The sequence below is a fragment of the Vibrio stylophorae genome, assembly GCF_921293875.1.
Taxonomy (GTDB): Bacteria; Pseudomonadota; Gammaproteobacteria; order Enterobacterales; family Vibrionaceae; genus Vibrio_A; species Vibrio_A stylophorae.
Genome location: NZ_CAKLDI010000002.1, coordinates 115,344 through 228,599 on the forward strand (window position 1 = coordinate 115,344; position 113,256 = coordinate 228,599).

The window sequence follows — 113,256 nt, forward strand, 5'->3', positions numbered from 1 at the left end:
AGAGCTGAACCAAGTGGTGCGTTTGGCTCTCATTTAGCGGGGTTTTGAGTAGCAGTTGGGCCAGACCCAATACGCCATTCATTGGCGTGCGAATTTCATGGGAAAGGGTGGCTAAAAAGGCCGATTTAGCTCGGTCGGCACTTTCTGCGCGAATTTTTTGTGCCAATAAATCTTGCTGTTCGCGTTGAATCACACCGCCACTTTGATTGAGCGCTTGGCGCAAAATACCAAACTCTTCTATTTCAAGCATGGGTGGGTGCGCATGATAATCGCCTACTTGAAAGCGTTTCGCTTGGTCGGTTAATTGGGTGAGTGGTCGACTCATTCGCCGTGCGAGTAGCAGCGCAAAGAGTGAACAAAGCAGCAGAGTCAGTAGGCCAAATCGATAATAAAATTGCTGCATTTCGGAGACGGGTTGCAAAATCGCTTGGGTCGGAGCAAAGGCGATCAATGCCCAAGGCTCGCTTTGTTTTCGGCTAAGGTCAGGATAAGCAAAGGCGATGATATGAGATTTGCCATGATCATGACCGATTTCTAAATGACCATAGTGCTGTTGATTGATTAGGTTTAGCAGCGCCTTTTGGCTGCCCTGCAAATGTTCAAACAGGGATTCACTTTGCATTCGATGCTCAGAATAGGTAATGACCTCACCCTCAAGGTTAATTAAAAAAGTGCCTTCTGAGCCTTTAATTCGCTGAGAAAATGCATTGAGCGTTTGGGTGACATCAGTGAGATCAAAAAGGATCACTAGCTCATGGGGGCTATTGGAAAAAGGCGCAATGACCAATTGATATGCATGACCTTGAAGTTGAACAAATTGGCTAAAATAGGGCGCTTGGCTGAGCGATCGCTTTTTTTGTAGCGCAATAATTTGTGGTTGGAGCGCTGAAAGTGGCAGCGTTTGTGGTTTGCGCGATGCTGATGAGGCTTGATAAATGGGCTGTAACTCGTTTTGACTGTTGAGCTGAAATGCCGCGTAGACTTCCTCCGCTTGGCTTTGATAAAGCGGCGTGAAATGTTGCGCTTGAAGATCTGATGCATGAGTATCTAAGTAGCGTGCAAGGGTGATGGTGAGATCAATATGCCGTTGAATACCTTGCTCGATGTGCTGTGCCACGAGATAGCTTTTTTCATTGAGCTCATTGGTGATGCCTGTCGATGCGATCTGCTCGGTGCGATCTAAAGTGATATAAGCAAAGAGCGTGAGCGGGACGATGGCAGCCAAGAGTAAGCTGATGATTAATAGTGGCTTAAGACGTCGTAACACAAGATATTCCTTGATCTTGTTAAGAACCCTGTCAGTAACTATAGACATAAATTGTCTGGTGAATCTGACACTTTTTATGATGATTTGAATGCACGCGCAGAGTATTGGCCTTTGCCACTGGAATCAGTACAATGCCAGTCATTATTCTTGAGTTGGAATCGTGATGAAAAGTTTTGAAGATGAGTTGAAAGCGCTTGAAATGAGCGATGAGCCAGAAGTGGCTTTGCCAAGTTTAGATGAGCAGCGCACGATTGTAGAAAAGCTCAAAGCGCTTGAAGCAAAGGGGGAGTTAACCCCTGAGGTTCTTGAAGCACATTTTGCTCAGTTTTACGCAGAAAACGACGCACCCGTGCACTAACATATGGGCGTAGCTTAAGCTGCGCCTTTCTTTTCTCGGAGGATGAATGCAAGTACTGATTCGTGGTTTGTTACTCCTGTTTGCTATGACCACCGCCTTTGTTGTACTGATTTTTGCCATGGTGACGCAAGTTGTCTTGAGCATGATTGTGAAAGTCACTGGGCTATTTTCTGGACAAGGTCCATCAACAAAAAATCGGCATTCAGCCGAGACCACCGTTTCGTCAGATGAACACCAAACGATTGAAGGTGAATTTGTCGAAATTCAACGAGATGAACGCCACCCTTAAGTTGGCGTGATTGCGCAAGTCAGCCTTGATTGCGTAAGTTAGCAAAGCACACTAAGGTCAAATCATCACTCACTCAGGATGAGCGTTTGTATGCGCAGCCTACTATTGATGCTTTGTGTGCTATTTCTTGGTTGTACCCATGCGCCGCAGGGTGTGACGCCAGTACAAAACTTTGAATTATCCCGTTACCTAGGGACTTGGTATGAGATCGCTCGATTGGATCACGATTTTGAGCAGGGTCTTAGCCAGGTCACGGCCGATTACGCTTTATCTGATGATGGCGACTTGCAAGTGATCAATCGTGGTATCAATGCGGAAGGCAAATGGCAACGCGCACAGGGTACGGCAAAACTTATTTCCACAGAAAACATTGGCCATTTAAAAGTGTCATTTTTCGGCCCTTTCTATGGCGCTTATGTTATTTTTCATCTTGATTCAAATTATCAATATGCATATGTAACAAGTTACAATCGTGATTATTTATGGTTGCTCTCAAGAACCCCAAAAGTCAGCGATGCAGTGAAGAAAGATTTTATTGAGCAGGCGTCAATACTGGGTTATGCGGTGGATGAATTGATTTGGGTTGCGCAATAAATATAATTTAATTTTTATTAAAAAATAAAAAGGCCAACCCGAGGGTTGGCTTTTTTATGGGATACAACTTAAAGTCAGGCGTTATTTATTTTATTGGCCAAAACAAAATAGATAACAAAGACTCGCGTTGCGTTCGTGAAATTAAAGATACGCGAACCGAGGATATCCTCCAGTGTAGAAATATAATTTCGTGATGCAGCTAAAACTCTGCAAATGGATTTGTGAGCCAGACACGAATATGGTGCAATGCAATCGTGTCCAATGGTGTGAGATGAGAAATATTTGGCAAATTCACAGAGCGAGCGCGCAGTGATGCAGATCCCCTGCTAACCCCATGGTTTTATTCAGACCTATTGCCACGTACAATCGAGAAGGGACACTTTTTTACGATAGATTATGAATCAACAGATAGAGAAAACGCCAAGTGTTGGGATCATCGGCGGTGGCGTCGCTGGCACCACAATTGCAATGCGCCTTGCGCAGTCAGGTATTCAGGTTCATCTTTTTGAACAAGGCTCACGTCTCGTAAGTGGACCGCCGATTTGTCATTTGCACGCGGGTGGAAATCTGTATCGTGAAATTTCAGAGCAGCAATGTGTCACCTTATTGCGTCAGTCCATTGCATCGGCGCGCACTTTTCCGCATACCATCAATCGTCGTCCAACGGTGATTGCGATTCCGCAGCATGATAGCGGTCAGCCTGATGACCTGTTGCCACGTTTACAAGTGGTGCAAGCTGCGTATGCTCAGTTGATTGAAGAAGACTCGGCCAATGCGATTATGGGGCCTGCACAGAGCTATTTTCAGCTTTATGATGAAGCGAAATTGATGGCACTTGCTTGCCGACCAACGCCGAAAATGCCACTGACGGCAGACGAGTGGATGATTCCTGTGGCAAAAGGCCTTGATCTCACGCAGATGAAATTGCCGCTGATTTTGGTCCAAGAGTATGGTTGGAGTGTTTTTCGCTTAGCTGCTACTGCAGAATTAAGTTTGCAGCAATCGGAGTCTTGTCATTTGCACCTTAACGCGAAAGTGACTGGTATTACCAAAAAGAGTCAGGGTTGGCAGATTGATTATGTTCAGCACTTTGCGAAGCAATGCCAAGTCGATTGGCTGATCAATGCCGCCGGGTATCAAAGCGGTGAAATCGATAATTTATTGGGCTTAGCGCGTCAGCGATTGGTGGAGTTTAAGGCGGCCTATGTCACACACTGGCAAACTTCAGCACAATGGCCGGAGGTGATTATTCATGGTCAGCGCGGTACGCCGCAAGGGATGGCGCAATTGACCCCCTATCCTCAGGGCTATTTTCAGCTGCATGGGATGACAGAGGATATTACGTTGTTTGAGCAGGGGCTGGTGGCGAGCAAAGCGGATGATGCGCAGCCGCGTCTTGCCGCACATTTTACTGACAAACTGCAGGGTAGCTGGCAGCCAGAGGAAGTGCAGGCCAGAACGCAGCGTGCGATTGATCATCTCAGTCAATATATTCCAGGTTTTGCAACGGCAACGGTTGCTGGCCTGCCGCTTTTTGGCGCTCAGCAGATCCCTGGTGATGATGTCACACTGCGCGCGGCGGATATCTCCTTTGGTGACGCGCACTATGTTCGTGCAGAAATTGTCAAGGGCTCTTCAGCGCTTGAAGTTGCAGAGGTATTATTGGCGCAGTGGCAGTGCGCTGATCGGGTGGCGACCTTGCCGCAACTGAGCGAAGCGGATGTGGTGGTCCATGCCAGTAAAATTGCGAAAGAGCGCGATTACCCAGAGGCGCTGGCTTTGCCTTACGGTGATGCCTTGCATCTGTAATGGCACTCCGAGTCATAAAAAACCACGCATTGGCGTGGTTTTTTATGATTGAAAGCTTCACTTTCGTGTTTGGGGTTGAGTCTGGCACTAAACGAGCATAAATGAACCATCGAACTTAAAGGTTGCGCAGGGTAAATCGTGTCAATGGCTCCTGCGTGTTTGGTTTTTGCTCTGTTTTTTGCTGATACATGCTTTGATCTGCTAGTGCCATCAGCTCTTCAATGGTTTGTGGTTTATCCGGTTGCCAAATCACGCAGCCGATGCTGGCGCGGATCGCGATAGATTGAGTCAAAATGGCTTCTTTGAGGCTGAGATACAATCGCGTGGAGATCACCTCGGCATCCTCATTGTGTTTGATGGGGCAGGCCATCACAAATTCATCGCCACCATAACGGGCGACGATATCCATGGCACGGCAGCGCGATTGCAGTTTTCGCGCTAGTTGAATCAGTACTTGGTCGCCCACATCGTGACCATAGTGATCGTTGACCTGTTTAAAATCATCAATATCAATAAAAAAGAGCGCGATGGGCTGCTTTTGTCGCTGGCTTTGCGCCATCATGCGCGCAAGATCGGTGCGAAGGGCGCGCCGATTGGCAATCCCAGTTAAAAAATCCAGGGTCGCGGCATCTTGTAGTCGCTGCCGCTCTGCGTTGGCAATGAGCGCGGCATTGAGCACTTGCTGGCACAGTGAAAATATTTCATCGATGTATGATGCATGCGCAAGGGGTTCAAACGCGGCGATAAGTAGCACCGCTGTGTTTGTTGCCGGCCCAGTGTTCAGTGTCAATTGCCAACTTTCGCTAAATCCGTGTTGTTGCAACTGCTGATGGATATAGCGACTGGTGGCGTTTGCGGTGAGTTGGCAGTGCTGCCATTGCGATGAGCTTGGCGCTGGTGTTAACAAGGGGGCAGGGTCTAATTCAAGGGCGCTTAATTCATGAATTTTGCAGACCAGCTCGTCTGGGAGCAAACTTTGCGCAACCAACACCTTGCTGTCATTGGTTTTAGATGGCATGAAAAAAGCACATGAGAGAGCAAACTGATGGCTAATCTGCTCACAGCAAAGTGCCGCGGCTTGATCAATGGAGAGCCCTTTGGCCACATCGCATAGAATTTGGAAAAAAGCGCGATGCGCGGTGAGTAAATTACGGCTCATTTTACTGCTATCTAATTGAAAAAATGAATATATATAACCATGTTATTGTATGCGACAAGGCCACTACTTGGCTGTGAAGCAGTTAACAGAGGTGAGCAATAATAGATAACAACAGATCACAACAACAGGTCAGTGCGCTGTGTAAAAATTTTGGCATTGATACTGGCGATACGTTAGAGCATGCTGCGCGCCATACCCACCAATCGCGCGATAACACGCTTGAGCCGCGGTGGAATTTGTCCCTGTAAGTGCTGCTCACAATAGTTCACCACCGCGATGGCGACGTCTGGTTTGGCGTATTTTCGCAACACTTTGGTGATCACTTTTTTGGCTGGCATTTGGGTGTTTGGGGTGATTCCAGCCATATCGCGAAATAGTGGTTCAAACCCTTCTTCATAAAGAAAATGTTCAATATCGCGCTGCTTGAGCTTGGTAAGACGGTAGGTGAGTGATGTCTCTTTGGCATAATTAGCCACCGTCGCGGCGTATTTCTCTCCCGCCATGTCGCCATCGGTGATCACGTGCCACTCAATGCCTAGTTGCTTGGCTATTTTGATCAGTGGTTTTAAACCGCACTGGGCAAATTCGATAATTTGAATCCCTTCTGCGGCAAAGCTATAGCCAAATAGGCGGGCAAATTCATTAAACAGCCAAACTTCGGTTTCCCCTTCCACCAGTAGCCAAACGCGGGCAAAAAAAGCAGTAGGGCGATGAAAGCGAACGTGAAATCCGACGCGGCGCATTTCGTCCACCGACATTTTTCGCGGTTTCACTTGAAAGCTATGGGTTTGCCCTGATTGGCGAACTAAGCGTCGCATCGCGCTGATATCGCAGGAGGATAAAAGCTCACCTGAGTTGGTGGTGACGATTTTTTGCATGGGCAGCTGCTGCATCAGCCCCCACACTTGGTTTAGGGTGGTGGGGTGTAATCGTCCTTCTGGATCTTCAAACACCAAAATGGGACGGATGGATTTACCAAAGGGAATATCGCCCTTGGCTTGAATAAACTCGCTCAAAAGTGCCAGCAAAATTAATCGACTCTGTTTATGGCTGTTCTTGCCCAGTAGCTGGCTGAGAGTCGCCATGCCTTGCAAAGATGATTGTTGCGGGCTTGATAGCGCAGCACTTGCTGGCGTTTCTCCTGGCTGAGGTATACGCGCATGAGGTTTAAAGGCGAAATAGTGCTCAACCAATTTGCGCATATTAGATAAACCACTGGTGATCTCGGCATCACTCATATCACCGGGCATGGTGCGAAGTCGCTTGGCGGCTGAATGAATGCGTTTTTCAACCTGCGCACTGCTGGTATTGGCAAGCTCAAGACGATCATCTCGAAGGTGGCGTGCATCGCGCAAACGAATGATCGGGTGCAGATGGCATAACACCCGGACACAGCGATTGATATTTTCAACTTCGATGGCTTGACCACTGGCATTGATAAAATCACGATAGGATTTAACCTTGCCGTTATTGTGCGCGACTAAACGATAGTAGATACGCGGATGTTGTTTATCCTGCCAGCACCAAAGCGGCTCAAGGGCGCGATAACGTTTATGGTAGGGCTGCTTTGGATGGTTGGCTTTAAACTGCAAGACGATTTGTAGTGCGCAGCTTTTTTCATGTCCCATTTGGTGGTCGCGATGAAAATCTTGATAGCGAAATTTGTAATCGAGATATTCGGGTGATAGCGCAATGGAAAGGGCGTCAAGCAGTGAGGATTTACCCCACATATTTTCACCGATCAGCACGGTTAGCTCATCGATATCCAGCGACAGTCGACGTATACCACGAAACCCACTAATTTCTACGCGCTCTAACTGCATGGCTCATCTCTCTGCTCGCATCCCTATTTTCACCTTAGCGGATTCAATCTACTGAAACTATGGCGTAGCTACCACATTGCTTTATTTTTCATGACATTATTTGTGCCTTGGGGGCGCGTCACACTCCTTGTGTGAGGGGGTTGCCATTTTGTCTGTATCGACTATGAAAAAAGGGGAGCGAACTGTGCTGAGCTAAGGTAAACTTGGCCGCTATTCTTATATTGTTACAGCTTGTGGAGCTTACATTTTGCAATTTCGCGATTTAGACATCGACAACCGTTTATTAAAGCCGATTCATCACTTTGGATTTAATCGCACCACTGAGATTCAAACCAAAGCGATTCCGGTGGCAGCCGCGGGTCGTGATGTGATGGCCTCATCTAAAACGGGCTCAGGTAAAACGCTTGCTTATTTGTTGCCGGCGCTACACCGTCTAATTCGTTATAAGCCGCTCAGTCGTCAAGATGCTCGTATGGTAATTTTGACGCCGACACGCGAACTTGCAAAGCAAGTGTATGGCCAGCTCAAGCAACTTACCGCGTCACTGCGCTTTGAAAGCGTGCTGGTTGTGGGCGGTGAAAACTTTAACGACCAAGCGCGTTTATTTCAGCGTAACCCATCGATTATTGTGGGCACGCCGGGGCGTATTGCTGATCATCTAGAGCATCGCCACCTCTTTTTACAGGGCCTTGAACTACTGATTTTTGATGAAGCTGACCGCATGCTCGATATGGGCTTTGCCAAGCAGCTTCGCGCCATTAACAGCGCTGCTAATCACCGTAAACGTCAAACCATGATGTTTTCTGCCACCATGGACAGCGCCGAAGTTAATGAGTTAGCACATGAGTTTCTCAATGAGCCAGTGCGTATTGCCGTGGGTAGTGGTCATGAGCAGCACCAAGATATCGTGCAATCTTTTTACCTATGTGATCACTTGGATCATAAACAAGCGATTTTGCAGCGTTTGCTTGAGCAAGCGGATTATCGTCAGGTGATTATTTTTACGGCGACGCGTCAAGATACGGATCGTTTGGCCAAACTGCTCAATGAGTGGGGCCATAAAGCAGTTGGTTTGAGTGGTGAGCTAAGTCAAACCGCCCGTAACCAAATCATGAGTCAGTTTGAGCGCGTGGTTTACAAGATTTTGGTGACCACAGATATCGCATCGCGCGGTCTTGATCTTGAAAATGTCAGCCATGTGGTGAACTTCGATATGCCAAAACATGCCGAAGAGTATGTGCACCGTGTTGGTCGTACGGGTCGTGCGGGCGCCAAAGGCGAAGCCTTTTCTTTGGTGGGACCAAAAGATTGGTTCAGCTTTAAAGCGGTGGAAAGCTTTTTGCAACAAACCATCACATTTAGCGTATTGGATGGCTTGAAAGGTCGCTTTAAAGGATTGAAACCGAAAAGCAAAAAAGTCGTGAAAAAAGCAGCGCCCAAAGCGAATAAAGATGCCAATAAGCGCAGCACTAAGCCACAAGCGAAGAATTACGATAAACGCTTCTATCAAACGCAAGATGTGGGTGATATGCCCTTTATGGTGAAAAAGAAAACACCATTGGTTGATGATGAAGGTGAAGAGGCATAACCCTCTCGTTGATTGTGCTTAACGTGCATATCAATCAAATTCTATGCAAACAAAAAGGCGCATCATGCGCCTTTTCTATTTTGCCTGAGAGGCTCTGGCAATTTATTGCGCCATCTTTTCAACCAAAGGGCCAACCAGTGGCATACCGTTAGCCATCACAAGACTGTCGTGCACAAAGACAAAGCCACGATAGTGACCTGCAAGGCGAAACAGAGCGTGCCAAATTTCAGGATCATCTTGAAAATCTTGAGCGGTCACTAAGCCAACCACCATACGCGTTTGGCCAATCACCTTGGCTGCCGTTAAACGGCGCTCTTCTGGTTCATCCAAGCCTGCAACATAATTGACAAAGCTGGTGAGGTGCGGCGTCATCACGCTTTTTTCCATCACATTGAGCTGAATGATGGTCTGGCCTGAGCCAACTTTACTTAAATCAATCTGATAACTGTGTGCTGTTTGTGCATTCTCAGCAGGAATGAGCGTCACCTTGTCAAACACATGGGTGGGGTCGATTTGGTCGACGGGTAAATAGATTGCGGCATTGGCAGCCATGGGACTCTCCCTGTATCGGTACACCATGCAAAGGGCAGGTGCGAAGCTAAAAACTGCTCGATTATAGGGGGCAAAACGGGATGTGGTGCGAGCACTGTGCTTTGAAAGCGTGAGCTCGCACCAATTTAGGTCGAGGAAATTTAAGCTGGATCGGATTTTGATACTTTTTCTAGCAGCCAAACCGCGGCAATGCCAAAGAGCGCGGTCCCAATCGCTAGCAACCATTGCGAGTTGACTTGCATTGCTTGGCTATAGGTCGATGGCAAGACATTGAGCAGTACACCTTGGCTATCTGCCAATTTCCAAGGCCATAGTTTTGGCAAGGTTCCCGCCATGAGACCCGTCAGAAAACAAAGCGTTAAATTGCGATGCTTGCGCAGCAGCCAAGAAAGTAGATGCGAGAAGCTTAAAAGCCCAACTAAACAGCCCATGGCAAAGACCGCAATAATACCAAAATCAAAGGCTTTAACAGCGTTGATAACTGTCGCGTAAAGCCCCAGCAAAAGCAGAATAAAACTGCCTGAGATCCCCGGTAAAATCATCGCACAAATAGCAATGGCGCCACCGATGAAAAAGCTCAAGTTGTTTTCAGGCAGTTGCACTGGATGTAGCACGGTCATCGACCAAGCCAAGACAGCACCAATAACAAGGGCGATGATGCTGGTGGTATGCCAGGCTTTGACTTGTTTGAGAATATGCAAAATAGAGATCAAAATGAGGCCCGTAAAAAAGGACCACAATGGAATGGGGTGGTGCACTAACAAGTAACTAATCAAACGAGCAAAACTCAGGATACTGGTGAGAATGCCAAGACCTAGGGCCACCAAAAAATTGCCGTTGATATGTTGCCAAACAGCAACCAATCCATGCTGGCGAAAGAGCGGCCAAAGACGTGGATTAATACGACGAATACTCTCAAGGAGGGTGTCATAGATGCCAGTGATAAATGCAATGGTACCGCCTGAAACGCCCGGTACAACATCGGCAGCTCCCATGGCAATGCCTTTTAAGAAAGTAAAAATATATTGACGCATAGTCTGATTTGAATCGTAAAAGTGACCGACATTATACGCAGCTTACTGCAAAAAAAACGTGAAAAATCACGGCAGCGTGATCACAACGGATTGAAGGTGACTTGGCTCATATTGAGCCCGTGATCCATGTTAGTCAAAAGGTCAGAATGAGAGTTCGGTTTAAGAAAAAAAGTCATCATGTTGCGAGTGATCTCTAAACAGGTTACATCAATGGGGGTCACAAATGGATGGGAGCCGATTGATGACTCGCCAAATGTTCGTCTCTATCTTTGCCTTGCTGCTCATTGGCTGTAGTAGCGTGCCGACATCGACAAAAAGCAAAGATGAGTTGTTAGTGCAAGCCAAGGCGATGGCAAAAACCGAGCAAGTTGCTGTATTTGAAATTCCAAGCCGCGGCGCCATTGCCGATCAGTTGTCTTTAATGTTTGGCGATGATGTGAATGCAAAGGTATTGCGCTCGGTGATCAAGGATATGCCCATTTATGGCCAAAAAGCGATATTAGTGCAATGTGACAACCCAGACTTAGCGGTGTTGGTGATCGATGAGGCGATGGACAATTATCGCTTCTCAACGCCTGTGTGGTTTATCTTCGCCTCTAAACCACAATATGAGCATCGTGTCGCGGCCTCTGTGCTCGGCAGTGGCTTACATTACGGTTTTATTAATAACTAGCGTTTAGCACAATATCAATGAATGCATGCTATTCAATGCTCGCCATTCAATGACGTCGCATTTGTATTCTGAAAACGCGCAGTGAGAACAAGCGACGCAAGAAAAAGTGATACGCCCCTGATAATTCTTCCTTTCCTGCCATTTCGTTAGACAAATAGGGGGCGGGTTCTACCTTTAATGAAAGTGACTAATTTTAGGATGAATCATGTCATTAAAAGCAGGAACCATTGCGACCTATTTAGGTGAGCCTTCCCCCCTAGGTGCCACGGTTTGTAAGATGCACAACGAGCGTGGCGTGAACTTCAGTGTGTTTTCCAAAGATGCCACGCAAGTCGAGCTGATGCTCTTTCGTGACGCTGAATCTCCTGAGCCTTTTTTGACCCTTGATTTAGAGCCCATGGTGCATCGCCAAGGTCACTATTGGTTTATTTTTGTCGCGAATATTGGTCATGGTCAGCATTATGGCTATCGCGTTCGTGGGCCGCATAATCCTCGTCGCGGTCAGCTTTTTGATGCGCAAAAATTATTGGTGGACCCATACGCGCGCGCCATTGAACGGCCTAAGGGATATGATCGCGTCAGCGCCAGTATGCCGGGCTCGACCTTGGCCAATGGTATGAAATCTGTGGTGGTCGATGCCAACCGATTTGATTGGCAAGATGTACCGCCGCCACGTACCGCGCTTGCTAATACAGTGATCTATGAGCTGCATGTGCGTGGTTTTACCCAGCACCCTAATTCAAATGTCAAAGCGCCGCATCGCGGATGCTATTTAGGTCTGCTCGAAAAAATTCCCTATCTCAAATCATTGGGTATTACGGCGGTTGAGCTGATGCCGATTCAGCAGTTTGATCCCGATGATGCACCCCATGAAAAGCAAAATTACTGGGGTTACAGCCCGATCAATTTTTTCGCGCCGCACAATGATTATGCCAGTGACGGAACCGGTATTACGGCGGTGGAAGAGCTGAAAATGCTGATCCGCGAGCTGCATAAAGCGAAAATTGAGGTCTACCTCGATGTGGTCTTTAACCATACCTGTGAAGGGGACCATGCAGGGCCAACCCTGTGTTTTAAAGGGTTTCAGGCAGGCGCTTACTACATGATAAATAACAAAACGGGCGCTTTTTCTAATTTCAGTGGTTGCGGTAATACCTGCAATGCCAATTTCTCTATTATGCGGCGTATGATTATTGATGCGCTGCATTTTTGGGTTGAAGAGATGCATATCGATGGTTTTCGTTTTGATCTGGCCTCGGTATTGGCTCGCGATGGTAAAGGCAAACCGATGCAGGAGCCGCCACTGCTCTGGTCTATTGACTCAGATCCTGTGCTTTGCGGTACGAAAATTATTGCTGAGGCTTGGGATGCTGCGGGCTTGTATCAAGTGGGGTCATTTATTGGCGATCGCTGGAATGAGTGGAATGGGCGTTTTCGTGATGATGTGCGCCAATTTTGGCGTGGCGATCAAGATGCGGCCAAGCATTACGCGCCAAGGTTGATTGGCTCACCTGATATATATGCACAGCAGCGGCACTCACCGCAGCGCTCGATTAACTTTGTCGCAGCGCATGACGGTTTTACCTTGAACGATCTCGTCTGCTATGAGCAAAAACATAATTTGGCCAATGGTGAAAACAATCGCGATGGCGATAACCATAATTTATCGGCCAATTATGGCTTTGAAGGGCCAACCCAAGATGTGCGGATTAACAATATTCGCCTCAGACAAATTAAGAATATGTTGGCTACTGTGTTTTCATCCTTAGGTACGCCGATGTTGACCATGGGTGATGAAGTTCGGCGTACTCAAGGGGGCAATAACAATGCCTACTGCCAGGATAATGAGATCAGTTGGTTTGACTGGTCCTTGGTGGAAACTCAGGCCGATCTCTTTCGCTTTGTCAAAGGCTTGATTGCATTACGTCGCAGCCATCCGGTGGCTGATCAGCGTATTCATCGCTCGCTCAACGATGTGGTAGAAAAGCTCAATGTGGCTTGGCATGGCATTGAGCCCAATCGCCCAGATTGGGCTGCGCATTCACATGTTGTGGCGGTGTCGATGTTTTCACACCGATTGTATGAGTACATCTATTTTATTCACAACGCCTATTGGGACTCGCTCACCTTTACACTACCGCATTTCGATGGCTGTGATTGGCACCTTTTAATCAATACGGCCAATGCAAGTCCAGAGGATATTTATACGCTTGGGACCGCGCCTAAAGTGACGGAGCGGTCATTGCTCGTGACAGGCCGAAGCTTTGTTGCTTTGGTCAGCCGAAAACGATAAATTAACAAAATTTATCGTGTACAGAAAAAATATTTGTACAACTGATTCTGATTGCCTATAGTTTCACTGTACAAAAATTAATCTTGTACAACGAATGGAGGCAGATATGATTCCAGTAGGTATCAGTGCATGCGTACTAGGCCAAAAAGTTCGCTTTGATGGCGGCCATAAGCAAAGCCGTTTTGCAGTCGATGAGTTGACTCGACACTTTGATTTTGAGCCGATCTGTCCTGAGGTTGGCGTTGGAATGGGTGTGCCACGCCCCACCATTCGTTTGGTGAATTATGGTGATGAAATTCGTTTGCAAGGCAGCAAAGATCAGTCGCTGGACTTTACAGAGCAAATGAACGCATTTAGCGAACGCGCCATAGCGCGGCTTGCTCATCTATGTGGTTATATACTTTGTAGTAAGTCACCCACATGTGGTATGGAGCGCGTCCCGGTTTACAGTGAGTCGGGCAAAGGGCACGAAAAAGTGGGGGTCGGGTTATTCGCGCACAAGCTGCAACAAACGATGCCTTGGCTGCCCATTGAAGAAGATGGCAGACTGAACGATCCCGTCCTTCGTGAAAACTTTATCTCTCGCGTATACGCCCTTTACGATTTGAACCAAACCTTTGCCAATGGCATCACCGCTGCTGCGCTGTTTGAGTTTCATGCGCGCTATAAATTGATGCTTTTGGCCTGCGATCAGCAGGGGTATCGCGCCCTTGGCCGCATGGTGGCGCAATTTACGCTAGAAAATAGTGACCAATTTTTTCAAACATACCGCCAAGCCTTCATGGATTGTTTGGCCAAGCGCAGCTCGCGTAAAAATAACACCAATACCTTGATGCATATTCAAGGCTATTTTAAGCGCCAGCTTGATGCGCAGGAAAAAGAGGAGCTGGCCAATCTCATCATCTGTTATCGCAAAGGCGATATGCCGCTTTTAGTGCCGCTGACTTTGATTAATCACTACTTAAAAAAATATCCCAATGACTATTTGCAAAGTCAGGCTTATTTGCGCCCTTACCCTGAAACTTTGAGGCTGAGATATGGACTCTAATGCCCCCCTTTATGCCATTCGAGACGTGGCAAGCATGACCGGGGTTAATCCTGTGACCTTACGTGCTTGGCAGCGCCGCTATGGTCTGATTAATCCTCAGCGCAGTGGTAAAGGGCATCGCCTTTACAGCGAGCAGGATTTGCAAAATATTCGGCAAATCATGGCGCTGCTGGAGAAAGGGATTGCCATTCGTCATGTCAAAAGCTTGCTTGAGAAAAATCTTGATGGTGATGATCTTTTAGAGGGGGATTTAGCGCAGGCTAAAGGGATTTATGATGCTTTAGCGGCCAAAAATTTAGGCCGCGCAATGCAGCTTTTAAATGAGGCGATCAAAGAATATCCCATTCAAGTGGTTCATGAGCGCTTGTTTACTGTGCTTGAGCAGTGGCTGAATGAGCCGCCTTTGGCTGGCAGTGAAATTGTGAAATCACTTTGGCACCACTGTATTTATAATCGCGCGCAATTTTTGGTTCAGGCAAGTTTGCAACAGGGTAGCGAAAAGCTTTATTTGGTGTTGATGCAAGGAAGCTTGGCACATCTTGGTTGGTGGCATGCCTTGCTACTGAGTCAGCAAGGTTGGCAAGTTATCGTGTTGGAGGGGATGCGCGAGCAGCTGAACACATTAGACGTGTTACTTGAGCACAGCGAGGCGTTGGCAATTTATAGCGATGCCAAATTGACCGCAGTTCAGCTACATAAATTGCGACAGGTGGCACAGCATACCGGAAGCGATATTCGTTTTTATGGTCTGCATGCAGCGCAAAATCTTGCGTTGATGCATGAGGCGGTGTCATGAGTAATATCATTCACCTTGTCTGGCTGCGTGGGGATCTGCGCCTTGTTGATAATCAGGCGCTTAACCAAGCGCAAGCTGAGGCTGAAAAGTGTGGCGGGGTAATCCACCTGATATATCTAGCAACCCCAGCGCAGTGGCATCGACATGATATGGCTGCGATTCAAGCTGATCTTATTTATCGCCGGCTTGAACATCTCGCTTTGCAAGCGGCAGCATTGGGTATGCCTTTTCACTATTTTGAAGTATCGGATTATCGCGCGCAGGTCGCGCAGTTATTACGCTGGGCCAAGCAGCAATCGGTGCATGCCGTTTATGCTAATGTTCAGCACTGGCCCTATGAAAAACAGCGCGATGCTGCGGTGCGCCAGCAGCTACCAAACCATATTCAACAACACTGGTGTGATGATGTGACCTTGATTGCACCAGGTCAGGTACGCAATCAGCAAGGCGAGATGTTTCGCGTCTTTACTCCTTTTTATCATCAGTGGCGAAATAGATTGCGTGAGCTAAATTGCCAACCAACGCCGCTGCCAGCTGCGCAGGGGGGAGCGCTGTCTGTGACGTCAATCTCGCCCTTTATCATGCCTCGAAAAGACAGCTCAAATTGGCCAGTGAGCGATGAGGCGATTCATCAAGTGCTGACCCAATTTTGCCAAGCGCGTTTATCTCAATATGGACAGGACCGAGATTTCCCAGCACTAGAGGGCACCAGCACAATTTCACCCTATCTTGCCATTGGTGCGATTTCACCGCGCCAATGCTTAGCAGCCGCGCTGATGCAAACACCTGATCTATTTTATTTTGCGCCTAGCGGTGCTGAGCGCTGGTTGTCAGAGCTGGCTTGGCGTGAATTTTATTATCACCTGATGGCGGCTTGGCCAAAATTAGCCAAAGGTCGGCCTTTTAAGGCGCAAGGGGATGTGTATTGGCAAGTTTATGATGCGCAGCGCTTGCAAGCGTGGCAGCAGGGAATGACTGGTTATGTATTTGTCGATGCTGCGATGCGCGCGCTCAATGCCACAGGCTGGATGCACAATCGGCTGCGTATGATTTGTGCCAGTTTTTTGGTGAAAGATCTGCATATCGATTGGCGTTATGGCGAGCGCTATTTTATGCAGCAGTTGATCGATGGTGATTTAGCATCAAACAACGGCGGTTGGCAGTGGGCAGCATCCTGCGGCTGCGATGCGCAGCCCTATTTTCGAATTTTTAATCCCATCAGCCAGGCGAGAAAATTTGATCCAGCCGGGCAATTTATTCGCCAATGGTTGCCAGAGCTTGCGAAAGTGCCAGATAAGTTTTTGTTTGAACCGCATGCTTGGGCGCAAAAGCATGGCGTAATGCTTAATTACCCTACGCCCATTGTTGAACATCGCAAACAGCGAGAACTGGCCTTGGCGCGATTTGAAGCGGCTAAACAAGGTGTTGTAACAGGTAGCGGCGCTGCCAGCGAGGTGCTGCGATGATCCCACTTGATGATTTTATTGCCTGTTATCAAAGCTTGAATCGGAGCAATTTAGCGCAGTTAAAGCGGTTCTATGCCCCCAATGTTCGCTTTATTGATCCTGCCCACGAGATTCAAGGCTTAGCGCCGCTCATGCGTTATTTCGAGTCGATGTATGACAATGTCATTGATTGCCAGTTTGTGATTGCTGGGATTTACCATCAGCAGAGCGAGGCTATGAATGGCGAACAGGCGGAATCACAGGCGCAGCAATCTTATGTGTTGCGCTGGCAAATGCAGCTGCAACATCCCAAATTAAATAGGGGCCAATTGATCACAGTGGATGGCATGACTGAGCTTCGCTGGGCGCAGGAATTGGTGGTTTATCATCGAGATTATTTTGATTTAGGGGCCATGCTTTATGAGCATCTACCACTCATTGGCAAGGTGATTGGCGCAATCAAAAGGAGGCTGGGTCAATGATTCCGCAAACAGTGGTGATCACAGGCGCGACATCTGGCATCGGCCTTCAGCTGGCCAAAGATTATGCCGCGCAGGGCTGGCAGGTGGTTGCCTGTGGCCGCAATCAAACTAAGCTCGATGAGCTAGCGCAATCAGGGGGACGCGTCTTCACCTTGGCTTTTGATGTGACGGATCAACATGCGGTGCAGCAGGCGTTTGATCAGTTATTTGCGCAAGAGATTCGTCCTACCCTCTATATTTTTAATGCTGGGGATTGCGAATATATCGATGATGGTGCGCTGCAAAGCAGTTTAGTTGCTCGCGTCATGGCGGTGAATTTTATGGGCGTGGTGCACTGTTTTGAGGCGATTCAAACGCAGCTGACGCAGGGCGACCGCGTTGCTGTTGTTGCCTCAAGTGCCATGCTAACGCCGCTGCCACGTGCCCAAGCCTATGGCGCATCAAAAGCTGCGATCAGTTATTTTGCGCAAACCATGGCGCTTGATTGGGCTGCGCGCGGCATTCAAATCAGTGTGATTTACCCAGGCTTTGTGAAAACGCCGCTCACCGATAAAAACACCTTTTCAATGCCGATGCGAATTAGCGTTGAACAGGCATCGCAGACCATTCGTCGTGGGTTAGCGCTTGGCTATGGCACGATTTATTGTCCCTGGGGGTTTACCTTTATTTTACGCTGTATCCATCGGTTACCGATGCGTTGGCAGCAGGCATGCGTTCGTTGGTTAACAAGGAGTGACAAATGAAAATTGCCATCGTGGGAAGTGGTATTTCAGGTTTGACTTGCGGTTACTATCTTTCGCAAGAGCATGATGTGAGTTTGTTTGAAGCCAATGATTATCTTGGCGGACATACAGCCACCATAGATATCACGCAGCAGGGGCGCGATTACGCCATTGATACGGGTTTTATTGTGTATAACGATCGCACTTATCCCAATTTTATTCGGCTGCTTGATGAGATTGGTATCAAAGGGTTAGCCACAGAAATGAGCTTTAGTGTGCGACATGATGGCTCTGGTCTTGAATACAATGGACACACGCTGGCCACACTCTTTGCGCAAAAACGCAATTTACTGCGACCCAAATTCTATTATTTTCTATACGAAATTATGCGCTTTAATCGCTTAGCAAAGCGACATGCGAGTCAGCATGATACGCCGAATTCGCAGGCTGAAACGCTGCAAACACTGGGTGATTTTCTCGAATTTCATGGCTTTAGTGATTATTTTTGCCATCACTATATTTTGCCTATGGGTGCCGCGATTTGGTCATCTTCCATGGCTGATATGCGTGATTTCCCGCTGCATTTTTTTACTCGTTTTTTCCTCAATCATGGCTTGCTTGATATTGCGAACAGGCCGCAATGGTACGTGATCCCCGGCGGTTCAAAAAACTATATTCCTAAATTAGTGGCACCATTTGTTGATCGCATTTTTCTCTCGACACCCGTGCAAAAGGTGTCTCGTCACCAGCATGGCGTCACCTTGCATCTTGCGCAGCAAACCATGGATTTTGATGCGGTGATTTTTGCTTGTCATAGCGATCAAGCGCTCGCGCTTCTTGATACACCAACGGATGCTGAGCAGCGGATTTTGGCCGCTATGCCTTATCGTCAAAACCAAGTGGTGCTTCATACCGATACCAGTGTGCTACCCAAACGAAAAGCGGCTTGGGCGGCTTGGAATTATCGCATTGGCAGCGAAGCGGATGCGATGCAAACCTTGCCGACGGTGAGTTACAACATGAATATTTTGCAGCGTTTATTACCCGCGCATGGGCAAACTTTTTGTGTGACGCTTAATCCGCAAGTGGCGATAGATGCCGATCAAGTGATTGGCGAGTTCACCTATGCCCATCCCGTATTTAATCAAAGTTCATTGTTAGCGGCGCATTCTCGCAGTGAGATCAATGGACATCATCGAACCTGGTTTTGCGGCGCCTATTGGTACAACGGTTTTCATGAAGATGGGGTGCGTAGTGCATTAGATGTGATTGAAGGTATCGCAAAGGTCGCGGCAATACGAGGCGCAGCCTAATGGCCGTCGAGGCAATGAAAAGTCGTCTGCTGGTGGGGCAAGTTCGCCATCGGCGATTTGCGCCGGTGCAGCATCGTTTGTCCACGGGTCTATTTATGATGGCGATTGATCCCAAAGAGCTAAAGCAGTTAAGCCAAGAGGTGCGCTTTTTCGGTCAGCGTTGGTGGCATCCTGCACGCTTTAAGCGAGGTGATTATATTGGCCAGCAAGGTGATATCACGCAAGCCGTGTTTGCGAAAATCGGCGAGATCACCGGGGATGAGATAGCGAAAGGCCGGGTGATGATGGTCTGTCATCTTCGCTATTGGGGGCTTTATTTTAGCCCGGTGAACTTCTATTACGTCTACGACCAGGAGGAACACTGGCAATATCTGGTTGCAGAGGTCAGCAATACACCCTGGTTACAACGTCACTACTATGTGCTCAAGGTTGATCCGAATCAGCCGGGTTATTGGCAGCATGAAAAAGCGTTTCATGTCTCCCCCTTCAATCCCATTGAGCAAACCTATGATTGGCAGGTTAGGCCGCTTGATGAGCGATTACTCATTCAACTCTCAGTGAGAGACGCAAACAAAATATTTGATGCCACCTTGGCACTCAAGGCACAACCCTTTGACTCGCGACATCTTGGCCGTTTATTGCTCAAAACGCCTTGGTTAACGCTCAAAGTGCTCATGGGGATCTACATTCATGCATGGCGGCTGTGGCGAAAAGGGGCGACGTACTACCCCAATCCTCACGCCGATCAATAACAACAAAAAGTGGAGAAGGTTATGTTGGAGCTTACCTCTCAAGTCAGCGAGATAAAGTTAACCCGTGCTCAAGGATGGGCAAAGCGGGTCGTGCATGGGTTGCTTAAACAATTAAAGGGTGGCCAGTTGGTGCTGGTTGAGCAATTTGGCGAGCGCTATCACTTTGGTGAGCAAGGCCAATTTGCTGAAATTCATATTCATCATCCTGATTTTTATACGCAGCTTGTGAAAGGGGGTTCGATTGCCGCCGGCGAAATCTATATCGACGGTTTATGGGATAGCCCAGATCTAACCGCAGTCGTGCAATTGATTGCTGAGAATATGGCGATGCTCGATAGGCTGGAGCGAAAAGTGGGTTGGTTGACGCAAGTGGCGCGCCGCGTCGGCCATCTGTTGCGGCGCAATAGTAAAACGACGGCCAAAGCCAATATCGCCGCCCACTATGATTTAAGTAACGCCCTATATCAGACTTTTTTAGATGAGCAGATGCTCTATTCCGCGGGCATCTACCACTCGCCTGAAGATAGTTTGTTTGACGCGCAGCAACAAAAAATGGCGCGATTATGTGAGCAGCTTGAGCTTAAAGCTTCGGACCATGTACTTGAAATAGGGACTGGCTGGGGGGCCATGGCGATCTACATGGCCAAGCATTATGGTTGCCACGTGACCACCACAACGATTTCTCAAGAGCAATATTTATATGCCAAAGCGCAGGTAGAGGCGCAGGGCCTAAGCGAACGGATCACCTTGCTGATGCAAGATTATCGCGACTTAACGGGTCTATATGACAAAATTGTCTCCATTGAAATGATTGAAGCCGTGGGTCAGCAATATTTGCCGACTTACTTTCAAGCCTGCCAGTCCTTGCTGAAACCTAAAGGGCGATTTGCCATGCAAGCGATCACCATTGCCGATCAGCGTGCCAAGCAATATCAGCAAGGGGTCGATTTTATTCAGCAATATATTTTCCCCGGTGGATTTTTGCCTTCGATCTCTCAATTGTTGGGCATTTCGACCCAGCAAACGGACTTTGCACTGCGCGATTTACAAGATATAGGTCAGGATTACGCGCTAACCTTAAAGAGTTGGCATCAAGCATTTCGCGCCAACCAAGAGCAGGTGCTCAGCCTTGGCTTTGATCACCAATTCATTCGTTTGTGGCAGTTTTATTTGAGCTATTGCGAAGGTGGTTTTTTAGCAAGGAGCATCAGTACCGTACAACTGACGTGGACACGTCTGCCCTAGGGCGAGGAGGTCAGGATGAAATACCTAGTCTATTCACTATGGTTCCAGTTGGTTTGGTTAGTGGCCGTGTTGGGACAACAAACACTATTGCCTTGGCTATTGGCACTACTTTTTGTCAACGCTGTGATTATCCACCGTTATTTCTCTTTTCCTATCTGGTTGCCCTTAGTGATTGCCATGCTTGGGGTGGTGCTTGATATTCTTAATCGTGGTCTTGGTGTCTTTGAATTTAGCACCCCGCGTTTTCCGCTTTGGCTTGTTTGTTTGTGGGTCGCCTTTGGTGCTTATCTGCTGGTGATGACTCCCGTGCTCAAACAGCTTGGTCTTTTTGCTGTTGCCGTCATTGGTGCACTTGCTGGGGCAATCAGCTATTGGGCTGGATTTAAGTTGGGTGTGGTGACATGGCCGCGTGGTGAAAACGCAACGGTGATCATTTTGGCCATTGAGTGGGGCATTATGCTCCCTGTGTTACATCATCTTGCCGTGAGAATGCTCAAGCGTGCGGGAGGAAAACATGCACTTTCCACGGAATAAAGGGGGCGTCGTTTTGGGATTGGCATTGCTGATGCTCTGGATGCCAATTCCAGAAGCCATGGCTAAAGAAAGTAAGGCCATAGCCATAGAAACTAAAGTCAACGCCAATGAAAGTGATGCGCTCACCCCTGCAATGCATGTGTGGCAAGACTGGCCTGTGGTGGGTGAAGCGCGTCTGACTTGGGGCATTTGGACCATTTATGATGCGACTTTGCGTGCACCGCGAGGAACCGTGATATCGCAAACGCCCTTTAAGGTGCATCAGCCTATGGCGCTGCAAATCATATATAAGCGCAATATTGCCAGTGATGATTTTGTCGAGGCTACGGTGGCGCAATGGCAAAAACAGCAAGTCTCTGCGTTTAACATTGCGCAGTGGCAACCGCAGCTCGGTAAGCTGTTCCCATCGGTGCGAAAAGGTGAGCAGCTGATTTATCTGTTTGATGGTGAGCAAGGACAGCTTTGGTATCAAACAAAGCAGGGGATTTTTTTACGCGGTACGGTCACCGATCCTGCATTTACTAACGCTTTTTTAGGCATATGGCTTGCCCCCAACTCGCAATATCCAACATTGCGATTGCAGCTGTTAGGTGAGGCGCGTTCATGAGAGATGCTTTACGAATATGGGCGATGGCCCTGATGCTCCTTTTGATGAGCGGTTGCAGCGCAGATATTGAGGAGTACGAAACAACCCATCCATCCTTTGATCTTTTTGAATACTTTCAAGGTGAAGTTCACGCTTGGGGCATGGTGCAAGATTACCGTTATCAACAAACACGCCGCTTTGAGGTGGTGATCCTCGGTTATGTTGACGACGGGGTTTTAGTCCTTGAGGAAGACTTTGTATTTGATGATGGTGACATTGACCGACGCGTTTGGCGCATAGAACAGATTGACGCGCATCAATACCAAGGAGAGGCGGACGATATTTTAGGCATGGCTACGGGTGTGAGCTACGGTAATGCACTGCAATGGCAGTACAGTATGAATATTGAAGTCGATGACAGCAGCTATGAAATTCACTTTGATGATTGGCTCTATCGCCAAGATGAGCGTCACCTATTTAATTTAACCAAGATGACCAAATTTGGGGTCGAGGTGGGGCGAATTACCCTGTTTTTCCAAAAAATTGAATAACCTGATAGATGGAGGTGCCTATGGAGCATAAAGCGATGCGTTACGAAGCCTTAATCCAGCAGCGAGAGGCCGCATATCAATCCGGTGACTATGAACAGGCACAATACTACGAGCGGCAACTTGCACAAATGCAAGGGCGACGCTCTCTCCAGCATCAACACACTTATGAGCCTGAAGGGCGAGCCGATTGGTTTGATGAAGGCTAATTCAAGATTCAGCTTTCTATTTGAATGCGCATGGGTACAATGCCCTGCGCATTTTTTGTTGAGGAAGAGAGTATGGCAAACACAGCCGCGGCATTGCACATTTTGGTCAAGCATAAAGAGCAAGCAGAAGACATCATCAAGCAACTGAAAAAAGGTGCAAAATTTCAAGCGCTCGCGAAAAAATACTCAACTTGTCCATCAGGCAAACGAGGGGGGGATTTAGGTGAATTTCGCCGTGGTCAAATGGTGCCCCAATTTGACAAAGTTTGCTTTTCTGGTGAGCTATTGACGCCACACTTAGTGAAAACAAAATTTGGTTGGCATGTTGTATATGTGCTTTATCGTACCTAGTCAGACACGCTTTAGTTGAATTTGAAACGCCGCACCTGCGGCGTTTATTGTTTGTCTAGCGTCAAATTAATTGCATTTTGCCTGTTATGCCTAATAAATCGCTGCATTTCGATAAGAAAATTTACATTTTGAATGGTTTTTACCGAGTGTAAGCAATTGTAATTCTGCGACCAATAAACCTCTTTGTGCAATCTGTTGCACCCGTTTAAATCTCATGAAATGACATCTCTCGTTTTTCCCTTATCGCCAACAGGGTTTTGACCGAATCTTGATAGCAATTTTCCTTTGGTCTGTTTTGATGAAATAAATATGACAAAAAGATGACAGCGTCATTTTTCTTGAGCTGCAACACTGAAGTTGTGGAAAGGGAACACTATCAAAAGAGGATTTTGTGATGAACAAAACGCTACTTGCCACCCTGATTGCCAGCGTGGCTCTGGTTGGATGTAACTCAGATTCAAGTGATGACTCGACAACCGTCACCAAAACGGGGCACATCGATGGTTATGCTGCCAATTTGCAGAAAATTCAGTTAGATGGCGGCCTATATTCGATGCCCGCAAATGTCGCAAGCTTTGATGGCAATAGTGTCCGTATTGCTCAGCTACGCAATGTTGATGTCACCATGACCGCCACTGATGGCACGGTGACCCAGTTGGAGCTTGATCCGGAAGTTGCTGGCATGTTGACGGTTAATCATGCTGAACCCGCGGTTTATTCTGTCAATGGCATTGTTCTCGCGAAATTTGAAGAGGGCTTTGTGACTAACTTGGCTGCATTGGTTGGCCAATATGTACTTGTCTTTGGCTGGGAAGATCAAAATGATCAACTGCATGTCACAGAGGTTGCTGCTGCGCCAAATGGTACAAAGGCAGAAGTGGAAGGCAAGGTGCATGCCTATGATCCGAATACAGGTATTTTGCAATTGGATATTGTGGGTTCGACAACAGAACCAACGACGCCAACCGAACCTACGCCTCCCACGGAACCAACGGTGCCAGCAGAGCCAACCCAACCCGCGGCCGTGTTAGCGGATGAGACGGCGCCAGAACCAACACCGGATCCTGAGCCAAATCCAAATCCAAATCCAGAAGCAAGCCCTACACTCGTGACCTTTGTTGTCGATTCAGACACTGAATTTGATGATGGCACTGAGGCTGATCTAGTCGAAGGTGCGCTCCTTGAAGTCGAGTTTGTGTTTACTGGTGATATTGCATCTGAGCAGACGGCTCTTGAAATTGACTTTGAAGCGGAAGATGAGCTGAGCGATGAGCTTGAAGGGATTGTCACGGCATATACGCCAGGTGAAACACTTGAGCTTAATAATCAACATCTTGTTGATATTGCTGAGGCGCAATTTGATAAGCTAGCCGATCAGTGGCTTAAAGTTGGCATGCGTGTTGAAGTGGAGCTTACCGATGACTCGACGTTAGATAATTTGGTTGCCGAAGAAGTGGAAGTGGAAACCGCATCGACAGAAGGACGCGTTGATGCTTTGACGCCAAATGTGAGTGTTGAAGTGCAAGGGGTGACTTTTGATCTATCAAGCGTTGAAACTGTCCATAAAGATATTGAGTGCGCCGTGGGTGATTGGGCTGAAATCGAAATTTTGGCCTTGTCATCTGAAACGCCACAAGCGACGGATGATGCATCCGTTCATTATGCTGTATCTATTGAATGTCAGCCGATTGCCGACCTTGATTTAGACAATGGATTATATGAAATGGAGCTTGAAGGTACCGTGGCGGCTGGGGCACTGTGGGGCTACAGCTGGGAAGGCCTTGATCAATACGATGGTGCTTGGTTTGAATTTGAGTGCCAAGTCGATCCAAGTGATATCAGCACCCTTGCGCAATGCAAAATCGACGATTAATCTATCGAAGATTAAACCCCTGATTAGGCCGCTCATTGAGCGGCTTTTTTAGTCTGAGAGGGGCGCGATCCTTCTGTATATCCAAGCATATCAACACCCTATTTACCTTGCATTTACCATATGGCGCTGGTATATCAATTTGAGTTCATCCCATTCAAGGAGTGATTATGTTATTGCGCCGTTATTTTGTGCTGCTACTCAGTGGATTGATGTTTTTTTCATCATCGCTTTGGGCGGCCGTAAATCAAGAAAAAATCGTGGTGTTTGCAGCATCATCGATGACCTACCCACTGAATCGATTAGCCAAGATCTATAATGCAGAGCATGGCACCAATGTGGTGGTCTCCTTAGGAAGCTCATCAACCATGGCAAGACAAATTGAGCGCGGCGCACCGGCTGATATTTTTATCAGCGCCAATCAAATGTGGATGGATCATCTACTGAAAGCCAAATCATTCAAAGATGCCAAACCTGTGGTGGTGGCGCAAAATGAGCTGGTGCTGATCACCCAAATGGACCGTGTGATGAAACCATTTTTGATTAACGATCAAACGGCGCTGGCCAAGGTCATTGGCCAAGGGCGCTTGGTTATGGGTGACCCTTCACATGTGCCGCAAGGGCAATATGCGAAAACCCTGCTGGAATCTCTTGGTCTGTGGCAGCAAGTACAATCGAAAATTGTGCCAGCAGCCAATGCAAGAAATGCGCTGATGATGGTTGAACGTGGTCAAGCGGCATTTGGTGTGGCTTATTTTAGTGATGCCGCTAGCAGCGATAAAGTGAAAGTGATTGGTCGTTTTCCTCCGGCGAAGCAACCACAAATCGACTATCAAATGATTGCGCTTAATCAGCGCCCGGATGTGCTCGCCTTTTATCAATTTTTGCTCAGTGACAAAGCCAAGCCTGTTTGGATGCGTTTTGGCTTTAAAATGGAAGACTAGTGTTAACTGCAATTGAATATGATGCCCTGCGACTAAGTTTGCAGGTGGCCTTGGTCGCGGTATTGGCTAGTTTACCTTTAGGTATCTTTTTGGCTTGGCTTTTAGCGCGCTTTCAGTTCTGGGGTAAAAACCTGCTTGATGGCGTGATCCATCTGCCCTTGGTGCTGCCGCCGGTGGTGGTGGGCTATTTGCTCCTCATTGGTATGGGTCAGCAGGGTGTGGTTGGCCAGTGGCTGTGGCAACATTTGGGCTTGAGCTTTAGCTTTAACTGGCAGGGCGCAGCGCTGGCTTCGGCTGTGGTCTCACTACCCTTGATGGTGCGCGCCATGCGCCAAGCCTTTGAGCAAGTTGATAGCCGCTTTGAGCAAGCGGCAAAAACGCTGGGCGCCAGTCCGTTGCGGGTCTTTTTTACCATCACATTGCCATTGATGATGCCTGGTTTAATTGCTGGCATTGTTCTTGCCTTTGCGCGCAGTTTGGGGGAGTTTGGCGCAACCATTACTTTTGTTGCCAATATTCCGCAGCAAACGCAAACATTGCCATTAGCGATTTATCAATACATTCAAACCCCAGGTGGCGAACAAGCTGCAGCGAGGCTGTGTATTATTTCCATTGCGCTGTCACTCTCTTCCCTATGGTTAGCGACTTGGCTAACATCTCGTAATCATCGCAAAATGGAGCGCAGTCACTAATGCTTCATATCCAAGTGAAAAAGCAGCAGGGCGCCTGTCTAATTGATGTCGATTTAACTTTGCCAAGCCAAGGGGTTACAGCCCTTTTTGGACGCTCCGGCGCAGGAAAAACATCGCTACTTGAGCTGATTGCAGGATTGAAACGACCGGATCAAGGCACTATGTCGATTGATGATGTGCTGCTGTGTGACAGCCAAAAGCGGCATTATTTGCCAGTGCAACATCGTCAAATTGGTTATGTCTTTCAAGATGCGCGGCTTTTCCCGCATATGACGGTGGCAAAAAACATCGCTTATGGTGCAAAAGCCACAGCGCAAGAGGTGGCGATGATCAATCGGTTGTTGGGCATTGAGACATTACAGGCGCGATATCCAGCATCGCTTTCTGGTGGTGAGCAGCAGCGCGTTGCCATTGCTCGGGCATTGGTCACTAAACCTAAGTTACTCTTGCTTGATGAGCCGCTGGCTTCTTTAGACGAGCCACGAAAACAGGAATTGTTGCCCTATTTAGAAACCCTAGCGAACGGTCTATCCATTCCGATTATTTTTGTGAGTCATGATTTGCGTGAAGTGCTTCATCTTGCGTCGCAGATGGTGGTGCTTGATGCCGGTCAGGTGATTGCTCATGGCTCGCTTCAGGATGTGTGGTCAAGTTCAGCGATGCAGCCATGGTTTAACTCTCAAAGTCATAGCACTGTGATTGAAGCAAGCGCATTGGGTCATAACAAAGCCTATGATATGACTGCATTAAACCTTGGTGATAATCATTACCTATGGGTGAAGGGGGGCGGTTTTCAGCAGGGCGAGCTGGTGCGGGTGTTACTCAAAAGCCGTGATATTTCTGTGGTGCGAGAAAAGCCAGCACAAAGTTCGATTCGCAATATTTTACCGGTAACCGTGCAAGCGATGACGCCCTATGAAGGGGAGATGCTACTCACGCTTAGCTGTGGCCCGAGTACGCTCTACGCGCAAGTGACACGCTGGGCCTGTGATGATTTGGCATTAAAAACGGGTGATGCTTTATTTGCTCAGATCAAAGCCGTGTCGTTATCAGCTGAAGCATTTCGTCATGTTGAACATTAGTCGCGCCGATTACCCTAACCAAATGAGAATGGATATCAATAACATCTAGTGTTATGCTCCTTGTATCAAACAAGGAGTGTTTATGTTGATTCCCATTCAGCGCTGGCGTGCATCACTATTATTAGGCACATTATTTGGTTTGTTGTTAGCCATACTGGCCTTTATTGGCATCTTTTTGGCAAGCGCTGCACTGCTCTTTTGGGGGTTAAATTGTGCATAACAAACCCATAAAAAAACGCCCATCTGGGCGTTTTTTTATGGGCGTAAAAGCCAAAGGATTTAATAGGTAAATCACACGTTCATTGGCGTGAATACAAACGCGAGTCTCTAAAAATAAGCGAAAAATTAAAGCGAATGAACAAATGCCAATAGCTTTTTTCGATCTCTTTCAGAGAGCTGCATAAAATAGGCGCGTGAGGCTTGGGCTTCGCCGCCATGCCATAAAATGGCCTCTTCAATGGTTCGCGCGCGGCCGTCATGCAAAAATCCTGCTGCAGGGTTGACCAATTTTGTGCGGCCAATACCCCAGAGCGGACTGGTACGCCATTCTTGGCCACTGGCATCAAAGGCGCGGCGACCATCGGCAAGTCCTTCGCCCATGTCATGAAGCAATAAATCGCTAAATGGATAGATGGTTCGATAACTGAGCTCGGCAATGGGATGCTTTCCTGTGGTAAAGCTTGGAGTATGGCAACCGCTGCAATTAGCAGCGGCAAAAAGCTGCGCCCCTTGCTCAATGTCTAACTGCTGCGCTTTGCGTTGTGGCAGTTTGCGGGCGGGTACCGCAAGTGTTTGCGCGTAAAAGACTAAGCTTTGATCAATCGTTTCCGTAGACTCAATTCCCTTATTTTGCATGGCGGCAAACTGTGGATTGTTGGCCACAAGCTTTTGGTAGAGGGCGGTATCTGCAATAGACTCTTGGCCAAATAAAGTGTTGGTGACGCCCATATCTCCGCGCAGTGCGCCCAAGCTTTGCTGGGCAACACTTGGTGTCGTGGCTTTCCAGCCAAAGCGACCCAGTGAAACTGGGGGCTCGCTTTCACAGTTTTGAGCGGTTTGACAATCAAGATATTTTTGCTGATCAAACACCCAATTGGCGCGTCCCGTAATGCCATGATTTCGACGCGGATCTGAATTGACTTGCGCCAGAATGGCCGATTCCGGGATCGCTTCAAGCAGACCCAAACCAAAAATAGGCAGGCCGATACGTGGGCTTAATTTGACGTTATCGGCAAATAGCGCGCTTTGACGCTGGGGTGTGTGCGGGTCAAATTGATCGCTGTCATCAGGCGCATCATGCGGGTTATCTACTTCAAAAATTGGTTTTCGTAAGGTGACTCGATGGCCATCGGCATAGCTGACCGTCACACTTTCAAAGCGCATCCAAACATCAGCTAAACCGCTTTGTCTGGCAGTAAAATCGGGTTGATGAAAGCGGTTGGTTCGCGGCTCTCGAATGCCTTGCCCGCCTTCAATGCTGCCGCGCTGAAAGAGTTGTGTGCCAAAGTTTGCCACAGGTGTCGGGCTGCCCCAGAGATTGCTTTCATTACGTGGCACGAGGCCATGCTCTCCTTGGAAACTGTTCTCATGCTCTACGCTGATCCGCAAAAATACACCCGCATCACTGAGTTTTATTTGCCCAAGATCGTCTCGCAGCCTTGGTAGTGCTGAGCGACCATCTTTGGGGTGGCAGCTTTCGCAGTTGTTGTCGTTAAACACCGGACCAAGGCCGGATGCTAAAGCGTTTGGATGTGAGCGCAGGGCAAAATTGGTCTCAAAAAACGTATCGCCCGCTAGATGTTGTGACAGTGCTTGAGCTGAAAGTGCTGCATCAGGCTCAGAAAAGGCGTTACTTGAGGTATTGCTGGAGGTGTTACTACCGCGCCCGCCGAGGTGCTCTATGAGTGCAAAGGGGACTTTGGGCAATTGATCCCACTGAATGTGCGTAACACGCTTGGTAATGAGCTCAGCAATTTCATTTTGCTGATGGCATTGCTGGCAACTATCGCCACTGGCGCTATATACCGTATGACTCACGAGGCTGCAGAGCAATAGACCGCCATATCGTAAGAATCGTTGGGTCTTGAGTTTTACTTCCATGGTGTTTTTTTAAAGTGTCGATTGACGAAAGGATGAAATAAAGAGAGGGTCCAAGGGACCCTCAATGCGCTTATTGCAGTAGTGGTAACACTTGCTCAGTTAATGTTTGACTGAGCGCATCCAATTTGGCCTCGGCGGCGCGAATTTTTTTGCGGCCAGAGTTGGTGAGGATCTGTGATTTAAAGGCAAACTCAATATCGTCTTGCTCAATTAACAGAGCAAGCTGCTTGGTATCACCATTGGCACGGTGGATAGCGCCAGAGCCACTGAGATATTGGCTATAGCTAATTGCCACAATAGCATTGATAGCTTCATCAATCTCTTTGCTGACTTGATCGGCTAAGGCTTGATCTTTACTTGCAATGTAATGGTATAAGCCATTGCCTTGGGTGTTTTTTTCAAGCAGTAGATTCTCACCAAGCCAAACTTGCTTCACACCAACGATGTTATAGAAAAAGTCTTGTGTTGAGCCCCAGCTGTATGGCGATTCGACAGCCGAAGGCACCGCAGTGGCAATGGAGTCGCCCAGTGGGTCAATCAGTTTGGCTGTACCCACTTCATCAACAATGGTGATCATGCCGTTGACCAACTCTTCAATCACGGCATCTTCATTGGCGTAAAGACCAGCTTGGTATTGCGTCATTTGCTGACGATAAGCGAGCCCTTGCTCAAAGCTTTGCTGCCAGCTGTTTTGAAGCTCTGCACTGGTGTTCACCATGCGTTGAACCAGTAATACGAGATAATGGGCTTGTTGATCGCTGATATTTTTTGCGCGCTGGTTGTTGTTTTCACCAAAAAGAAGGTATTCAACGCTGTGAAAACCGACCACATCATCATTGAGGCTGGCAGAGAACTGATCGAGTTGCGCACTGTTTTTGAGTTGATTGGCAATATTGATGGTGAGCTGAAGTTGCTCCGTATCTAGGGGCCAGCTATCGAGCGCTGGATCAATGCCAAGGCTGACCACGGGGCCAAATAGATGCGCTTCGGCAATCTCAAATCCAATGCGGGCTTTGCGCCAAGATTGCTGCGCAGCTTTTAAATTGGCTGGGCTGCGGTCCTTGGCGAGCGCTTGGACATCTGCAAGAAGTGCCAGCAATTGATCATCCATAAATTGATAGTTGGCGACAATAATGTCATCAACGACATGATTGACCATGGCTGATTTTTGTTGATTGGTAAATTGTGAGCTTGTTGAATGCTGCGCGCAGCCTGTCATGGTTAAGGCTGTGAGCGCAGTGATAAGAAGGCGTTTCATAATCATTCCTTTGTTGTTTTTTGTGAATGATATTGATAGTGATTATCGATTGCAACAATAAATTAACGTGTTGTCATTTATCTGCTATGCAGTGCAGGCCACAATGGGTTGTTGAACAAGGTGCAATGCAACAGATAAAACAGTCGATAAATCATATAGTTCTGGGTGCAATATAATAATGGCTTCTTCCGCCATCTGGTCGATGACATGATTAGGCAGTAGTAGAGGCAGTTGGCTTTGCGCCATTTCATCGAGTTGAATGATCACCCTTGGCATGGGGAGGGCCGAGATAATCACGCGTGCGTCATGTTGTGGGTGATCGATCACCACACTTAAGCTGGAGCGATTTAAACTGACCGTAAATGATTGACTGTAGCTTAATTGATTAAGCTCTCGCGCGACTTCATCAAGACCATAGTGACAATCGATATTGCCATGGTCGACCTCGATCAAAGTTTGTAGGATTGCGGTGGTTTTTGGATATTGGCGCAAGCTGCAATGGGTAAAATTTGTCATCTAAGGATCCTCGTTGTTGTGGTTAAATTTTGTCCACAAGCAAGGCATCCGACAAGTCTAAGGATTCAAAACTTGTATCACGATAACAAAAGTTACCCGCGACTTTTTTAATTTTCGAAGCAGATCATCTTTATTTCATGCATCAGCACGCGATCATACTTGTCGGTTGTTTTGTGCCCAAATGCCAATGGCAATAAACCAAAGACAAATAACGGCCAAGAAACCTGAAGGGGGGGGGCGGCGAAGCACCTGAGCCAACCAAGGTGAGGCATGAATAATCAACATGGCATAACCAAAGGCATTGAGCAGCACAAATACTGCTGTGCGCACGATAAAGTGGGCCGTTTTGACTAGCCCGCGTACGGCGCGGTTAATGTGTACACCCACCATAATCAGGGTACAAGTGACCAAGGCGGTCGCGATTTCAAATAGATGCGGGTAGCACCAACGGGCAATGGGTAAGAGAAACTGATCCATCATCATCTCAGTTGTAGAAAAACGAGCGCATAGCTTGCCACTGATTGTGTCACTAGTTAAGGATTTCACACTTTTGCATCCCATCACTTGGGTCTTCATCGCAAGCTGATATGCTGATTTTTTTAGGTGGAGCCAATCAATGTCAAAGACAGTATTAATTACAGGGGCAAATCGTGGCATTGGCTTAGCCTTAGCAAAGGCCTATGCCGCCCAAGGTGCACAAGTGATCGGAGTATGTCGCAGTTGCGATCCAGCGCTGCGCGCGGTTGCCACGCAAGTGATCAGTGGCATCGATGTCACGCAAGCTGAAGACGTACGCTGCGTGGTTTCTGCGCTGGATGAGCAGCGTATCGATGTGCTGATTAACAATGCGGGCTGTTGGGGTGATGAAACATTGGGCGATATTCATTACGATGAAATGCTCGATCTATTTGCCATTAACACCCTCGCACCGCTGCGTGTGACAGAAGCCCTGCTCAACCATTTGACGCGTGGTAGTAAGGTGGTGAACATCACCAGTCGAATGGGATCGATTGAAGATAATAGTTCTGGTGGCCGCTATGGCTATCGCGCCTCAAAAGCGGCACTTAATGCCATTGGTAAGTCCTTGGCTATTGACTTAGCACCGCGTGGTATCGCTGTGGCGCAAATTCATCCTGGATTTGTGAAAACCCGAATGGTCGATTTTGATGGGTTGATTGAGCCAGAAGAGTCAGCGCAAGGGATTATCGCACGCATCGAGGCGCTTGATTTGGCGCAAAGTGGCGGATTTTGGCACGCCAATGGCGAGTCACTGCCTTGGTAAAATTCAGTGCGAGAAGCGGGCCAATGGCCCGTTTTTTTATGTTTGAAATTTAAACTAATCGATTGCTTTTTGGAACTAAGATCAAATTCTGCGTGAGATCTCATTCATATGCCATGAATGGCTTGATTAGTTGGGGAACAAAGACAAAAGGAGTATGCTAGGGCAAGTGTTATATGCTTGTGAGTTTTATGTCACGCCTATCTTTCTCTTTATGTTGGCTTCCTGAGAGTCGATTATTCTTACCACTGGTTGTGGTGGTTTTGACGGTCGTCAGTTTGCCTGCGTCGTGGCTCAATCAGACGCATCTACCTATGCTGATTGAACTGCCCTATGTGTTGTTAGGTTTGGCACTGCTACTCAGCCATCTCTATCACCAAGGACGCAATGCGCGAGTCGCGCTGCTTTTATTAGTGGCCTACTACATTATTCAGACTCGGCTACAAGCGCCGCTTACCATGGGCACCACGCGCCTTGAATATGTGCTGCTTGGCTCTTTACTCAGCTTGAATTTACTTTATCTCACTCTTTTTTCTGAGCTGCGTTTATGGGGACAAAAAGGCATCCTCTATCTGTTCTTTTTGCTGTTGCAGATAGGCTGGGGCGCACTGGTGATCGATTATGACAAAGCGCATGATATTAGCTACTTATGGCAAGGGTATCTCTTCCACTATGAGCCATGGAGTCCTTTCCCCATCCTAAGCTTGTGCATGATTGGGATCTGTACTTTGATTGCGGCGTTGTTGGCACTCAAGCGTCATCAAACGGGCGATCATGCCATCTATATTGCGCTGCTGGTCAGTAGTTTTACCTTTGTCTTTTTCTCTAAACCCCTGATTTCTGCCACGCTTTTTAGCTTGGGTGGGCTATTTCTTCTATTGGGTTTATTGCGCTGCAGTTTAGATTTGGCTTTTGTCGATGCACTTACAGGCATTCATGGCCGACGCGCCTTGGAATCCGAGCTCAAACATGTGGGCCGCTGCTATACGCTGGCGATGCTTGATGTGGATCATTTCAAGAAATTCAATGATACCTATGGCCATGAAACTGGCGATGATGTGCTAAAAGTGGTGGCCAAATTGATGCAAGAGACGGGCTGCGGCGCGCAGGCTTATCGCTATGGCGGCGAGGAATTCACCATTTTGTTTCGTGGCAAGACGTCGCGCGAGTGTCTTGAGGCATTGGATCAGCTGCGCTGTGCGATTGCCGATTATCCGCTTTATTTGCGCAACAATAAAAATCGCCCTGAAGATGATGAAGCAGGGCGTAAGCGACGTGGTCAAAATGCAGCGACAAAAGCGGTGCATGTGACGATCAGTATTGGCGTTGCTGATAATCAATATTTTGATAGTGTCGATGAGACCTTGAAAGCGGCAGATAAGGCGCTTTATGGTGCCAAAAAGAAGGGACGAAACTGCGTGCAAAGCGCTGTGGTGTGAGTCCGTTACTCTTATATCTGCCTTGTATTTTTATGATGCGTGCTTGATAGGCAGTGAGCCATAAAAAAGCGCAGCTTCGGCTGCGCTTTTTCTTGATTGAGAATCACTGGATGTGATGGCTGGCAGACATGATTTAGCAGCGAAAGCCAAACACCGCATCAATCAATTTTAGCATTAAGCCTTTTTCAATCTCCTCAGGATCGCGATCAGCAAGGTACTCCACAAAATCAATACCGATAAATTTGCGATGCTGCGCCAGTTGATGGACTAAATGGATAGCTTCACGCGGCATTAAGCCGCCAATATTGGGGGTGGCGCAGGCGCGGTGGTAGCAGCCCTCAAGGCAGTCATAGTCAAAGGTGACATAGAAATAGTCATACTCTTGCTCAAGCTTATCCATCAGCCTTTGCAGCGCATGATGAAATCCCTGCTGATCAATCCACGCCATATCCATCAGAGTGATAGGGTGCTGGTCAATGAGCGCTTTCTCGCCCAGCATCAGATCGCGCTGGGCAAACAAAATGAGATCCTGTGGAGCAAGCGAAGTGAGTCTGGGGCCTTGCCAATCCTGATGGGCGCTAAGGCGCATTAATATACTGGCTGGTTTGCCATGTAAATTGCTTTTCGTGCTGTCATTACAATCGGCATGGGCATCAATCCAAACCACGGCCATACGCTTATTTTGTGATTGAACATGATCCAATGCGGCTTGCACGGTTGCTAGGGCAATCGCGTGATCGCCTCCAAAGGTGATCGGTATTGCGCCTTGTTGGTAGCTTTCAATTAAAGCTTGGTAGAGATCATAGCTATAGTGCGCAAGTGCCGCGTATGTTTGATTTGCGTCGAGCGCCGCATGGACTTGGGGGCTTAACCTAATATTACCGCAATCTTGAATTTGGCTTTGCCAACGTTGGTTACGAATTGTGATCCAATCTGTCAGGCCAAATTCACCATCGGCAAAGGATCGTCGCAGGAAGTCAACACCACAAATTTGGCTTTGCGCTGCGCCGCTGTGATCAAAAGGGGCACCGTAGAAATGATATTGCCGCATGACTGATTCCTTGCAGATGTAGTGATGAAAGAATATTCAATCTAATCAAGTACAAAGGAAAAAGATAGGGGTGTTCTCAATTGAGCAGAATACCACCAATGAGCATGACGAAAATCAATAGAAAAAAGACATAGCTGAGCATTTTGGCTTTTTGATTCTCAGGCATTTTGTCTTGCTGCTTTTTTTTGGCGTTCATCGAAAAATACACGGTTTATTTATTAATACATCACTAACCGCATGATAAGCAGACAATTCGAGCGCAACAATCCTAAAAAAAATACGAGATTGATCATTGTGGAGGCGTTCACGATTGCACTGTAAGTTGTGGCATATTGCAAACAAATATCACTAAAACGAATGGGTTTAAAGGCCATATTGAGAGGGTGGTGAGCGAGCGATGGCGCAGGGCTAAAAAGCATTCGCTCACCCCAAATAGGTGAGCGAAGCGATTTTTAGCAAAGGTATTTGCGGGGGAATGATTTAGTGGGTGAATACCACCTCTTGGTTGGGCACGCGATCACGCGGGGCATAGGTTCCTTCGGGGACCCCTTCACCACAACCAATCACCATACAAATTTCTGTTTGCTTCGCAAGCCCCAGCAGCTTTTTGACGCGTTTTGAATCAAACCCTTCCATAGGGCATGTGTCATAGCCTTGATCTTTCATGGCGGCCATAAAGGTCATGGCCGCGATCCCCGCAGTTTTGTGCAGGCAAACGCGTAAATCAGCTTTGCTCACTTGGCGCACAATGGGTTTTTTAAGACCCAGAAAAAAGCACAAAATCTGACGTAAGCGCCCGAAAATACCGAAGCGATCATTTCGATAGAGAAAGGGGATCAGCTTTTCATAATATTGAAATGCGCGCGCAGCCCTTTGTGGCGACTGCGACTGAAAATTATCTCGTACCACTTGTGCGTTACGCTTGGCGCGCTCTTTCCATTTTTGCGGTGTAATGGTAATCACCACCAATTCACGCGCTGTGGTGGCAGCATTTTGTCCCATGCAAAAATGAGCGAGGAGTTTGCGCTTTTGTGGGTCGATCACGCGGTGAAACTCCCAAAGCTGCATATTGGAGCTATTGGGTGAGAGCAGGGCTAAATCGATGGCACGCTGCACTTTGTGGTGATCAAATTCACTGTCTTGGTTAAATTTTCGCACCGAGCGGCGCGCTTCAATAACGGCGGAAAAGTCCATAAAACACGGGTTCACTATTCAAATGGAAAATCGAGTGTATCAGCTCGTTGCGAGTAAAAGCGTTATTAGTCTTGGCTTTTGAGTAAGCGAATTTGGCTAAATCCCAATTTTTGAAAGTAACTATCACGATGGTTTTTCACCGCTTTGCCATCAGCCATCTGCTCGAGTTGGCGCTCGGTTTGCAAAAATTTCTCGATGTTAATGCCTTCAGCTGCTGCCGCTGCTTCATGAGCGGTACGAAACTGGGTAAAGCTGTAGGGCATGGTTTTGGTTTCACCTTTGTAGGTGTAGGTCAGCAAGCGAGCCATAGCGTTCTCCAAAAATAAAGGGCGCAGCCTAGTGCGCCCCTGATTGAATGTCAACGACCAAGCAAAGCTTGGCGCGCCGTTAAAAGTCCCACTGTAGATACAAGGTATTGTAGTTACTGCCACCTTTGATGCGATTGTATTGCGATGCGGACTCAAAAATTGCAGAGCGATGGTGCAAGCTATAACCAAACCATAGCTGGTCATAGGATGGTGCATTGAAGAGATCGCCAATATTGATATCGATGGAGAGATCCAAATAGTTCAGCAAATGACTGGCTTTATAGCCTTTTTCTTCCATCTCCTTGGCTTCAATATGGGTGATGTTTTCGACATAGGACATCCCTTCAGCCACACCAAAGCGCCACTTGGTTGGCCAATTGACCGTGTAGTACGCTTTGATCGCCAGTACCGCTTCTGCGGTATTACGCTGCACCTCTGATTGCCAATGCCAAACCAGCCCCGGCGTGAGATAGATATCAATCGGCAGGCCAAAGAGCGTGTCCGTCAGTGGTTGTCCATAAAACAGGGAGGTCATGGTGTTATTGTGCGGATCGCGCTCATAGCCGCCCGTATAGATGTCACCAATATTGGATGGTGTTGCCAGCCCTTGCGCAAGGCGAATATAAGGTCGGGTGGTGAGCTGACGTCCTGTTCGGCGATGATGTTCTGGCGTATTAAAAAAGCCAAAGCCAACAAAGGCTTCGGTTTGCCAGTTACTGTCCATGGTGTCTGCGTGACGAATGGCATCACTAAAATAGGTGCCATGCAGTGCGCCGAGTAAATAAAGGTTGGAATAGAGATGAATGCGCCCATCAATTCCCATTTTGAGATCAACCCCAGCGCCGACATCGGTCTGATTCAGACCATAAAAATGATCATTATGACGCGCGCTGTTATAACGCAGCGCTGCGGTAGGTTGAAGTAACCAACCCTCCCCTTGCCACTGACCGGTCACGCCCAATTCTGAATGCCAGCGCCAAGCTTTAGCGCTCATCAGTTCGCCGTAGAGATTGTAGGTATCATTGAGCTGATAATTCAGTGATAAGCCCAGATCACTGCTATCGCCGCCCCAAGCATTTTGCATATCAGCGGGCAGATCGAAAAAGTGAAATTGTAATTTGGCATTGAGTTGCCACTGGTCATGTTGCCAAAGGTGAAGGCCGCCTTCGGTGCCATCGATATAACCATATTCACCTTGATAAAACAGCACAGGTAACATGGTACTCACGCGGCTTTCCATTTCGCTGCCCGCAGGCACAATGTGATCGGCATAGGGAACAGTGGCTTGGCGATAGAGCAGGGCAATCCCCCAGTTTTGCTCTTCACTGGCAGCAGACCAGCGTGAACCGCTGAAAGGTAACGTATTTTCAGGTGCGGTTACAGACGTTGGCGCTGTTTCAGTGGATTGGCTTGGCTGACGATTTGTGTCTGGCGCGTTTTGGGGCTCGGTATGCGCTTGATCAATCGCGTCTTGAGTGATATGGGTTTGAGAGAAAGCGGGCAAGCTGTAAATAAAAAATAACAGAGTCGTTAAACAGCAAAACGGCAATGAACGACGATTAAATGTCATGAAAAAACTCAATGAAAAGAAATGGATAAAAAAGCATGACTGGCGCGTAGAAAAAATATCAAAAAAGCACGATCGCCTCGCTATGCAAGGGAGGCATTATCTTGTACGGTGCTTCAAAATACTAGTGATGAGAGAACCACTTATGGTCAAACAGATTCAAATGACGTCTACTGGATCGCAATTTTCACAATTCGTTCAGGGCTATTGGCGCTTGGCTGAATGGGGCATGACGCAGCAGCAGCGTTTAACCTTTATCAAGCAGCATTTAGAGCTGGGTATTGATACGGTGGATCACGCCGATATTTATGGCGGTTATCAGTGTGAGCAACTGTTTGGGGAAGCGTTGGCACTTGAGCCAAGTTTGCGTGAGCAGCTGACCATTGTGACCAAGTGCGACATCAAATTGACGGCGTTTTCACCAGCGCAGCGCATCAATTACTACGATTGCAGTGCGGCACATATTGAAGCATCGGTGAACAATAGCCTGCAACGTTTGGGCATTGAGCAAATTGATACTTTGTTGATTCACCGCCCTGATTATTTGATGAATGCGGATGAAGTGGCGCAGGTCTTTGATGCACTGCATCAGGCAGGTAAAGTGGCCAGCTTTGGTGTGTCCAACTTTACGCCAAGTCAATTTGATTTGTTGCAATCACGTCTAGATGCCCCTTTGGTGACTAACCAAGTGGAAATTAACCCAGTGAATATGCAAGTGCTCGATGATGGCACCTTAGATCAAATGCAGCAGTATCGTATTCACCCGATGGCTTGGTCCTGTCTAGCAGGCGGTGAGATTTTTACCGGTCAAAGTGAGCAGCACCTTCGCTTGCGTCAAACCTTGCAAATCATTGCTGATGCACAGGGGGCGACCTTAGATCAGATCATCTATGCATGGATTTTAGCGATGCCATCGCAACCACTACCGATTATCGGCTCAGGCAATATTGATCGCGTGAAGCAAGCGGTCGCGGCAAGCCGTATTGAGCTGACACGTGAGCAGTGGTATGAAATTTGGGTCGCCAGTAAAGGTCATGGCGTGCCATAAGTCGTAGTTCCATTGCTTAAATGGCTTTAAAGCTTCGCGATTGGCGAAGCTTTTTTATTTTTGTGCCGCTATTTCCCTTTGTTTCATATTGAAATACCGCTTTTATAAAACGAGATCTCCCATCAAGTTTTTAGGGATCAAATTGTATCCTCGCTGCACTGATTGTGACGCAACAAAGAACTTCGCTTTGTTTTCTTAGGTTAAAAATCCAACTGTGATCTTCATGCTTGTTTATACAACTAGACAAGTGGATATTTTAACCATAGCAAACGTTTCCGTTGTCGTTTGCAATTAGCAAAGGGGAAGCAGTATGACCTTCATTCGAACCTTGACGCAAGACATTCAACCGAGCGAACTCGGTGTGACCTATGCGCACGATCATATCTATTGCCTTCCCCCTTACTGGCAGAGCAAAGGTGAAGCGGACTTACTTTTGGATGACGCGCAGGCATCCGGGAAAGAGCTGGCAGACTTTGTCGCCTGCGGTGGCCAAAGCATCTACGATGCCACGGCACCTGATTACGGTCGTGATGTGCGCGTTGTGGCGGCGCTGGCGCAGCAATATCAAGTGAATATCATTGCCACAGCGGGGTTGAACAAAGGTTTTTTATGGTCATCGCGCTACCCACATGCCAAGACCCATCCACATTGTGGCGAGAGCTTTGCACAATGGATTGAGCGACACAGCGTTGAGCAAATCAGCCAGCATATTGCTGCTGAAGTGGTGGTTGGCATTGAAGGCACCGCCTTTCGCGCAGGCGTCATTAAATGCGGTACAGGGTATAACCAGATTTCCCCACTTGAACACAAGGTGATGCAGGCCACGGCGCTTGCCGTCAAAGAGACGGGCGCGCCGATGCATTGTCATACCGAAATGGGCACCATGGCACTTGAGCAGCTGGCGATTTTAAAGCAGCAGGGCGTGGATCTATCACGAGTGGGGCTGGCTCATCTGGATCGCAATCCTGATCCTTGGTTGCACCAACAAATTGCTAAAACAGGCGCCTTTCTTTGCTTTGATGGCATGAGTCGAATCAAATATTTTCCTGAGCATATTCGCAGCCAAGCCTTAATTGCGCTTTGCAAAAAGGGCTATCAGCAACAGATTTTGATTGGCGGTGATTTTGCACGAAAAAGTATGAGTGCCCATTATGGCCTCGGTGGTTTGGGCTTGGCTTATATCCTCAGAGATTGGCGACCACGTTTTGTGCAAGAGGCGCACGCGGAAGGGCTTGATGGCGAAGCGCTGCTCCATGACTTTTTTGTCGCAAACCCTGCGCGCTATTTGCAGTTTGCATAAGGGGGCGTGATGAATCTTGCCAATTGCAATGAATCGCAAGCCAAAGCGCTTTTAAAACAGGCCAAGCTGGCACTTTTACCGCTTGGTGCTACTGAGCCTCATGGCGATCATCTGCCGCTCAATACAGACAATCTACTGGCGGAGCGTTTTGCCAAAAAACTGGATGCAAAATTGCGTGAGCAAGGGATTGAGGTGGTGCGCTTGCCCACACTGCCCTTTAGTCAAGTGTGGTCTCTAGCTGGGTTTGCTGGCGCTTTGGATATCGGTCCTAAATTGCTGGCTGACTTATTGATTGCGCTGGCGAGTAATATGGCCGGTTACGGCATTGATACGCTGGTGGTGATCAACAGCCATTATGGCAATTTTGATGCGATGAAAGCTGCGGCGCGAACACTGAAAAAACGCGGGATCACCCTGCTTAATTTTACTTGGTATCAAAGCCAAGCACTGATTCAAACCTTACAACAAAGTCCAAGCGCGCATCCTTCCTTTATGCACGCTGATGAAATTGAAACATCCATGATGCTTTCGCTTGCTCCGGAGTGGGTTGATTTGGACAAAGCGCGCGCGCACTACCCAGATTTTCCCGACACGTTTTCATTTGAGCAGATCCCATGGCCTGAGTTTAGCGACTACAGCGTGCTTGGCGATCCGACCTTGGCATCCCAGCGTAAAGGTGATGCTGTGATTGAGCATTCGCTCAGTGCAACCCTTGCCGCGCTGAGTGGCTATTTGGAGAGTCGTTATGTTAACCCCTGATCATATTTACCTCGATGCACAAGTGGACAATGCCGAGCAAGCGATTCGCGTCAGTGGCGATTGTTTACTGCGCGCAGGTGCGATTACGTCCGATTATATCGATGCCATGGTGCACAACTGGCAAGAGAATGGCGCCTATTTTGTGATTGCCCCTGGACTTGCGTTGCCCCATGCCCGTCCTGAATGTGGCGTGCTCGAAGCGCAAATCTCAATTGTTCGACTGCAAACGCCTGTGGTGTTTGGCAATGAAGAGAATGATCCCGTGGATTTGGTCATTGGCCTTGCGGCGACCGGTAGTCAGCAACATGTACAACTGATTCAAAAAGTGGCGCTGGTGCTGAGTGATGAGCGTAAATATGCCGCGCTGAAACAAGCCACAGATAAAGAAAGTGTGATGGCGCTATTTAATGCGTCAAGTTATGCCAAGTCGGCATAGCAGCACAAGTTGAATCGACATAAACAAGCCGCGATGCGATGCGATGCCATGCGCTGAAATGCGATACAGCCCAATTTGCATCAAAGCACATCAAGGAGGTGAAAGCCGAAAGCCGAGAATAGATAACCAACAATGTCGCCATAACAAAATCAATAACAAAAGAAGTAGGTACACCATGAAGAAAATTTTAGCTGTATGCGGTCTAGGGATGGGCTCAAGCTTGATCCTACGAATGAATATTGAATCTGTTTTACGTGAGCTAGGGATTGATGCAGACGTTGCCCATATGGACGTTTCTGCGGCAAAAACAGCCCAAGCCGATCTGATTGTGACCAATGCAGAATTTATCAAAGCGCTTCAGGGCACAGAGTGCCAACTGGTTGAAGTCAATAACTATATCGATTGCGCCGAAATTAAAGACGCGCTACGAAGTGCTGGCCTATAGGGCGAGGAGGGAATATGTACGACGTTATACAATGGGTCACGATCAATATCTTTGGTGAAGCGTCAATCCTGATAGGCTTGATTGTTATGCTCGGCCTTGTGTTGCAGAAAAAAGCGGCACCAGATGTCATTTCTGGCACCCTAAAAGGGATTTTAGGCTTTCTAATTATCGGTGCAGGCGCGGGTATCATTGTTGGTGCGCTGCTGGCCTTTCAGCCGATTTGGACTGAAGTCTTTGGTCTTACTGAGATGAATCTGAAAGACATCATGGGTCAAGAGGGCTTTACCAATCGTTATGGTAGCGCTGTGACCTTGGCCATGGCTTTGGGTTTTGCCATCAACCTACTGCTGGCGCGGTTTACACGTTTTAAATTTATCTATTTAACCGGCCATATGATGTTTTGGACCGCCATGGTATTTGCTGGCGTTGCGGTCAATACCAACCCGGATATTTCACCTGTGCGTCTTACCATTATGTTGGCGCTGATTATGGGGGTGTACTGGACGCTGCAACCTGCGCTAACCCAGCCATTTATGCGCAAAATCATGGGCAATGACAATATCGCACTGGGTCACACCTGCGCCTCAGTCGCGCTGCTTGGTGCATTTACCGGCAAATTGTTTGCGAAAAATAAGGTCAGTTCAGAAGATATCAAAGTGCCTGCGAGCCTTGCTTTTTTACGCGATTCTAATGTCGTGACTGCGCTGACCATGGTGTTGCTATTTTTCGTCGGCACTTTCTTGCTGCAACTAAAAGGCAGTGAAAAGGCGATGGAAATCCTCAATAGCTCAGGCAATGTCAGTTTTTATATCTACGCGTTGAAGCAATCCTTGCTCTTTACCGGTGGGATCGCTGTGGTGCTGCTTGGTGTGCGGATGTTTATTGGCGAGATGGTGCCAGCCTTTAATGGTATCGGTAGCAAATTGGTCCCTGGTGCACGACCTGCGCTTGATTGTCCTATTGTGTTTAACTTTGCACAAAATGCCGTGGTACTGGGCTTTTTAGGCGCTTTTGCTGGTGCGATTCTTTGGCTTTCAGTCATTGGTAACACCACGGGTTATGTGTACGTCCCATCGATGATTGTGCTCTTTTTCCATGCGGGTACCGCTGGCGTATTTGGCAATGTCACGGGTGGCTATAAAGGCGCATTGGTGGCGGGCTTTTTAACTGCGACTGTGGTGGCTTGGGGGCAATACTTCTGTGTCACTTATCTGATTAACACCACCATTCCTGATACCGCGCTTTGGGCCGGTGATAGCGATATGTTTATTTTGGCGCCATTGGTGTCCTTTATTACCACACTGTTCTCGTTCTAACGGTTTTTCTCTGTGGATGTTGTGGCCGCATTAAGCGGCCACAAGGAGCTTGCGATGACACAATTGACACAAAACTATTTTAATCAAATCAATCAAAAACTAACGCAGATTTCGCAAAATGAAGCGCAGCTGAAAACCTGCGGTGAGCTGATGGCGCAGGCGGTGATGAAGGGGCAAAACCTGTTTGTCTTTGGTGCCAGCCATGCGGGGATTATGGCGGAAGAAGCGTCTTACCGAGCTGGTGGCTTGGCGGTGTTTAACCCCATATTTCACCCATCTTTGATGCTTAATATTCGTCCGTTAACCCTGACCACGGATTTTGAAAATATTGAAGGCATGGGACATAAAATCGTAGCCGCATCTCCTATGAAAGCGGGCGATATTTTGCTGGTTCATTCGGTCTCAGGGCGTAACGCTATTGGTATCGATATCGCTTTAGCGGCCAAGGAGAAGGGGATCACGCTAATCGCCATCACCAGTTTAGCTACCGCAAAACGAGTGCAATCAAAACATTCAAGTGGTCAGCTTTTATGCGAAGTGGTCGACTATGTGATTGATAACCAATGTGATTATGGTGATGCCTCTGTGAGCCTGGCTGGCATGGCACAAAAAGCTGCACCCCTGTCGACCATAATGAGTGTTACAATCCTCAACTGTTTGTCGCTGGTGATTTGTGAGACCATGCTGGCCCATGGCCAAACGCCACCAGTGCTTGCAAGCGCCAATATTGATGGGAATCAGGCGATTAACCAGGCTATTTTTGAGCAATACCAACAACAGATCCATTATTTATAGTTACTACATGGAGCGTGTGTTTGCTGTATCAACATGATCTACCGCTGTACCTGCAGATCAAAAATGCCATTTTAGAGCGTATTATCTCTGGGGTTTATCACGACAAACTGCCGGGTGAACATACGCTTTCAAGTGAGTTTGAGGTCGCGCGCGGTACCATTAAACAGGCGATTGATACTTTGGTGCTCGATGGGGTCTTAATCAAACGCCAAGGGAAAGGGACCTTTATCAATCAAGAGACGGTGACTCATCTGCACCGTGATTATCCAGTGGTGACGGTGTCACAGCCCAATCCGTCGCAGTTGACCACCAAACTGCTGACTATGATGGATATTATGGCGGACAGTGAGCTTGCTCAATTGATGCAAATGAGTCCGGGAATGCCTTTAATCTGCCTAGAGCGCGTGCATTATAAGACGCAGGAGATTGTCGGTTATACCCGAACTTATTTGAATGGTTTGTTGTATTCAGGTTTAAGCAGTTATCAAGTGGAGCGCGGGCTCTATGAGCAGCTGCGTGAGCTATTTGGAAACTCGCCATCGCGAATTATTGAGCAAATTGAAGCGGTGAATGTGAACGCTGAGATTGCCAATAAATTAGGGATTGCAGTCGATCAAGCGGCGCTATGTGTGCGTCGCATGGGATTTGACCGTGAAAACCATGTGGCTGAGCTCTCCTATAACTACTTGGCTAACAGCCAAATCCTGTTGCAGCTTACGGCTAGTCAGACCAATCAGGACCATGAGTGGTGGTGCACGCTGAAATAGCGCAATGTGTCTACTTCAATCACCTTTATCTAATGAGCCGCTTATAAGCGGCTTTTTTATGCCTGCTAGATGCGATAAATGAGTGCTTTTCAAAATAGTCTGACCAAGGCTGTGAATGAAGGCCATTGAATCAACGGGTTTATCTGACGAACAACTTGGAGCTGGATATATGAACAGTGTCCCATTTTGCCGCTTTGTAGATTGCTCACTAACGAGCAATTTGTACAATCATGGCCATTGATTGTTTTATTAATACAAGTATATTCAAATGGTTACCAATATTGTTCGCCAATTTTGGCAAACCTGCGCAACAGGCGAGTATCAACACTTGCGCCCCATGCTGGCCGATGATTTAAAAGTCATTTGGCCCACCAGCCATGAATATTACCAAGGCCCTGATGCTTTTATTGCGGTCAACGAAGCCTTTGGCCCGAATTGGTGTTATCAAATTTTGACCCTAGAGCAGGTCGATGCGCAGCAAGCCATCAGTGTGGTGCATGTCAGTAAAGCGGGTTGGCCTGATAGTTTTTATGCCACCTCGGTGTTTCAGTTTGTCGAACTGCGCATTCAAACCATGACCACCTACTGGGCATTTCAGGATAAACAGCCCGAATGGCGGATAGGACTGAGTGAGGTTTACGATCCTAAGGCTGATTTTCTTGAAACATCTGAATAAGTTAATTTGGCATTCAGAGTCTAATCACAGGAACGCAATGGATTGGCCATGAATTGAAATGAACTCCAATTCAGTCACAGTTTCAGTGCATCAGTTTGATTATGATGCGACTGAAATCACGTCAAGGAAGAGGGATCTATGTTACGTCAAGGCGCGTTTGTCATCACTTTGCTGCTCGCAGGGTGTGGCAGTGAAAGCCAAATTGAGCAAGTGCAAAATAGTTCGTTGTCTGATCAGGCGCCGTCCATCGGACAGCTTTTTGAGCAGCGCGTGGACTGTCTTGAAGGGCAGTGGGATAGTTATGAAGATGCCCACGGCGATCAATATGTGCGTTTTCGCTGCCAGCTTAATCCCAATTATGTCGCCTTAGTGAAACAAAGTGAATTGGCGAAAACCGCAGCCAATATTGAGAAATACAATGGCCACAATCAAGCGTTGATTGAGGAGATGCAAGCTGAGCTTGAGTATTATGCGCAAGTAAAAGCGGTGATGATGCGATCTTTATCGCCTGAAGCTTCATCCTTGCTGTCGAAAATGCAAATGGACTTAGAGCAGCATTATCAGCATTTAGCACCGCCAGTACTGATGGTGGTCACTGAGCAGAGTAAAGACGCGATTGCGAAAGGGACGCTACAAACCGCGACGCAATTTTGCGCTGTGTATGACAAGCAGCCAGCAATCAAAGCCACCTGTATCGCGCGCTATTTTCCCATCTATCAGCAAATGCATCAGCTGGTAAAGCGTCTGGATTTATCACTGGATAGCCCAGAATATGCATTGATTGAATATGCGATTGAGCGGCCCAAGCACTATCAAACCGCTTATATTCGTGCGCTGGATGAGATTGAAAATGCGATTTTGAAAACTCAGCAAGACATCGCCACATCGCGGGATAACATTGTGAAGAACAATGATATTGTGGCTAAATTTGATCAGCGATTTGTGTTCTCACAAATGCGTATGACCTATGTTTGGCAAGTCGGCGATGATGTGGTGCGGCCAAGCCAAGCCTTTTTTGATATCAAAGGCGAGATGGGGGCGGCGCAATTTATGGCAACCGACATGGAAGCATGGCTCGCTGAAGCCGCGCAAAGTCGCGCTGATCAAGTGCCTGTGGCCTATCAAATTATGTTGGCTGGCGCGGCGAAAACTGCGGATATCCAACCTTACATTCTTTAACTTTTGTGGATAGAAAGCGCCTTGCCAATGCGAGGCGCTTTTTTATGGAGAGCAGCGGATGCACGCAAAGCAACAAAGCCTTGAGCAACAAGCGGTTGATTTACTGGCTGATGATATACAAGTGACTGATTTAACGGCGCGTCATATACGCATCGATGACTACATTATTCGCCCATTAACAGTGAAAGATAACGCCGCGATTGCTGCTGTGATCCGCATTGTTTCAGCGGAATATGGTTTAACACCCGATAAAGGCTATGGTGTTGCGGATCCAACGTTGGACGATTTGTTTGCTGTGTACAGTCAACCGCGCGCCCAATATTGGGTGATTGAATGGCAGGGGCAAGTGATCGGCGGGGCAGGTTATGCGCCTTTAAGCGGCGCGCCAGCAATCTGCGAGCTGCAAAAAATGTATTTTTTACCCAAGGCCAGAGGTTGTGGTTTGGCTAAACAGCTTGCGGCGCTTTGTTTTGCGCAGGCCAAAGCTGATGGTTTTACCCAGTGTTATTTAGAAACCACGGCCTGTCTTGGTGAAGCCGTGGTTTTTTATGAGCGCCTTGGCTTTCGATATCTCGCAGGCCCACTTGGTAGCACCGGTCACGATGCCTGTGAGATTCAGATGATTTTAGCGCTATAGGCGATAAGCTAACACGAGACAATAAAAAACGGCGATGGGCCGTTTTTTATTATCATTGCGGGTTATTGCTTGGTTATTGCTTAGATATTGTTTGGTTTTGTGGCGCTATTTTGTCAGGGGTCACTGCGTGGCTATCAGCTTTGTTCCTCTTCTGGGCTGACAACCTCAGTGGCTTCAGGAAAGAGCTCAACAAAGCGCGGATGTTCACGCAGCACATCAAAATAAGCTTCATTGGAGACCTCTTCGCGCAGCGACTCTGAAAGCTCAAGGGCGCGGATAATATCATCAATGGCTTGCTCATATTGTCCCAATTTAGATTGCGCGCAGGCACGTTGCCAGTAGGCAAGGGCATATTCGCTGTCTTGCTCAAGGGCTTGATTGGCCAATGACAGTGCCCATTTTTCCTCATTAATATCAAGCAGTACATCGGCTTTATAGGTAAGTGCTTCGACGTCATTTTTGCTCACTTCCAAAATTTGATCGTAAAGCTTAATTTTTTCCTGCTCACTTTTCTCAAGACCTGAGCGCATCCAGAGTGAGTGAATTAGATTGGTGTCGGATATCTTTTGCTGCGCCGCCATGATTTGGTCGGAGCGCTCTTTAATACTGCGCTCTAAATCGTTGAGGCGAGTTTCATACTCTTGGGTGAGATCGGCCACTTGCCGCGCCGTAGACACCTCAATATTTTCACGAATATCACGAATAGAGCGCCAGCCTAGCAGCACTAAAATCGATGCGGCGGCGGTGATGATATAGAAAATATTGTTGGTGGTATCGGCGGTGTAGCGCAGCGCGCGATCAGAGGCTTCCAATTTAGCGGCGGCAACTTTTTCAGCAATATCGGCACGCAGCACTTGCTGCTGCTGACGTAGATCGCGCAGCTCATCTAAGATATAGCGCTCAATAAAGGGCTTAAATAGCGGCTCTTTTAATGATAAATCCTCAACTTGAGTATGCGCGATGGCGGCGCTTGCTTCAGATGGGGGATTTGGCGTGTCGGGTTGCTCAGCTGCAACGCTTGGAATAAAGGTGATAGTGAACAAAAAGAAGGGGGCAAGAAAGCGGAAAAGTGTCTGCATGGGTACCTCATCGATGACGCTTCTTTTTAGCCTAATGGATCGTGCTGAGAATTTCATGAAATTGACCGGAATTTATTGGCTCAGTCTTGTGCTGAGGATAGATACGCCTTTCTAAATCAAATCCAGTTCACCGAAATGATAAAAAATACAGGGATTTGCTTGATGCATATGGCGATAAAAATATCAGCAGTTCATACTGGCCGAGAACCCATTGTTGCCGCATAAAAACGCGGAAAGGTCGAGGCAAAGGATGCAACAGACAGACGCCATCTATCAGCACTATCTCACCATTGCACTGGCGCAGCCTTCAATTCTAGATGGACAAGTGTCCAGCAATCTTCATAGCCACTTAGATTATATTGCCGCCGCAGCCAGTCACCGTTGTGATTTGGTTGTTTTCCCTGAATTGTCATTGACCGGTTACCTTCTTGAGCACGCCGCTTCTTTAGCGCTGAACCTGCAATCGCCAGAGGTCGAACAGCTGAAACAAGCTGCGACGCGACATCAGTTGGTGGTACTGGCTGGCGGGTTTTTTGACTGCGGTGGCGACAAGCCGGTGATTGGCACCTTGATTTGTCGCCCCTGCGGACATGTGGATCTTTATGCCAAGCAGCATCTTCACCCGGGTGAAGCGCTATTTTGCCAGCCAGGAAAGGATCATTTCACGCTCGCGATTAAAGATGTGCATATCGCTTTAGCTGTGTGCGCCGATTTTACTGAGCCCAAGCACCCACAGCATGCGATTAATGTTGCCACCGATCTTTATTTAGCAAGCGCACTGATTTCACCGCAAGGCTATGGTGTTGATAGTGCTTTGCTGGCTGGCATCGCTAAACAGTATCAATTGCCTGTACTGCTCAGTAACCATATATCGAAGACAGGCGGCTGGCAGGGTTGCGGTCAAAGTGGCTTTTGGCTGGCTAATGGCGAGTCGCAGCAGGCGAGCCAAGAGGCGGGCATGATGCTCTGCTATTTCACCAGTCAAGGCATGCATGGCCAAGAGATGGGGCTGCTGGCTTAAGCGCTGCACACTCGCATCACGATTGGCCTCCACTGCTTGTAACCGCGCGATTGGTGATGCGATCACGATATTGCTTTCTTTTTGCGTCTAAAACCTTGAGAATGGCGCGCTATCTTCTTGGGGCAGCTTTAAGCTGCCCCTGTTTATTTGTTCTACCGAGCCTTATCTATGAGTTTTACCGAACTAGGTCTAATCACGCCGTTATTAAAAGCCATTGAGAAAAAAGGGTATCAAACCCCATCCCCGATTCAGCAACAAGCGATTCCAGCGGTGCTGTCTGGACAGGATGTGATGGCCGCGGCGCAGACAGGGACGGGTAAAACGGCTGGTTTTACATTGCCGATTTTGCAGCGCTTGGATGTGGGCCCGCGTGTGCGTGGCAATCAAGTGCGCGCGCTTATCTTAACGCCAACACGTGAGCTTGCTGCGCAGATCTACGAAAACATCTATCACTACAGCCAGTTTATGCATCTGTCATCTGCCGTGGTATATGGTGGCGTAAAAATTAACCCACAGATGCTTCGTTTGCGCAAAGGCTGCGATATTCTGGTCGCGACCCCAGGTCGTTTGCTTGATCTTTATCAGCAAAACGCGGTGCGTTTTTCGCAGCTTGAAGTCTTGGTTCTCGATGAAGCCGATCGCATGCTGGATATGGGCTTTATTCGTGATATTCGAAAAATCATCGAATTACTGCCAAAACAGCGCCAGAATTTATTGTTCTCTGCTACCTTCTCACCCGATATTCGTGAGCTTGCCAAGGGCTTGGTGAATAACCCTGTTGAGATTTCAGTCAACCCTGAAAATAGTACCGCGGTTACCATTGAGCAGCGTTTGTATGCGGTGGATAAAAAGCAAAAATCAGCGCTATTAGCACATTTGATTGAGACTTTGAATTGGCGGCAGGTCCTGGTCTTTACTAAAACCAAGCATGGTGCCAACCGTCTCGCGCGTTTTCTTGAAGAGAGAAAAATTCACGCCGCACCCATTCATGGCAATAAGAGCCAAGGTGCGCGTACTAAGGCATTGGCTGATTTTAAATCGGGCGAGGTGCGTGTATTGGTTGCCACTGACATTGCTGCGCGCGGTATTGATATTCCACAATTGCCGCAGGTGGTGAACTTTGACTTGCCACATGTGGCTGCCGATTATGTGCATCGTATTGGCCGGACAGGCCGCGCGGGTGAAGTGGGTCATGCGGTCTCTTTGGTATGCGCGGATGAAGCGGATGATTTATTTGCCATTGAGCGCTTAATTGGCCAGCTGATTGAGCGTGAAGTGGTGGCAGAATTTAAGCCAGTTCACGAGCTGCCGGCATCGCGTTTAGATACGCGCCCAATTAAGCCGAAAAAACCGAAAAAGCCGAAAAAACCAAAAGTGATGGGTGAGTCGGACAACGCGGGTCAAGCGAGTCAAAAGAAAAAGCCGCAGGGTCAGAAGTCTCAAGGCCAGAAATCCCAAAGCCAGAGCCCAAAAGCTCAAGGTCAAAAAGCTCAAGGTCAAAAAACACAGGGTCAAAAACCGCGTTCATTTGGTAAAAAGCCAGCGGCAAAAGGTAGCCAGTCACCTACGGGCGATAAACCTGCCAAGCAAGGTGGCGCGCAGCGCAGCGGGCAAAACCGCGCTCAAGCGCGCCCAGCAAATCGCGCAAAGAAAACCTTTTCGAACAAAGCGCAAAGCAAACCCCAAGCCAACTGAGTTTGCCCATAGACTAATTCAAAAGCCTGCTAACGCAGGCTTTTTTGTTGCAAATCAAAGAGCAGCGGTGACTGAATAGCTAGGCTGAGAGAAGGGTTAACTGGAATCATAGCTCAGGGATGAACATGGATTGTTTTGGACAGGCGCTCCTTGCATATGAATATGGTATGAAGGATGCCCACTTACAGGTTGAGAGTGAGGGTGGTATCTCAATGCTGCCCGTTGCGCTATTTTTCCGAGATAGTGAGTACTATGAGCTTGATCGGATCGCATTGGCACATTGCAAAGGTAAGATCTTAGATATGGGGGCCGGCGCAGGCATCCATAGCCTAAAACTACAACAGACTGGCGCGAATGTGACCGCAATGGATGTTTCGCTTGGTGCCTGTGAGGTGATGAAAAAACGCGGTGTGAAGCGCGTTATGCATGGGGATTTGTTTCACTTGTCTACATCCTGTCACTTTGACACATGGATATTGTTGGGACGGAGTATTGGCGCTGTTGGGTCAATCGACGGTTTCAAACAATTTTTGAAGATGGCAAGCAAACAACTGAACCCTCGTGGACGAATAGTTTTTAATTCGGTTGATCCTGGACAGATGCATCGTCAACGCTGGATGCAGTTTTCATTTTCAGATGCGCAGGATAAGCGGACGCCATGGTTTGATATTCATTTTCGACAAGTAGAAGTCATAGCGAAACAGTATGGTTTTGAGGCTTGTTGCTTACATCTCGAGGCTGATGGAAATTACCTCGCGCAATTGACGAAAAACTAGTTCGCAAGATTGTCGCAAGAATTTGGCGTTTAAAAGTGATGCCTTTATAAGGATTCATCGAGTCACTATCCAAATTTGCATGTAACTCCCTTGAAAACCGTGATGGTACTGATAAACCAGTTGTTTCACAGGGTATGGATTTGTAGTTTGAAGCGGCCTTGGCGGGTTTCAGCCCGCTAGGTACCTGCATCAAACAAGGAATCTGCATGGTCAAAAAGACCCCTTCAGTCAAATCGCGAAAGAAAACGCCAGCAACATGCGCTGCAAAACCAGCAGCGCCAAAGGCAAGTGCCAATCACAAAACAAAGGCGAGCGCTAATGCTAATGCGACCTTGAGTTCGAATACCAGCACCCATAATAAGGATCGCGATATTCCTGTGCGTTATCCGCTGGCGGGCATGGGCTTAGTTGTGATCGCCGGTGTGCTTTTTATGCTGGTGGGTGAGCGCGTATTACAAGGACTGAATCAGTGGCAACTGATGCAAGCGCGTGGGGTGGTAGGCTATACCTCAATACCTATTGCCATGGTGGGGCTGGTGTATCTGCTCTCTGGTTTTTCTTTGCTCTTTGCCGTTTATTTGCCGCGTAAAAGTAATGATGAGCTGAGTCGAAGTTGCGCTGTGCTCGCTTTTATTTTTCTGGTAGTGGAAACCTTACTCTTTTCCTTACTGCTACTGAGCCCCATTGGCCGCATTAGTTTTGGTTAGCTTGGGTTTGGTATTGCATCGATGTCAGTTCATTGAATCAACAAAAAAGCGGATGCCATGGCATCCGCTTTTTTATGTGCGTGATCATTTCCGTTAATGCCCCATAGGCGCTTGGCTCTGACCTTTAGGCTTGGGTTTAAAAAATGCCAAAAGCGGAATTAAACAGAGATAGGAGATCAGCAAAAAGCCAAAGGTATAGACAAAGGCGGTTAGAGTGGATTGTTGATGGAGCAGATTTTGAATCTGAATTAAAAAGCTTGGATCGGTGATCTGCTGGCCTTGCGCCTGCGCCGCTTGTTGTAAAATTGGATTGCTTGGACTCAGTGCGCCGCCCAATTCATGCCATTCTTGCTGCTGAACGCGAGAGAAATAGGTATTGACGATGGAGATGCCAAAAGAGCCACCAATGGTGCGACATAGGTTAAATACCACAGCGCCACCCACTGTGTCTTTGGGCGCGAGGGTGGCATAGGCGAGCTGACTGAGCGGCGCAAAAACCAACCCCATACCCGCCCCTTGAATAATGCTGGGCAGCAAAATCCAATAAAGATTGATATCCAGCGAGTATTGGGTCATCCAAAAGGTGCCAAAGGCATTGAGCGCAAGGCCAATCACAATTAAAAGCCGTGCATCAATGCGATCCATAAAGCGCGCCATGGCTAATAAAACGATCGCCGAGGTAAGACCGCGCGGCGCCATCACAAAGCCTGTGGTATCTACAGGATATTGTAAAAGCTGTTCTAGCATCATGGGTTGCAGCTGAGTGATGCCAAACATGCCCATGGAAAACCCCGCCATAACAATACAGGACATGGCTAAATTGCGATCGCGTAAGAGCCAAATGGGGGCAATATCCCCTTTGGTGATCCAAGAGCGGGCAACAAAAAAGAGGATGGCACAGGCGCTGATCACTGCTGAGAGTAAAATGGTGTTGGACTCAAACCAAGATTCTTCATTGCCGCGATCCAGCACCATTTGTAATAAACCGATGCCTATAGCCATGGCGATCACTAGCGGCCAGTCAATGCTGGTTTGGCCGCGGCCATCTAATTTTACAAAGAAATAGAGCAGGGCGAGGCATAGCGCGCCAATGGGTAGATTGACGTAGAAAATCCAGCGCCAGTCCATATTTTCAGTAATGATGCCGCCTAATGTGGGACCCAAAATCGGACCCAGTAGGACCCCAACACTAAAGAGTGCCATCGCCTTGCCGCGCTGATTTTCAGGATAGATCTGTACCATGATCGACTGCGATAGTGGGATCACCGCGGCGCCAAAAGCCCCCTGCATAATGCGAAAGGTGACCATTTCGACAATACCATCCGCTTGGCCACAAAGTGCCGAAGTGATGATAAAACCGCTGACGGAGATCAGTAGTAGTCGGCGCACGCCAAATTTTAGGGTCAAAAAGCTCGCTAGCGGAATAAAAATCGCTTCCGCCATGGAATAGGAGGTGAGCACCCAAGTGACTTGATCGGAGGTGACGCCCAATGCGCCCATCATATGCGGTAGGGCGACATTGGCGATGGTCATGTCCAACAAGACCATAATCGCAGAGAGCATCACCGCAATGGTGACCAGCAATCGTGCGCGATCGCTTAACTGGCCACTGGCATCTTCACTCGATGCCCCTTGCGGGGCATGCTGCGGTTGGCTGAGTTCGGCCATATTATGGCTCTTGTGTTTGTGTGGTGTGACTTACCGCTGAACCATCAACCGTATTGACCGTGACTGTAGCGCTGGCACCGACACGGAGTGGGGTATCTGGGTGTTCCGCTTCATTGGTAAGGCGAACCAAAACAGGGAAACGCTGCGGCACTTTGACCCAGTTGCCCGTTGCATTTTCAGGTGGCAATAACGAGAAGGATGAGCCGCTTGCAGGCGAAATGGCTTCGACCACGCCGTGGTAGGCCACATCAGGATACAGATCCAGTGCAATGGTCACAGGCATGCCGACACGAATGTGCTCAAGTTGGGTTTCTTTAAAGTTGGCTTGGAGCCAAAAGGTGTTGGCTTCAACCAATGGAATCAAGGCCAAACCAGGGGAAACCACACTGCCATTGTGCGCAGATAGCTTGCCTAAGTGACCGTCGGCCGGCGCAAAAATATTGGTGTAGGAGAGGGATAAACTGGCTTCGCTGAGCGCTGCTGCCGCTTGTTTGACCTCTGGCGCTTCATTGCCTTTGGCGCCTTGTGATTTCACCAATTGAGACATGGTCGCGCGCGCAGCGATTACGTTTTCTTCAGCGCTAGACAATTTGGCTTTGGCATCGTCCATCTCTTGTGCGGGTAATAATTGCTTTTTCACCAATTGGGCAATGCGTCGATACGTGGCTTGAGCATCGGTGAGCTGCGCCATGGCGCTTTTCACATTAGCGCTCGCGGCAAGAATCGCATCATCGGCCGCCGCGTTATTTTGCAGGGCAATTTCGTAAGCGGCTTGTGCTTGTTCGAGTTTGGCTTGATAAGGGGCTGGATCAATTTGGTAGATCAAATCGCCTTGGCTTACTTCTTGGTAATCGGCAACATTGGTGCTGATCACTTTGCCGCTAATTTGCGGTGCGATATAGATAATGTTGGCATGAACGTAGGCATCATCCGTACTCGGATAGTTTTCTTGATGTTTTACGTAGAAATAGCCTGCAATGGTGATAACAACTGCAATGACGGCAAGGATAGAAAGATTACGAAAACGATTTGAGCTGGTATCTGTGCCACTCATGAAGCTTACCCGATGGAATTTGACCGATGACACAAATATTAGACTCCGCTCACACTTCTCTCAATTGCAGGCTGTAAAAAAAAGAGGGCACAGTACCGAAGGAAATGCATTTATGCTCGAAGATTGTGCGAAATAAAAATAATGGGGACGGAGTGCATTTTATTGTGCGTATTAACCTTGTGTTTTAAATGGATTTAAATGTTCACGCTGTGCGCATGGTTGTCGGTAGGGTTGTGTGCATCAATCCATTAAAAATCGCAGTGGCGGGCATTTATTTGAATCAATATATCCGCTTTAAAGCATTGAAACGGGATAGGACTCTTATACATTCAATGGGGAAATGCAAATGGGAAATGCAAAAATGAATATCTTTCAATAGCTGTGTATTTTCTCAATTGTCATGGTCACTGTCATGAATCTGAAATTCCCATTTATGATTGATGCTGAGTTTATACGCCTGCCATGCCGCCTATTGATGGCAAATAGGTAGGTCTAATTCGGTGGTGTTAGCGTGATAAGTTACTTAATTTCAATGCATTAGGCTTGGTATTGGCTGCCCTCATGGTTAACCTTGAGCGTCGTAATGATTCTGATGAAGGTAGAACAATGCCGTTGAAATGGATGCAAGTGGTCTTTGGTTTGGGATTATGGAGCAGCGCTTTCAGCGCGCAATCGACAATGCAAATACCGGAAGGACTATTGGTTGAGGGCAAAATGGAGGCGATTTTTGAGCTGCCCATTCATCCGCTTTATACAGAAGTGCAGCTGCGAAAAAAATTGGCAGAGATACCTGGTTATTTGTGCTCAGCCAATTGGCGTGGTTATGTTGGGCGCTGGGAGATTCGAGACAATCAGCTTTATTTAGTGAGCTTGATCAAAGATGGTTGTGCTCGGAATGCGCCTTTGGTGCCTGCTCAGCTGCTATTTGATGAACAGAAATATCCAGTAAAGGCCCATTGGTACAGCGGCACGCTGTCGGTGATGCCAACATTGACCATTGAGATGATGACGCAGGAGATCGCACCTGTGCGTATTTATCATGTTGAGCAAGGTCGCGTCACAAAAATAACTGAGGGGCAATCAGCGCCCTGAGCCTTTAAGCCATCTATTTTCGATCTCAACATGATGAAATCTGCCACTTAATTTTTATCAGCGTATTGTGATGGCTTTATTTGAAGGAAATGGCGTGAAAAAAAGCACGGCCTTGACGAAGCCAATCATGGGCGCGCATGCTAGATAGCATTGGTGAATCTAAAGGAGTCAAATATGGCGCATGAGCTGGATGGCTTAGATCTTAACTTAATGCGACTTTTAAAAGCGGTGGTGGATAACCGCAGTATTAAATTGGCCGCGATGCAGCTTGGGATCTCACAGCCCAGTGCGAGCCGCGCTGTGATGAAGCTAAAAACCATTTTTGATGATCCTCTATTTATTCGCAAAGCCCATGGCGTTGAGCCATCCCCCATGGCTGTACGATTGGCAGAAGTGTTTGATGAGATGCTTCATCCCATTGAGAAAGTGCTGAGCGAGTTTGAGCATTTTGACCCGACGCGCTATCAAGGGGAGATTGCCATTGTGATTGACCCAATTTTGATGGATGAACAGGGCGCACACTTGCTGTCGCATTGCTATGCCGCTTTTCCTAAGGCGAGTTTCTCTTTTTCACATTGGAGCAGTTATAGCCAAGATGAGATGCTTGAAGGGCAGCATGATTACTGTATTTTGGATCAGGAAACGCAGCTTTCTCAAGATATCTATATGCGGCCTTTATACCGTGAAAAACGGGTGATTTTGGCGCGGGATAACCACCCAGTTTTAGTCAATTGTCATCAATGGAAAACCGTGGCAACGCTTCCCTTGGTGACCTTGCCATCAGCAGATCTCTATAAACCGCTTTGTACCGTTGAGTCTGAATATCAACGTATGGGCTATGAGCCCAAAGTACAGCTTAAATCCTACAACCTGCGCGTTGCTCACCAAATGCTGTTGCAGACAGATGCCATTTTATTTGCCAGTGAAAGTACCGCCAAATTGATGCCGGGGATCAGCTGCTATGATATGCCGCCCGTCAATGATGCCTTTCGTCAATTCGTTGTTTCTGGCGGTTTCTTGCAAGTCAATCGAAACCATCCACTGCATTTACACCTGCATGAAGTGATGATGGCCGCCTTTGCCAATGGCCCCGGTAAAGCCTAAAAGGTAGAGATATTCAAAAATGAATATCTCAATTACCTACCCTTCTTGAAATCGTAAAGATAAGCTTTGTTTATCGAGGAAATGATTCCCGATATAACAATTTGTTCGTTGAATCTCTTTTTACTGCCGTTTTTTCTCTGCTGCGCGTGTTGAGCGCCAGCGCAAAAACCAGTGTAAAGCCTGATTTCTCCGTTCGAGTGAATGACTCATAAGAAGGTGAATGATGTTACTTGCACGACTCTTTTTGTTGATTGCTATTACTGCCGAAGTTGCAGGGACCAGCACACTGAACATGGTTCATGGTGCCTGGTGGGGGTATGGCATCATGTATACGCTGATCGCAGTGTCCTACTATTTTCTATCGCTATCGATTAAGAAAATTGCCGTGGGTGTGGCTTACGCACTCTGGGAAGGTTTAGGCATCTGTATGATCACGCTACTCTCAATCCTATTTTTGGATGCAGATTTAAGCGGCCAGCAACTCTTTGGCTTGATGCTCGCAGTGATTGGTATTGTCTGTGTGACCTTGGGTGAACACCACGACAAAGCGACGCCAAGTCAGAAAAACAAGACACCAGTACGCGCAGTGCGCACACCATCTACATCGAATGCTCGCGCGCTACTGAACCGCACTGCGGCTTAGGAGGCGTTATGAGTGAATTCTTTACGCTGTCTTTTGGCTTTGTTGTATTAGCAGCATTTGCTGACATTATGGCCAACATGGCTTTAGCCCGCTCGCAAGGCTTTAAAAACAAGCAGTGGGGTGTTGTTGCCATTGTTCTGGTGATGCTAGCCTTTACCTTATTAGCGCAAGCCATTAAGCACATTGACTTAGCCATTGCCTATGCCTCATGGGGCGCGATTGGGATTATCGGTACTGCGCTAGGTGGTGCATTGGTTTTTGGTCAAAAACTCAAGCCTATTGGCTGGATTGGCATGGCCTTGGTGGTCAGTGCTGTGATTGTGATGAAGACTGCTTAGTCGACTTTTTGTCAGCTACTTAGGCAATTGTTCGGTAACTGTTCGGCAACCACGAAGCCAATTACCTCCTCATGCTGTCCAACATCTTGATATCAGATGATATATCAATCAGCCCATCATCGAATGGGCTTTTTTCTTGCTGTTTTTGCTGATATGTATGTATTTCAGTGCTGCACAGGCTAGGTTTCTGAGGTTGAAAGCGGATTGATGATGGTTGCCTGAAGCAAGTTTACGCTGAAATGTAGGCATAATCGCCTTCAAAGATAGACAACAACCGCACTCAGGCATAAGATTCCCCTCAAATTTGTATGACTATTGACTGACGCATCACGCACCTTAGATTTGCTGGCGCCAGCCACATCATGATTACCATCCGCCTATTTGAGGATAAATGATGCGTTTACTTTCGACCTTCGCTGCTTATGTGGCGATTTTTTGTTCTTCTATTTTTACCTTGGCGCACGCTGAGACCACGGATCTTTCCCGTTTTGATGGCCAATCTGGCAGCATTAACATTGCTGGCGGCACTGCCCATATTCCCGTGATGAAACAAGCCGCAAAAGCTGTGATGCTGTCACATCCTGATATTCGCATCACAATTGCTGGTGGCGGCTCAGGTGTGGGCGCGATGCAAGTGGGCCAAGGCTTGGTGGATATTGGCAATACCGGTCGTGCGCTGAAGCCAAGTGAAGCCGCGCAGGGCTTGGTTTCTTTCCCCTTTGCCATTGATGGCGTGGCAGTGATTTTGAACCCAAGTAACCCCATTTCAAATCTGACCAAACAGCAAGTGATCGACATCTACACAGGTAAAATCACCAATTGGCAGCAATTGGGTGGTGATGATCGCGCCATTCACCTTTTTACCCGTGATGAAGCCAGCGGTACGCGCAGTGTCTTTGTGAAAAAACTATTGAGTGGCGCCGTTGTTGAGCCAAAAGCGAACGTTGTGCCATCTAATGGTGCGATGAAAACCGCCGTGGCACGTGATGCGGGTGCGATTGGTTATAGCAGTGTGGGTTATATCGACGATTCAGTAAAAGCGCCTGCTTTAGATGGCGTTGTGCCAACAAATGAAGCTTGCGCATCTGGCGCTTATCCTGTGGTACGCCAGCTTTATATGAACACCAAAGGCGAGCCCACTGGTTTGGTGAAAACCTTTATCGAGTTTATCTATAGCCCACAAGGTCAAACTTTTACCAAGCAAGCAGGCTATATTCCAATGCCTGCGCCAAAAACCTTGCAGTAATTTGTTGCGTTATCAGCGGCAGCGTACAAACCGATGATGCGCCTTTTACCTGTACTGGCAAGTATTGTGGGCCTGAGCATTCTGGCCCTTTTGCTGTTTTTGATTAGCTATGCTTTGCCAGTCTTTTTAAAGCATTATCAAGCGGTCTTGGTATTTACCTGGGCGCCGGAGCAGGGCCATATCGGCATTTTAGCCATGGTCCTTGGTTCGGCGTGCATTGCGCTATTGGCATTGGTCATTGCGTATCCAATCGCCATTGGTCTGGTCTGTTTTTTACTGGTTTATCGCCATACGCGATTGGCGCGTTTTCTTCGCCGTATGATTCGTTTTATGGCGGGGATCCCGACGGTTGTTTATGGCATTTGTGCGATCTTTCTTTTATTACCTTTGCTGCGTGAAACGCTATCGCTAGGCTCTGGCTTTAGCCTATTTAGTGCTGCGCTGATGTTATCGCTGTTGATTCTGCCAGTGATGGTGATGACCTTAGAAAACCAAGCGCAGCTGATGATGCAGCCGCTTTGGATAACCAGCGCAGCATTAGGTTTGTCACCCTGGCAAGCGCTTCGACATCTTTGGTTTGTGCAAAGTCGTCACACTTTTCTTGCTAGTGCGCTGCTTGGATTTAGCCGCGCTTTGGGCGATACCATGTTGCCGCTGATGCTTGCGGGTAATGCACCGCAAATTCCCATGAGTGTGTTTGATTCAGTGCGCAGTTTAACGGCGCATATTAGTCTGGTGCTTTCTACCGCGCAGGGATCGCAGGCGCACCAATCGCTTTTTGCCGCAGGATTTTTGCTGCTGTGTTTTAGTGTGTTGATTCAATTGCTGATTCGTCGCTTATTGTTTAATCGACGACAGTTGTTTCACCGACGTCAGCTGCTTAATCAACGTCAATATAACGCTTTGCCACATCAACATAGTCCCTTAGCGCATCAAAAAAACGCGCTCTCTGAGCCCCCCGAATTAACATCAAACCATGTGAAAGCGAGGCGTTATGAAGGATGAACCATCTTTGTATCAAACATCCTCTTTTCATAAAGCTTCATCGTTGAAGCAAGCTGCGGCTAGTCGCGCATCGTCTTATGGCGATCATCTGTTTTTGCGTCTGTGGAGCTGGGCTTGCGCATTTTTGCTATTTACCGTGATTTTAAGTGGCGTGTGTTTTATCGTTGTGCAAGCTTGGCCTGCATTGGGCGTTTCCCTCTTTTTTGGCGATAGTCCCCCATGGGCTGCTTTTTGGGGAGATGTGCCTATTTGGGAAGGCATTTGGCCCGCATGCGTTGGTACGCTGACGCTGATTTGTTTGACTCTTGCTATTGCGCTTTTACCGGGCATTGGCACAGGTATTTGGCTTGCTCGCAGTCATGGCAGGCGACAGCAACTGCTGCGTTTTGCTATTGAGCTTTTAGCTGGGATCCCATCCATTTTGATGGGGCTTTTTGGCTTTACCTTGATCCTATTTTTACGCGCCACCTTTTGGCCTGAGGCCAATGTGAGTTTGCTGTTATCCGCCACTTGTTTGGCACTGCTTATCATCCCCTATTTGGCGATGACCACGCAGTCGGCATTGTCGGCGCTGCCGGAATCATTAGCGGTGACCGCAGCGGCGCTTGGTATGCGCCCTTGGCAGGTGCTTTGGTATGTGCAGTTGCCGCAAGCCAAACGCGGCATTATTTCTGGGATCATGCTTTCATTAGGGCGCGCCGCTGAAGATACGGCTGTGATCATGCTGACCGGCGCCGTCGCCAATGCCGGGTTGCCCGCAGGAATTTTGGAGCGTTTTGAAGCCTTGCCCTTTGCCATTTTTTATTACAGTGCGCAGTACCAGAGTGAACAGGAGCTGCAGATGGCCTTTGGCGCAGCGCTGATTTTACTGTGCGCGACTGCCGTTATCTTTGCCTGTGCGGGATTATTGATGCAACGCAGTTTGCACCTTGAGGAAAAAAGCCAATGAGCGCCCATGTTATTGTTCGTGATTTATCCTTAGCATTTGGCAAACATCAAGTGCTTCAAGGGATTGATGCCAATTTTGAGGCTAATCGTATTCACGTGTTGGTGGGGCCATCAGGCTCTGGTAAAAGTAGCTTTTTGCGCTCGCTCAATCGGCTCAATGAAGTGCAGACGCCCGCTTCAAGTTTTAGTGGTGAAATTTGGCTTGAAACGGTGAAAAGCAAAACGGCCATCCATCAATTAAAAGACAATGAATTGCCTTGGTTGCGCCAGCAAATGGGGATGGTGTTTCAACATCCGCAATTATTGCCAGGGTCGATTGCCGATAATGTGTTACTTCCGCTCAAGGTTGTGCGTGGGTTAACCGGTGAGGCGGCCCAGCAAGCAATGCAAGATGCCTTGGAGCAAGCGGCACTATGGCAAGATGTTGCGCATCGGCTCGATGTGAATGCGAGCTCACTTTCTGGTGGTCAACAGCAGCGTTTGTGCTTAGCGCGAACCTTGGCTTTGTCGCCAACAGTCCTGTTACTTGACGAGCCGACTGCTTCTCTTGATCCAACAATGGCAGCGCAAATCGAAGATCTATTTTTGACGCTGCGCCAGCGCTACACCATGATTGTGGTTTCGCATCAGCCGCAGCAAAGTATCAAGCTTGCTGATCATCTTTATTGTTTTGAGCAAGGACAGATGCGTGAGTTGCCTAAAACGCAGTGGCACAGCTTTTTCTCACTCAAAGAAAATCAACGGGACTAATGGTACCGGCGCGGCGATTACCCACCACATGGGTATAAATCTCAGTAGTACGTAGATCCGTATGTCCCAGCAATTCCTGAACTGTGCGAATATCGGTGCCATTTTCGAGTAGTCGCGTGGCAAAGGAGTGGCGAAAGGTATGCGCAGTGACTCGTTTTACGATATTTGAAGCACTGACCGCCTGACGTAGTTGCCGCGCATAGGCACTGGCATGCAGGTGATGGCGGCAAAGATAACCATCGTAGGGATGCATGCAGCGATGGGTGGATGGAAAAAGAAATTGCCAGCCTTGCGTTTTCAGTGAATCTTTATATTTTCGGTAAATAGCCGGCGGGACAGAGCTCATTCCCGCACCTTGTGATATATCCTGCTGATGGATTTTCTTCACCACTTCAATTTGCGATTTTAAAGGTTCAAATAAAGATTTGGGCAACAAACTGTAGCGATCTTTTCGTCCTTTACCGTTAAAGATAAAAATAGCCTGAGAAGCAAAATCAATGTCTTTAACTCGAAGACTGAGCGCTTCCTGAATTCTTAAACCCGCGCCATACAAAATGGCAGTAATTAGCCAATATTTTCCCTTTAAATGTGCCATCACCATTTTGACTTCTTCTTCACCTAGTACGGTTGGAATTCGCTTGGGTGTGCGCGTATTTTGGTAGCGTAAATCGACAATTTCACGACCTATCACATGTCGATAGAGAAAAATAATGGCGCAAAGTGCCTGATTTTGAGTTGCAGCGCTAACATGCCGATCCACAGCTAAATGGTTTAAAAAATGTTCAATTTCTTGATTGCCCATTTTTTGAGGATGGCTCAGGTCATGAAAGCGAATGAAGCACTTAATCCAGTGTAAGTAACTTTTTTCAGTGCGCAGGCTATATTGGCGGGTGCGCAGCTCTGTTCGAACTTGGTTGAGAAAAGGGGACTTAGACATCAACGCCTCGAAATTACATAAACTGTATGTATATACAGTTATAAGTTAAGATCGCAAAATTACAAGCTCAAAGCTGTTGATCACGAGACTAAAATTGCTCGTTTTGATGTGAGTTTGATACATAACCTTTTGATAAGATTTAAATTATCATTATCCAAGATTTTATCTAAGACCTCGTGAAACGCGTTGCTCACTTTGGTTATACAGCCTCATCTCTCAATCATTAAAATTTGAGAGATGACCCATTGAAACAAGGGAGATTCAACCATGAAATTGTCGTACTCTAACTATATCAGTGGCTGCACAAACCGGACTTGCAGCCTAATACACTGTTATAAAGCAAAATCGTGAGGCAGTGAAATATGAAATATTATTCGCCTAATCTAAGACATTTCGGTTTCGCGTCGCTTATATTTTTGTTATTCACTGGGTGTGAGCAACGAACTGATTTTGATGCTTGTGTCGAATATTGGACTTCTGTTGCTAATGAACAGGAGCTTTCTGAGAAAGATTCTAAACAGTTATCAATTTGGTATATTGAAGCAAATTGTAAGCTCTCAAAATAGTGCTTGCTCAATAACAAGCGCATTAAGTCACCAGCTTCGCTGGCTGGGATGCCAAAGCTGTGCGGCAATTCGCTTATGCGCTGCGCTTAAGTGTAATCAAATTGCCGCTTCGCAAGGCACCCCTTATGCGGGCGTTATGTTCTCGGAGTGTTATGGAAAATATATTAATAGCAATTATAAGTTCGATCAGCAGTGTTAGCCTGATAGCTTTGCTTACTTTTTTATGCAGAAATTGGTTGTTAGAAAGGCTCAAAGCTTCGGTGAAGCACGAGTACGATCTAAAGCTTGAGAGTTATAAGTCACAAATAACTAGGCGTGAACAAGCATACGAAGAAATCATAGTTGCTCTTTATGACATGATTAAATATTTTCGTGTCCACAAAGAGGATTATGGTCAAGGTACTGGTCTATCTGATGAAAGAGAGCGTGAGTTGCTACAAAAATACATAAAGGCATCCTCATCACTAAGTAAAGCTACTGACATTGGGTCTTTTTACATATCACAAAACTCTGTCGATATTCTTCAAAAGCTTAGAAGTCGAGAAATATTAGATTATTACAATGAACCTAAGTTTGAGTTTTATGAACAAGAGTTTCAAGAGCATGACAAAGCTCTGAAAGAGCTTCTAGTTTCGGCTAAGAAAGATATGAAACGAACATAACAAACAATTTAAGAGTGATTCAGCACGCTTGGCATTTTGGGTTTGAGTAGTTCAGCGTCTAAGGTGGTCAAATCAACTTCTGTGGTCGCGTGCTTCACACCTTAATTGGGCGTTAACCGTATGACTAAGAAGACTCGATTATCAATTCAAGATGATAGCGGCAATCATATCTTAACCTCTTATGTGGCGGTGCCAGGCTGTGACTATGAGGGCGCCGATTTATCAGGTTTATCGTTTATTGGGCAGAAAGGCTTGCGTGGTCGATGCTTCAGGCATGCGATTCTTTACTGGGCTAATTTATCTGATTCAGATTTTAGTGGATGTGATTTTCGTAATTCTGATTTGAGAGGCGCTATTCTATCCGGTGCATTATTGACGAATTGTGACTTTAGAGGCGCGAAGCTGGGAAAAGACAATTTAGGCGGAGAAACTGAAATTGACGGGGCGAACTTTGAAGGCTCAATTTACGACAAAAATAGTGAATTTCCAGAAGGGTTTAGTCCAAAAGGTGCAGGTATGCACTATCAAGTCAACGGTTAACAAGTAGTTTAAGCGGGATGCCAAACTGTGTGCTGTTTTCGCTCCGCTCAAGGTTAGCACACTACAGTTTGCCACCCCTTAACTAAGCGTTACATGCTTCTGGATATCGTATGGAATGGAAAATTAGAATATTCATAGCTCTATTAGTGGCTGGCTTTCCATCAATAGCTTATGCAAACGGTGGGGGACCATTGCTGCTATTTATTAGTGGCAGTGCTTTTATTTGCGGGCAAGTGTGGATCTTGCTTGTTGAGACAGTGCTATTGAATCGTGCTTCTGGTCTTGGTGGAGGGACAGCTTTCAAACATGTTTTTTGGGCTAACTTGGTTTCAACAATAATTGTAGGTTTTGGCTTTCCTTTGGCTCTGGCTATTATTACAGGGTTCGGAATGGCGCTACCTGAACCATACGCTGACTATTCTTCTGCAATTGGAACATGGCTTTATGATAGAGCGCCGTATGGAAAGTATCTAATTTATATATCGATGGTTTGGTTGTTTATAACTTTTCTGCTCACTATTTACTGTGAAAAAGCATTTTATAATTGGTATTGGCGAAAAGTTGGCTTTAGCCCATGTTTTTCAATTGACAAATTTATATGGCAGGCTCATGCGGTTAGTTATTCAGGCCTGCTAATAATGGTTCTGCTAATGTGGCATGAATTATTCAGCATGTAACAAGTGCATTAAGTCGCCAGCTTCGCAGGCTGGGATGCCAAAGCTGCGCGGCAATTTGCTTATTGGCTGCGCTTAGTTTAATCAAATTGCCGCTCTGCATGGCACCCCTTATGCAGGCGTTATGCTTTTTGGTGAGTTAAGGATTCGTTAAGAGAGTAAATATGCCATTTACACCTTTGCATATGGGGCCAGCGTTAGTTTTGAAATCGGCGGCTAGTGCAAGTTTTTCATTAACTGTTTTTGGTTGGTCTCAAATAGTTATGGATATTCAACCTTTAGTTGTGATGTTGACTGACTCAGGAGAGTTACATGGTTGGAGTCACACGATTCTAGGAGCTACTTTGCTAGGTCTGTTATCAGCATTAACGGGTAAGTATCTGAGTGAAAGTGGATTGTTTATTATTCGGTGGCAGCGTTTTCTTCCAATAAAGTGGAAAACTGCTTATCTAAGTTCCTTTCTAGGTACATACAGCCATGTTTTTATTGACGCCATAATGCATGTAGATGTTTTACCTTTTTCTCCCTTATTCGATGGCAATCCGTTTCATGGGATGGTCAGCATAGCCGTGCTTCAACAAATTTGAATAGCGAGCGCTGTTATTGGTGGGATTCTTTGTGTTGCTCGAGATAGTAAATCAGAAAAAGCATAACAAAGCGTTAAAGAGGGACTTGGCTCGCGTGGCATTTTCAATTTGCGGTAAGTTTAGTGGTTACGGCGTGATGCGGTCACTTTTGTAGTGCGTGCCGGCGCCCCTTAACGCGGCGTTAGAAAACCTTCGTGTAATTTACAGTTTTCGGTGGGCGGTTTGCAGCCAATTCAATCAACGGTGATTACGCGTATCACTTCTAATCACGCGTTCGGGCTGCAAACAATGGTTCGGCTCGCGCAATTTCTGTGAGTTTGTTGTTCTGCCGCCAACACAGTTCGCGGGTCGCCAATATGCACAACTTCTCTCAAATTTAGGCAAGTGCAATTGGCTCATTCAGGTAAAATTGGGTGGCGGTTTCAGTTTGGCTTGGGTGTGGTGGTTTACGCAGGGCGGGGCTGTTACGTTGGCATTTTTGAGCGCCGCGGTTTCTAACAAGTAGTTCAAGCGGGATGCCAAACAGTGCGCTGTTTTTCGCTTCGCTCAAGTTTAGCGCACTACAGTTTGTCACCCCTTAACTTAGCGTTAGCTTTGCAAGGATTCGAAAAAGTAAGCCACAAATTTGCAGCTTACTTTTACAGTCTTATTTACTTGATGACTTGCTTGGCTTGAGGCCAGGAGTGTTTCCTGGAGTATTTTTGTTGTCGCGTCGACGCTGATCTGGCTTACCTGTCGATTTTGCAATTGGTTTAGGACCGGGTTTAAGAGCCATCGCTATATTCCTCGTATGAATGAGAGGGTTCTCTCGAACGATAATATATTTCCTTCGAAGGGTTACTTTTGCGAGCTAGATTGGATATACATTAACGTGTGCTTCATATCTGGTTTTATTTTGCTTAGTGAAAGCTAACAAGTACTTTCAGCGGATGCCAAACGCTGCGCAGTTTTTGTGTGGCTTGCTTCGCTCGAATTTTGCACAAAACCGGCTGCGCATTTGTCACGGCTGAAGTTGGCGTTAGAAAGCCTTCGGTGAATTTACTGTTTTCAGTGGGCGGTTTGCAGCCAATTCAATCAGCGGTGATTACGCGTTTCACTTTTAATCACGCGTTCGGGCTGCAAACATAAGTTCAGCGCGCGCATTGCCTTTCAATTTTTTGCACTCCCGCCATCTAGGTTTTCACATCGCCAATATGCACAACTTCTCTCAAATTTAGGTAAGTGCAATTGGCTTATTCAGGCAAAGTTGGGTGGCGGTTTTAGTTTGGCCTGGGCATGGTGGTTTACTTAGGTTTGGGCTGTTACTTTGGCATTTTTGAGCGCTGTGGTTTCTAACAAATTGTTCAAGCGGGATGCCAAACTGTGCGCTGTTTTCGCTTCGCTCAAGTGTAGCGCACTACAGTTTGTCACCCCTTAACTTAGCGTTAGAAAACCTTCGTGAAATATACAGTTATCGGTGAGCGGTTTGCAGCCAATTCAATCAACGGTGATTACGCGTTTCACTTCTAATCACGCGATCGGGCTGCAAACAATAATCTAGCGCAACCATTGCCTTCCAATTTTTCCGCCTTCCGCCAGACTGGTTTTCCATGTCGCCAATATGCACAACTTCTCTCAAATTTAGGCAAGTGCAATTGGCTTGTTCAAGCAAAGTTGGGTGGCGGTTTCAGTTTGGCTTGGGTGTGGTGGTTTACGCAGGCCGGGGCTGTTACTTTGGCATTTTTGAGCGCTGCGGTTTCTAACAAGTAGTTCAAGCGGGATGCCAAACTGTGCGCTGTTTTCGCTTCGCTCAAGTGTAGCGCACTACTGTTTGTCACCCCTTAACTTAGCGTTATACGTACATGAAGTATCGGAGTAATCAACCATGGAAGAGTATTTACAAAACGCATCTCAATTAAGTTTTTGGTTAACTGTTTTTACAACAGCAACATTCGGTATCTTTTTAAAATGGTTCTTTTCCCGTATAAAAAATTCATTCTTAAACGTAATCAAGCGCATCAAAATAAAAGAAATTAAAAAAATTAAAGGCATTAGGTTTAACTACAGTGCAGTTACATACCAAATTGTAAAAACTCATAGCTTAATGCTTCTTTTTTCAGGCTTGTGCATTTTCTATTTATATATCTTAGGTAGCTCTAAAAGTGAAAGTGCAAATATGATTGTGGTTTTAATAAAAACTCTACCATTATATATCGTTGAAATCTGGTATCTTAATCAAATGTCCTTTACCAAAAAGCTAATGGCTAGTGTGGGTAAAGTACGTATAACAAGTTACTCAAGAAGGACGTAAAAAGCTTGGCTTGCGTCACTTCGTTCCTAATTTTAGCCAAGCCTTTTACGCCTCTTAGTAAGGCGTTAGAAAACCTTCGTTGAATTATATTTTCCCAGTGGGCGGTTTGCTGTCAATTCAATCAGCGGTGATTACACGTTTCACTTCTAATCACGCGATCGGGCTGCAAACATAAAGTGCGGTGCAACCATTGCCTTCCAATTTTCCGCACTCCCGCCAAGTTGGTTTTTCGTACCGCCAATATGCAAAGCTATTCTCAAATTTAGGCAAGTGCGATTGGCTCATTCAAACAAAGTTGGGTGGCGGTTTCAGTTTGGCTTGGGTGTGGTGGTTTACGTAGAGTTAGGCTGCTACTTTGGCATCTTTAAGCGCTGCGGTTTCTAACAAGTAGTTCAAGCGGGATGCCAAACTGTGCGCTGTTTTCGCTTCGCTCAAGTTTAGCGCACAACAGTTTGTCACCCCTTAACTTAGCGTTATATTGCTCTTCAAATCTAGGGGGAACTTTGAAATTAAGTAGTCATAAATTACTCAAGTTAGCTGTGAATTTTCGTGAAATCACCCTTCAGGAGTTAGAGCCCTTTATTAAGAAAAAGTTTGGTGATTATCGAGACTATTTTCCATTAGCAAATCTGATAACTAATGGCTATGTTGCCTGTGAACTTAGAAACTCAGAGGGTAAACTGCATGAAGAAAAGTTACTAGCTTCTATCCTTTATGCTAAGGCAACCGGTGTAGAAAAGGTTAATAACTTCAATAATACTGGTGGTAAAAGCAACTGTGTTTTCACAATGACCGCCAAAACTGAACTGTACTTTGATGAACTTCTAGCGAAGCGTTCTGAAAGGTTTTTTACAGCGTTAGTCAGTATTATTGTCGGTGTCGCATCAGCCTTGATTACGTTAGGTATAAAATCCCAAATTTAGCCTCACTTCATCAATATAACAAAGCGTTTAAGACGGATTCCCAACGCTTGGCATTTTCGGTTTGATTCAGCTTTAGTGTTTACGGCACAATGGTTTAGGTGTGGTGGTATGCGTTGCTCACCACTTAACGCAGCGTTAGGTGCCAAATTTGAAGCAGAGTGGAAAATTAGCCTCATGGATAGGTGAGTATTTATGGCTAAGAATTTAAAGTATTTTACTGTCGTGCTACTCATCCTCACATCATTTATTGCTGGTGTTCAGGTAGGAAGGCAAGAAGGTGTGTCGACGACGCTGCAAATAATTTCATCGAATAGAATTCCTTCGATGTTAGTTCAGCTAATCGATTCAAGTGAAGCTCTTAAATTTATAGATGAAGGCGAGTATGAGCGTGTGCGCAATCGACTCGATCTGTATGTTGGAACATGGCTAGTCGAAACAATCAATATGTTGCCGTATATGTCTAGGAAAGATAAACAGAATGCATGCTTGGCTCTCAATAAAATTCACGCACACAGAACTAAGCACATTGAGAAATATCGTTCTGGCTTTATGAACCAACGTCTTGAAGAGGCAATGGTATCTGTGGAGTTGTGTGGTACCTGAATTGTCACCTAACAAGTACTTTCAGCAGATGCTAAACGCTACGCAGTTTTTGTGTGGCTCGCTTCGCTCGAATTTTTACACAAAACCGGCTGCGCATTTGTCACGGCTGAAGTAAGCGTTAGAGCTCTTAATGTGAACATGTTAAATATCACTCAGATAAAGAAGTATATCGGCTACTTTTTCGCTATTGTTATTGCATTTGTAGCCATTCGGATTATGTATTTATCATTGAAAACAGAGCTCACTTGGCTAAGCTCAGGAGCTTTTATAGCGCTAATTTTCTGGTCTTTACTTTTGGCGAAGCGCAAGGCATACGAGTTCACAAAGTGCATGTGTATATTGCTAGCGCTATTCATGCCAATGATATTTTTTAACCCATATGCAGCGCTTGATGGTCATACTTTACCGCTATTTCCAGTAGGTATATTTTTGTTTTTGGAGGCCGCATTTTTGTTTTCAGCATATGTACTGGGGTATCAAAAGAGCCCTAACAAGTAGTTCAAGCGGGATGCCAAACTGTGCGCTGTTTCGCTTCGCTCAAGGTTAGCGCACTACTTGTTTGTCACCCCTTAACTTAGCGTTAGGTTTCTTTGGAGATTTTCAGCTTGAGAACGAATTGTACATCAATCATTTTCATTACTTATGGCTGCTGGGTGTCAATTTTCTTGTGTATCTCCATATATGCTGAGTTTTTCGTGGACCATGGAGAATACGGCGTATCGTCACACCTTTGGCTTACGCTCACAGGTTTTCCGAGTTCACTTGTTTCATGGCTCTGTCCGCATGGTTCGGTTCTAGGTGTGTTTGTCGCGGGTATTGCAGGATTAGCTCAGTGGGTAGGTATTACAAAAATTGCTAACCTCTTCGAAACCAAAGCTGATTAGCGCATAGTCAAACCTAACAAGTACTTTCAGCGGATGCCAAACGCTGCGCAGTTTTTGTGTGGCTCGCTTCGCTCGAATTTTCACACAAAAACCGGCTGCGCATTTGTCACGGCTGAAGTTGGCGTTATACAGGCGAGATTATGCATCGATATACCAAGAAAGATATTCCACCTCTCGATTGGGATGCTCATGTTCGAAATAACTTGGAAATGTACTTCGATGTAAGCGAAGTAACTGTATTTCATGTTGCTTTAGCACTGAAATACCCAGCTTCAATTCTAGGGGCTAGACTGTTTGAGAACGTCGAGATTGATGGGTGGAATTACTTTTGCTCCAATGAAGATTGGATATTCAATTCATCAGTTTTGATACAAAGTGAACTGGAAGTATTTACCGAAATCCAATCATTTCCAGAGGATGCCAAATTAAATAGTTTTAGAACTGAGTCACTTTGCTTGCCTGTTGTGAGGGATGCATTCACTTATAATGTAGGGTCATTGGTGCTGCTCAAAGGTAAATTACCATCTGAAGCAGACTTGAAAAAGCATAGAGCAGCAGTTGGGAATTGGGGGCGAGTTGTTGGGTATCGTATGTGATCGCCTATATAACAAGTACTTTCAGCGGATGCCAAACGCTGCGCAGTTTTTGTGTGGCTCGCTTCGCTCGAATTTTCACACAAAACCAGCTGCGCATTTGTCACGGCTGAAGTTGGCGTTATGTGTATCGAAGGAGTTGATTAGTGGAGCTAAGTAAAACTGCCGAGGGGCGGGTCAGTATCGAAACAGAGTCTCTGAAAGAATCGTGGATAATTAGCTTGCTATTGATGTTCAGGTATGGGTTTTTCCGCTGGGGAATTTATATACCACCGATAACAGATGAAGCTATCCATCCAGATTTTGTCCGTTTTAATTTAAAAATTTGTGCAGGCTGGGATAACTGGAGTTGTTATTATTTTTCTGCTGACAACTCACAAACGGATAACTTCCTTCTAAAGTTTTATAAGAAACATAGTGGCAACTACACATAACAAGTAGTTCAAGCGGGATGCCAAACAGTGCGCAGTTTCGCTTCGCTCAAGTATAGCGCACTATTAGTTTGCCACCCCTTAACTAAGCGTTAGAAAACCTTCGTGGAATTTACAGTTTTCAGTGGGCGGTTTGCAGCCAATTCAATCAATGGTGATTACGCGTTTCACTTCTAATCACGTGTTCGGGCTGCAAACATTAGTTCGGCGCACGCAATTTCCGCAAGTTACTTGTTTTGCCGCCAGTTTCGTTTGTCGGGTCGCCAATATGCACAACTTCTCTCAAATTTAGGCAAGCGCAATTGGCTCATTCAGGCAAAGTTGGGTGGCGGTTTTAGTTTGGCTTGGGTGTGGTGGTTTACGCAGGGCGGGGCTGCTACCTTGGCATCTTTGAGCGCAGCGGTTTCTAACAAGTAGTTCAAGCGGGATGCCAAACTGTGCGCTGTTTTCGCTTCGCTCAAGTGTAGCGCACTACTGTTTGTCACCCCTTAACTTAGCGTTATATGCCAGTCGAAATGATAAGGAACATCATGCAGTTAGAATTAGATAATTATTACTTAAGATCGCTGGAAATTGCAGACAGTGAATCATTTTACATGTGGTCGCGAGATCGTGAAGTCACGCTATATAGCCTGTCTTCTTATGCTTACCCTCAATCGAAATCTGATATAGAAAAGTGGTTGAGCACAATCAACGCAAGCCCTAAAAACGTATCTTTTGGTATATGCTCAAAAGCCAATGACCAACTAATTGGGTATACGGGTGTATCTGGAATAAGCACTCTCAACAGAAGTGGTGAGTATTTCATCTTAATCGGTGAAAAGGAATGTTGGGGTCAAGGCATAGGCACTGAAGTGACGAAAATCGTAACTGATTATGCAATTCAAACTCTTGGGTTACATAGGGTTCAGTTAACAGCAAGCTCACGAAATCAAGGTGCAATAAAGGCTTATGAGAAAGCTGGTTACCAACATGAGGGTGTTATGCGTCAGTCTGGTTTTCGTAATGGAGAGTTTATAGATAAGGTCTTAATGTCAGTCCTGTCTAGTGAATGGAAAGGCATATAACAAAACATTTAAGAGTGATTCCCAACGCTTGGCATTTTTCATTTTATCGCTGGGTTTTGTGTTTATGGTGAGATGGTTAAATTTCGTGGTAGCGTTGCTCACACCTTAATATGGCGTTAGAAAACCTTCGTTGAATTTACTGTTTTTGGTGGGCGGTTTGCAGCCAATTCAATCAACGGTGATTACGCGTTTCACTTCTAATCACGCGCTCGGGCTGCAAACAATAATCTAGCGCAACCATTGCCTTCCAATTTTTCCGCCTTCCGCCAAATCGGCTTTTTCACATCGCCAATATGCACAACTTCTCTCAAATTTAGGTAAGTGCAATTGGCTCATTCACGCAAAGTTGGGTGGCGGTTAGGTTCTGTAATTAGTGCGGTGGTTTACCAAGTTCTGGACTGTTACCTTGGCATTTTTGAGCGCTGTGGTTTCTAACAAGTACTTTCAGCGGATGCCAAACGCTGCGCAGTTTTTGTGTTGCTCGCTACGCTCGAACTTTTACACAAAACCGGCTGCGCATTTGTCACGGCTGAAGTTGGCGTTATATAACAGGTGAACAATGAAGCTTTTAAAAAATTTCGAATGCTCATCTGATGCAGAAGAACTCTCGTATCGTTTAAAGAGTCGAGGAATAATGACGTATATTTCCTCTGTCCGATCATATGCCCTTGGACGGCGACATACGGGAGCAATGAGTGTCGGTGTGTGGGTTGTTTTCGACAGTCAAGAAAGCGATGCACAAATGCTGATGAGAAATAATAAGCATAAGGTCAAAGAGCCATTGTCAGCGGTAGAGATAGAGCGAATAGAAAAGGGCTTAAGCAGACACAATTCATCAGTAAACCACGTTATTATTAAGTATGTGTTTGTGCTAATTGGAGTCTTTGGGGCGCTGGCATATTTTCTGTATGGTTTGTGATGTTATATAACAAGTAGTTCAAGCGGGATGCCAAACTGTGCGCTGTTTCGCTTCGCTCAAGTGGAGCGCACTACAGTTTGTCACCCCTTAACTTAGCGTTAAAAGTTCTAGGTATGATCGAGTTCATTAAATCAATAACAGAAGCAGAAATGCACTTTATAAGTCACCTTGATTATGGTTGTGACTCTGATAAGCATTATGAAGAATTGCAGAAGGTTATATTTGAACAAAATGGAATCACCAGTGATGAGCAGTTTTGGTATCCATATGAAGTAATTGAGCTAGGCTCATATGACCTACAAGATGGGCACGAGCGTGAGTTTGCTATTTGTGTATTATTAGTAATTCATAATGTGGTAAATGGTACAGATCCATCCAATGATCTTGAGTCAAAATTTAATGGTCAAGCACAAACTCTCGATCGCTTGCCTGAACAGCTTAGAAGTATAATTTTAAGTGCATATGTTGAAGCGAACATTTAACAAGTGCATTAAGTCGCCAGCTTCGCAGGCTGGGATGCCAAAGCTGCGCGGCAATTTGCTTATGGGCTGCGCTTGAATTTAATCAAATTGCCGCTTTGCATGGCACCCCTTATGCAAGCGTTATAACACAGCAATGGAGTTCTCTATGCGGAAATTCATAATGCTACTTTTATTATTTAGTTGCTGCATCTTCGCTAAAGAAAAACCAGAAGCGCACATAATCGGTGACACCTATCTTGGAATTATTGGGTCAAGTATCACTTTGGAATTTAATCAAGCAATATGTACGCTTAGTTCATCGGGAAATGAATCAACACAAGAATTCAAGATCAATTTTTCATGTGGTGATATGAAGCAATCGATCTGGCACAACGATTTATCAACCGTCGATGTTGATGAACCGAGGTTTGAGTTGTTGTGGGCGGGAGACATGGATGGGGATGGTAAGCTTGATCTTAAAATGGATACTAGCCCTAAGTATTCATGCACGCAGCAAACTACTTATCTTTCATCGTTAGCGCTTGATGGCTTATTGGTTGGGGTTAGTGAGCAGAGTCAACTCAAATGTCGCTAGCTGTTTTATAACAAGTAGTTCAAGCGGGATGCCAAACTGTGCGCTGTTTCGCTTCGCTCAAGTGTAGCGCACCACTAGTTTGTCACCCCTTAACTTAGCGTTAAATGGCAAGGACGCATGAAAATGGGAATGAAATTAAGGTTTATCAAAGCGCTGATGGTTCTTCTAGCCTTAACTTTGAGTCTTGTAATTTCCCAAGTTTTATATGGTGTTCTGGTTTGGATGAAGTATGCGACATATTTTTTATACATTGTCGCAGCTATTTCAGGTTTTTGGGTGATTTTGCCCTCATATGCTAAGTGCAGGAGTCGTAACAGCAGTCTCATACCATGGCTTATATATGCATTAATTTTATCAATTGTATTTTTGGGTTTAGTGGTTGTGTTTGGAATGAACACATTGTTGTTTCTTGAGGCAAGGTTGGCTATTGCCACTTAACAAGAACTTTCAGCGGATGCCAAAAGCTTCGCGGTTTTTGTGTTGCTCGCTTCGCTCGAATTTTCACACAAAACAGACTACGCATTTGTCACAGCTGAAGTTGGCGTTAGGTGCTCTGGAGTATATCCACAGCAAGAGATTTGAGTAAAATTCAATGATTGAGCATGAACTGCTATTGCAATATGCGAAAGATGAAGATGATTATCCAGTTATGCTCTATCTCGCCAAGCGCGGAGTAAGCATTAATTGGAAAGATAGTATTCCAGATGAGGTTTTGTATATACCTGAGGAATTATTTCAGGTTGTAGCTCGTGGTTTTGTGGAAAAGGTGGGGCTTGAGGGATATTACGGAAAAACGATTCTTACAAGCACAGAGATAGATTTGTTGTGCTGTGAGCGAGAAGTAGGTGAGTTTCCTGAAAATTTCATAGTAATTTTTGCAATAATCAAGCACTTCATAGATGAAGGCTGTAAAAAGGTAGATACGCACTATTTGGCGTTTGAGGGACCGTGAAGCACCTAACAAGTGCTTCCAGTCTGACCCCAAACGGCTGCGCGGTTTTGGTGTTAACTCGCTGTGCTCAAATAATAATACAAACCCCGCTTTGCATTTGGGGCAGCTGAAGCTGGCGTTAGGCGGAATGGATAACTCAAATTAAGGAGAGAACATGAGCTGGAAATTTTCTGATGTTAGAGCTTCATTAATTAGTGATGGACTACACCCTATACAGTCTGCAAACATATACATATGGAAAGTTATTAAGTAGTCCACAAGTATCCATAACATCAGATTTACTACAACGAAATGTAGTTGCTTATTACATCTACGGTTCTCATGAAAGTGCCACTTTGCTTGAGCTGACTTTAGGAAAAAGTAATGCTGAATTTATGGCTGAAGCGGAAGTTAATTTTGAAAAACTAGTTAAGAAGCTTTTTCGCTCAGTTTGCCAGAGTCAATTACCTGACTATTGGGAATGTGAACCAAATACAACATTTGAGCATTCAGGATATATTGTAAAATGTGAGCAAGATGAAGTATTGGCTCCGCATACACTAAAAGTGCTCATTGCAGCATGTTCTGATTTAGACGCGGGTTTGCAAATTCGAAGTCGGTTTTTACAATAATGCTGATTACTTGGTTATCCGCCTAACAAGTAGTTCAAGAGGGATGTCAAACTGTGCGCTGTTTCGCTTCGCTCAAGGGTAGCGCACTACTAGTTTGTCACCCCTTAACTTAGCGTTAGATTGAAAGGCTAGAACAGTGATAGGATTTGAGAAAGTCTACGATTTAAAAAATCAAGATGAGTACATAAAACAAGTACAAGAAGCGACGTTAAATACAAGCAATTTTGGAATGCAAAATACTCATGGTCTCTTCGGATCTAGTGAGTGGTGGAGTAATATTGAATCTGGTCAATTAGAATGCATTGAAGAACGGGGGGTTATTAAAGATTTATATATGGGTAGTATGGGTGATTGGCCTATCGTAGTTGTCGATAACAATGGTGTTCTGAATGAGTGGACTAGAGAAGCTGAAACCGATTATCAGTATAGCCTGTATGAAAAAGGCAAAACAATCATAGTTAAATATGTAATTCAGCTCTTTAAAGAAACGTCAGAAATCAAGAAAATCTCTGACAGTTTAGAGGATAAAGTTATTTTAGAAATGTGGGTAGAGCAATCTAACAAGCCAAGTCAGTCGGATTCGTAACATTGTCGCGCTTTTTTCTCCCCCGCTACGCGGGCAAAAAGCTCGCCAATAAACTCACCGCTGCTTGGAACGTTATACCCCATATGGAAACTAGAATCTTATGAAGTTTAACGATACCGATTTACTAGATTTAGCAAGTGGCCTAAAAGCAGCAATAGAGACGCATGAAGTAAAATCAGAGTATCAGGATTCATTACTTTCCGATATCCTTTTTCAAGTAGCAAGCCTAATAGATGAAAAGCAAGGCTCAACCTTGCATGAGGAAGTTTTCGGATTGCTAGAAAATTACACCCCTCAATTTTCAGATTATTTAGTCTGCGAACTAGACATAAAGTATGGTGATGAAGTACTAGAAACCAATGTCTTGAAATCAAACATAGAGATATCAGAAGGTTTATTATTAAATCTAGAATTGCTGTTAGATCTAAGGGATATCTCAGAAATAGACGATGACATAGATACCAATAGTAAATTTCAGGGTAGTAAACTCTCCGAGTTAACTTTCAAACCTTTGCATGGTGCAAATGAAAGTTATAGAGAGCGATTTAGTACATTACAAAATCTCGTGAATTTTATTGCTGAGGTGGCAGGCAAATGGGTATAACAAGTAGTTTAAGCGGGATGCCAAACTGTGTGCTGATTTTCGCTTCGCTCAAGGCTAGCACACTAAAGTTTGTCACCCCTTAACTTAGCGTTATATAACAGGTGAACAATGAAGCTCTTAAAAAATTTCGAATGCCCATGTGATGCAGAAGAGCTGTCATATAATTTAAAGAGACGAGGAATAATGACGTATATTTCCTCTGCTCGGTCTCATGCTCTTGGACGGCGACAGACGGGAGCTATGAGTGTAGGTGTTTGGGTGGTTTTCGACAGTCAGGAAAGCGATGCACAAGCGCTGATGAAAAATAATAAGCATAAAGTCAAAGAACCATTGTCAGCGGTAGAGATAGAGCGAATAGAGAAGAGCTTAAGTAGGCACAATTCATCAGTGAATCACGTTATTATTAAATATCTATTTGTGCTAATCGGAGTTTTTGGGGCGCTGGCATATTTTATGTATGGTTTGTGATGTTATATAACAAGTAGTTTAAGCGGGATGCCAAACAGTGCGCTGTTTTCGCTTCGCTCAAGTTTAGCGCACTACTGTTTATCACCCCTTAACTTAGCGTTAGAAAACCATTCGTGAATTTAGGTTTATTTTGGCGGGCGGTTTGCAGCCAATTCAATCAACGGTGATTACGCGTTTCACTTCTAATCACGCGATCGGGCTGCAAACATCAGTTCATCGCAACAATTGCCTTCCAATTTTCCACACTTCCGCCAAGTTGGTTTTTCCGTGTCGCCAATATGCACAACTTCTCTCAAATTTAGGTAAGTGCAATTGGCTCATTTAAGCAAAGTTGGGTGGCGGTTTCAGTTTGGCTTGGGTGTTGTGGTTTACACAGGGTGGGGCTGTTACTTTGGCATCATTGAGCGCAGCGGTTTCTAACAAGTAGTTCAAGCGGGATGCCAAACTGTGTGCTGATTTTCGCTTCGCTCAAGGCTAGCACACTAAAGTTTGTCACCCCTTAACTTAGCGTTAGGCACATAGAATTATGAATAGTGAAATAGTCACATATCCAATGCATCCTGAGCAGCTGAGAATGGAGCTTCAGTTTGTTGTTGAGCATTATTTATCGCAAGGTGTCACGGCGTGCGAAATCATGTTCGGATATGCTTGGGGTATGGACTATTACGCTGACGACGATTGGGACTTCGAATCTATTGAATTAGCCAAGGTCATCGGTAAGCTTCAAGATGTTGAAGCAATGGGCTTTGGTCATTTTGGCTTTCACGATTTATTCCTCAAATTCAACGATACAGAATTTCGATTTTGTAATGACAGTGATATTCATCTTACATACGTAAAATGGGAAGATATTGATTGCTTTCATTCGCGGTGGGAATCGTTAGGGTATCAGCCAAGAGAGTCTAGTGCCTAACAAGAACTTTCAGCGGATGCCAAACGCTGCGCAGTTTTGTGTGGCTCGCTACGCTCGAATTTTTACACAAAACCGGCTGCGCATTTGTCACGGCTGAAGTTGGCGTTAGCTGTACTTTGCAGTATATTTTAAAAGGAAATTTTGATGTCACCAGAAACTACTTTTCGATTCATTCTTATATCAAATATTGTAGCTATTATTCTGTCTGCAATTGCAGGAATAGGACTGGAAGGCTCGCTTCCTATGGAGTTACAAACTTATCTTGCTTGGGAAGCAGAGCAAGATGTTTCAACTTTTTTGGGTATGTTGATGCTGACAATTTTGGCCTTATACATTATCAATGTTGTTGGACTATGGAAATTTAAGCCTTGGGCAAAGAAAATGTATGTTGTATTTACCGCTTGCTCATTTATTCCATTGCCACTATTAGGCCCAACGGTTATGAATGCTTGGGAGTATATGCTTTATGATATTGCAATTTTATTAGAAGGTGCATTGCTAGTCTTACTTTTTGTTGGTCCTGTAGCTAATAAATTTAATCCTACATTTGTAGAGTGCAGCTAACAAGTCGTTCAAGCGGGACTCGTAATAGTTGGCTCGGTTCCGCTTCGCTTCACATTTTATCCAACAATTACTCGCCCCTTAACGAGACGTTAGAAAACCTTCGTTGAATTTACAGTTTTCGGTGGGCGGTTTGCATCCAATTCAATCAGCAGTGATTACGCGTTTCACTTCTATTACGCGCTCGGGCTGCAAACATCAGTTCAGCGCAACCATTGCCTTCCAATCTCTCGCACTTCCGCCAGGCTGGTTTTCCAAGTCGCCAATATGCACAACTACTCTCAAATTTAGGTAAGTGCAATTGGCTTATTCAGGTAAAGTTGGGTGGCGGTTAAATTCTGCAATTTGTTCGGTGGTTTACGTAGGATTGGGCTGTTACTTTGGCATCTTCGAGCGCTGCGGTTTCTAACAAGTAGTTCAAGCGGGATGCCAAACTGTGCGCTGTTTTTGCTTCGCTCAAGGGTAGCGCACTACTAGTTTGTCACCCCTTAACTTAGCGTTATGTGTCCAAGTGGCTTAAGCAAGAAAATGACAAATTACATTACAATTAACGGATAATAAAAGTGACTGAACTTATAGCAAGAACACAGTTGGTAGACCCAACTTCAGGCAAGCATGTTAAAAGAATAGATGAACGAACTCTCACTGAATTTTTCCAACTGTTACACGGGAAAAATAATGAAAATGTTGTTTACATTCCTGACTTTTCGCCTCTTATATCAAGCGTTAATAATAATATCACCCAGCTCTTAGCTAATAATTCTGACAAAGAGCTTAGAGTGATGCATAACACAGTTTATAATATGTGGAACAAGGCAAAGGTGGTATCAGTTCAGTCTGTAAAAGAAAAAATGAATGTCGAAGTATTAACAAAATCAGAAGAGATTTTGAATACAATACATGAAAGATTGCCCAGTTATGAGCGTGCATATACTAATCCAGAGCCACGTTATAGAGGCGGTCAAGTAACTCATAATGATATTGACCGAGGTCTTGATAACCTCTTAGCTGAGGTTAGAGTGTTTACTGAGGTAGTGTTGTGTCACATTCACTCATCGGTCTTGCTAGACCCATTATTGCTTCGAGAACCATCAATCTATCAACATTGCGCTACTATGAAAAAAAAGCTTCGTGAGTGGTTACTTCGAGAGTGTGGGATAAGGCTTAATCATAATAACGCTGGAAAGTACTGGATGGATGATGACTCTTTGATTTACCAACTTTGTGTAGAAGATAAATTTGAATTTAGTGCTGACCTTATGCTTCCTTATTTAGAGTTGAGCGATATGAGTACTAGAGTTGATATCACAAATCGTATCTTAAATAACATCCAATCGCGTAGAGGTGATCGGTATGAATATAACTATATTGAATGGCCAAAAGCGGATCAGTCGAAGCTATCTCGTGCAAGTAAAATTTTGGAGTCATTAAGACAACTCGATAGCATATTAAAATTATTTCATGCAGCTAAAATCAATGATGTGAAGTACGACTCTTCAAAAGATGTTTTTGCAGAGATACAACAGTTAGCCCCTATTCAAGACACATAACAATCTGTTTAAGAGTGATTCGCAACGCTTGGCATTTTTGCTATGCGTTGCTTTTAGTGTTTAAGGTGGTATGCGGTAGCTTCGGTATTGCGTTGCTCACACCTTAACAGAGCGTTATGTGTATCGAAGGAGTTGATTAGTGGAGCTAAGTAAAACTGCCGAGGGGCGGGTCAGTATCGAAACAGAGTCTCTGAAAGAATCGTGGATAATTAGCTTGCTATTGATGTTCAGGTATGGGTTTTTCCGCTGGGGAATTTATATACCACCGATAACAGATGAAGCTATCCATCCAGATTTTGTCCGTTTTAATTTAAAAATTTGTGCAGGCTGGGATAACTGGAGTTGTTATTATTTTTCTGCTGACAACTCACAAACGGATAACTTCCTTCTAAAGTTTTATAAGAAACATAGTGGCAACTACACATAACAAGTAGTTCAAGCGGGATGCCAAACAGTGCGCAGTTTCGCTTCGCTCAAGTATAGCGCACTATTAGTTTGCCACCCCTTAACTAAGCGTTATAAGCCAAGATCTATTACATTCCAACTAATTCGGTTTGAATAGGTTCAATGTATCTAGTTGTAATGAAGTTAATAATCAATAACCTGACAATTAAGGAGAGCGTTGTGGGAATGAAAAATTTTATCCGAAGCATTTTTGTGGGCTTTGGCTGCTACTTGTCAGTAAAAGTTATCACACATGTTGGTATAAGTTTAGCTAGCTACAATGAGCCTTTACTTCTGCTTACATTAATCACTAATGCAGTAGGTTATATGGTTGTGTTTAGTAAACTTTTTGATGGTGCGTTGTGGCTTGTAAAGAATGGCAGTAATGAGAACCAAGGCTTATAACAAGTACTTTCAGCGGATGCCAAACGCTTCGCAGCTTTTGTGTGGCTCGCTTCGCTCGAATTTTCACACAAAACGGCTGCGCATTTGTCACGGCTGAAGTTGGCGTTATACGTTTAAGGAGAAATAGTGGTCGTCATATATGGAATAAAAGATCATTTGAATCCAATTAAAGCTGAGTTGTCCGATGTGATTCAGAATTCAATGACTCAAGCTCTAGGCTTGCCCGAGGATAAACGAGCTCACAGGTTTATTCCGCTTGATAAAAGTGATTTCTACTATCCTAGTGGTCGCACTGATGCCTACACGGTGATCGAAGTAAACATGATGGAAGGTCGCAAAGTAGAAACGAAAAAGGCATTGATCAAAGCGCTTTTTAGTAACATTGAATCTCGATTAGGCATTTCACCCGTTGATATTGAAATCACAATTAAAGAGCAGCCTTCCCATTGTTGGGGTTTCAGAGGAATTACAGGTGACGAAGTCGCCGACTTAACCTACAAAATCCACGTATAACAAGGCGTTTAAGTGGGATTCATGCCGCGTGGCATTTTTGGTATGCAGTGAGTTTTGGTGGTGAAAGTGGTCTGCGGAAAGTTGGTTTATGCGGCATTCACCCCTTAACGCGGCGTTAGTATTACAAGGAGGTTAGGTGAAAGAAATTGATTCCGTATTAAATAAAACGTTACTTATTGGTGTAACTGTTCTTGATGATGAAGAAAAACTCATTGAGCAATTTCAAACCTATGGTGTCGTCATTCTTGTGGACGCAGATGGCATTACAATAGAGCGTAAAAACATGTCAAATTTTGTCATCCCGCCAGACTTCAATAATATATTTGATGCTGAACCCGGCGGTTATAATTTACGTGAAACTGGGGAGACTATTTCAGACCCTGATTTGCTTTCAACTTGGACTGTAAATTGTGCTTCAAGCGATGAGGTTGGTAACTTTAAAGAGCATGGTTTCTCTAGGTGGTTAAAGTAATACTAACAAGTCACTAAAGCAGGACTCGTAACAGTTGGCTCGGTTCCGCTTCGCTTCACATTATAGCCAACAATTACTCGCCTCTTAGTGAGGCGTTAGAAAACCTTCGTGGAATTTACAGTTTTCTGTGCGCGGTTTGCAGCCAATTAAATTAGTGGTGATTACGCGTTTCACTTCTGATCACGCGATCGGGCTGCAAACATAAATCTCGCGCAACCATTGCCTTCCCATTTTCCGCCTTCCGCCAAATCGGCTTTTTCACATCGCCAATATGCACAACTTCTCTCAAATTTAGGTAAGTGCAATTGGCTCATTCAGGCAAAGTTGGGTGGCGGTTAAGTTCTGCAATTTGTTCGGTGGTTTACGTAGGATTGGGCTGTTACTTTGGCATCTTCGAGCGCTGCGGTTTCTAACAAGTAGTTCAAGCGGGATGTCAAACTGTGCGCTGTTTCGCTTCGCTCAAGGGTAGCGCACTATTAGTTTGTCACCCCTTAACTTAGCGTTAAAAGTTCTAAGTATGATCGAGTTCATTAAATCAATAACAGAAGCAGAAATGCACTTTATAAGTCACCTTGATTATGGTTGTGACTCTGATAAGCATTATGAAGAATTGCAGAAGGTTATATTTGAACAAAATGGAATCACTAGTGATGAGCAGTTTTGGTATCCATATGAAGTAATTGAGCTAGGCTCATATGACCTACAAGATGGGCACGAGCGTGAGTTTGCTATTTGTGTATTATTAGTAATTCATAATGTGGTAAATGGTACAGATCCATCCAATGATCTTGAGTCAAAATTTAATGGTCAAGCACAAGCTCTCGATCGCTTGCCTGAACAGCTTAGAAGTATAATTTTAAGTGCATATGTTGAAGCGAACATTTAACAAGTGCATTAAGTCGCCAGCTTCGCAGGCTGGGATGCCAAAGCTGCGCGGTAATTTGCTTATGGGCTGCGCTTGAATTTAATCAAATTGCCGCTTTGCATGGCACCCCTTATGCAAGCGTTAGAAAACCTTCGTTGAATTTACTGTTTTTGGTAGGCGGTTTGCAGCCAATTCAATTAACGGTGATTACTCGTTTCACTTCTAATCACGAGATCGGGCTGCAAACAATAATCCATCGCGCGCATTGCCTTCTAATTTTCCGCACTTCCGCCAGACCAGTTTTTCGTGTCGCCAATATGCACAAAATCTCTCAAATTTAGGTAAGTGCAATTGGCTCATTCAGGCAAAATCGGGTGGCGGTTTCAGTTTGGCTTGGGTGTAGTGGTTTACGCAGGCCGAGGCTGTTACTTTGGCATCTTCGAGCGCTGCGGTTTCTAACAAGTAGTTCAAGCGGGATGCCAAACTGTGTGCTGATTTTCGCTTCGCTCAAGGCTAGCACACTAAAGTTTGTCACCCCTTAACTTAGCGTTATGCGTAAAGGAGGATATGTGGAAAAATTAATTGTCCCAGTTTATTTAAATCAAAAGCTAGTTTTTGATTTATTGGCAATGCTCCAAGATGGAATTAGCACTGTTAAAGCAATAAATTCGACATCAGGTGAATCCTCATATCAAAGTGGGAAACTATCGGTAGGCTTTGGTTTAAGCGAAGCGTTTTCGACCCTACTGAAGATTGACTTGTCTGGATCGCAGGACAAAGGGAAATCTGATTCTAGTTCACACGAAGTAAGCGAAGAAAAAGTTCATACGCCAGCATCGTTGTTTTTCAAGTTGCGTAATTTACTCGTTGAAAAAGGGCATCTAGTCCAGTTATCTGAACATAGTCGTGTTGTTGCTGGAGATTTCATTGAATTTGAGGGGGCTTTATCTCGAAATCCAATAGTTGAAACCGTTGATAGTATGGCTCAGATGTTAGAAATGGCCGAAATGTTTGATCAAACGCCTAAGACTAAAGGGAAGGGGGCTCAAAGCAATGAATTTAAGGTTATGCGTCAACAGATGCTCCAATTTTCAGATAGCCTCAAGGCGGGTAATACAACAGATTTAACTATTTCCGGCCTTATTTCTGGCCACAATGCACTGGTTACCGTGGAAACTGCTTTTCTCAATGATCCGCAAATGTCAGACTTAGTTGATGGTAATTTCAAAGTGTTAGGCAAGGTCATTCGAAGTGTTAATTCTCAAGCTAATATTAGCTTACTTCGTAAAACGGCTATGAGTAAAATGCCGTCGCCTATTATTATGCAAGCCTTTAATCAAATGTCTGAGCTCGGCACTGAAAATGGTTTTAATATCCCTGAGTTAAAATGGGATATAGAAGGACCAGCATTTCAGATTTTACCAATCGCAATTTACGCATAACAAGTAGTTCAAGTGGGATGCCAAACTGTGTGCTGTTTTCGCTTCGCTCAAGGTTAGCACACTATAGTCTGTCACCCCTTAACTTAGCGTTAAATCCCAAAGTGAGCTTAATGAAAACTCTAAAACAAGTGGCATGGCATGAAATCATCAGCGTATTGTTCTTACCTGTGCCGTTGATGATGGCGTTGTATTATTCCTCTGGTGATCTATATGCGTACGTGTTCTCCGGTGTGGCAGCGTATATTGGTGGCAGGTGCAGTGTGATTTGGGTTCGGCGTAGTATATCTAAAGTGTCAAAAATATTACCGGTGGCCTTTAGCTTTTGGTATTTAGGTTTCTTCGCCTTATTAATTTTGGGCTCATTGTTGGGCTGGTTGGAATTTAACAAGTAGTTCAAGCGGGATGCCAAACAGTGCGCTGTTTTTGCTTCGCTCAAGAGTAGCGCACTACTGTTTGTCACCCCTTAACTAAGCGTTATATGCCAGAGGATGTTCTTTTGAGACCAGTATTGATTAGTATCCTAATGATGTTCTTAGTTGGGTGCTCAAAAGAAAGAATTGATGACTTAACGAACGCTGAAATAACAGTTCGCTGTAACTCAATGGAACATTCATATTCAGTAGATTCACCAACCCAGGTTGCTTTTACGCAGTGGCTACTTTCGCATAATGAAGGCTGGGAACGTTCACCTGCATCGTATATATCTGATGTGGAAGTGTTCTCTGGTGACATTAATATCAAGATAAATGAAGGATTTGTTGTGGTTAATCGGCCGAAGACACAAATCATTAAAGTCATGCCAACAACAGAAATTGTAGAAATTTTGTGTTCTGGCACATAACAAGTAGTTCAAGCGGGATGCCAAACTGTGCGCTGTTTCGCTTCGCTCAAGGTTAGCGCACTACTAGTTTGTCACCCCTTAACTTAGCGTTATGTTGCCCCGATAAATTTGACAATCTAGAGTTCGAAAATGATAAGAAAGTACAATTCAAATGACTTAGATTCGGTTCTTGAAATCTGGCTCGAAGCCTCTGTTAAAGACCATGATTTCGTCCCGGCTGACTTCTGGGGATCTCAAGTTGAGAACATGCGTAATATTTATATTCCTGCTTCAGAAGTCTTCGTTTATGAAATTGAGTCGAAAATAATTGGTTTTTACGCACTGTATGAAAGTACTTTGGCAGCCATATTCGTGTTTCCTGAATTTCAGGATAAAGGCATCGGTAAGCAATTATTAAGTCATGCCAAAGCTCAAAGGGCGATATTGAGTCTTTCCGTATACAAGGAAAATCAGGCTAGTTATCAGTTCTATTTGTCTCAAGGTTTTGCAGTCGTCAGTGAGCAACTGGACGAGCATACGGGACACCCAGAGTACACAATGAGTTCGGGCACATAACAAGGCGTTTAAGACGGATTCACAACGCTTGGCGGTTTTGTTCCAAGTCAGCTTAAGTGTTTAAGGTATAATGGGTTAGGCTTGGTGGTTGGCGTTGTTCACCACTTAACGCGGCGTTATAGCGCCGAGTGGATTATTTATACAGAGACATTTATTTTGGAATTGAGTAGTTTTCAAAGTTTGCTGCAGTTTTTTGCGGCAATTTACCTAGTAGTTGAATGGGTTAGTTTAGATCGTCTAATTTTTCACTACAGAAATAAACAGAAGAAAGAGCTTAGCTTTCGTTTACGATTAGTAAAATCTTACAGTAAAGAACTCGAGGATTTTTGGAGTGAGTTACAAGATGATAAGTTTAAACTGATTAATACATATGATCTTGATAAGAGGTATCTATTCTTCAGACGTACTTGCTTAGCATTTTTCCTTCTCTCTTTTTTTGGTTTAGCGATAGCGACGTTTTATGGTGATATTGAAATAGAGCTAATCTATGCATACTTTGGCTTCGCTTTTTTCTGTTTACCACTCGTGTACGTAATTCTTCGATTAGTATTACCGATCAAAAGAGAGTTCAAATTAAACAAAGAAGTAATAGAGAAAATCTTAGTTCCATTGGAGTTAGCAGCGAAAGAGTTTCGGGCAAACAATAAATATCCTCAGAGAATGGATGCGCTACGGAAAAGAAAGCAAGGAGATGTAAATGCTATGGGTGACCATCGGCGTAAGCAAAAAGAATACAACGAAAGATATGATGATCATATGAGAAAGTCGCTATAACAAACTGTTTAAGAGTGATTCGCAACGCGTGGCATTTTTACTATGCGTTGCATTTGGTGTTTAAGGTGGTATGCGGTGGCTTCGGTATTGCATTGCTCACACCTTAACAGTGTGAGTTGCTCGTATTCCTCAAAAAACATCAATGAACAAGAAAGAGCAATAATCCATTTTAATTCAATGCTATAGGCGCAATCGCTCTGTTTCTCTTTGTATCCAATTGTGCATGGGCGTACAATCTTAGTGCTACATATGTGCTACACGATTGGTTAAGTCATGGCTGTAAAACAGAAGATCACAAACGCCTCAATCAAGAATCTAACGATTGAGCAAGAGCGCTTAAACGACACTGAAATTAGCGGGTTTCATGCGCGCATTTCTCCAAAGGGCGCAGTGAAGTATTACTTCTACTATCGCCTCAACGGTAAGCAACGCAATTTCTTGCTTGGCTCTGCTGAAGCATTAACGGCAGCGCAAGCGCGGGACTTAGCCAAAGAAAAGGCGGGTCTTGTTGCAAGTGGTGTGGATGTTCAGGCGAGCCGTTATGAAGAGCGCCAGCTTCAAATGCGCAAAGATATGACGCTAGGCCGTTTTCTAGAAGAGCATTACAAAGACTATCTTCAATCCATGAACCCTAAACGGGCTGCTCAGTCTTATCAATGCATTACGAATACCTTTATTCATCTTTTGAAAAGACCACTAGAAGAGATCACCGCGTGGGATATTCAGCAATGGGTCACTGAGCGGCGCAAATTAGGCCGTGCGCCTGCAACTATCAGTTACACCTTTAATCGTCTTAAAGCGGCATTTAACCGCGCTGTTGAATGGGGTTTTATTGATGGTCATAACCTCAATCACGTGAAAATCGTTCAAGTGGACAATACCCGCATTCGTTATCTAACGAAAAATGAAGAGTCTGCGCTGCTTGATGTGATTCAAGCGCGTGATGCACGGTTACGTAAAGAGCATAAAGGCGATGTGTCTGATTTGGCTTATATCGATTTCTTTGAGCCGCTTATTATCATGGCGATGCAGACAGGGATGCGCAAAAACGAAATGCTGACGCTGCGTTGGGCAGATATCTCTTTTGAAGAGCGTTACCTAACGATTCACTCTGAAAATGCCAAGTCAAAGAAAAAGCGTGTTATTCCGTTAAACGATACGGTCTTTCAAATGCTGTTAGATTGGCGCGCGCAAAACCCTGAGTCTGATTTGGTTTTCGTGATGAACGATGGCCGCCCTGTGAAGTTCTTTCAATATCCTTGGGCGTCTTCGTTACAGGAAGCAGGCATTGAAAATTTCAGGTTCCACGATTTGCGTCACCACTTTGCCAGTAAGCTCGTGATGGCAGGCGCGGACTTAAATATTGTTCGTGAATTGCTTGGTCATGCGGATATGAAGATGACGTTACGTTACGCATATTTAGCGCCTGAGCAGAAAACCGCAGCGGTGAATCTCATTGGCTAAACCCGTTATGTAACGTAACGAAATAGCGATGCTGTGATCGCCTACGTAGTTGTCTTACATAACGTAACGTAATGTCACGTGATTGAATATCTCAAGGTGGGCTGGATGCCTGCCCATTGAAATGACAATCATGTAGTTATGGCAGCATTAAAAAAACGATATATCCGTATTGATGATATTGAGCGTTACACAACGCTTTCTAGGGGAGAGCTATTAGACGAAGTTGAAGCAGGCCAATTGAGTTTCTGTTTTAAATTCGCTCGGCCAAACATGGGGGCAATGGTAGGTCATGATGATCCCCGTGGTATTGGCGCTATTTTTTCCTATTCCGGCATGGTGTCGCTCAGTTCGCAAGACGCTAAACAGTTTGCGAAAGATTTGCAGCCCATCAAAGTGAACACAGTAAGCGTTACGCAATTAGACCAAGTCAAAGCGTGGCGCTCTGTGGTGGTGGTCTTTGGTCAGCCAGACCAAGACCGCATCCCTTATCAGCCATTTTCTGCGCCGCAACCAGCGCAGCCATTTTCGGCGTATATCAATATCCAATCGGTGATGAATACCAAAAAGCAGTTTGTGCAACTGCTTGATATGTTCAATCAAGCGGCAGGTAGCCACGCAAAACAGATCACCACCCCGAAATCGACCCATTGCTTAGCCACTGAAAGCTTACAAATTACCTATGAAATGTTGCGTGTTGATTTAGCGCAACTGAATCAAGTGCAACTGCTTGCCAGTGCATTTGACGGCTTGCCAGAAAAGCCACTGCCCCAAACTCAAAAGCACGTTACAGACTCCACCCCAAATGCATTGATGATGGATAGCCATCCCATTCGCGCCATTATTGCTAACGTGCTCAATGAACATGGCAATTTGAAGCCAAGAGCCGTTTGGAATTTGATTCGCCAAGATGTGCAGCATGAAACCCATCTTTATGACAAAGACGGCATGATTTTCGACATGACGCAGGATGATTTGAGTTATTTTGGCCTTGGTGATGTAACGAAAACCATCGTGTTTCGCACCTTTCAAAATGAGCTGAGTAAGGTTCGCAGTGCGATGTTACCCCATGCCTCTGTGAAGAAATAAGCTACAAGGCAACAGCAAGACAACAGCAGAAGACGCAGCCTAAGAAAAAACCTGCACGGGAAACTGCACGCCAATCTGCACGTGCAGTTTGTGTCCGTTGAAATGTTCCTCAACAAACAACGAGGAGCAAAACAATGACTCAATCCACTATCATCAAACGCGCTTATACAGAGCAAGAAACCTCAGCCTATATCGGCATGAGCCGTTCATTTCTACGCCAATCACGCATGGATGGTTTGCGTAATCACCGCACTGATGCACCACCATTTATCAAAATTGGTCGCACTGTTCGTTATCTCAAAGAGGATTTGGATGCATGGCTAGAAAGCCACACCAAATTGAAGCAGCTTCCTGCACGTGAAAATATGGGTGGGTTCGCTTATGTATAACGACAACATTCTGAGCCTAACCGCTGAGCAAAAGTTACTACTGACATGGATGGCAACAGGGCACACCTTTGAGGTGTGCACTGATTACTGCTCACATTTTGGTGATGTGCAGCCCAAGCAATTGATACCCGTACAACTGCATCGAAAAACCATCAATAAGCTAAAACGCGAGGGCTTGGTTTCCTTTGAAAGCAAGTTTTACTACGGCCTGCGCTGGGATGTGTTTTCTATTACTGATAAGGGAGCATCTTTGGTATGAATATGCACTCGCTCGATTTATCCATGATTGAACGCGACGATAGAGCCTTTGTAATGCAAAGGCTTTCGCCGTTTCCAGCACCCATTCAACATTTACTCCTTAACCAATACCTCAGCCACGCCACCAAGTTTGAACGCAATAGCTACCTTCGCATTACCACCAATCAACTCGCTGAGTCATTATCACTGCCACTTCACAAACTCGAATTAAATCTGTCAGAAGAAGAGCTGCGCGTAAAAGCCAAAGCGCTTGCAGGTGAGGTGTTAGAGCGCCGCAGACGTTGCCGTAATGATGACCGCGCTTTACCTATGGTGCGTGAGTTCGTGAGTAAGCAAGGGATTACCCCATACCAAGGCCAATATACCCAAGTGGGTGAGCTAGCGCGCTATTCTCATCACAGATGGTGGGTGGCTAAACTTCGCAAAGCGCTGCGCCGTAATATTGAAACGGTGATGCATCATCTCAATCAAGTGAACAAACGCAAAGGCTTGTACTGCTCTACACCTACACTCATTGCCAGAAAACAGCAAAAAGCTTATCAAAAGGCATTTTTAGAAAACACCATCGCCACCAATGAGCTCGGCCAGAGTTTTAGCTTGTATGAGCTCTCACAAAAAGGCGTTTCAAATCCAGTGATTCGCCGTGGTGAATTAATGCTACGTGCCAGAGGCTTTGAAGACCTCGCCAAAGAGCTCGGCCATGTAGCAACCTTTCTTACCTTTACTTGCCCATCAAAGTATCACCGCAGCTATTCAAGCTCGGGTCATGAAAACCCACAATGGGGCGGCTATACCCCATTAGACGGGCAATCCTACCTCAATCAAATCTGGCAGCAGATGCGCGCAACTTTGAGCCGCTTGGATGTTCGATTCTATGGTTTTCGTGTAGCAGAGCCACAACACGATGGCACCCCGCACTGGCATCTACTGCTATTTGTTGAGCCAAAGGAGTACCAAACCATGGTCAATGTCATGCGTGACTATGCCATGAGAGAAGATGGTGATGAAAAAGGCGCAGACCAACACCGTTTTACCGAAGTGAAAATTGACCCGAGCAAAGGCTCAGCCACAGGCTATATCGCCAAATACATTGCCAAGAACATTGACGGGGGCAACCTAGAGACTGGTGTTTATGGTGAAGACCCAAAAGCGGCCGCAGCACGCGTTGATGCATGGGCTGCTTGCTGGGGCATTCGCCAGTTTCAACAGCTCGGCGGTTGCTCAGTCACGGTATGGCGAGAGCTGCGCCGATTAAAAGAGGTTCAAGGCTTACCAGAGCATGCCAAAATTATTCTAGAGGCCGCAGATAAAGGCGACTGGAAAACATTTACCCAAGCCATGGGCGGCGTATTTAGCCAGCGTAAAGCGCAAGTATTCAAACCACACTATGAATTTACAGTGGATACAAACACAGGTGTGATCAAGTGCTCATATTATTGTGAAAGTGAATTAATGAGATCTCTGAAAGGTGTTGTCATTGCAGGACGTAGTATTATAACTCGTGTATTCACATGGCGTTTGGCTTCAATGGTTCGGCAGTCTTTTAACTTGGAGTTCTGTGAATAACTGTAATTTTTGTAAAAAATTAAATGTTTCAGGTCAAGTAAAATTATTAGCGTTGTATGTTATATTCGAAAAAAATTTTAGAATCATTGTTCTATAAGATCAAAAGTTGAACTGACTTTAAGATTCTGCGTGCGCCTGAAATGAGATTTATAAATTGAGACATAGGAGTTCTTAGGTGGCTTTTGATGCATCGCCTTCTTGGAGCGGGTTTAACTATCAAGGCAAGGTTGCTCTTTACTACACTTTACTGCAAATCAACGCATTACCCGTACAAACTGATTTATCAAAGCTGAGCTTGGTGTTAGAAGACAATGAGGACTTTGAGGTACGTGACAATGGTACTTTTGTTTCTTTTCATCAAGTGAAAGCCTACAACACCTCCTCATACAGCAAATATTCGGATGCTCTGCTGGAGATTACTTTAGAACTATCAAAAAACCCAAATGTGTTGGGGAAGATCCATACTTGGAAGCAAATTAATCCGAAGGCAAGTTTTACTTGTATAATCGACTCGTTGAGAGATGATATTCAATCGATAATAGACCAATATAGAGGCGCAAACCCTAAAGTCGGCAACACTATCATTGAAAAGGCTACATCGGAGGCTCCTAGCAGACCAAAGCCCGCAGCAATTATTAGATCAGCATTTCCTAGTGACTCGGCAACAGATATATGTTCCATGTTAACTGACATAGTTCTAAACCAAAACGATGCGATTTCACGTTTAGAGGCTTATGTTTACGAAGACGGTAATAGCTTTTGTGACCTCAATTCTATCAATGAAAAAATCAAATCTGAAATATCGAAATTACTATCATCAAGGAATCTAATAAATACTCAACAACGTGTTGAACAAACATTACATTACTTTTTGGGTATGATGGACAAACATATAATTGATAGACATAAAGCCAAGCAAGGGACTGAAAAGATATCTATAAGCTTCGTTGAAATAATTGAGGCTGCTATTCAAGATCACGAAGATATTGGGCTACATTACTTATCATGCGTTTTTAAAGAACAGTTTGCCCATTTAATTGATGAATACATCAACGATCCTGACTCCTATCAAGAAGTAGATGGTAAATGTAACTTAAAAGAAGCCAAAAACATCCTGTTGAATTTAGAGCCATTAGAGTTGTGGGATTACTATAGGCACTTCTGTCCCCATATAAATCTACAGGAATTTAACAATACCGAAAACGCTTTAAAAGTTGATGGGAATGGTATTCGATTTGTATTAATTAAAATACTCCATGAGTTGGATTACAAGTGCATATCCAATGTAAAAGAAAAGTGTCAAATTACGTATGAAACGACTTCTTTACCAATTAAAAGGTTTATCCCCAGCACAATAATGAATGGGATACCGCTTACTCATGTTGAAAAGAAAATAATAATGAATAGCAATATGTGGGAATTTCTATTTGAAGTCGAGAATATTATCTATGATGGTTATCATGTTCATTTATTTTCACCTAAATCAATAACCCATACTGAAGCTCCAATTGGAGATGATGAGGACTCTCGTTCGAAGAGGGATGATTTGTTAAGTAATATATCTTTAGTACCAATATCAAACGCAAAGGTTGCACTAAGCTCATGAATAAAATAATAAATATCATCCTCAATAGTAATGGGTATCAGGAGACTGATATAAATTTACATCAAGAGTTAGCGGAACTAAATCTGTTTAAACCTCGCGTGGATAACCATCGACAAGAATACTTTCTAGTAGTTAAACTTCATGAGCAATCTAATGAGGCTGCAAAACAGTTTCTTGAACATCATACACAGGATTGGTTTGACCAAATCATCATAAGTGGTTTTGTAGGGCAAGAGTTTGAGAAGAACTGCACCCTTATTCTTTGCCATAAAGAAGATCAAGTGAACAGGACCACCATTCTAATGATAGAAGAAGACCAATACAACTTTAAAAAAAATGTGATCACTTATACAGAGGATGAACTAATAGATCTTCAGGGCTACATAGATAGAAATCAGTTAAGTTCTTTGAATGAAGAAGTAATTAATAGTGTCATAAATGAAAATAGTGGAATGAGCTTCATACAATTCAAAAACAACAACAAAGAGCAGAAAGACTATTATTCTTTACTATTAAAATCAATCTTAAAGCTACCTTTTATTAGCTACTTACCACAAGAGCAACAATTGGCTAACTTAATTGATGATATAGAGCAATCGTTTTCCCCTAGCCAGTTAATTATATATAAAAACCTAACCGAAAATTCCGAGTTATGGGAAGAAGACAACATAGAAGAAAAAATTGAAGGTATATGGGGGCGAGGTCGTGATTAAACTTAGTAAAGTTACTTTCACTAATTTCAAAATATTTGGAGAAGATCCCTATACCATTAACTTTGCAGATCAACGCCTCATATTGCTCGATGGTCCTAATGGTTACGGCAAGACCTCGGTATTCGATGGTATTGAACTCGGGTTGACTGGAAACTTAACACGTCTTATATCACTTGAGGGGCGTCAGAACCCTTCAGACATTGTTGTCGCTCATCAAGGCCGAGATAATGTAAAGATTGAACTAGAGTTTAGTGATAATGAAGGGAGTACCAGAACTTTTATCAGACAACTAAAACAAACTATACCAAATAGTGCAAAGAAAATTTCTAGATTTCAAGAGCTATGGGATATATATGAAATTGTTGATGGCGTTTTTATCCCTTCCAATCAGAATCAACTAGATACATATTTTCAAAGTAGCGACTTTAAACGTGATTTTTTACTCTTTCACTACGTTCAACAAGAAGAGACTTCAAGGTTCCTCAAATCAAAGAACGAAACACAACGAGCAGAAGAACTTGCTCAACTGTTTGGTAACACGCGTGATGCCGATGAAAAACTAAATAAATTAGTCGAAATACTAGGAAAAATAACAGCTCGGAAGCGAAAAAAATCCGGTCAAATTGAGCAACTTAAAACACGTTACAACATTGATGCGGAAACTAGTATACAAACTGAAGGATTGGAAGCTCACTTTTTTATTTTACCTTGGCTTCAGGAGAGCAAAGATTTCGCATTTTGGGATGCTGAAAACATTCCAGACCTAAATGAAGAAAAGTTAAACAATGCTCTTAAGGAAATCGAATATCTTAAACATTTTCTGACACATAAGGACTTCTTCTTTCGCAATCTACGATTTGAAAACGCTATAGCGCAAAAAGAAGTTATCCAACTGTATGTTGGGTATGTGAATAGCATTAGTAACTATGATAGGTATGTTCAAAAGTCAAATGCGAACGGTATAATTAGGAGTTTTCTACTTGAACTGAACTCGAATAGTTTAGAAAAGATAGCAGTAAATGAAAATATTAATGACATTCTAGAACTGTTAGCATTCAAAGATATTGAAACTTTCAAGTATCAGCTCGATGAACTGATCAAGTTGGAGAAAAAATCTGTTGGCTTGAACTCGATATACTCTGAACTAGTTACCCATCATAAAGCTATGCAAAGTGGTTTAAGTAACGTGCCTGAGGAATCTGCTTGCATGTTATGTGGCCATGACTATAAGAGCCACATGGCTCTCAGTGATGCTATTGCCGAACATGGTGACTTACTTAAACAAGAGTTGACTGGGCAAGACAAAGCTCTAATCAAGGCGAGAGAAGAATTTAATGCTAAGTTCGTTCTACCTTTAGTTCAAATATGTTCTGATTACATCGAACAAAACCCTTCTCCGTCTCAGGAGGAGCTACTCGCGTTATCAAAAGCACGCAACTTGGAGAGCAGATTCAATAATCTGCGAGAATGGCTTCTGAAAGAAGGTATACAGTTTGATGACCTATTAGCGTCTTCTTTCCCTGTATCAGGCGGTAGCAATTATATAAGGGAAGCTTCTAACCTTTTATCTGAACGTATCCGTTCGGTTGTTGGCACTGCCCCGAAAGGTTATTACGAATCGAATGTGAACGGTGTTTTCGACCGTATATATGTTGACTATTTTCAGTCTAAGCAGGCTCGAACAGGTGAGATACAAGAAGAACAATTGGAGAGTAAAAAACGATATATTAAAGGGCTATACTTTAGCTCGCTGAAAGAAGTGGCAGAAAAACTCTCCAAGTTAATAAGTACTAAAGCTTTACTCGATAAAGCTGAGGTTGAAGTGAATGATCTTGTAGGGGTTGTCAAGACTAAAATTAAACAGTACAGAAAAAAGCTAATAACAGAAATTGAGATTCCATTCTATATCTACTCAGGAAAGATTCTTCAATCTCACCAAGCAGGTCTAGGGCATGGGATCTTCATAAAAGATCCTACAGGTAATGAAGAGCTTAAAAACGTCCGGTTGGTTTCTAACTGGGAAAGTGACCATGATATTCTAAATACGATGAGCTCTGGACAGATCTCGGCAATAGTAATATCTCTAACATTAGCTTTGCACAAAGTATACTCTTCTCGGTTTTCTAGTGTACTGATAGATGATCCTGTTCAAACTATGGATGAAATTAATATGTCGTCCCTCGTCGAGGTTCTAAGAAATGATTTTAAGGATAAGCAGGTAATTTTGTCTACACATGAAGATAAAGTTGCACGATATTTCACTTATAAATATTTAAAATATAATGAAAGTGTCAAAATTGTTAATTTGATGCAGAGGAGGGAATTTGTTCCTACAAATCGTTTTAAATACAGACAATTTGAATTGAAACATCAAACAAAACAATAGCAAATGGTTTTAATAGAAGAGTGGTAATAGGTTTAAAATACTCCTCTATTATCTTTCTATATTACTATTTTCTTTCGGTGAGTTCGGCTACATATGTGCTACATGAAATTAATTTGAATCTTATTTTGTTGCCTAAGTTGTTGTTTTATCGGTTAAAATGTCTAACTAGAATCAACCTTAACAGGGCGTTAGAAAACCTTCGTGGAATTCACTGTTTTCGGTGGGCGGTTTGCAGCCAATTCAATCAGCAGTGATTACGCGTTTCACTTCTAATCACGCGATCGGGCTGCAAACATAAGTTCAGCGCACGCATTACCTTCCAATTTTCCGTGCTTCCGCCAGGTTAGTTTTGTCATGTCGCCAATATGCACAATTTCTCTCAAATTTAGGTAAGTGCAATTGGCTCATTCAGGCAAAATTGGGCGGCGGTTAAGTTCTGCTATTGGTGCGGTGGTTTACGTTGGGCATGGCTGTTACTTTGGCATTTTTGAGCGCAGCGGTTTCTAACAAGTAGTTCAAGCGGGATGTCAAACTGTGCGCTGTTTTCGCCTCGCTCAAGTTTAGCGCACTACTTGTTTGTCACCCCTTAACTTAGCGTTAGGTGCCCAATATTAAGCAAGAGTGGACAATTACTTTCATGGATAGGTGAGTATTTATGGCTAAGGGTTTAAAGTATTTTACTGTCGTGCTACTAATCCTCACATCATTTATTGCTGGTGTTCAGGTGGGCAGGCAAGAAGGTGAGTCGACGACGCTGCAAATGATTTCATCGAATAGAATTCCTTCTATATTGGTTCATCTAATCGATTCAAGCGAAGCACTTAAATTTATAGATGAAGGCGAGTATGAGCGTGTGCGTAATCGACTCGATCTGTATGTTGGGACATGGCTAGTCCAAGCAATCAATATGTTGCTGTATTTGCCCGGGAAAGATAAGCAGAATGCATGTTTGGTTCTTAATAAAATTCACGCACACAGAACTAAGTATATTGAGCAATATCGCTCAGGCTTTATGAACCAACGGCTGGAAGAGGCAATGTCATCTAGAGAGTTGTGTGGTACTTGAATTGTCACCTAACAAGAACTTTCAGCGGATGTCAAATGCAGCGCAGTTTTTGTGTGGCTCGCTTCGCTCAAATTTTCACACAAAACCGGCTGCGCATTTGTCACGGCTGAAGTTTGCGTTAGGTGCACAGAGGTTTCGATGAATCGTCAATCAATAATAGAGAAAATAAAAAAATCAGCAGATAGATATGGTGCATCTAATGAACAACAAAACAAACTACTCGTTTCAATTTTAACAAATGTGTCTGAAAGAGAACTTTTCTTTGGTTTGTATTCTTTCTTTTATCACCCAGAACTTCAAGAAAACGTAAGTGAAAGGCAACGACTAGCAGGAACCATTCTGTTGGCCATAAAACCGACTTGCCCTTTACCTATAGACGGTGCAATTTATGCAATACTTGGATATTGGGATTTAAATATTAGAGAGTTACCATGGTATCTATGCGAGCATTTTGGCCAGAAAGAAATACAGTCATTCATAGAAGACCTCTTGCCCGATGTTGATGACAGTGAACTTAAGAAGAGCTCTAATACAATATTATTTTGGGTAAATCGTTATAAGGCAGAGACACCTAACAAGTAGTTCAAGCGGGATGCCAAACTGTGCGCTGTTTCGCTTCGCTCAAGTGTAGCGCACTACAGTTTGTCACCCCTTAACTTAGCGTTAGAAAACCATTCGTGAATTTAGGTTTATTTTGGCGGGCGGTTTGCAGCCAATTCAATCAACGGTGATTACGCGTTTCACTTCTAATCACGCGATCGGGCTGCAAACATCAGTTCACCGCAACCATTGCCTTCCAATTTTCCGCACTTCCGCCAAGTTGGTTTTCCGTGTCGCCAATATGCACAACCTCTCTCAAATTTAGGTAAGTGCAATTGGCTCATTCAAGCAAAGTTGGGTGGCGGTTGAATTCTGTAATGGGTGTGGTGGTTTACGCAGGGCGGGGCTGTTACTTTGGCATTTTTGAGCGCAGCGGTTTCTAACAAGTACTTTCAGCGGATGCCAAACGCTTCGCAGTTTTTGTGTGGCTCGCTACGCTCGAAGTTTCACACAAAAACCGGCTGCGCATTTGTCACGGCTGAAGTTGGCGTTAGAAAACCTTCTCTGAATTTATTTTTTCCGGTGGGCGGTTTGCAGCCAATTCAATCAACGGTGATTACGCGTTTCACTTCTAATCACGAGATCGGGCTGCAAACATATCTCGTGCAACCATTGCCTTCCAACTTCCCGTACTTCCGCCAAGTTGCTTTTTCGTACCGCCAATATGCACAACTTCTCTCAAATTTAGGTAAGTGCAATTGGCTCATTCAGGCAAAGTTGGGTGGCGGTTAAGTTCTGCAATTAGTGCAGTGGTTTACGCTGGGCGAGGCTGTTACTTTGGCATCGTTGAGCGCTGCGGTTTCTAACAAGTACTTTCAGCGGATGCCAAACGCTGCGTAGTTTTTATGTGGCTCGCTGCGCTCGAATTTTCACACAAAACCGGCTGCGCATTTGTCACGGCTGAAGTAGGCGTTAAATGTTATCAGGAGGAATAAGGTGAAAGCGCGTCAAAAGTTAGATGAAACGCAATTGACCCCAGTAAAAGTGTATAAACTATTGAGTGTAATATTTCCAAAAGCCAATGACTATGCGCCTTCTGAAAGCGGTTACGTAGAAGAACTATCTGAACTGCGTGAATTTTCAATTCGATCTATACGAGACTTGAGGTTGTTATTGAAAAGGCATCGAAGAGAAATTATCAGCATTGATCGTAGCCCAATAAATGCGTATCACCAGAAGATGTATAGAGAAGAAATGGGTGACGCTGTGTTTTTGGACCATATGAAGAAATGCTACTGGTTTGCATTGCCTGCAATTTTACGTATTGCGTTGGAGCTTGAATTTGGTGAGCAATATACTGAATTTGCTCACAAGCGAGATAACATTTAACAAGCTGTACAAGTGGGACGCCAAACAGCGCGCTGGTCTCGCTTCGCTCGAGTATAGCGCTAAGCTGTTTGTCGCCCCTTAACTTAGCGTTATAAGGAAATTTGAAATGTTACATACATCAAACCCAATGGGATGGGCAAACTCGTTGGCTAGCACCAAGAGCAAGGTGATGCTTTCAGTGTTGGTGTTTCTGGGTGTGTTCCTTTGGGAGTTTTATACTATCTATGAGACTGTGCAGTTTGCAGCGGGAGATTCTTCACTAACATTTCTTGAGTTTCTTACTACGCGAAGTGTTATTTTTATTGCTGTGTGCGTATTTATACCGGCGTTTAATTTTTTTGTTATTTTTAGACTTCTGAATAGAGATAACAATGTGGAAGATACAAATTCCATATAACAAGTGCATTAAGTCGCCAGCTTCGCTGGCTGGGATGCCAAAGCTACGCGGCAATTTTCTTATGGGCTGCGCTAGAGTTTAATCAAATTGCCGCTTTGAATGGCACCCCTTATGCAAGCGTTATACCCCATATGGAAACTAGAATCTTATGAAGTTTAACGATACCGATTTACTAGATTTAGCAAGTGGCCTAAAAGCAGCAATAGAGATGCATGAAGTAAAATCAGAGTATCAGGATTCATTACTTTCCGATATCCTTTTTCAAGTAGCAAGCCTAATAGATGAAAAGCAAGGCTCAACCTTGCATGAGGAAGTTTTCGGATTGCTAGAAAATTACACCCCTCAATTTTCAGATTATTTAGTCTGCGAACTAGACATAAAGTATGGTGATGAAGTACTAGAAACCAATGTCTTGAAATCAAACATAGAGATATCAGAAGGTTTATTATTAAATCTAGAATTGCTGTTAGATCTAAGGGATATCTCAGAAATAGACGATGACATAGATACCAATAGTAAATTTCAGGGTAGTAAACTCTCCGAGTTAACTTTCAAACCTTTGCATGGTGCAAATGAAAGTTATAGAGAGCGATTTAGTACATTACAAAATCTCGTGAATTTTATTGCTGAGGTGGCAGGCAAATGGGTATAACAAGTAGTTTAAGCGGGATGCCAAACAGTGTGCTGATTTTCGCTTCGCTCAAGTTTAGCACACTGCTATTTGTCACCCCTTAACTTAGCGTTATAAGTATTGAGAGGGAAATCATGAAATATGTAGCCATAATATTGAGTTTAGTTCTCATTGGTTGTGGAGATTCTAGTAATCAAAATGAAATGGAGCGCATCAAAAAAGAATTAGCTGTGTTGGACACTTATACAGAACAGCTTGATGAAGATTATGAACAGCAAAAGGCTGTCTACGATCGACAAACCGCTGAGTACGACCGACAAACGAAGATTGTAGATGCACAGCAAAAGCATATGCAAGAGCAGCTTGATCGGTATGACAAACTACTAGACCGTTGGGAACTACAAGCAGATCGAATGGATAAAATACTTGATGCTCGAGAAGCAAACTTATAACAAGTGCATTAAGTCGCCAGCTTCGCAGGCTGGGATGCCAAAGCTATGCGGCAATTTGTTTTTGAGCTGCGCTTGAGTTTAATCAAATTGCCGCTTTGCATGGCACCCCTTATGCAAGCGTTAGCTTTACTTTATAACTACTGAGAAAGAATTATGGACAAGACATCAGAGCTAGAACAAATCAAAGCAAAAATAGGGATTACGGAACTTTCTGGGACAACTGCAAAAGACTTTGAAAAAATACAGGAACTTGCTGCAAATGGTGATATAACCAAAGAGCAAATGAAGCTACTTGTGGAGGCAATACCTCATTTTGTTCAACTTCAACAGGCATATGTAGATGGACTTAAATCAGTAATAAGCTCAGCAAAAGAAACTCAAAAAGATGCTCTAAGAGGGATCTCTGTAACTCTAGAAAATATTACAGATCTGCTTAAAACAATTGTGCATAAGTCTGAGACTGAGGAGCTACGTTCAAAAATTGCTGACATTGCTTTAAAGCTTGCTGATTACGGTCTTGAAATTGCGAAAATCATGCAAGAAACAAACAAGGAGAACAATAATACTTGGAAGTATATTGCAGGCGGTGTGTCTGCCGTCGTAATGGTTGTCGGCGGGCTACTACTCCGGCGGAAGTAAAGCTAACAAACGCATCAAGTCGCTCGCAAGCTCGCTGGGACATCAAAACTACGCGGCGATTAGTTTTGGTGCTTCGCCCAAGTTTAAACCAATCGCCGCTACGTTTTGCTGCCCCTTATGCGGGCGTTAGAAAACCTTCGGTGAATTTAGGTGTTTTTGGGTGGGCGGTTTGCAGCCAATTAAACCAACGGTTATTACGCGCTTTGCTTCTAATCACGCGATCGGGCTGCAAACATAAGTTCAGCGCGCGCATTGCTTTTCAATTTTCCGTACTTCCGCCAAATTGTTTTTCCGTATCACCAATATGCACAACTTCTCTCAAATTTAGGTAAGTGCAATTGGCTCATTCAGGCAAATTTGAGTGGCGGTTAAATTCTGTTATTGGTGTCGTGGTTTACTTTGGGTGGGGCTGTTACTTTGGCATCTTCGAGCGCTTCGGTTTCTAACAAGTAGTTCAAGCGGGATGCCAAACTGTGCGCTGTTTCGCTTCGCTCAAGTGTAGCGCACTGCTAGTTTGTCACCCCTTAACTTGGCGTTATATGCCAGAGGATGTTCTTTTGAGACCTGTATTGATTAGTATCCTAATGATGTTCTTAGCTGGGTGCTCAAAGAAAGAATTGATGACTTAACGAACGCTGAAATAACAGTTCGCTGTAACTCAATGGAACATTCATATGCCGTTGGTTCACCTACTCAGGTTACTTTTACGCAGTGGCTACTTTCGCATAATGAAGGTTGGGAGCGTTCACCTGCATCGTATATATCTGATGTGGAAGTGTTCTCCGGTGATATTAATATCAAGATAAATGAAAGGTTTGTTGTGGTTAATCGACCGAAGTTACAAGTCATTAAAGCCATGCCAACAACAGAAATTGTAGAAGTTTTGTGTTCTGGCACATAACAAGTAGTTCAAGCGGGATGCCAAACAGTGTGCTGTTTTCGCTCCGCTCAAGGTTAGCACACTATAGTTTGTCACCCCTTAACTTGGCGTTATATTTCTATCTGTTGCATATGTAAAAATCATCCCCATATTAGATATGATAAGCAAATAAGGAGCTGTTATGGTTTTTGGTGATCTAGGTAACATTTCTAACCAGAGTGGGAATAATAGGCATAAAGTTTTTGTCAGCTATCATCATGCAAATGATCAAGGCTATAGAAATCACTTTGAAGAAATGTTTGCAAATCAATTTAATATTATGGTCTCAAAGTCAGTTCAAATAGGGGACATTGATCCTTATTTGTCGACAGATAGGATACGTCAAAAAATTAGAGATGAATACTTACGGGACTCAACAGTTACAGTAGTGTTGATTGGCTCTCAGACATGGCAAAGGAAACATGTTGATTGGGAAATATCCTCGAGTATACGCCAAACACAATTCAATCCTCGCTCTGGTCTAATAGGTATATTGCTTCCTACTTACCCAAGAGCCAATTCAAATCACTACGATAAAAATACGATACCACCAAGGTTGTACGATAATATCCAATGTGGCTTCGCTAAGATTTATAATTGGAGTAATGATGCTTCACTTGTCCAGTCTTGGATTCATGAAGCGTTTCAACGTAGAAACAAGGAGATACCAGACAATTCATATCCTAGTTTCTCTAACAATCGTTCGGGCGAAAGGTGGCAATGATGAAATGGAGTAAGTGGCTAGAAGAATGGGATATGACATCTTTAAAAATCAAGACCCCATTTTTAGATATGGAATGGAAGCCTCAAGATGAAGACCGTGCTGCAGCTTGGGAGCTTTATATCGAGTTGCTTACTCGTATTACAACTCAGCCATTGGAACTTGAAAGTGGCGATGAGTCTACAGCCTTAGCCAGTGTACATGCAATTTTTCCAATAACTCGCGAAGTAATTAAAAGCAATGGTAGGCATTGTATTGAGTTTACCAAAATAGCTGTTGTTGTCCTAAATCAGATTGTTCGCCCCTTTACGGCTAAGTGGCACAAACTGTCATTAAATGGTGCATTTAATGATCCCAAGCAGTGTGAAGAGTTTCGGGGAGAGCTTAAAGAAGTACAAGCTGAACTAAGAAAATACACTAAGATGTTGGCGAATATGGCAGGGGTTGAAGATCTTACCGAACTAGATAACTCCGAAACATAACAAGAAATTTAAGAGTGATTCACAACGCTTGGCGCTTTCACTTCAGTCTAGTTTAGTGTTTATGACACACAGGTTTAGCTAAGGTGTTAGCGTTGTTCACACCTTAATTTGGCGTTATGTGCTTATAGGGTGTAATCCATAGATCGGATTATCAGAGGAATTATGAAATACACCGATGGCAATCAATCCAAGCTAGGCGATTCTGTTCAGATTGATGATAAATATTTTGGTGTAGTAGTTGTCGATGTTGATGCAGGCGAATACTCTAAGCCGTACCCTAAGGAAGTTTGGTCATATTTATCTAGCGGTATCTTAGTGGATACTGATTTTGGTGGTTTAGTTCATTACGTTCAAGATACTTTGACCGTTGAGAAAATGGTTTTAATTAAGCGGCATATTTGAATCGCAGCGAATGAATCATGTAAGTCGCACATAACAAGTAGTTCAAGCGGGATGCCAAACTGTGCGCTGTTTTCGCTTCGCTCAAGTTTAGCGCACAACTGTTTGTCACCCCTTAACCTAGCGTTAGCCATCTATGTAGCAACAACTGTCGGTAAATTTTACCTTAACCTTATTAAGGAATGAAAATGAAAAAATTATGCTTAGCTATTTTTGTTTTTGCACTAGCAGGATGTGCGAGCAAACCTAATGAAACTTATATGGGGTATGATGTAGTTAGTATGCCTTTCAATATTGCAGGCGGGGATGTAATTTATTTGCCAGTGACTGATGCGGGTGCAATTCCTGCTGAAAATAATGGGTATAAAATGCAAGTTGCAGGCTTTACTATAGGAGAAAGTAAAGTTCATGACAATGAAGCAGAGATAATATGGAATTTCGCATTTAGCTCAATGAGCGATCAAGAGATTAGTAACATTGTAATTGAGGAATTAGCACCTACAAAAGTGATAAAGGTTCTTGCGGAAGTTGAAAACCCTCAGCTTATTGACGGGCGTTGGAGTCTCAATCTTGAGCCCAGCAAAGCAAGCGCTATAAATACGCCTTGGATCTTTAGCGATAAAGCTAGTGTTTATGTGTTCAGAATAATAATAAATTTAGAGTCGGGAGAACAAGTTATTTTAAATCAACCCGCATGGTTTTCTAAACCTGTTTTGAATGGTTTTGCAAGCCAAATCATCTCAATTGAAAATGGCTAACAAGTAGTTCAAGCGGGATGCCAAACAGTGCGCTGTTTTCGCTTCGCTCAAGTGTAGCGCACTACTAGTTTGTCACCCCTTAACTTAGCGTTAGGTTTCATAGTGTCAGGGATTGTCGATATGAAAGTTATAAGAATCATTTTCCATATTATTTTAGTAGGCTCCTTGTTACTAAATATCAGGCTTTTCATTTTGTGGGAACAGTCACGGGCTGATGTCTATGAGCAAGTAACCGAACGTTACTTTTTTGAGCAGAAAGCATTAAGTTTCTTAAAGCAGGGGATGTACGAAGAGGCAACAAATCATCTTGAAGAATACTCAAACGAATATGGTGGATTGGTTGCAGTCATTTGTATGGAAAAGGTTTATAAAACTGACATTTAGTGACAGAACATATAAAACCTAACAAGTACTTTCAGCGGATGCCAAACGCTGCGCAGTTTTTGTGTAGCTCGCTACGCTCGAATTTTCACACAAAACCGGCTGCACATTTGTCACGGCTGAAGTTGGCGTTAGGTTTCACGGGAGAGTCATGCGAATGTTTCTTGTGTTAAGAATTCTTCGGGGTTTTACTGGTTTGGTTGCGGGGTCAATATTTTGCCAGTTATTTCTCGTGGCTTTTGGGCAAGATGAAAGCTTGAGCTCAATGGGTATAACCTCTCGAGTTTTGTTAGCATTAGCTTTTATTGGCTTTTTCATAGGCCTTCGAATTTACATAAACAAAAAATATACGCAGGGTCATGGGAAGCCACATCCAGCGTTAGGTGGTTTTTGGGGGTTGTAAAACCTAACGTAGTTTAAGCGGGATGCCAAACAGTGCGCTGTTTCGCTTCGCTCAAGGGTAGCGCACTACTAGTTTGTCACCCCTTAACTTAGCGTTAGGTGTCTAAATAGTTATGAAGGTTCGTTTAAACAAAGACTCGTACTCAGAAGAGTCAAAGCGTTCAATTGGACATGAATTTCTTGGGTCTGAGTACAAGGACATCGAATACGTTTGTATTTGCGGAAAGCGTGACGTTTTCAAAGCAGAGGAACAGAAAGAGGACTATGAGGTACGTAAAGAGTACATGTGGGCTCGCCGTGTTTTATGTCGTTCATGCTGGCGAGAATGTCGGAAACTTAAGTTCGAACTGACAGAAATGGAAAAGTGGTATTCTGAAAACAAGAATGTAGCGTTGCAATCACCTGAGTTTTTAAAGAGCTGGCTCAAGGCTCTTCAGCGCTATCCTGGTTTCGGTAAAAAAGCTGATACCGCAAGAATCGAGTTCTTAAAAAAAGCACTGAAAAACACCTAACAAGTAGTTTAAGCGGGATGCCAAACTGCGCGCTATTTCGCTTCGCTCAAGTCTAGCGCACTACTAGTTTGTCACCCCTTAACTTAGCGTTATAAAACAAGGAGTAGACCATCGATAAATTACTCGCAAGGCCAGCTGAATATGAGAACTATGTTGACTATATACTAAGGCAACCGCTGTATGATGGTTCTGATAGGATTCGAGTAAGCAGAATAATGTGCAGCGTATCATTGGAGCACGCTGAAAGTTTAAAGATTCTGCTAGCGACAAGAAACTTCACGTCTGCTCTTGGGCTTTTGAGGCTTCAGTTCGAGAGTCTAGTTCGGGGAATGTGGGTATTGTATGCTGCAAGTGATATAGCATTAAGCAAACTATCTGTAGAGTTAAATGAAGAAAATCAAAGAAGAGCTAACAATTTACCGATGTTGAGTGAAATGATTAGCCAGTTGGAGAAGAAGGCCCCCAAAAATGCAGTAGATCCTATTCTCGAGTTTAAAGAGTATTCTTGGAAACCGCTAAGCTCATACGTTCATGGAGGCTTACATGCTGTTGATAGGCATAGCAAAGGATATCCAATTGCGATGATAGAACAGGTTTTGAAGGCATCAAATGTAGTGGCGGTTTTTGGTTCTATTCTCACTGGTCAAACGAATTTGACTCAAGATGTGTATACATCATTTGAAACTTATGCAGACATCTTTCAGATGAAGGGACCAATTGTTTTATAACAAAGCATTTAGAGTGATTCGCAACGTTTAGCGTTTTCGCTTCGCTCAAGTATATCCAAGCGCTGCTCACACCTTAATGCTGCGTTAAATGGTGCAAATATGTTAGATCTACATGAAAAAATAATTCTGGTTTCCAAGCGAAAAATATCCAATTCAGGCGAAGAGTCTTTTGATACATACTTTGCAAAAGTAAGTACCTTTAACTCCAATACTGTTGTGGTGGTAAAGAGAAACGGTGAAGATGAAAGCCTCCCTTATGACGAAGATTTTTATGAAGAGGCTGAGAAAGGATTCTACGAGCTTCAAGATGGTTCTACTCATGAGGACCCTGATTTTATTGCAGAATTTGTAGTTTGGGAAAGTGACGAAGCGTACCACAAATACAAAGAACTAAACCCGGAGTAATCCCCATTTAACAAGTAGTTCAAGTGGGATGCCAAACGGTGCGCTGTTTCGCTTCGATCAAGTGTAGCGCACTACTGTTTGTCTCCCCTTAACTTGGCGTTATAAGCTAAGATCTATTATTTATCAATCAATTTAATTTGAATATCTTCAATGTAGCTAGTTGTAATAAAGTTAATGATCAATAACCTGACAATTAAGGAGATCGTTGTGAGAATGGAAAATTTTATCCGAAGCATTTTTGTGGGTTTTGGGTGTTACCTATCAGTAAAAGTTATCACTTATATTGGTGTCAGTTTAGCTAGCTACAATGAGCCCTTACTTCTGCTCACATTAATCGCAAATGCAGTCGGTTATTCGGTTGTATTTAGTAAAATTTTTGATGGCGTGTTGTGGCTTATAAAGAATGGTAGGAATGAGTGCTAAGGCTTCTCACAAGTGCTTCAAGGTGGATTTGCATCGGATGGCACCGAAAGACGCTTACATGACGCCAGAAGCATCTGCGAGAAAATTGGTTGCGCTGGTAACAGAAAATTAATTGGAAAATTGGGATTTTATCAGCTTAGAAACTGGCAAGCTTTCGTGGTAATGCAATTGAATAAATAGTTCAAGTGTGATGGCAAAGCTGTTTTGGTGTTTGATTCTGAGGTTGACTGATTTTAATCATACTTTAGCGCCGAACTGACGCTTTGTGCGAGTATTCGTCAAACATCAAGGAAGACTTTATAATCATGAGAATTTTAAAATTTATTACCTTCATTTTTGGTTTTTTATTTATCGGTAATGTGTTTGCTGACACCGATGGATTCTATTGTTTGGGGAAAGACTACGTTGCGATTGAGTCGCGAGGCATTGATTTGAAGTCGCTAGAGCCAAATATCACCGTCATTACCATATCAGCGGCAGGGGAATTGAATAAATTTGAATTTCTTGCTCCATCGGATAAAAACAGATTTTTGGCGTGCCAGCATCAAAAAATATTATCGAGTGATGGCTACGTAATCGATTTAACGAATCTTGATGCGCCTTCAATGTCAAAGGGGGATGTCGATGTAAACACGGTGTTTAGTTCAATGCATTTGCCATCCTTGTCTGAATCTAAATCAATTAAATTAGATGTGAGCGATGCGTCTCATCTCTATTATTTGATGCTTGGTTACAATGTTCAAGATCCAGAACAAAAGATGCTATTACATTATGTATCTGCGCGCGTAGTCAAAGTGACTAAATTTGGCACTATAAATAATTCGAAATCATTAGCTGAGGGTATTCGGCTTGAGACTGTTGATCCGTATTAATTTAGTAATCGGTTCAAAATCTATGATTATGCATGGACTGTTGAGCTGAAAACACGGTTGATTTACCCTCAAATTTGTCGTTGACTGAAGTCCATCGCGGCCACGTTTGGTTATATCTCCATGTCGGATTCAATCTCTATTCTATGTTAACGCGCTTGCGAAAATAGGTATTGGTAAATCCACGTATTGATAAAGTAGTGAGCTCGACGTCACTGTGCTTATGGTGAACCGAATCGGTAGATGCTATGAGCGGCGGCATGTTGGGCTTGGTCTGTGTATTCGTGAACAGAAATACTTAGCTAAGTTCACTGGCAAATGGCGGATTTCACTTCGATCACTTTCTTGCTCAGCGAAAACGTTTGCGGCAAAGGTTTAAATTGCTTGAAATCTAGCGCATTCAGCGGTATTTTCGCCGCCTGAAGCCATATGTGATTAGTCGTACATGGTTTTTTCAGCATTTTATCTTATACCAGTAGGAAGCCCATGTCTCAGAAGTCCGCTTCTCCCTTCGCTCAAGAAGAGAAACAACCCGCGCAGCAATCCTCTTTTCTCAATAAAGTTGACCGCTATTTTTTGATCAGCCAGCGTGGCAGCAATGTTCGCCAAGAAGTGCTTGCGGGTCTCACTACATTTTTAGCCATGGTCTATTCGGTGATCGTGGTGCCAAGCATGCTAGGTGAAGCGGGTTTTGATCACGGCGCTGTATTTCTTGCGACCTGTTTGGTGGCAGCATTTGGTTCGCTCTTGATGGGGCTTTGGGCCAACTTGCCGATGGCGATTGGCTGCGCGATTTCGCTCACCGCTTTTACCGCCTATAGCTTGGTACTGGGGCAGGGCGTGTCAATTCCGGTGGCGCTCGGCGCTGTATTTTTGATGGGTGTCGTGTTTACGGCAATCACAGTGACAGGATTGCGTCAGTGGATTTTGACTCATCTGCCGACGGGCATTGCCCATGGTACAGGTATTGGTATTGGTCTTTTTCTGTTGTTGATTGCAGCTGACGGGGTTGGACTGGTTGAGAAAAACACCGCTGCGGGTTTACCTGTTAAATTTGGTGATTTCACATCGCTGCCAGTGTTGATGTCGATTTTGGGTTTAGCCGCTATTTTCGGCTTAGAAAAACGCCGTGTTCCGGGCGGTATTTTATTAGTGATTATTGCGATCTCGGCCCTTGGTTTGGCCTTTGATCCTAATGTGACATTCCACGGTTTCTTCGCCATGCCGACCTTTGGTGGTGAGGGCTCCCTATTTGCCTCGATGGATATTATGGGCGCGTTGAGCCCGCTGGTTTTTCCAAGTGTGTTGGCATTGGTGATGACCGCCATTTTTGATGCGACAGGCACCATTCGTGCGGTAGCGGGGCAAGCTAACCTATTGGATAAAGATGGCAATATTATTGATGGTGGTAAGGCGTTAACCGCTGACTCGGTTAGTAGTATTGCATCTGGCATTGTCGGCGGGGCACCTGCTGCTGTGTATATTGAATCAGCAGCCGGCACCGCAGCAGGCGGTAAAACAGGCTTAACCGCTGTGGTGGTTGGCGCTTTGTTTTTGCTGCTTTTGTTTATCTCACCCATTAGCTATTTGGTGCCAAGCTATGCGACTGCGCCTGCACTGATGTATGTTGGCTGTTTGATGCTGAGCAATGTCAACAAGCTGAATTTTGAAGACTCCATTGACGCATTGTCTGGCTTGGTGTGCGCTGTGTTTATTGTGCTGACCGCGAATATTGTGACCGGTATTATGCTGGGTTTCCTATGTCTCGTTTGTGGTCGTGTGGTGGCTGGTGAGTGGAAGAAACTAAGCCTTGGTGTGGTGATCCTCACGGCGATTTTGGTAACCTTTTATGCCGGTGGCTGGGCGCTTTAAGCTTGGCTTAGATGCGCTGAGTGATTGATAGCGCATTGATTTAATTGAAATCATATTTGAGCACTCTGTTTTCGCCAAACAGGGTGCTTTTTTGTATCATCGCAAAATGGACCTGATGAGCCTATGGGTGCAAGGATGATTGAAATAACAGACTTTTCTATTGAAGAACATCAGGGTGAGTACGAAGATTGGCCGCTTGAATCTGCATTATTTTTCAATGATTGCCCGCTTGATTTTAAAGTGCCTGGCTATGTGATTGATCAGCAATATAAGCTTGATGAGTATTATCTGCTGATATTCAGTTGTGATTGTTTATTTGAAGAGTGCTGCACCTTGGTGGTGGTGAGCCCATCGCTTAAATTATTAGGGCAATATCGTTGGGGCGGCGCTTATCAAAGTTATCTGTGGGAATCATTGAGTCAGCGCGATGCGCATTGTTTTTGTATCGATTTTGGCCAAGGGCTTCGCTACGAGATCACGATCCGTTATCCAAAGAGGATATGGTTTCAAAAAGTACTCAAAGTGAAACAGTTAAAATAATGAGTTAGCCACTGTGTCAATTTGGCTGTATGAGCATCGATTGATGATGTTTAATCGCGCACGGTGGTGTTGAAAGGTGAAATTTAGGGAATGTAATGCCAATGGATGTGCAATTTAGGCCTGATATCACGCAAGGTGAGGTACCTGTGTTGTATCTTTTTTCGGGTTTACCTGGTGTGGGTAAATCCACGCTAGCGCAAAAACTCGCGCAGCATACTCGTGCTTACTATTTGCGTATCGATACCCTTGAGCAAGGGCTTCGTGATGTGTGTCATATCAATGTTGAGGGCGAGGGCTATCGGCTGGGTTATCGCTTAATTGCGGACAATCTTAAGTTAGGGCTAAGCTGTATCGCCGATTGCTGCAATCCCATCGCACTAACGCGGCGCGAATGGCAAGCCGTCGCTACAGAAATAGGCGTGCCCTTTATCAATATTGAAGTGTGCTGCTCTGATGTAAAAGCGCATCGACATCGAGTACAAACACGCTCGGTCGCAGTGAGCAATTTGCGGCTGCCCACTTGGCCTGAGGTTTGCGCGCGCGAATATGAGCCATGGCATGAGTCGGTGATCCGCATTGATACTGCGGGGCAAACACCGGCGCAGTCCTTTTCTCAATTGCTGAATTTGCTAGAGCGCGCTGAGGGCTATGCTTAGATTTTGAGCTGAATCTGGGAATAGCAATGAAATGTTTTTTCGCCTTAGGGCTGATTGCGCTGCTT

Annotated in this window: 127 protein-coding genes (2 of these 127 running past the window's edge); 110 read left to right on the forward strand and 17 right to left on the reverse strand. The window is 44.9% G+C overall.

What is annotated here, in order from left to right; all coding sequences use genetic code 11:
* Positions 1 to 1,267, reverse strand: partial view of an ATP-binding protein gene (locus tag L9P36_RS14035; RefSeq protein WP_237468043.1) — the start only. Its footprint begins 1,421 nt before the window's first position; 1,267 of the gene's 2,688 nt are visible here — the first part of the coding sequence; the start codon lies at positions 1,265 to 1,267; the stop codon falls past the left edge of the window.
* 163 nt (positions 1,268 to 1,430) lie between these two features.
* Between L9P36_RS14035 and L9P36_RS14040 the strand changes: the two genes are divergently transcribed.
* The 4 genes from L9P36_RS14040 to L9P36_RS14055 all read left to right on the forward strand — a co-directional run bounded on the left by L9P36_RS14040 (position 1,431) and on the right by L9P36_RS14055 (position 4,317).
* The gene (locus L9P36_RS14040) at positions 1,431 to 1,625 is read left to right on the forward strand and encodes a restriction endonuclease subunit S (RefSeq protein ID WP_237468044.1); all 195 of its coding nucleotides are present in this window, start codon (positions 1,431 to 1,433) and stop codon (positions 1,623 to 1,625) included.
* A 46-nt stretch (positions 1,626 to 1,671) separates the two neighbouring features.
* Complete coding sequence (locus L9P36_RS14045; RefSeq protein WP_237468045.1) at positions 1,672 to 1,914, forward strand: hypothetical protein; 243 nt, start codon at positions 1,672 to 1,674, stop codon at positions 1,912 to 1,914.
* Positions 1,915 to 2,004: 90 nt separating this feature from the next.
* Positions 2,005 to 2,508 carry a lipocalin family protein gene (locus L9P36_RS14050; protein ID WP_237468046.1) on the forward strand — a complete coding sequence of 168 codons (504 nt, stop codon included), beginning with the start codon at positions 2,005 to 2,007 and terminating at the stop codon, positions 2,506 to 2,508.
* Between the two features lie 396 nt (positions 2,509 to 2,904).
* Positions 2,905 to 4,317: an FAD-dependent oxidoreductase gene (locus L9P36_RS14055; protein WP_237468047.1), complete on the forward strand. Its 1,413-nt coding sequence runs from the start codon at positions 2,905 to 2,907 to the stop codon at positions 4,315 to 4,317.
* 115 nt (positions 4,318 to 4,432) lie between these two features.
* Here the strand turns inward: L9P36_RS14055 and L9P36_RS14060 are convergent, their stop codons facing one another.
* On the reverse strand, positions 4,433 to 5,476 hold the full coding sequence (locus L9P36_RS14060) for a GGDEF domain-containing protein (RefSeq protein WP_237468049.1): 1,044 nt from the start codon (positions 5,474 to 5,476) through the stop codon (positions 4,433 to 4,435).
* A gap of 173 nt (positions 5,477 to 5,649) precedes the next feature.
* On the reverse strand, positions 5,650 to 7,299 hold the full coding sequence (locus tag L9P36_RS14065) for a DUF2813 domain-containing protein (RefSeq protein ID WP_237468050.1): 1,650 nt from the start codon (positions 7,297 to 7,299) through the stop codon (positions 5,650 to 5,652).
* A gap of 247 nt (positions 7,300 to 7,546) precedes the next feature.
* Here L9P36_RS14065 and L9P36_RS14070 point away from each other — a divergent pair, with 247 nt between their 5' ends.
* Complete coding sequence (locus tag L9P36_RS14070) at positions 7,547 to 8,887, forward strand: DEAD/DEAH box helicase (RefSeq protein WP_237468051.1); 1,341 nt, start codon at positions 7,547 to 7,549, stop codon at positions 8,885 to 8,887.
* 102 nt (positions 8,888 to 8,989) lie between these two features.
* On the opposite strand, the gene L9P36_RS14075 is transcribed toward L9P36_RS14070, so the two are convergent.
* Both L9P36_RS14075 and L9P36_RS14080 read right to left on the reverse strand, forming a co-directional pair.
* Positions 8,990 to 9,439 (reverse strand): hypothetical protein, encoded by a 450-nt coding sequence (locus L9P36_RS14075; protein ID WP_237468052.1) that lies wholly within the window; start codon positions 9,437 to 9,439, stop codon positions 8,990 to 8,992.
* Positions 9,440 to 9,579: 140 nt separating this feature from the next.
* Positions 9,580 to 10,473 (reverse strand): polyprenyl-phosphate transporter, encoded by an 894-nt coding sequence (locus tag L9P36_RS14080; RefSeq protein ID WP_237468054.1) that lies wholly within the window; start codon positions 10,471 to 10,473, stop codon positions 9,580 to 9,582.
* 241 nt (positions 10,474 to 10,714) lie between these two features.
* Here L9P36_RS14080 and L9P36_RS14085 point away from each other — a divergent pair, with 241 nt between their 5' ends.
* The 20 genes from L9P36_RS14085 to L9P36_RS14180 all read left to right on the forward strand — a co-directional run bounded on the left by L9P36_RS14085 (position 10,715) and on the right by L9P36_RS14180 (position 28,278).
* Positions 10,715 to 11,146 carry a hypothetical protein gene (locus L9P36_RS14085; RefSeq protein ID WP_237468055.1) on the forward strand — a complete coding sequence of 144 codons (432 nt, stop codon included), beginning with the start codon at positions 10,715 to 10,717 and terminating at the stop codon, positions 11,144 to 11,146.
* Positions 11,147 to 11,351: 205 nt separating this feature from the next.
* Positions 11,352 to 13,439, forward strand: a complete 2,088-nt coding sequence (gene glgX / locus L9P36_RS14090; protein WP_237468057.1) for a glycogen debranching protein GlgX — start codon at positions 11,352 to 11,354, stop codon at positions 13,437 to 13,439.
* A gap of 106 nt (positions 13,440 to 13,545) precedes the next feature.
* Positions 13,546 to 14,487 (forward strand): YbgA family protein, encoded by a 942-nt coding sequence (locus L9P36_RS14095; RefSeq protein ID WP_237468059.1) that lies wholly within the window; start codon positions 13,546 to 13,548, stop codon positions 14,485 to 14,487.
* A complete protein-coding gene (locus L9P36_RS14100; protein ID WP_237468061.1) occupies positions 14,477 to 15,283 on the forward strand; it encodes a MerR family transcriptional regulator in 807 nt (268 codons plus the stop codon). The genes L9P36_RS14095 and L9P36_RS14100 overlap by 11 nt, the downstream gene beginning before the upstream one ends.
* On the forward strand, positions 15,280 to 16,749 hold the full coding sequence (gene phrB / locus L9P36_RS14105) for a deoxyribodipyrimidine photo-lyase (protein ID WP_237468063.1): 1,470 nt from the start codon (positions 15,280 to 15,282) through the stop codon (positions 16,747 to 16,749). The genes L9P36_RS14100 and phrB overlap by 4 nt, the downstream gene beginning before the upstream one ends.
* The gene (locus L9P36_RS14110; protein WP_237468064.1) at positions 16,746 to 17,210 is read left to right on the forward strand and encodes a nuclear transport factor 2 family protein; all 465 of its coding nucleotides are present in this window, start codon (positions 16,746 to 16,748) and stop codon (positions 17,208 to 17,210) included. Before phrB ends, L9P36_RS14110 begins: the two co-directional genes overlap by 4 nt.
* Positions 17,207 to 17,953: an SDR family NAD(P)-dependent oxidoreductase gene (locus L9P36_RS14115; protein ID WP_237468065.1), complete on the forward strand. Its 747-nt coding sequence runs from the start codon at positions 17,207 to 17,209 to the stop codon at positions 17,951 to 17,953. The genes L9P36_RS14110 and L9P36_RS14115 overlap by 4 nt, the downstream gene beginning before the upstream one ends.
* Complete coding sequence (locus tag L9P36_RS14120) at positions 17,950 to 19,245, forward strand: NAD(P)/FAD-dependent oxidoreductase (RefSeq protein ID WP_237468066.1); 1,296 nt, start codon at positions 17,950 to 17,952, stop codon at positions 19,243 to 19,245. Before L9P36_RS14115 ends, L9P36_RS14120 begins: the two co-directional genes overlap by 4 nt.
* The gene (locus L9P36_RS14125; protein ID WP_237468067.1) at positions 19,245 to 19,997 is read left to right on the forward strand and encodes a DUF1365 domain-containing protein; all 753 of its coding nucleotides are present in this window, start codon (positions 19,245 to 19,247) and stop codon (positions 19,995 to 19,997) included. Before L9P36_RS14120 ends, L9P36_RS14125 begins: the two co-directional genes overlap by 1 nt.
* Positions 19,998 to 20,018: 21 nt before the next feature.
* Positions 20,019 to 21,242: an SAM-dependent methyltransferase gene (locus L9P36_RS14130; RefSeq protein WP_237468068.1), complete on the forward strand. Its 1,224-nt coding sequence runs from the start codon at positions 20,019 to 20,021 to the stop codon at positions 21,240 to 21,242.
* A gap of 15 nt (positions 21,243 to 21,257) precedes the next feature.
* Complete coding sequence (locus tag L9P36_RS14135; RefSeq protein WP_237468070.1) at positions 21,258 to 21,776, forward strand: DUF2878 domain-containing protein; 519 nt, start codon at positions 21,258 to 21,260, stop codon at positions 21,774 to 21,776.
* On the forward strand, positions 21,757 to 22,383 hold the full coding sequence (locus tag L9P36_RS14140; protein WP_237468071.1) for a chalcone isomerase family protein: 627 nt from the start codon (positions 21,757 to 21,759) through the stop codon (positions 22,381 to 22,383). Before L9P36_RS14135 ends, L9P36_RS14140 begins: the two co-directional genes overlap by 20 nt.
* Positions 22,384 to 22,406: 23 nt before the next feature.
* A complete protein-coding gene (locus tag L9P36_RS14145) occupies positions 22,407 to 22,913 on the forward strand; it encodes a DUF3833 domain-containing protein (RefSeq protein WP_237468072.1) in 507 nt (168 codons plus the stop codon).
* A 20-nt stretch (positions 22,914 to 22,933) separates the two neighbouring features.
* The gene (locus L9P36_RS14150) at positions 22,934 to 23,119 is read left to right on the forward strand and encodes a hypothetical protein (protein ID WP_237468073.1); all 186 of its coding nucleotides are present in this window, start codon (positions 22,934 to 22,936) and stop codon (positions 23,117 to 23,119) included.
* Between the two features lie 72 nt (positions 23,120 to 23,191).
* A complete protein-coding gene (gene ppiC / locus L9P36_RS14155) occupies positions 23,192 to 23,470 on the forward strand; it encodes a peptidylprolyl isomerase PpiC (RefSeq protein WP_237468075.1) in 279 nt (92 codons plus the stop codon).
* 394 nt (positions 23,471 to 23,864) lie between these two features.
* Positions 23,865 to 25,343, forward strand: coding sequence for a DUF5666 domain-containing protein (locus L9P36_RS14160; protein WP_237468077.1), 1,479 nt, complete (start codon positions 23,865 to 23,867; stop codon positions 25,341 to 25,343).
* A 167-nt stretch (positions 25,344 to 25,510) separates the two neighbouring features.
* Positions 25,511 to 26,284 carry a molybdate ABC transporter substrate-binding protein gene (gene modA / locus L9P36_RS14165; RefSeq protein ID WP_237468085.1) on the forward strand — a complete coding sequence of 258 codons (774 nt, stop codon included), beginning with the start codon at positions 25,511 to 25,513 and terminating at the stop codon, positions 26,282 to 26,284.
* Positions 26,284 to 26,976 (forward strand): molybdate ABC transporter permease subunit, encoded by a 693-nt coding sequence (gene modB / locus L9P36_RS14170; protein ID WP_237468086.1) that lies wholly within the window; start codon positions 26,284 to 26,286, stop codon positions 26,974 to 26,976. The genes modA and modB overlap by 1 nt, the downstream gene beginning before the upstream one ends.
* Positions 26,976 to 28,058, forward strand: a complete 1,083-nt coding sequence (gene modC, locus L9P36_RS14175) for a molybdenum ABC transporter ATP-binding protein ModC (RefSeq protein ID WP_237468088.1) — start codon at positions 26,976 to 26,978, stop codon at positions 28,056 to 28,058. The genes modB and modC overlap by 1 nt, the downstream gene beginning before the upstream one ends.
* Positions 28,059 to 28,140: 82 nt before the next feature.
* Positions 28,141 to 28,278, forward strand: a complete 138-nt coding sequence (locus L9P36_RS14180; protein WP_237468090.1) for a hypothetical protein — start codon at positions 28,141 to 28,143, stop codon at positions 28,276 to 28,278.
* 125 nt (positions 28,279 to 28,403) lie between these two features.
* On the opposite strand, the gene L9P36_RS14185 is transcribed toward L9P36_RS14180, so the two are convergent.
* The 4 genes from L9P36_RS14185 to L9P36_RS14200 all read right to left on the reverse strand — a co-directional run bounded on the left by L9P36_RS14185 (position 28,404) and on the right by L9P36_RS14200 (position 32,409).
* A complete protein-coding gene (locus tag L9P36_RS14185) occupies positions 28,404 to 30,158 on the reverse strand; it encodes a di-heme oxidoredictase family protein (RefSeq protein WP_237468092.1) in 1,755 nt (584 codons plus the stop codon).
* Positions 30,159 to 30,228: 70 nt separating this feature from the next.
* Positions 30,229 to 31,416, reverse strand: a complete 1,188-nt coding sequence (locus tag L9P36_RS14190; protein WP_237468094.1) for an imelysin family protein — start codon at positions 31,414 to 31,416, stop codon at positions 30,229 to 30,231.
* Positions 31,417 to 31,500: 84 nt separating this feature from the next.
* Positions 31,501 to 31,932: a hypothetical protein gene (locus L9P36_RS14195; protein ID WP_237468096.1), complete on the reverse strand. Its 432-nt coding sequence runs from the start codon at positions 31,930 to 31,932 to the stop codon at positions 31,501 to 31,503.
* Positions 31,933 to 32,085: 153 nt separating this feature from the next.
* On the reverse strand, positions 32,086 to 32,409 hold the full coding sequence (locus L9P36_RS14200) for a DUF3392 family protein (protein WP_237468098.1): 324 nt from the start codon (positions 32,407 to 32,409) through the stop codon (positions 32,086 to 32,088).
* 139 nt (positions 32,410 to 32,548) lie between these two features.
* Between L9P36_RS14200 and L9P36_RS14205 the strand changes: the two genes are divergently transcribed.
* Complete coding sequence (locus L9P36_RS14205; RefSeq protein ID WP_237468100.1) at positions 32,549 to 33,214, forward strand: SDR family oxidoreductase; 666 nt, start codon at positions 32,549 to 32,551, stop codon at positions 33,212 to 33,214.
* A 188-nt stretch (positions 33,215 to 33,402) separates the two neighbouring features.
* Positions 33,403 to 34,650, forward strand: a complete 1,248-nt coding sequence (locus L9P36_RS14210; RefSeq protein ID WP_237468102.1) for a GGDEF domain-containing protein — start codon at positions 33,403 to 33,405, stop codon at positions 34,648 to 34,650.
* A gap of 133 nt (positions 34,651 to 34,783) precedes the next feature.
* On the opposite strand, the gene L9P36_RS14215 is transcribed toward L9P36_RS14210, so the two are convergent.
* From L9P36_RS14215 to L9P36_RS14230, 4 genes are all read right to left on the reverse strand, one after another.
* Complete coding sequence (locus L9P36_RS14215; RefSeq protein ID WP_237468104.1) at positions 34,784 to 35,701, reverse strand: arginase family protein; 918 nt, start codon at positions 35,699 to 35,701, stop codon at positions 34,784 to 34,786.
* Between the two features lie 480 nt (positions 35,702 to 36,181).
* Positions 36,182 to 36,895 carry a nitroreductase family protein gene (locus L9P36_RS14220; protein ID WP_237468107.1) on the reverse strand — a complete coding sequence of 238 codons (714 nt, stop codon included), beginning with the start codon at positions 36,893 to 36,895 and terminating at the stop codon, positions 36,182 to 36,184.
* 65 nt (positions 36,896 to 36,960) lie between these two features.
* A complete protein-coding gene (locus tag L9P36_RS14225; RefSeq protein WP_237468109.1) occupies positions 36,961 to 37,203 on the reverse strand; it encodes a DUF2960 family protein in 243 nt (80 codons plus the stop codon).
* A 79-nt stretch (positions 37,204 to 37,282) separates the two neighbouring features.
* Entirely contained in the window at positions 37,283 to 38,773 is a 1,491-nt protein-coding gene (locus tag L9P36_RS14230) for a MipA/OmpV family protein (protein WP_237468111.1), read from the reverse strand.
* 127 nt (positions 38,774 to 38,900) lie between these two features.
* Here L9P36_RS14230 and L9P36_RS14235 point away from each other — a divergent pair, with 127 nt between their 5' ends.
* The 11 genes from L9P36_RS14235 to L9P36_RS14285 all read left to right on the forward strand — a co-directional run bounded on the left by L9P36_RS14235 (position 38,901) and on the right by L9P36_RS14285 (position 48,128).
* On the forward strand, positions 38,901 to 39,818 hold the full coding sequence (locus L9P36_RS14235) for an aldo/keto reductase (RefSeq protein WP_237468113.1): 918 nt from the start codon (positions 38,901 to 38,903) through the stop codon (positions 39,816 to 39,818).
* A 310-nt stretch (positions 39,819 to 40,128) separates the two neighbouring features.
* Positions 40,129 to 41,118 carry a phosphotriesterase family protein gene (locus L9P36_RS14240; RefSeq protein WP_237468116.1) on the forward strand — a complete coding sequence of 330 codons (990 nt, stop codon included), beginning with the start codon at positions 40,129 to 40,131 and terminating at the stop codon, positions 41,116 to 41,118.
* 9 nt (positions 41,119 to 41,127) lie between these two features.
* Complete coding sequence (locus tag L9P36_RS14245; RefSeq protein ID WP_237468118.1) at positions 41,128 to 41,877, forward strand: creatininase family protein; 750 nt, start codon at positions 41,128 to 41,130, stop codon at positions 41,875 to 41,877.
* Complete coding sequence (locus L9P36_RS14250; protein ID WP_237468119.1) at positions 41,864 to 42,313, forward strand: PTS sugar transporter subunit IIA; 450 nt, start codon at positions 41,864 to 41,866, stop codon at positions 42,311 to 42,313. The genes L9P36_RS14245 and L9P36_RS14250 overlap by 14 nt, the downstream gene beginning before the upstream one ends.
* Positions 42,314 to 42,488: 175 nt before the next feature.
* Positions 42,489 to 42,758, forward strand: coding sequence for a PTS sugar transporter subunit IIB (locus L9P36_RS14255; RefSeq protein ID WP_237468121.1), 270 nt, complete (start codon positions 42,489 to 42,491; stop codon positions 42,756 to 42,758).
* Between the two features lie 14 nt (positions 42,759 to 42,772).
* A complete protein-coding gene (gene ulaA, locus L9P36_RS14260; protein ID WP_237468123.1) occupies positions 42,773 to 44,074 on the forward strand; it encodes a PTS ascorbate transporter subunit IIC in 1,302 nt (433 codons plus the stop codon).
* Positions 44,075 to 44,128: 54 nt separating this feature from the next.
* Complete coding sequence (locus L9P36_RS14265) at positions 44,129 to 44,869, forward strand: sugar isomerase domain-containing protein (RefSeq protein WP_237468125.1); 741 nt, start codon at positions 44,129 to 44,131, stop codon at positions 44,867 to 44,869.
* Between the two features lie 20 nt (positions 44,870 to 44,889).
* Complete coding sequence (locus L9P36_RS14270) at positions 44,890 to 45,636, forward strand: GntR family transcriptional regulator (protein ID WP_237468128.1); 747 nt, start codon at positions 44,890 to 44,892, stop codon at positions 45,634 to 45,636.
* 268 nt (positions 45,637 to 45,904) lie between these two features.
* Positions 45,905 to 46,312 (forward strand): nuclear transport factor 2 family protein, encoded by a 408-nt coding sequence (locus tag L9P36_RS14275; protein ID WP_237468129.1) that lies wholly within the window; start codon positions 45,905 to 45,907, stop codon positions 46,310 to 46,312.
* 138 nt (positions 46,313 to 46,450) lie between these two features.
* Complete coding sequence (locus L9P36_RS14280) at positions 46,451 to 47,491, forward strand: hypothetical protein (protein WP_237468132.1); 1,041 nt, start codon at positions 46,451 to 46,453, stop codon at positions 47,489 to 47,491.
* Positions 47,492 to 47,549: 58 nt separating this feature from the next.
* Positions 47,550 to 48,128: a GNAT family N-acetyltransferase gene (locus L9P36_RS14285; protein WP_237468134.1), complete on the forward strand. Its 579-nt coding sequence runs from the start codon at positions 47,550 to 47,552 to the stop codon at positions 48,126 to 48,128.
* Between the two features lie 134 nt (positions 48,129 to 48,262).
* Here L9P36_RS14285 and L9P36_RS14290 read toward each other — a convergent pair whose 3' ends face one another.
* Entirely contained in the window at positions 48,263 to 49,207 is a 945-nt protein-coding gene (locus L9P36_RS14290) for a tetratricopeptide repeat protein (protein WP_237468135.1), read from the reverse strand.
* 250 nt (positions 49,208 to 49,457) lie between these two features.
* Between L9P36_RS14290 and L9P36_RS14295 the strand changes: the two genes are divergently transcribed.
* The 4 genes from L9P36_RS14295 (at position 49,458) to L9P36_RS14310 (ending at position 53,406) form a co-directional block, all read left to right on the forward strand.
* Positions 49,458 to 50,228: a carbon-nitrogen hydrolase family protein gene (locus L9P36_RS14295; protein ID WP_237468136.1), complete on the forward strand. Its 771-nt coding sequence runs from the start codon at positions 49,458 to 49,460 to the stop codon at positions 50,226 to 50,228.
* 168 nt (positions 50,229 to 50,396) lie between these two features.
* Entirely contained in the window at positions 50,397 to 51,923 is a 1,527-nt protein-coding gene (locus L9P36_RS14300) for a DEAD/DEAH box helicase (RefSeq protein ID WP_237468137.1), read from the forward strand.
* A 125-nt stretch (positions 51,924 to 52,048) separates the two neighbouring features.
* Positions 52,049 to 52,699: a class I SAM-dependent methyltransferase gene (locus tag L9P36_RS14305; protein ID WP_237468139.1), complete on the forward strand. Its 651-nt coding sequence runs from the start codon at positions 52,049 to 52,051 to the stop codon at positions 52,697 to 52,699.
* Between the two features lie 206 nt (positions 52,700 to 52,905).
* Positions 52,906 to 53,406 carry a hypothetical protein gene (locus L9P36_RS14310; RefSeq protein ID WP_237468141.1) on the forward strand — a complete coding sequence of 167 codons (501 nt, stop codon included), beginning with the start codon at positions 52,906 to 52,908 and terminating at the stop codon, positions 53,404 to 53,406.
* A 93-nt stretch (positions 53,407 to 53,499) separates the two neighbouring features.
* On the opposite strand, the gene L9P36_RS14315 is transcribed toward L9P36_RS14310, so the two are convergent.
* Together L9P36_RS14315 and L9P36_RS14320 are read right to left on the reverse strand one after the other, a co-directional pair.
* Positions 53,500 to 55,074, reverse strand: a complete 1,575-nt coding sequence (locus L9P36_RS14315) for a DHA2 family efflux MFS transporter permease subunit (RefSeq protein ID WP_290368712.1) — start codon at positions 55,072 to 55,074, stop codon at positions 53,500 to 53,502.
* A gap of 1 nt (position 55,075) precedes the next feature.
* Positions 55,076 to 56,128 carry an HlyD family secretion protein gene (locus L9P36_RS14320; RefSeq protein WP_237468142.1) on the reverse strand — a complete coding sequence of 351 codons (1,053 nt, stop codon included), beginning with the start codon at positions 56,126 to 56,128 and terminating at the stop codon, positions 55,076 to 55,078.
* A gap of 606 nt (positions 56,129 to 56,734) precedes the next feature.
* Between L9P36_RS14320 and L9P36_RS14325 the strand changes: the two genes are divergently transcribed.
* From L9P36_RS14325 to L9P36_RS14360, 8 genes are all read left to right on the forward strand, one after another.
* Positions 56,735 to 57,220: a hypothetical protein gene (locus tag L9P36_RS14325; protein ID WP_237468144.1), complete on the forward strand. Its 486-nt coding sequence runs from the start codon at positions 56,735 to 56,737 to the stop codon at positions 57,218 to 57,220.
* A 174-nt stretch (positions 57,221 to 57,394) separates the two neighbouring features.
* A complete protein-coding gene (locus L9P36_RS14330; protein WP_237468146.1) occupies positions 57,395 to 58,324 on the forward strand; it encodes a LysR family transcriptional regulator in 930 nt (309 codons plus the stop codon).
* A gap of 223 nt (positions 58,325 to 58,547) precedes the next feature.
* A complete protein-coding gene (locus L9P36_RS14335) occupies positions 58,548 to 58,967 on the forward strand; it encodes a DMT family transporter (RefSeq protein WP_237468672.1) in 420 nt (139 codons plus the stop codon).
* A gap of 8 nt (positions 58,968 to 58,975) precedes the next feature.
* Positions 58,976 to 59,305, forward strand: coding sequence for an SMR family transporter (locus tag L9P36_RS14340; RefSeq protein WP_237468147.1), 330 nt, complete (start codon positions 58,976 to 58,978; stop codon positions 59,303 to 59,305).
* Positions 59,306 to 59,699: 394 nt separating this feature from the next.
* Positions 59,700 to 60,551, forward strand: coding sequence for a phosphate ABC transporter substrate-binding protein (locus tag L9P36_RS14345; RefSeq protein WP_237468148.1), 852 nt, complete (start codon positions 59,700 to 59,702; stop codon positions 60,549 to 60,551).
* Between the two features lie 33 nt (positions 60,552 to 60,584).
* Positions 60,585 to 61,556, forward strand: a complete 972-nt coding sequence (locus L9P36_RS14350) for a PstC family ABC transporter permease (RefSeq protein ID WP_237468149.1) — start codon at positions 60,585 to 60,587, stop codon at positions 61,554 to 61,556.
* On the forward strand, positions 61,546 to 62,505 hold the full coding sequence (locus L9P36_RS14355; protein WP_237468150.1) for a PstA family ABC transporter permease: 960 nt from the start codon (positions 61,546 to 61,548) through the stop codon (positions 62,503 to 62,505). The genes L9P36_RS14350 and L9P36_RS14355 overlap by 11 nt, the downstream gene beginning before the upstream one ends.
* Entirely contained in the window at positions 62,502 to 63,254 is a 753-nt protein-coding gene (locus tag L9P36_RS14360; protein ID WP_237468151.1) for a phosphate ABC transporter ATP-binding protein, read from the forward strand. The genes L9P36_RS14355 and L9P36_RS14360 overlap by 4 nt, the downstream gene beginning before the upstream one ends.
* Here L9P36_RS14360 and L9P36_RS14365 read toward each other — a convergent pair.
* On the reverse strand, positions 63,232 to 64,191 hold the full coding sequence (locus L9P36_RS14365; RefSeq protein ID WP_237468153.1) for an integron integrase: 960 nt from the start codon (positions 64,189 to 64,191) through the stop codon (positions 63,232 to 63,234). The two genes, L9P36_RS14360 and L9P36_RS14365, sit on opposite strands and share 23 nt — an antisense overlap.
* Before the next feature lie 718 nt (positions 64,192 to 64,909).
* On the opposite strand from L9P36_RS14365, the gene L9P36_RS14370 reads away from it, so the two are divergent.
* The 60 genes from L9P36_RS14370 to L9P36_RS14680 form a co-directional block, all read left to right on the forward strand.
* On the forward strand, positions 64,910 to 65,419 hold the full coding sequence (locus L9P36_RS14370) for a hypothetical protein (protein ID WP_237468154.1): 510 nt from the start codon (positions 64,910 to 64,912) through the stop codon (positions 65,417 to 65,419).
* Between the two features lie 120 nt (positions 65,420 to 65,539).
* Positions 65,540 to 65,959, forward strand: a complete 420-nt coding sequence (locus tag L9P36_RS14375) for a pentapeptide repeat-containing protein (protein WP_237468156.1) — start codon at positions 65,540 to 65,542, stop codon at positions 65,957 to 65,959.
* A gap of 110 nt (positions 65,960 to 66,069) precedes the next feature.
* The gene (locus L9P36_RS14380) at positions 66,070 to 66,636 is read left to right on the forward strand and encodes a hypothetical protein (RefSeq protein WP_237468158.1); all 567 of its coding nucleotides are present in this window, start codon (positions 66,070 to 66,072) and stop codon (positions 66,634 to 66,636) included.
* A gap of 161 nt (positions 66,637 to 66,797) precedes the next feature.
* On the forward strand, positions 66,798 to 67,220 hold the full coding sequence (locus tag L9P36_RS14385; protein ID WP_237468160.1) for a hypothetical protein: 423 nt from the start codon (positions 66,798 to 66,800) through the stop codon (positions 67,218 to 67,220).
* Positions 67,221 to 69,084: 1,864 nt separating this feature from the next.
* A complete protein-coding gene (locus tag L9P36_RS14390) occupies positions 69,085 to 69,510 on the forward strand; it encodes a hypothetical protein (protein WP_237468161.1) in 426 nt (141 codons plus the stop codon).
* 503 nt (positions 69,511 to 70,013) lie between these two features.
* Positions 70,014 to 70,433: a hypothetical protein gene (locus L9P36_RS14395; RefSeq protein ID WP_237468162.1), complete on the forward strand. Its 420-nt coding sequence runs from the start codon at positions 70,014 to 70,016 to the stop codon at positions 70,431 to 70,433.
* Between the two features lie 192 nt (positions 70,434 to 70,625).
* Entirely contained in the window at positions 70,626 to 71,036 is a 411-nt protein-coding gene (locus L9P36_RS14400) for a hypothetical protein (RefSeq protein ID WP_237468163.1), read from the forward strand.
* A 1,024-nt stretch (positions 71,037 to 72,060) separates the two neighbouring features.
* Positions 72,061 to 72,516 carry a hypothetical protein gene (locus tag L9P36_RS14405; protein WP_237468165.1) on the forward strand — a complete coding sequence of 152 codons (456 nt, stop codon included), beginning with the start codon at positions 72,061 to 72,063 and terminating at the stop codon, positions 72,514 to 72,516.
* A 143-nt stretch (positions 72,517 to 72,659) separates the two neighbouring features.
* Positions 72,660 to 72,947, forward strand: a complete 288-nt coding sequence (locus L9P36_RS14410; protein WP_237468166.1) for a La RNA-binding domain-containing protein — start codon at positions 72,660 to 72,662, stop codon at positions 72,945 to 72,947.
* A 527-nt stretch (positions 72,948 to 73,474) separates the two neighbouring features.
* On the forward strand, positions 73,475 to 74,011 hold the full coding sequence (locus L9P36_RS14415) for a GNAT family N-acetyltransferase (RefSeq protein WP_237468167.1): 537 nt from the start codon (positions 73,475 to 73,477) through the stop codon (positions 74,009 to 74,011).
* A gap of 1,032 nt (positions 74,012 to 75,043) precedes the next feature.
* Positions 75,044 to 75,412 (forward strand): hypothetical protein, encoded by a 369-nt coding sequence (locus L9P36_RS14420; protein ID WP_237468169.1) that lies wholly within the window; start codon positions 75,044 to 75,046, stop codon positions 75,410 to 75,412.
* Positions 75,413 to 75,572: 160 nt separating this feature from the next.
* On the forward strand, positions 75,573 to 75,986 hold the full coding sequence (locus tag L9P36_RS14425; protein ID WP_237468171.1) for a hypothetical protein: 414 nt from the start codon (positions 75,573 to 75,575) through the stop codon (positions 75,984 to 75,986).
* A gap of 123 nt (positions 75,987 to 76,109) precedes the next feature.
* Positions 76,110 to 76,424, forward strand: a complete 315-nt coding sequence (locus L9P36_RS14430) for a hypothetical protein (protein WP_237468173.1) — start codon at positions 76,110 to 76,112, stop codon at positions 76,422 to 76,424.
* 154 nt (positions 76,425 to 76,578) lie between these two features.
* On the forward strand, positions 76,579 to 76,938 hold the full coding sequence (locus L9P36_RS14435; protein ID WP_237468174.1) for a hypothetical protein: 360 nt from the start codon (positions 76,579 to 76,581) through the stop codon (positions 76,936 to 76,938).
* Positions 76,939 to 77,135: 197 nt separating this feature from the next.
* Positions 77,136 to 77,549, forward strand: a complete 414-nt coding sequence (locus L9P36_RS14440) for a hypothetical protein (RefSeq protein ID WP_237468175.1) — start codon at positions 77,136 to 77,138, stop codon at positions 77,547 to 77,549.
* Positions 77,550 to 77,685: 136 nt separating this feature from the next.
* Positions 77,686 to 78,135 carry an immunity protein RhsI2 family protein gene (locus tag L9P36_RS14445; RefSeq protein ID WP_237468177.1) on the forward strand — a complete coding sequence of 150 codons (450 nt, stop codon included), beginning with the start codon at positions 77,686 to 77,688 and terminating at the stop codon, positions 78,133 to 78,135.
* Positions 78,136 to 78,235: 100 nt separating this feature from the next.
* On the forward strand, positions 78,236 to 78,739 hold the full coding sequence (locus L9P36_RS14450; protein ID WP_237468179.1) for a hypothetical protein: 504 nt from the start codon (positions 78,236 to 78,238) through the stop codon (positions 78,737 to 78,739).
* 183 nt (positions 78,740 to 78,922) lie between these two features.
* Positions 78,923 to 79,207 (forward strand): hypothetical protein, encoded by a 285-nt coding sequence (locus L9P36_RS14455; RefSeq protein WP_237468180.1) that lies wholly within the window; start codon positions 78,923 to 78,925, stop codon positions 79,205 to 79,207.
* Between the two features lie 574 nt (positions 79,208 to 79,781).
* The gene (locus L9P36_RS14460) at positions 79,782 to 80,120 is read left to right on the forward strand and encodes a hypothetical protein (RefSeq protein WP_237468181.1); all 339 of its coding nucleotides are present in this window, start codon (positions 79,782 to 79,784) and stop codon (positions 80,118 to 80,120) included.
* Positions 80,121 to 80,264: 144 nt separating this feature from the next.
* Positions 80,265 to 80,684, forward strand: a complete 420-nt coding sequence (locus tag L9P36_RS14465; RefSeq protein WP_237468183.1) for a hypothetical protein — start codon at positions 80,265 to 80,267, stop codon at positions 80,682 to 80,684.
* Positions 80,685 to 81,244: 560 nt separating this feature from the next.
* Positions 81,245 to 82,231, forward strand: a complete 987-nt coding sequence (locus tag L9P36_RS14470) for a hypothetical protein (protein WP_237468185.1) — start codon at positions 81,245 to 81,247, stop codon at positions 82,229 to 82,231.
* Positions 82,232 to 82,370: 139 nt separating this feature from the next.
* Positions 82,371 to 82,658: a La RNA-binding domain-containing protein gene (locus tag L9P36_RS14480; RefSeq protein WP_237468166.1), complete on the forward strand. Its 288-nt coding sequence runs from the start codon at positions 82,371 to 82,373 to the stop codon at positions 82,656 to 82,658.
* Positions 82,659 to 82,861: 203 nt separating this feature from the next.
* Positions 82,862 to 83,080 carry a hypothetical protein gene (locus L9P36_RS14485; RefSeq protein WP_237468186.1) on the forward strand — a complete coding sequence of 73 codons (219 nt, stop codon included), beginning with the start codon at positions 82,862 to 82,864 and terminating at the stop codon, positions 83,078 to 83,080.
* Positions 83,081 to 83,206: 126 nt separating this feature from the next.
* Positions 83,207 to 83,593, forward strand: coding sequence for a tautomerase family protein (locus L9P36_RS14490; RefSeq protein ID WP_000260420.1), 387 nt, complete (start codon positions 83,207 to 83,209; stop codon positions 83,591 to 83,593).
* A 136-nt stretch (positions 83,594 to 83,729) separates the two neighbouring features.
* Positions 83,730 to 84,065: a hypothetical protein gene (locus L9P36_RS14500; RefSeq protein WP_237468187.1), complete on the forward strand. Its 336-nt coding sequence runs from the start codon at positions 83,730 to 83,732 to the stop codon at positions 84,063 to 84,065.
* A gap of 517 nt (positions 84,066 to 84,582) precedes the next feature.
* Positions 84,583 to 84,951 (forward strand): hypothetical protein, encoded by a 369-nt coding sequence (locus L9P36_RS14505; protein ID WP_237468188.1) that lies wholly within the window; start codon positions 84,583 to 84,585, stop codon positions 84,949 to 84,951.
* Between the two features lie 548 nt (positions 84,952 to 85,499).
* Positions 85,500 to 86,372 carry a DUF6414 family protein gene (locus L9P36_RS14510; protein ID WP_237468190.1) on the forward strand — a complete coding sequence of 291 codons (873 nt, stop codon included), beginning with the start codon at positions 85,500 to 85,502 and terminating at the stop codon, positions 86,370 to 86,372.
* A gap of 110 nt (positions 86,373 to 86,482) precedes the next feature.
* On the forward strand, positions 86,483 to 86,764 hold the full coding sequence (locus L9P36_RS14515) for a hypothetical protein (RefSeq protein WP_237468191.1): 282 nt from the start codon (positions 86,483 to 86,485) through the stop codon (positions 86,762 to 86,764).
* Between the two features lie 86 nt (positions 86,765 to 86,850).
* On the forward strand, positions 86,851 to 87,213 hold the full coding sequence (locus L9P36_RS14520; RefSeq protein WP_237468193.1) for a hypothetical protein: 363 nt from the start codon (positions 86,851 to 86,853) through the stop codon (positions 87,211 to 87,213).
* A 129-nt stretch (positions 87,214 to 87,342) separates the two neighbouring features.
* Complete coding sequence (locus L9P36_RS14525) at positions 87,343 to 87,768, forward strand: N-acetyltransferase (protein ID WP_237468194.1); 426 nt, start codon at positions 87,343 to 87,345, stop codon at positions 87,766 to 87,768.
* Between the two features lie 84 nt (positions 87,769 to 87,852).
* Entirely contained in the window at positions 87,853 to 88,542 is a 690-nt protein-coding gene (locus L9P36_RS14530; RefSeq protein WP_237468195.1) for a hypothetical protein, read from the forward strand.
* Between the two features lie 273 nt (positions 88,543 to 88,815).
* Complete coding sequence (locus L9P36_RS14540) at positions 88,816 to 90,006, forward strand: site-specific integrase (RefSeq protein WP_237468198.1); 1,191 nt, start codon at positions 88,816 to 88,818, stop codon at positions 90,004 to 90,006.
* 138 nt (positions 90,007 to 90,144) lie between these two features.
* Positions 90,145 to 91,092, forward strand: a complete 948-nt coding sequence (locus L9P36_RS14545) for a hypothetical protein (protein ID WP_237468200.1) — start codon at positions 90,145 to 90,147, stop codon at positions 91,090 to 91,092.
* A 134-nt stretch (positions 91,093 to 91,226) separates the two neighbouring features.
* Entirely contained in the window at positions 91,227 to 91,481 is a 255-nt protein-coding gene (locus L9P36_RS14550; protein ID WP_237468202.1) for a helix-turn-helix transcriptional regulator, read from the forward strand.
* Positions 91,474 to 91,740, forward strand: coding sequence for a hypothetical protein (locus tag L9P36_RS14555; RefSeq protein ID WP_237468204.1), 267 nt, complete (start codon positions 91,474 to 91,476; stop codon positions 91,738 to 91,740). Before L9P36_RS14550 ends, L9P36_RS14555 begins: the two co-directional genes overlap by 8 nt.
* A gap of 2 nt (positions 91,741 to 91,742) precedes the next feature.
* Positions 91,743 to 93,305 (forward strand): replication endonuclease, encoded by a 1,563-nt coding sequence (locus L9P36_RS14560; protein WP_237468673.1) that lies wholly within the window; start codon positions 91,743 to 91,745, stop codon positions 93,303 to 93,305.
* A gap of 175 nt (positions 93,306 to 93,480) precedes the next feature.
* Entirely contained in the window at positions 93,481 to 94,911 is a 1,431-nt protein-coding gene (locus L9P36_RS14565) for an ABC-three component system protein (protein WP_237468207.1), read from the forward strand.
* Positions 94,908 to 95,624, forward strand: a complete 717-nt coding sequence (locus L9P36_RS14570; RefSeq protein ID WP_237468209.1) for an ABC-three component system middle component 1 — start codon at positions 94,908 to 94,910, stop codon at positions 95,622 to 95,624. Before L9P36_RS14565 ends, L9P36_RS14570 begins: the two co-directional genes overlap by 4 nt.
* Complete coding sequence (locus L9P36_RS14575; RefSeq protein ID WP_237468211.1) at positions 95,617 to 98,010, forward strand: AAA family ATPase; 2,394 nt, start codon at positions 95,617 to 95,619, stop codon at positions 98,008 to 98,010. The genes L9P36_RS14570 and L9P36_RS14575 overlap by 8 nt, the downstream gene beginning before the upstream one ends.
* 655 nt (positions 98,011 to 98,665) lie before the next feature.
* On the forward strand, positions 98,666 to 99,076 hold the full coding sequence (locus L9P36_RS14580; protein ID WP_237468213.1) for a hypothetical protein: 411 nt from the start codon (positions 98,666 to 98,668) through the stop codon (positions 99,074 to 99,076).
* Positions 99,077 to 99,214: 138 nt separating this feature from the next.
* Positions 99,215 to 99,658, forward strand: coding sequence for a hypothetical protein (locus L9P36_RS14585; RefSeq protein ID WP_237468215.1), 444 nt, complete (start codon positions 99,215 to 99,217; stop codon positions 99,656 to 99,658).
* A 339-nt stretch (positions 99,659 to 99,997) separates the two neighbouring features.
* Positions 99,998 to 100,408 (forward strand): hypothetical protein, encoded by a 411-nt coding sequence (locus L9P36_RS14590; RefSeq protein WP_237468217.1) that lies wholly within the window; start codon positions 99,998 to 100,000, stop codon positions 100,406 to 100,408.
* A gap of 204 nt (positions 100,409 to 100,612) precedes the next feature.
* Complete coding sequence (locus L9P36_RS14595; RefSeq protein WP_237468219.1) at positions 100,613 to 101,005, forward strand: hypothetical protein; 393 nt, start codon at positions 100,613 to 100,615, stop codon at positions 101,003 to 101,005.
* Between the two features lie 545 nt (positions 101,006 to 101,550).
* Positions 101,551 to 102,054: a hypothetical protein gene (locus tag L9P36_RS14600; RefSeq protein ID WP_237468220.1), complete on the forward strand. Its 504-nt coding sequence runs from the start codon at positions 101,551 to 101,553 to the stop codon at positions 102,052 to 102,054.
* Positions 102,055 to 102,167: 113 nt separating this feature from the next.
* Positions 102,168 to 102,485 carry a hypothetical protein gene (locus tag L9P36_RS14605; protein WP_237468221.1) on the forward strand — a complete coding sequence of 106 codons (318 nt, stop codon included), beginning with the start codon at positions 102,168 to 102,170 and terminating at the stop codon, positions 102,483 to 102,485.
* Positions 102,486 to 102,638: 153 nt separating this feature from the next.
* Positions 102,639 to 103,124: a DUF334 domain-containing protein gene (locus tag L9P36_RS14610; protein ID WP_237468223.1), complete on the forward strand. Its 486-nt coding sequence runs from the start codon at positions 102,639 to 102,641 to the stop codon at positions 103,122 to 103,124.
* 601 nt (positions 103,125 to 103,725) lie between these two features.
* Entirely contained in the window at positions 103,726 to 104,025 is a 300-nt protein-coding gene (locus L9P36_RS14615) for a hypothetical protein (protein ID WP_237468224.1), read from the forward strand.
* A 160-nt stretch (positions 104,026 to 104,185) separates the two neighbouring features.
* Positions 104,186 to 104,767: a TIR domain-containing protein gene (locus L9P36_RS14620; protein WP_237468225.1), complete on the forward strand. Its 582-nt coding sequence runs from the start codon at positions 104,186 to 104,188 to the stop codon at positions 104,765 to 104,767.
* Positions 104,767 to 105,246 (forward strand): hypothetical protein, encoded by a 480-nt coding sequence (locus L9P36_RS14625; RefSeq protein WP_237468227.1) that lies wholly within the window; start codon positions 104,767 to 104,769, stop codon positions 105,244 to 105,246. Before L9P36_RS14620 ends, L9P36_RS14625 begins: the two co-directional genes overlap by 1 nt.
* A 162-nt stretch (positions 105,247 to 105,408) precedes the next feature.
* Positions 105,409 to 105,648, forward strand: coding sequence for a hypothetical protein (locus tag L9P36_RS14630; RefSeq protein WP_237468229.1), 240 nt, complete (start codon positions 105,409 to 105,411; stop codon positions 105,646 to 105,648).
* A 185-nt stretch (positions 105,649 to 105,833) separates the two neighbouring features.
* Positions 105,834 to 106,403, forward strand: coding sequence for a hypothetical protein (locus L9P36_RS14635; RefSeq protein ID WP_237468231.1), 570 nt, complete (start codon positions 105,834 to 105,836; stop codon positions 106,401 to 106,403).
* Positions 106,404 to 106,505: 102 nt separating this feature from the next.
* On the forward strand, positions 106,506 to 106,787 hold the full coding sequence (locus L9P36_RS14640; protein ID WP_237468233.1) for a hypothetical protein: 282 nt from the start codon (positions 106,506 to 106,508) through the stop codon (positions 106,785 to 106,787).
* Positions 106,788 to 107,299: 512 nt separating this feature from the next.
* Positions 107,300 to 107,698, forward strand: coding sequence for a hypothetical protein (locus L9P36_RS14645; protein ID WP_237468235.1), 399 nt, complete (start codon positions 107,300 to 107,302; stop codon positions 107,696 to 107,698).
* A 215-nt stretch (positions 107,699 to 107,913) separates the two neighbouring features.
* Positions 107,914 to 108,426: a DUF6988 family protein gene (locus L9P36_RS14650; RefSeq protein ID WP_435532784.1), complete on the forward strand. Its 513-nt coding sequence runs from the start codon at positions 107,914 to 107,916 to the stop codon at positions 108,424 to 108,426.
* 99 nt (positions 108,427 to 108,525) lie between these two features.
* The gene (locus L9P36_RS14655) at positions 108,526 to 108,831 is read left to right on the forward strand and encodes a hypothetical protein (protein ID WP_237468239.1); all 306 of its coding nucleotides are present in this window, start codon (positions 108,526 to 108,528) and stop codon (positions 108,829 to 108,831) included.
* A 728-nt stretch (positions 108,832 to 109,559) separates the two neighbouring features.
* Positions 109,560 to 110,126 carry a hypothetical protein gene (locus L9P36_RS14660; protein ID WP_237468241.1) on the forward strand — a complete coding sequence of 189 codons (567 nt, stop codon included), beginning with the start codon at positions 109,560 to 109,562 and terminating at the stop codon, positions 110,124 to 110,126.
* Positions 110,127 to 110,609: 483 nt separating this feature from the next.
* Positions 110,610 to 111,995 (forward strand): NCS2 family permease, encoded by a 1,386-nt coding sequence (locus tag L9P36_RS14665; RefSeq protein WP_237468243.1) that lies wholly within the window; start codon positions 110,610 to 110,612, stop codon positions 111,993 to 111,995.
* A 135-nt stretch (positions 111,996 to 112,130) separates the two neighbouring features.
* Positions 112,131 to 112,535 (forward strand): hypothetical protein, encoded by a 405-nt coding sequence (locus tag L9P36_RS14670; protein WP_237468244.1) that lies wholly within the window; start codon positions 112,131 to 112,133, stop codon positions 112,533 to 112,535.
* Between the two features lie 95 nt (positions 112,536 to 112,630).
* Positions 112,631 to 113,191, forward strand: coding sequence for a P-loop nucleotide/nucleoside kinase family protein (locus L9P36_RS14675; RefSeq protein ID WP_237468245.1), 561 nt, complete (start codon positions 112,631 to 112,633; stop codon positions 113,189 to 113,191).
* Between the two features lie 26 nt (positions 113,192 to 113,217).
* Positions 113,218 to 113,256, forward strand: the 5' end (the start) of a protein-coding gene (locus tag L9P36_RS14680; RefSeq protein WP_237468247.1) for a hypothetical protein. It continues 342 nt past the right edge of the window; the window shows 39 of its 381 coding nt (coding positions 1-39); its start codon is at positions 113,218 to 113,220; its stop codon lies beyond the right edge, outside the window.

Bases quoted from the DNA above. Each gene is read 5' to 3' on its own strand.
- L9P36_RS14040 (WP_237468044.1), top strand. From the start codon at position 1,431: ATGAAAAGTTTTGAAGATGAGTTGAAAGCGCTTGAAATGAGCGATGAG.
- L9P36_RS14045 (WP_237468045.1), top strand. From the start codon at position 1,672: ATGCAAGTACTGATTCGTGGTTTGTTACTCCTGTTTGCTATGACCACC.
- L9P36_RS14050 (WP_237468046.1), top strand. From the start codon at position 2,005: ATGCGCAGCCTACTATTGATGCTTTGTGTGCTATTTCTTGGTTGTACC.
- L9P36_RS14055 (WP_237468047.1), top strand. From the start codon at position 2,905: ATGAATCAACAGATAGAGAAAACGCCAAGTGTTGGGATCATCGGCGGT.
- L9P36_RS14060 (WP_237468049.1), bottom strand. From the start codon at position 5,476: ATGAGCCGTAATTTACTCACCGCGCATCGCGCTTTTTTCCAAATTCTA.
- L9P36_RS14065 (WP_237468050.1), bottom strand. From the start codon at position 7,299: ATGCAGTTAGAGCGCGTAGAAATTAGTGGGTTTCGTGGTATACGTCGA.
- L9P36_RS14075 (WP_237468052.1), bottom strand. From the start codon at position 9,439: ATGGCTGCCAATGCCGCAATCTATTTACCCGTCGACCAAATCGACCCC.
- L9P36_RS14080 (WP_237468054.1), bottom strand. From the start codon at position 10,473: ATGCGTCAATATATTTTTACTTTCTTAAAAGGCATTGCCATGGGAGCT.
- L9P36_RS14085 (WP_237468055.1), top strand. From the start codon at position 10,715: ATGACTCGCCAAATGTTCGTCTCTATCTTTGCCTTGCTGCTCATTGGC.
- glgX (WP_237468057.1), top strand. From the start codon at position 11,352: ATGTCATTAAAAGCAGGAACCATTGCGACCTATTTAGGTGAGCCTTCC.
- L9P36_RS14095 (WP_237468059.1), top strand. From the start codon at position 13,546: ATGATTCCAGTAGGTATCAGTGCATGCGTACTAGGCCAAAAAGTTCGC.
- L9P36_RS14100 (WP_237468061.1), top strand. From the start codon at position 14,477: ATGGACTCTAATGCCCCCCTTTATGCCATTCGAGACGTGGCAAGCATG.
- phrB (WP_237468063.1), top strand. From the start codon at position 15,280: ATGAGTAATATCATTCACCTTGTCTGGCTGCGTGGGGATCTGCGCCTT.
- L9P36_RS14110 (WP_237468064.1), top strand. From the start codon at position 16,746: ATGATCCCACTTGATGATTTTATTGCCTGTTATCAAAGCTTGAATCGG.
- L9P36_RS14115 (WP_237468065.1), top strand. From the start codon at position 17,207: ATGATTCCGCAAACAGTGGTGATCACAGGCGCGACATCTGGCATCGGC.
- L9P36_RS14120 (WP_237468066.1), top strand. From the start codon at position 17,950: ATGAAAATTGCCATCGTGGGAAGTGGTATTTCAGGTTTGACTTGCGGT.
- L9P36_RS14125 (WP_237468067.1), top strand. From the start codon at position 19,245: ATGGCCGTCGAGGCAATGAAAAGTCGTCTGCTGGTGGGGCAAGTTCGC.
- L9P36_RS14130 (WP_237468068.1), top strand. From the start codon at position 20,019: ATGTTGGAGCTTACCTCTCAAGTCAGCGAGATAAAGTTAACCCGTGCT.
- L9P36_RS14135 (WP_237468070.1), top strand. From the start codon at position 21,258: ATGAAATACCTAGTCTATTCACTATGGTTCCAGTTGGTTTGGTTAGTG.
- L9P36_RS14140 (WP_237468071.1), top strand. From the start codon at position 21,757: ATGCACTTTCCACGGAATAAAGGGGGCGTCGTTTTGGGATTGGCATTG.
- L9P36_RS14145 (WP_237468072.1), top strand. From the start codon at position 22,407: ATGGCCCTGATGCTCCTTTTGATGAGCGGTTGCAGCGCAGATATTGAG.
- L9P36_RS14150 (WP_237468073.1), top strand. From the start codon at position 22,934: ATGGAGCATAAAGCGATGCGTTACGAAGCCTTAATCCAGCAGCGAGAG.
- ppiC (WP_237468075.1), top strand. From the start codon at position 23,192: ATGGCAAACACAGCCGCGGCATTGCACATTTTGGTCAAGCATAAAGAG.
- L9P36_RS14160 (WP_237468077.1), top strand. From the start codon at position 23,865: ATGAACAAAACGCTACTTGCCACCCTGATTGCCAGCGTGGCTCTGGTT.
- modA (WP_237468085.1), top strand. From the start codon at position 25,511: ATGTTATTGCGCCGTTATTTTGTGCTGCTACTCAGTGGATTGATGTTT.
- modC (WP_237468088.1), top strand. From the start codon at position 26,976: ATGCTTCATATCCAAGTGAAAAAGCAGCAGGGCGCCTGTCTAATTGAT.
- L9P36_RS14180 (WP_237468090.1), top strand. From the start codon at position 28,141: ATGTTGATTCCCATTCAGCGCTGGCGTGCATCACTATTATTAGGCACA.
- L9P36_RS14185 (WP_237468092.1), bottom strand. From the start codon at position 30,158: ATGGAAGTAAAACTCAAGACCCAACGATTCTTACGATATGGCGGTCTA.
- L9P36_RS14190 (WP_237468094.1), bottom strand. From the start codon at position 31,416: ATGAAACGCCTTCTTATCACTGCGCTCACAGCCTTAACCATGACAGGC.
- L9P36_RS14195 (WP_237468096.1), bottom strand. From the start codon at position 31,932: ATGACAAATTTTACCCATTGCAGCTTGCGCCAATATCCAAAAACCACC.
- L9P36_RS14200 (WP_237468098.1), bottom strand. From the start codon at position 32,409: ATGGATCAGTTTCTCTTACCCATTGCCCGTTGGTGCTACCCGCATCTA.
- L9P36_RS14205 (WP_237468100.1), top strand. From the start codon at position 32,549: ATGTCAAAGACAGTATTAATTACAGGGGCAAATCGTGGCATTGGCTTA.
- L9P36_RS14210 (WP_237468102.1), top strand. From the start codon at position 33,403: ATGTCACGCCTATCTTTCTCTTTATGTTGGCTTCCTGAGAGTCGATTA.
- L9P36_RS14215 (WP_237468104.1), bottom strand. From the start codon at position 35,701: ATGCGGCAATATCATTTCTACGGTGCCCCTTTTGATCACAGCGGCGCA.
- L9P36_RS14220 (WP_237468107.1), bottom strand. From the start codon at position 36,895: ATGGACTTTTCCGCCGTTATTGAAGCGCGCCGCTCGGTGCGAAAATTT.
- L9P36_RS14225 (WP_237468109.1), bottom strand. From the start codon at position 37,203: ATGGCTCGCTTGCTGACCTACACCTACAAAGGTGAAACCAAAACCATG.
- L9P36_RS14230 (WP_237468111.1), bottom strand. From the start codon at position 38,773: ATGACATTTAATCGTCGTTCATTGCCGTTTTGCTGTTTAACGACTCTG.
- L9P36_RS14235 (WP_237468113.1), top strand. From the start codon at position 38,901: ATGAGAGAACCACTTATGGTCAAACAGATTCAAATGACGTCTACTGGA.
- L9P36_RS14240 (WP_237468116.1), top strand. From the start codon at position 40,129: ATGACCTTCATTCGAACCTTGACGCAAGACATTCAACCGAGCGAACTC.
- L9P36_RS14245 (WP_237468118.1), top strand. From the start codon at position 41,128: ATGAATCTTGCCAATTGCAATGAATCGCAAGCCAAAGCGCTTTTAAAA.
- L9P36_RS14250 (WP_237468119.1), top strand. From the start codon at position 41,864: ATGTTAACCCCTGATCATATTTACCTCGATGCACAAGTGGACAATGCC.
- L9P36_RS14255 (WP_237468121.1), top strand. From the start codon at position 42,489: ATGAAGAAAATTTTAGCTGTATGCGGTCTAGGGATGGGCTCAAGCTTG.
- ulaA (WP_237468123.1), top strand. From the start codon at position 42,773: ATGTACGACGTTATACAATGGGTCACGATCAATATCTTTGGTGAAGCG.
- L9P36_RS14265 (WP_237468125.1), top strand. From the start codon at position 44,129: ATGACACAATTGACACAAAACTATTTTAATCAAATCAATCAAAAACTA.
- L9P36_RS14275 (WP_237468129.1), top strand. From the start codon at position 45,905: ATGGTTACCAATATTGTTCGCCAATTTTGGCAAACCTGCGCAACAGGC.
- L9P36_RS14280 (WP_237468132.1), top strand. From the start codon at position 46,451: ATGTTACGTCAAGGCGCGTTTGTCATCACTTTGCTGCTCGCAGGGTGT.
- L9P36_RS14285 (WP_237468134.1), top strand. From the start codon at position 47,550: ATGCACGCAAAGCAACAAAGCCTTGAGCAACAAGCGGTTGATTTACTG.
- L9P36_RS14290 (WP_237468135.1), bottom strand. From the start codon at position 49,207: ATGCAGACACTTTTCCGCTTTCTTGCCCCCTTCTTTTTGTTCACTATC.
- L9P36_RS14295 (WP_237468136.1), top strand. From the start codon at position 49,458: ATGCAACAGACAGACGCCATCTATCAGCACTATCTCACCATTGCACTG.
- L9P36_RS14300 (WP_237468137.1), top strand. From the start codon at position 50,397: ATGAGTTTTACCGAACTAGGTCTAATCACGCCGTTATTAAAAGCCATT.
- L9P36_RS14305 (WP_237468139.1), top strand. From the start codon at position 52,049: ATGGATTGTTTTGGACAGGCGCTCCTTGCATATGAATATGGTATGAAG.
- L9P36_RS14310 (WP_237468141.1), top strand. From the start codon at position 52,906: ATGGTCAAAAAGACCCCTTCAGTCAAATCGCGAAAGAAAACGCCAGCA.
- L9P36_RS14315 (WP_290368712.1), bottom strand. From the start codon at position 55,074: ATGGCCGAACTCAGCCAACCGCAGCATGCCCCGCAAGGGGCATCGAGT.
- L9P36_RS14320 (WP_237468142.1), bottom strand. From the start codon at position 56,128: ATGAGTGGCACAGATACCAGCTCAAATCGTTTTCGTAATCTTTCTATC.
- L9P36_RS14325 (WP_237468144.1), top strand. From the start codon at position 56,735: ATGCCGTTGAAATGGATGCAAGTGGTCTTTGGTTTGGGATTATGGAGC.
- L9P36_RS14330 (WP_237468146.1), top strand. From the start codon at position 57,395: ATGGCGCATGAGCTGGATGGCTTAGATCTTAACTTAATGCGACTTTTA.
- L9P36_RS14335 (WP_237468672.1), top strand. From the start codon at position 58,548: ATGTTACTTGCACGACTCTTTTTGTTGATTGCTATTACTGCCGAAGTT.
- L9P36_RS14340 (WP_237468147.1), top strand. From the start codon at position 58,976: ATGAGTGAATTCTTTACGCTGTCTTTTGGCTTTGTTGTATTAGCAGCA.
- L9P36_RS14345 (WP_237468148.1), top strand. From the start codon at position 59,700: ATGCGTTTACTTTCGACCTTCGCTGCTTATGTGGCGATTTTTTGTTCT.
- L9P36_RS14350 (WP_237468149.1), top strand. From the start codon at position 60,585: ATGATGCGCCTTTTACCTGTACTGGCAAGTATTGTGGGCCTGAGCATT.
- L9P36_RS14355 (WP_237468150.1), top strand. From the start codon at position 61,546: ATGAAGGATGAACCATCTTTGTATCAAACATCCTCTTTTCATAAAGCT.
- L9P36_RS14360 (WP_237468151.1), top strand. From the start codon at position 62,502: ATGAGCGCCCATGTTATTGTTCGTGATTTATCCTTAGCATTTGGCAAA.
- L9P36_RS14365 (WP_237468153.1), bottom strand. From the start codon at position 64,191: ATGTCTAAGTCCCCTTTTCTCAACCAAGTTCGAACAGAGCTGCGCACC.
- L9P36_RS14370 (WP_237468154.1), top strand. From the start codon at position 64,910: ATGGAAAATATATTAATAGCAATTATAAGTTCGATCAGCAGTGTTAGC.
- L9P36_RS14375 (WP_237468156.1), top strand. From the start codon at position 65,540: ATGACTAAGAAGACTCGATTATCAATTCAAGATGATAGCGGCAATCAT.
- L9P36_RS14380 (WP_237468158.1), top strand. From the start codon at position 66,070: ATGGAATGGAAAATTAGAATATTCATAGCTCTATTAGTGGCTGGCTTT.
- L9P36_RS14385 (WP_237468160.1), top strand. From the start codon at position 66,798: ATGCCATTTACACCTTTGCATATGGGGCCAGCGTTAGTTTTGAAATCG.
- L9P36_RS14390 (WP_237468161.1), top strand. From the start codon at position 69,085: ATGGAAGAGTATTTACAAAACGCATCTCAATTAAGTTTTTGGTTAACT.
- L9P36_RS14400 (WP_237468163.1), top strand. From the start codon at position 70,626: ATGGCTAAGAATTTAAAGTATTTTACTGTCGTGCTACTCATCCTCACA.
- L9P36_RS14405 (WP_237468165.1), top strand. From the start codon at position 72,061: ATGCATCGATATACCAAGAAAGATATTCCACCTCTCGATTGGGATGCT.
- L9P36_RS14415 (WP_237468167.1), top strand. From the start codon at position 73,475: ATGCAGTTAGAATTAGATAATTATTACTTAAGATCGCTGGAAATTGCA.
- L9P36_RS14420 (WP_237468169.1), top strand. From the start codon at position 75,044: ATGATCGAGTTCATTAAATCAATAACAGAAGCAGAAATGCACTTTATA.
- L9P36_RS14425 (WP_237468171.1), top strand. From the start codon at position 75,573: ATGCTACTTTTATTATTTAGTTGCTGCATCTTCGCTAAAGAAAAACCA.
- L9P36_RS14430 (WP_237468173.1), top strand. From the start codon at position 76,110: ATGGGAATGAAATTAAGGTTTATCAAAGCGCTGATGGTTCTTCTAGCC.
- L9P36_RS14435 (WP_237468174.1), top strand. From the start codon at position 76,579: ATGATTGAGCATGAACTGCTATTGCAATATGCGAAAGATGAAGATGAT.
- L9P36_RS14440 (WP_237468175.1), top strand. From the start codon at position 77,136: ATGGACTACACCCTATACAGTCTGCAAACATATACATATGGAAAGTTA.
- L9P36_RS14450 (WP_237468179.1), top strand. From the start codon at position 78,236: ATGAAGTTTAACGATACCGATTTACTAGATTTAGCAAGTGGCCTAAAA.
- L9P36_RS14455 (WP_237468180.1), top strand. From the start codon at position 78,923: ATGACGTATATTTCCTCTGCTCGGTCTCATGCTCTTGGACGGCGACAG.
- L9P36_RS14460 (WP_237468181.1), top strand. From the start codon at position 79,782: ATGGAGCTTCAGTTTGTTGTTGAGCATTATTTATCGCAAGGTGTCACG.
- L9P36_RS14465 (WP_237468183.1), top strand. From the start codon at position 80,265: ATGTCACCAGAAACTACTTTTCGATTCATTCTTATATCAAATATTGTA.
- L9P36_RS14485 (WP_237468186.1), top strand. From the start codon at position 82,862: ATGAAAAATTTTATCCGAAGCATTTTTGTGGGCTTTGGCTGCTACTTG.
- L9P36_RS14505 (WP_237468188.1), top strand. From the start codon at position 84,583: ATGATCGAGTTCATTAAATCAATAACAGAAGCAGAAATGCACTTTATA.
- L9P36_RS14515 (WP_237468191.1), top strand. From the start codon at position 86,483: ATGAAAACTCTAAAACAAGTGGCATGGCATGAAATCATCAGCGTATTG.
- L9P36_RS14520 (WP_237468193.1), top strand. From the start codon at position 86,851: ATGCCAGAGGATGTTCTTTTGAGACCAGTATTGATTAGTATCCTAATG.
- L9P36_RS14525 (WP_237468194.1), top strand. From the start codon at position 87,343: ATGATAAGAAAGTACAATTCAAATGACTTAGATTCGGTTCTTGAAATC.
- L9P36_RS14540 (WP_237468198.1), top strand. From the start codon at position 88,816: ATGGCTGTAAAACAGAAGATCACAAACGCCTCAATCAAGAATCTAACG.
- L9P36_RS14545 (WP_237468200.1), top strand. From the start codon at position 90,145: ATGGCAGCATTAAAAAAACGATATATCCGTATTGATGATATTGAGCGT.
- L9P36_RS14550 (WP_237468202.1), top strand. From the start codon at position 91,227: ATGACTCAATCCACTATCATCAAACGCGCTTATACAGAGCAAGAAACC.
- L9P36_RS14555 (WP_237468204.1), top strand. From the start codon at position 91,474: ATGTATAACGACAACATTCTGAGCCTAACCGCTGAGCAAAAGTTACTA.
- L9P36_RS14560 (WP_237468673.1), top strand. From the start codon at position 91,743: ATGCACTCGCTCGATTTATCCATGATTGAACGCGACGATAGAGCCTTT.
- L9P36_RS14570 (WP_237468209.1), top strand. From the start codon at position 94,908: ATGAATAAAATAATAAATATCATCCTCAATAGTAATGGGTATCAGGAG.
- L9P36_RS14580 (WP_237468213.1), top strand. From the start codon at position 98,666: ATGGCTAAGGGTTTAAAGTATTTTACTGTCGTGCTACTAATCCTCACA.
- L9P36_RS14585 (WP_237468215.1), top strand. From the start codon at position 99,215: ATGAATCGTCAATCAATAATAGAGAAAATAAAAAAATCAGCAGATAGA.
- L9P36_RS14600 (WP_237468220.1), top strand. From the start codon at position 101,551: ATGAAGTTTAACGATACCGATTTACTAGATTTAGCAAGTGGCCTAAAA.
- L9P36_RS14605 (WP_237468221.1), top strand. From the start codon at position 102,168: ATGAAATATGTAGCCATAATATTGAGTTTAGTTCTCATTGGTTGTGGA.
- L9P36_RS14610 (WP_237468223.1), top strand. From the start codon at position 102,639: ATGGACAAGACATCAGAGCTAGAACAAATCAAAGCAAAAATAGGGATT.
- L9P36_RS14620 (WP_237468225.1), top strand. From the start codon at position 104,186: ATGGTTTTTGGTGATCTAGGTAACATTTCTAACCAGAGTGGGAATAAT.
- L9P36_RS14625 (WP_237468227.1), top strand. From the start codon at position 104,767: ATGAAATGGAGTAAGTGGCTAGAAGAATGGGATATGACATCTTTAAAA.
- L9P36_RS14630 (WP_237468229.1), top strand. From the start codon at position 105,409: ATGAAATACACCGATGGCAATCAATCCAAGCTAGGCGATTCTGTTCAG.
- L9P36_RS14635 (WP_237468231.1), top strand. From the start codon at position 105,834: ATGAAAAAATTATGCTTAGCTATTTTTGTTTTTGCACTAGCAGGATGT.
- L9P36_RS14645 (WP_237468235.1), top strand. From the start codon at position 107,300: ATGAAGGTTCGTTTAAACAAAGACTCGTACTCAGAAGAGTCAAAGCGT.
- L9P36_RS14650 (WP_435532784.1), top strand. From the start codon at position 107,914: ATGTGCAGCGTATCATTGGAGCACGCTGAAAGTTTAAAGATTCTGCTA.
- L9P36_RS14655 (WP_237468239.1), top strand. From the start codon at position 108,526: ATGTTAGATCTACATGAAAAAATAATTCTGGTTTCCAAGCGAAAAATA.
- L9P36_RS14660 (WP_237468241.1), top strand. From the start codon at position 109,560: ATGAGAATTTTAAAATTTATTACCTTCATTTTTGGTTTTTTATTTATC.
- L9P36_RS14665 (WP_237468243.1), top strand. From the start codon at position 110,610: ATGTCTCAGAAGTCCGCTTCTCCCTTCGCTCAAGAAGAGAAACAACCC.
- L9P36_RS14670 (WP_237468244.1), top strand. From the start codon at position 112,131: ATGATTGAAATAACAGACTTTTCTATTGAAGAACATCAGGGTGAGTAC.
- L9P36_RS14675 (WP_237468245.1), top strand. From the start codon at position 112,631: ATGCCAATGGATGTGCAATTTAGGCCTGATATCACGCAAGGTGAGGTA.